The sequence below is a fragment of the Pseudomonas sp. P4_B3 genome (genome assembly GCF_056402295.1).
Genome location: NZ_JBFUHR010000002.1, coordinates 111,602 through 226,944, shown reverse-complemented (window position 1 = coordinate 226,944; position 115,343 = coordinate 111,602). Strand labels below are relative to the sequence as shown.

98 protein-coding genes and 11 pseudogenes (1 of these 109 cut by a window edge) are annotated in these 115,343 nt (G+C 53.8%); 82 read left to right on the top strand and 27 right to left on the bottom strand.

Features of this window, described 5'->3' with window-relative positions; translation table 11 throughout:
* The first annotated feature begins 14 nt into the window (after positions 1-14).
* The 9 genes and pseudogenes from AC1DWG_RS03095 to AC1DWG_RS03055 all read left to right on the top strand — a co-directional run.
* Complete coding sequence (locus AC1DWG_RS03095; protein ID WP_477762345.1) at positions 15-743, top strand: amino acid ABC transporter ATP-binding protein; 729 nt, start codon at positions 15-17, stop codon at positions 741-743.
* Positions 744-1,096: 353 nt separating this feature from the next.
* Positions 1,097-2,275: a M24 family metallopeptidase gene (locus AC1DWG_RS03090; RefSeq protein ID WP_477762161.1), complete on the top strand. Its 1,179-nt coding sequence runs from the start codon at positions 1,097-1,099 to the stop codon at positions 2,273-2,275.
* A gap of 14 nt (positions 2,276-2,289) precedes the next feature.
* Positions 2,290-2,997, top strand: coding sequence for an aspartate/glutamate racemase family protein (locus tag AC1DWG_RS03085; protein ID WP_477762160.1), 708 nt, complete (start codon positions 2,290-2,292; stop codon positions 2,995-2,997).
* Between the two features lie 95 nt (positions 2,998-3,092).
* Positions 3,093-4,274, top strand: coding sequence for a M24 family metallopeptidase (locus tag AC1DWG_RS03080; RefSeq protein ID WP_477762159.1), 1,182 nt, complete (start codon positions 3,093-3,095; stop codon positions 4,272-4,274).
* 832 nt (positions 4,275-5,106) lie between these two features.
* On the top strand, positions 5,107-6,210 hold the full coding sequence (locus tag AC1DWG_RS03075) for a DUF2817 domain-containing protein (RefSeq protein ID WP_477762158.1): 1,104 nt from the start codon (positions 5,107-5,109) through the stop codon (positions 6,208-6,210).
* A 467-nt stretch (positions 6,211-6,677) separates the two neighbouring features.
* Positions 6,678-6,980 carry an IS66 family insertion sequence element accessory protein TnpB gene (gene tnpB / locus AC1DWG_RS03070; RefSeq protein ID WP_477762157.1) on the top strand — a complete coding sequence of 101 codons (303 nt, stop codon included), beginning with the start codon at positions 6,678-6,680 and terminating at the stop codon, positions 6,978-6,980.
* Positions 6,958-7,110, top strand: a pseudogene (locus AC1DWG_RS03065) (IS66 family transposase); the annotation flags it as partial. The gene tnpB and the pseudogene AC1DWG_RS03065, both read left to right, overlap by 23 nt.
* A gap of 1,257 nt (positions 7,111-8,367) precedes the next feature.
* On the top strand, positions 8,368-9,651 hold the full coding sequence (locus AC1DWG_RS03060; RefSeq protein WP_477762156.1) for a serine hydrolase domain-containing protein: 1,284 nt from the start codon (positions 8,368-8,370) through the stop codon (positions 9,649-9,651).
* 188 nt (positions 9,652-9,839) lie between these two features.
* Positions 9,840-10,046, top strand: a pseudogene (locus AC1DWG_RS03055) (hypothetical protein); the annotation flags it as partial.
* A gap of 269 nt (positions 10,047-10,315) precedes the next feature.
* Here AC1DWG_RS03055 and AC1DWG_RS03050 read toward each other — a convergent pair.
* Entirely contained in the window at positions 10,316-11,221 is a 906-nt protein-coding gene (locus tag AC1DWG_RS03050; protein ID WP_477762155.1) for a MurR/RpiR family transcriptional regulator, read from the bottom strand.
* 266 nt (positions 11,222-11,487) lie between these two features.
* Between AC1DWG_RS03050 and AC1DWG_RS03045 the strand changes: the two genes are divergently transcribed.
* The 6 genes from AC1DWG_RS03045 (at position 11,488) to AC1DWG_RS03020 (ending at position 19,518) form a co-directional block, all read left to right on the top strand.
* Positions 11,488-12,816, top strand: coding sequence for an aspartate aminotransferase family protein (locus AC1DWG_RS03045; RefSeq protein ID WP_477762154.1), 1,329 nt, complete (start codon positions 11,488-11,490; stop codon positions 12,814-12,816).
* Between the two features lie 12 nt (positions 12,817-12,828).
* Positions 12,829-13,392 (top strand): carboxymuconolactone decarboxylase family protein, encoded by a 564-nt coding sequence (locus AC1DWG_RS03040; RefSeq protein WP_477762153.1) that lies wholly within the window; start codon positions 12,829-12,831, stop codon positions 13,390-13,392.
* 566 nt (positions 13,393-13,958) lie between these two features.
* Positions 13,959-14,237: a hypothetical protein gene (locus tag AC1DWG_RS03035; protein WP_477762152.1), complete on the top strand. Its 279-nt coding sequence runs from the start codon at positions 13,959-13,961 to the stop codon at positions 14,235-14,237.
* Positions 14,238-15,188: 951 nt separating this feature from the next.
* The gene (locus AC1DWG_RS03030) at positions 15,189-16,655 is read left to right on the top strand and encodes an NAD-dependent succinate-semialdehyde dehydrogenase (protein ID WP_477762151.1); all 1,467 of its coding nucleotides are present in this window, start codon (positions 15,189-15,191) and stop codon (positions 16,653-16,655) included.
* Positions 16,656-16,671: 16 nt separating this feature from the next.
* Positions 16,672-18,078 carry an aminotransferase gene (locus tag AC1DWG_RS03025; RefSeq protein WP_477762150.1) on the top strand — a complete coding sequence of 469 codons (1,407 nt, stop codon included), beginning with the start codon at positions 16,672-16,674 and terminating at the stop codon, positions 18,076-18,078.
* 969 nt (positions 18,079-19,047) lie between these two features.
* Positions 19,048-19,518, top strand: coding sequence for an Lrp/AsnC family transcriptional regulator (locus AC1DWG_RS03020; RefSeq protein ID WP_477762149.1), 471 nt, complete (start codon positions 19,048-19,050; stop codon positions 19,516-19,518).
* Positions 19,519-19,628: 110 nt separating this feature from the next.
* Here the strand turns inward: AC1DWG_RS03020 and AC1DWG_RS03015 are convergent.
* Positions 19,629-20,151: pseudogene (locus tag AC1DWG_RS03015) on the bottom strand (site-specific integrase); the annotation flags it as partial.
* Between the two features lie 464 nt (positions 20,152-20,615).
* Positions 20,616-22,082, bottom strand: coding sequence for a MocR-like pyridoxine biosynthesis transcription factor PdxR (pdxR, locus tag AC1DWG_RS03010; protein ID WP_477774110.1), 1,467 nt, complete (start codon positions 22,080-22,082; stop codon positions 20,616-20,618).
* Positions 22,083-22,379: 297 nt separating this feature from the next.
* Here pdxR and AC1DWG_RS03005 point away from each other — a divergent pair, with 297 nt between their 5' ends.
* The 6 genes and pseudogenes from AC1DWG_RS03005 to AC1DWG_RS02980 form a co-directional block, all read left to right on the top strand.
* Positions 22,380-23,447: a phosphotransferase gene (locus AC1DWG_RS03005; RefSeq protein ID WP_477762147.1), complete on the top strand. Its 1,068-nt coding sequence runs from the start codon at positions 22,380-22,382 to the stop codon at positions 23,445-23,447.
* The gene (locus tag AC1DWG_RS03000; protein WP_477762146.1) at positions 23,444-24,763 is read left to right on the top strand and encodes an aspartate aminotransferase family protein; all 1,320 of its coding nucleotides are present in this window, start codon (positions 23,444-23,446) and stop codon (positions 24,761-24,763) included. Before AC1DWG_RS03005 ends, AC1DWG_RS03000 begins: the two co-directional genes overlap by 4 nt.
* A 290-nt stretch (positions 24,764-25,053) precedes the next feature.
* A complete protein-coding gene (locus AC1DWG_RS02995; protein WP_108217373.1) occupies positions 25,054-26,088 on the top strand; it encodes an ABC transporter substrate-binding protein in 1,035 nt (344 codons plus the stop codon).
* A gap of 19 nt (positions 26,089-26,107) precedes the next feature.
* Entirely contained in the window at positions 26,108-26,488 is a 381-nt protein-coding gene (locus tag AC1DWG_RS02990; RefSeq protein WP_477762145.1) for an NAD(P)-dependent oxidoreductase, read from the top strand.
* A gap of 234 nt (positions 26,489-26,722) precedes the next feature.
* Positions 26,723-28,126 carry an amino acid permease gene (locus tag AC1DWG_RS02985; protein ID WP_477762144.1) on the top strand — a complete coding sequence of 468 codons (1,404 nt, stop codon included), beginning with the start codon at positions 26,723-26,725 and terminating at the stop codon, positions 28,124-28,126.
* Between the two features lie 208 nt (positions 28,127-28,334).
* Positions 28,335-28,622 (top strand): annotated as a pseudogene (locus AC1DWG_RS02980) (TIR domain-containing protein); the annotation flags it as partial.
* A gap of 612 nt (positions 28,623-29,234) precedes the next feature.
* Here AC1DWG_RS02980 and AC1DWG_RS02975 read toward each other — a convergent pair.
* Together AC1DWG_RS02975 and AC1DWG_RS02970 are read right to left on the bottom strand one after the other, a co-directional pair.
* The gene (locus AC1DWG_RS02975) at positions 29,235-29,870 is read right to left on the bottom strand and encodes a LysE family translocator (protein ID WP_477762143.1); all 636 of its coding nucleotides are present in this window, start codon (positions 29,868-29,870) and stop codon (positions 29,235-29,237) included.
* Between the two features lie 137 nt (positions 29,871-30,007).
* Positions 30,008-30,625, bottom strand: coding sequence for a helix-turn-helix domain-containing protein (locus tag AC1DWG_RS02970; RefSeq protein ID WP_108217379.1), 618 nt, complete (start codon positions 30,623-30,625; stop codon positions 30,008-30,010).
* A 45-nt stretch (positions 30,626-30,670) separates the two neighbouring features.
* On the opposite strand from AC1DWG_RS02970, the gene AC1DWG_RS02965 reads away from it, so the two are divergent.
* From AC1DWG_RS02965 to AC1DWG_RS02955, 3 genes are all read left to right on the top strand, one after another.
* Complete coding sequence (locus AC1DWG_RS02965; RefSeq protein WP_108217380.1) at positions 30,671-31,366, top strand: B3/B4 domain-containing protein; 696 nt, start codon at positions 30,671-30,673, stop codon at positions 31,364-31,366.
* Between the two features lie 243 nt (positions 31,367-31,609).
* Positions 31,610-32,503 carry a dihydrodipicolinate synthase family protein gene (locus AC1DWG_RS02960; protein WP_429541880.1) on the top strand — a complete coding sequence of 298 codons (894 nt, stop codon included), beginning with the start codon at positions 31,610-31,612 and terminating at the stop codon, positions 32,501-32,503.
* A 151-nt stretch (positions 32,504-32,654) separates the two neighbouring features.
* Complete coding sequence (locus tag AC1DWG_RS02955; protein ID WP_477762142.1) at positions 32,655-33,293, top strand: FMN-binding negative transcriptional regulator; 639 nt, start codon at positions 32,655-32,657, stop codon at positions 33,291-33,293.
* A gap of 356 nt (positions 33,294-33,649) precedes the next feature.
* Here the strand turns inward: AC1DWG_RS02955 and AC1DWG_RS02950 are convergent, their stop codons facing one another.
* A complete protein-coding gene (locus AC1DWG_RS02950) occupies positions 33,650-34,132 on the bottom strand; it encodes a DinB family protein (protein ID WP_477762141.1) in 483 nt (160 codons plus the stop codon).
* 380 nt (positions 34,133-34,512) lie between these two features.
* On the opposite strand from AC1DWG_RS02950, the gene thrC reads away from it, so the two are divergent.
* The 14 genes from thrC (at position 34,513) to AC1DWG_RS02880 (ending at position 47,041) form a co-directional block, all read left to right on the top strand.
* Positions 34,513-35,916, top strand: a complete 1,404-nt coding sequence (thrC, locus tag AC1DWG_RS02945) for a threonine synthase (protein ID WP_477762140.1) — start codon at positions 34,513-34,515, stop codon at positions 35,914-35,916.
* 14 nt (positions 35,917-35,930) lie between these two features.
* Positions 35,931-36,368: an Lrp/AsnC family transcriptional regulator gene (locus AC1DWG_RS02940; RefSeq protein WP_477762139.1), complete on the top strand. Its 438-nt coding sequence runs from the start codon at positions 35,931-35,933 to the stop codon at positions 36,366-36,368.
* A gap of 131 nt (positions 36,369-36,499) precedes the next feature.
* Positions 36,500-37,549, top strand: a complete 1,050-nt coding sequence (locus tag AC1DWG_RS02935; RefSeq protein ID WP_477762138.1) for a homoserine dehydrogenase — start codon at positions 36,500-36,502, stop codon at positions 37,547-37,549.
* Between the two features lie 2 nt (positions 37,550-37,551).
* Complete coding sequence (locus AC1DWG_RS02930) at positions 37,552-38,970, top strand: aldehyde dehydrogenase family protein (protein ID WP_477762344.1); 1,419 nt, start codon at positions 37,552-37,554, stop codon at positions 38,968-38,970.
* 99 nt (positions 38,971-39,069) lie between these two features.
* Positions 39,070-40,608, top strand: coding sequence for an amino acid permease (locus AC1DWG_RS02925; protein ID WP_477762137.1), 1,539 nt, complete (start codon positions 39,070-39,072; stop codon positions 40,606-40,608).
* Positions 40,609-40,643: 35 nt separating this feature from the next.
* Complete coding sequence (locus AC1DWG_RS02920; protein WP_477762136.1) at positions 40,644-41,846, top strand: trans-sulfuration enzyme family protein; 1,203 nt, start codon at positions 40,644-40,646, stop codon at positions 41,844-41,846.
* A 210-nt stretch (positions 41,847-42,056) separates the two neighbouring features.
* Entirely contained in the window at positions 42,057-42,374 is a 318-nt protein-coding gene (locus AC1DWG_RS02915; RefSeq protein WP_477762135.1) for a DMT family transporter, read from the top strand.
* 77 nt (positions 42,375-42,451) lie between these two features.
* Positions 42,452-43,435 (top strand): DUF2326 domain-containing protein, encoded by a 984-nt coding sequence (locus tag AC1DWG_RS02910; protein WP_477787202.1) that lies wholly within the window; start codon positions 42,452-42,454, stop codon positions 43,433-43,435.
* Between the two features lie 789 nt (positions 43,436-44,224).
* Positions 44,225-44,536 (top strand): antirestriction protein ArdA, encoded by a 312-nt coding sequence (locus tag AC1DWG_RS02905; protein ID WP_477762133.1) that lies wholly within the window; start codon positions 44,225-44,227, stop codon positions 44,534-44,536.
* A gap of 21 nt (positions 44,537-44,557) precedes the next feature.
* Entirely contained in the window at positions 44,558-44,908 is a 351-nt protein-coding gene (locus tag AC1DWG_RS02900; RefSeq protein WP_477762132.1) for a nucleotidyltransferase domain-containing protein, read from the top strand.
* 15 nt (positions 44,909-44,923) lie between these two features.
* The gene (locus AC1DWG_RS02895; RefSeq protein ID WP_477762131.1) at positions 44,924-45,325 is read left to right on the top strand and encodes a hypothetical protein; all 402 of its coding nucleotides are present in this window, start codon (positions 44,924-44,926) and stop codon (positions 45,323-45,325) included.
* Between the two features lie 460 nt (positions 45,326-45,785).
* A complete protein-coding gene (locus AC1DWG_RS02890; RefSeq protein ID WP_477762130.1) occupies positions 45,786-46,223 on the top strand; it encodes a hypothetical protein in 438 nt (145 codons plus the stop codon).
* Between the two features lie 161 nt (positions 46,224-46,384).
* Positions 46,385-46,639, top strand: a complete 255-nt coding sequence (locus AC1DWG_RS02885; RefSeq protein ID WP_477762129.1) for a hypothetical protein — start codon at positions 46,385-46,387, stop codon at positions 46,637-46,639.
* Between the two features lie 93 nt (positions 46,640-46,732).
* The gene (locus AC1DWG_RS02880) at positions 46,733-47,041 is read left to right on the top strand and encodes a hypothetical protein (RefSeq protein ID WP_477762128.1); all 309 of its coding nucleotides are present in this window, start codon (positions 46,733-46,735) and stop codon (positions 47,039-47,041) included.
* Positions 47,042-47,094: 53 nt separating this feature from the next.
* Here AC1DWG_RS02880 and AC1DWG_RS02875 read toward each other — a convergent pair whose 3' ends face one another.
* Positions 47,095-47,343: a hypothetical protein gene (locus tag AC1DWG_RS02875; RefSeq protein WP_477762127.1), complete on the bottom strand. Its 249-nt coding sequence runs from the start codon at positions 47,341-47,343 to the stop codon at positions 47,095-47,097.
* A 481-nt stretch (positions 47,344-47,824) separates the two neighbouring features.
* On the bottom strand, positions 47,825-48,727 hold the full coding sequence (locus tag AC1DWG_RS02870) for a LysR family transcriptional regulator (protein ID WP_477762126.1): 903 nt from the start codon (positions 48,725-48,727) through the stop codon (positions 47,825-47,827).
* 86 nt (positions 48,728-48,813) lie between these two features.
* On the opposite strand from AC1DWG_RS02870, the pseudogene AC1DWG_RS02865 reads away from it, so the two are divergent.
* Positions 48,814-49,347: pseudogene (locus tag AC1DWG_RS02865) on the top strand (FAD-dependent monooxygenase); the annotation flags it as partial.
* Positions 49,348-49,489: 142 nt separating this feature from the next.
* On the opposite strand, the gene AC1DWG_RS02860 reads toward AC1DWG_RS02865, so the two are convergent.
* From AC1DWG_RS02860 to AC1DWG_RS02805, 12 genes and pseudogenes are all read right to left on the bottom strand, one after another.
* A complete protein-coding gene (locus AC1DWG_RS02860; protein WP_477762125.1) occupies positions 49,490-49,891 on the bottom strand; it encodes a DoxX family protein in 402 nt (133 codons plus the stop codon).
* Positions 49,888-50,608, bottom strand: a pseudogene (locus AC1DWG_RS02855) (AMP-binding protein). The gene AC1DWG_RS02860 and the pseudogene AC1DWG_RS02855 overlap by 4 nt, the downstream one beginning before the upstream one ends.
* A 158-nt stretch (positions 50,609-50,766) precedes the next feature.
* The gene (locus AC1DWG_RS02850; RefSeq protein WP_477762124.1) at positions 50,767-51,621 is read right to left on the bottom strand and encodes a MurR/RpiR family transcriptional regulator; all 855 of its coding nucleotides are present in this window, start codon (positions 51,619-51,621) and stop codon (positions 50,767-50,769) included.
* A gap of 223 nt (positions 51,622-51,844) precedes the next feature.
* Complete coding sequence (locus AC1DWG_RS02845) at positions 51,845-52,951, bottom strand: DmpA family aminopeptidase (RefSeq protein WP_477762123.1); 1,107 nt, start codon at positions 52,949-52,951, stop codon at positions 51,845-51,847.
* 13 nt (positions 52,952-52,964) lie between these two features.
* Entirely contained in the window at positions 52,965-53,960 is a 996-nt protein-coding gene (locus AC1DWG_RS02840; RefSeq protein WP_477762122.1) for an oligopeptide/dipeptide ABC transporter ATP-binding protein, read from the bottom strand.
* On the bottom strand, positions 53,957-54,946 hold the full coding sequence (locus tag AC1DWG_RS02835) for an ABC transporter ATP-binding protein (RefSeq protein ID WP_477762121.1): 990 nt from the start codon (positions 54,944-54,946) through the stop codon (positions 53,957-53,959). Before AC1DWG_RS02835 ends, AC1DWG_RS02840 begins: the two co-directional genes overlap by 4 nt.
* 2 nt (positions 54,947-54,948) lie before the next feature.
* Positions 54,949-55,845 (bottom strand): D,D-dipeptide ABC transporter permease, encoded by an 897-nt coding sequence (gene ddpC, locus AC1DWG_RS02830; protein WP_477762120.1) that lies wholly within the window; start codon positions 55,843-55,845, stop codon positions 54,949-54,951.
* Position 55,846: 1 nt separating this feature from the next.
* The gene (locus tag AC1DWG_RS02825; protein WP_477762119.1) at positions 55,847-56,863 is read right to left on the bottom strand and encodes an ABC transporter permease; all 1,017 of its coding nucleotides are present in this window, start codon (positions 56,861-56,863) and stop codon (positions 55,847-55,849) included.
* A 59-nt stretch (positions 56,864-56,922) separates the two neighbouring features.
* On the bottom strand, positions 56,923-58,491 hold the full coding sequence (locus AC1DWG_RS02820) for an ABC transporter substrate-binding protein (RefSeq protein ID WP_477762118.1): 1,569 nt from the start codon (positions 58,489-58,491) through the stop codon (positions 56,923-56,925).
* 507 nt (positions 58,492-58,998) lie between these two features.
* Positions 58,999-59,286 carry a transposase gene (locus tag AC1DWG_RS02815; protein ID WP_477762117.1) on the bottom strand — a complete coding sequence of 96 codons (288 nt, stop codon included), beginning with the start codon at positions 59,284-59,286 and terminating at the stop codon, positions 58,999-59,001.
* Positions 59,287-59,598: 312 nt separating this feature from the next.
* Positions 59,599-60,772: pseudogene (gene ltrA, locus AC1DWG_RS02810) on the bottom strand (group II intron reverse transcriptase/maturase); the annotation flags it as partial.
* A gap of 309 nt (positions 60,773-61,081) precedes the next feature.
* Complete coding sequence (locus tag AC1DWG_RS02805; RefSeq protein WP_477762116.1) at positions 61,082-62,095, bottom strand: LysR family transcriptional regulator; 1,014 nt, start codon at positions 62,093-62,095, stop codon at positions 61,082-61,084.
* A 33-nt stretch (positions 62,096-62,128) separates the two neighbouring features.
* Between AC1DWG_RS02805 and AC1DWG_RS02800 the strand changes: the two genes are divergently transcribed.
* From AC1DWG_RS02800 to AC1DWG_RS02745, 12 genes and pseudogenes are all read left to right on the top strand, one after another.
* Positions 62,129-63,430, top strand: coding sequence for a D-serine ammonia-lyase (locus tag AC1DWG_RS02800; RefSeq protein WP_477762115.1), 1,302 nt, complete (start codon positions 62,129-62,131; stop codon positions 63,428-63,430).
* A gap of 90 nt (positions 63,431-63,520) precedes the next feature.
* On the top strand, positions 63,521-64,009 hold the full coding sequence (locus AC1DWG_RS02795) for a hypothetical protein (protein ID WP_477762114.1): 489 nt from the start codon (positions 63,521-63,523) through the stop codon (positions 64,007-64,009).
* Between the two features lie 275 nt (positions 64,010-64,284).
* Complete coding sequence (locus AC1DWG_RS02790; protein WP_477762113.1) at positions 64,285-64,656, top strand: M81 family metallopeptidase; 372 nt, start codon at positions 64,285-64,287, stop codon at positions 64,654-64,656.
* Positions 64,657-64,938: 282 nt separating this feature from the next.
* Positions 64,939-65,721: a transporter substrate-binding domain-containing protein gene (locus AC1DWG_RS02785; RefSeq protein ID WP_477762112.1), complete on the top strand. Its 783-nt coding sequence runs from the start codon at positions 64,939-64,941 to the stop codon at positions 65,719-65,721.
* 57 nt (positions 65,722-65,778) lie between these two features.
* A complete protein-coding gene (locus AC1DWG_RS02780; protein WP_477762111.1) occupies positions 65,779-66,507 on the top strand; it encodes an ABC transporter permease in 729 nt (242 codons plus the stop codon).
* On the top strand, positions 66,504-67,214 hold the full coding sequence (locus AC1DWG_RS02775; RefSeq protein ID WP_477762110.1) for an ABC transporter permease: 711 nt from the start codon (positions 66,504-66,506) through the stop codon (positions 67,212-67,214). Before AC1DWG_RS02780 ends, AC1DWG_RS02775 begins: the two co-directional genes overlap by 4 nt.
* Positions 67,215-67,317: 103 nt before the next feature.
* On the top strand, positions 67,318-68,079 hold the full coding sequence (locus AC1DWG_RS02770; RefSeq protein ID WP_477762109.1) for an ABC transporter ATP-binding protein: 762 nt from the start codon (positions 67,318-67,320) through the stop codon (positions 68,077-68,079).
* A 12-nt stretch (positions 68,080-68,091) separates the two neighbouring features.
* The gene (locus tag AC1DWG_RS02765) at positions 68,092-68,589 is read left to right on the top strand and encodes an Lrp/AsnC family transcriptional regulator (protein ID WP_477762108.1); all 498 of its coding nucleotides are present in this window, start codon (positions 68,092-68,094) and stop codon (positions 68,587-68,589) included.
* Between the two features lie 114 nt (positions 68,590-68,703).
* Positions 68,704-69,735 (top strand): annotated as a pseudogene (locus tag AC1DWG_RS02760) (cache domain-containing protein); the annotation flags it as partial.
* Positions 69,736-69,807: 72 nt separating this feature from the next.
* Positions 69,808-70,593 (top strand): methyl-accepting chemotaxis protein, encoded by a 786-nt coding sequence (locus tag AC1DWG_RS02755; RefSeq protein ID WP_477762343.1) that lies wholly within the window; start codon positions 69,808-69,810, stop codon positions 70,591-70,593.
* Positions 70,594-70,829: 236 nt separating this feature from the next.
* Complete coding sequence (locus AC1DWG_RS02750) at positions 70,830-71,153, top strand: sigma factor (protein ID WP_477762107.1); 324 nt, start codon at positions 70,830-70,832, stop codon at positions 71,151-71,153.
* A 113-nt stretch (positions 71,154-71,266) separates the two neighbouring features.
* Positions 71,267-72,445 carry a M20 aminoacylase family protein gene (locus AC1DWG_RS02745; RefSeq protein ID WP_477762106.1) on the top strand — a complete coding sequence of 393 codons (1,179 nt, stop codon included), beginning with the start codon at positions 71,267-71,269 and terminating at the stop codon, positions 72,443-72,445.
* Positions 72,446-72,668: 223 nt separating this feature from the next.
* On the opposite strand, the gene AC1DWG_RS02740 is transcribed toward AC1DWG_RS02745, so the two are convergent.
* Positions 72,669-73,562: a LysR family transcriptional regulator gene (locus tag AC1DWG_RS02740; RefSeq protein ID WP_477762105.1), complete on the bottom strand. Its 894-nt coding sequence runs from the start codon at positions 73,560-73,562 to the stop codon at positions 72,669-72,671.
* 110 nt (positions 73,563-73,672) lie between these two features.
* Here AC1DWG_RS02740 and AC1DWG_RS02735 point away from each other — a divergent pair, with 110 nt between their 5' ends.
* Positions 73,673-74,095, top strand: coding sequence for a DoxX family protein (locus tag AC1DWG_RS02735; RefSeq protein ID WP_477762104.1), 423 nt, complete (start codon positions 73,673-73,675; stop codon positions 74,093-74,095).
* 168 nt (positions 74,096-74,263) lie between these two features.
* On the opposite strand, the gene alr is transcribed toward AC1DWG_RS02735, so the two are convergent.
* Complete coding sequence (alr, locus tag AC1DWG_RS02730) at positions 74,264-75,493, bottom strand: alanine racemase (protein WP_477762103.1); 1,230 nt, start codon at positions 75,491-75,493, stop codon at positions 74,264-74,266.
* A gap of 785 nt (positions 75,494-76,278) precedes the next feature.
* Here alr and AC1DWG_RS02725 point away from each other — a divergent pair.
* A pseudogene (locus tag AC1DWG_RS02725) lies at positions 76,279-76,387 on the top strand (hypothetical protein); the annotation flags it as partial.
* Between the two features lie 11 nt (positions 76,388-76,398).
* On the opposite strand, the gene AC1DWG_RS02720 reads toward AC1DWG_RS02725, so the two are convergent.
* A complete protein-coding gene (locus AC1DWG_RS02720) occupies positions 76,399-76,668 on the bottom strand; it encodes a hypothetical protein (RefSeq protein WP_477762348.1) in 270 nt (89 codons plus the stop codon).
* Between AC1DWG_RS02720 and AC1DWG_RS02715 the strand changes: the two are divergent.
* Positions 76,633-76,975 (top strand): annotated as a pseudogene (locus AC1DWG_RS02715) (helix-turn-helix transcriptional regulator); the annotation flags it as partial. The gene AC1DWG_RS02720 and the pseudogene AC1DWG_RS02715 sit on opposite strands and share 36 nt — an antisense overlap.
* 31 nt (positions 76,976-77,006) lie before the next feature.
* Here the strand turns inward: AC1DWG_RS02715 and AC1DWG_RS02710 are convergent.
* The gene (locus tag AC1DWG_RS02710) at positions 77,007-77,918 is read right to left on the bottom strand and encodes a LysR family transcriptional regulator (protein ID WP_477762102.1); all 912 of its coding nucleotides are present in this window, start codon (positions 77,916-77,918) and stop codon (positions 77,007-77,009) included.
* 106 nt (positions 77,919-78,024) lie between these two features.
* On the opposite strand from AC1DWG_RS02710, the gene AC1DWG_RS02705 reads away from it, so the two are divergent.
* From AC1DWG_RS02705 to fdhA, 19 genes are all read left to right on the top strand, one after another.
* Positions 78,025-79,752: an amidohydrolase gene (locus tag AC1DWG_RS02705; RefSeq protein ID WP_477762101.1), complete on the top strand. Its 1,728-nt coding sequence runs from the start codon at positions 78,025-78,027 to the stop codon at positions 79,750-79,752.
* Positions 79,753-79,895: 143 nt separating this feature from the next.
* Entirely contained in the window at positions 79,896-80,972 is a 1,077-nt protein-coding gene (locus AC1DWG_RS02700) for a C45 family autoproteolytic acyltransferase/hydolase (protein ID WP_477762100.1), read from the top strand.
* 37 nt (positions 80,973-81,009) lie between these two features.
* Complete coding sequence (locus AC1DWG_RS02695; RefSeq protein ID WP_477762099.1) at positions 81,010-82,359, top strand: MFS transporter; 1,350 nt, start codon at positions 81,010-81,012, stop codon at positions 82,357-82,359.
* A 622-nt stretch (positions 82,360-82,981) separates the two neighbouring features.
* Positions 82,982-83,365 (top strand): hypothetical protein, encoded by a 384-nt coding sequence (locus AC1DWG_RS02690; RefSeq protein ID WP_477762098.1) that lies wholly within the window; start codon positions 82,982-82,984, stop codon positions 83,363-83,365.
* A 397-nt stretch (positions 83,366-83,762) separates the two neighbouring features.
* Positions 83,763-84,365 carry a helix-turn-helix domain-containing protein gene (locus tag AC1DWG_RS02685; protein WP_477762097.1) on the top strand — a complete coding sequence of 201 codons (603 nt, stop codon included), beginning with the start codon at positions 83,763-83,765 and terminating at the stop codon, positions 84,363-84,365.
* A gap of 461 nt (positions 84,366-84,826) precedes the next feature.
* Entirely contained in the window at positions 84,827-85,432 is a 606-nt protein-coding gene (locus tag AC1DWG_RS02680) for a helix-turn-helix domain-containing protein (RefSeq protein WP_477762096.1), read from the top strand.
* A 285-nt stretch (positions 85,433-85,717) separates the two neighbouring features.
* Positions 85,718-87,055 carry an NAD(P)/FAD-dependent oxidoreductase gene (locus tag AC1DWG_RS02675; RefSeq protein ID WP_221179058.1) on the top strand — a complete coding sequence of 446 codons (1,338 nt, stop codon included), beginning with the start codon at positions 85,718-85,720 and terminating at the stop codon, positions 87,053-87,055.
* Positions 87,056-87,072: 17 nt separating this feature from the next.
* Positions 87,073-87,948, top strand: a complete 876-nt coding sequence (locus tag AC1DWG_RS02670) for a dihydrodipicolinate synthase family protein (protein ID WP_123366532.1) — start codon at positions 87,073-87,075, stop codon at positions 87,946-87,948.
* Positions 87,949-88,279: 331 nt separating this feature from the next.
* Positions 88,280-89,368 (top strand): quaternary amine ABC transporter ATP-binding protein, encoded by a 1,089-nt coding sequence (locus AC1DWG_RS02665; protein WP_477762342.1) that lies wholly within the window; start codon positions 88,280-88,282, stop codon positions 89,366-89,368.
* A gap of 35 nt (positions 89,369-89,403) precedes the next feature.
* Positions 89,404-90,243 (top strand): ABC transporter permease, encoded by an 840-nt coding sequence (locus tag AC1DWG_RS02660; RefSeq protein WP_477762095.1) that lies wholly within the window; start codon positions 89,404-89,406, stop codon positions 90,241-90,243.
* Positions 90,243-91,079 carry an ABC transporter permease gene (locus AC1DWG_RS02655; protein WP_477762094.1) on the top strand — a complete coding sequence of 279 codons (837 nt, stop codon included), beginning with the start codon at positions 90,243-90,245 and terminating at the stop codon, positions 91,077-91,079. Before AC1DWG_RS02660 ends, AC1DWG_RS02655 begins: the two co-directional genes overlap by 1 nt.
* 60 nt (positions 91,080-91,139) lie before the next feature.
* Entirely contained in the window at positions 91,140-92,615 is a 1,476-nt protein-coding gene (locus AC1DWG_RS02650) for an aldehyde dehydrogenase family protein (protein ID WP_477762093.1), read from the top strand.
* A gap of 86 nt (positions 92,616-92,701) precedes the next feature.
* Positions 92,702-93,250, top strand: coding sequence for an NAD(P)H-dependent oxidoreductase (locus AC1DWG_RS02645; protein WP_477762092.1), 549 nt, complete (start codon positions 92,702-92,704; stop codon positions 93,248-93,250).
* Between the two features lie 537 nt (positions 93,251-93,787).
* Positions 93,788-94,639, top strand: coding sequence for a glycine betaine ABC transporter substrate-binding protein (locus AC1DWG_RS02640; RefSeq protein WP_457327355.1), 852 nt, complete (start codon positions 93,788-93,790; stop codon positions 94,637-94,639).
* A 113-nt stretch (positions 94,640-94,752) separates the two neighbouring features.
* Positions 94,753-95,673, top strand: coding sequence for a LysR substrate-binding domain-containing protein (locus AC1DWG_RS02635; RefSeq protein WP_477762091.1), 921 nt, complete (start codon positions 94,753-94,755; stop codon positions 95,671-95,673).
* Between the two features lie 123 nt (positions 95,674-95,796).
* On the top strand, positions 95,797-97,053 hold the full coding sequence (locus AC1DWG_RS02630; RefSeq protein WP_477762090.1) for an aromatic ring-hydroxylating oxygenase subunit alpha: 1,257 nt from the start codon (positions 95,797-95,799) through the stop codon (positions 97,051-97,053).
* A gap of 15 nt (positions 97,054-97,068) precedes the next feature.
* The gene (locus AC1DWG_RS02625) at positions 97,069-98,199 is read left to right on the top strand and encodes an FAD-binding oxidoreductase (protein ID WP_477762089.1); all 1,131 of its coding nucleotides are present in this window, start codon (positions 97,069-97,071) and stop codon (positions 98,197-98,199) included.
* Positions 98,200-98,249: 50 nt separating this feature from the next.
* Entirely contained in the window at positions 98,250-98,882 is a 633-nt protein-coding gene (locus tag AC1DWG_RS02620; RefSeq protein ID WP_477762088.1) for a dimethylsulfonioproprionate lyase family protein, read from the top strand.
* Positions 98,883-99,229: 347 nt separating this feature from the next.
* The gene (fdhA, locus tag AC1DWG_RS02615; protein WP_477762087.1) at positions 99,230-100,426 is read left to right on the top strand and encodes a formaldehyde dehydrogenase, glutathione-independent; all 1,197 of its coding nucleotides are present in this window, start codon (positions 99,230-99,232) and stop codon (positions 100,424-100,426) included.
* Positions 100,427-100,822: 396 nt separating this feature from the next.
* On the opposite strand, the gene AC1DWG_RS02610 is transcribed toward fdhA, so the two are convergent.
* On the bottom strand, positions 100,823-102,319 hold the full coding sequence (locus tag AC1DWG_RS02610) for a CoA-acylating methylmalonate-semialdehyde dehydrogenase (RefSeq protein WP_477787201.1): 1,497 nt from the start codon (positions 102,317-102,319) through the stop codon (positions 100,823-100,825).
* Between the two features lie 143 nt (positions 102,320-102,462).
* A complete protein-coding gene (gene folD / locus AC1DWG_RS02605) occupies positions 102,463-103,380 on the bottom strand; it encodes a bifunctional methylenetetrahydrofolate dehydrogenase/methenyltetrahydrofolate cyclohydrolase FolD (RefSeq protein ID WP_477787200.1) in 918 nt (305 codons plus the stop codon).
* 310 nt (positions 103,381-103,690) lie between these two features.
* Between folD and AC1DWG_RS02600 the strand changes: the two genes are divergently transcribed.
* The 9 genes from AC1DWG_RS02600 (at position 103,691) to AC1DWG_RS02560 (ending at position 114,470) form a co-directional block, all read left to right on the top strand.
* Positions 103,691-104,566 carry a LysR family transcriptional regulator gene (locus AC1DWG_RS02600; protein WP_477787199.1) on the top strand — a complete coding sequence of 292 codons (876 nt, stop codon included), beginning with the start codon at positions 103,691-103,693 and terminating at the stop codon, positions 104,564-104,566.
* Between the two features lie 107 nt (positions 104,567-104,673).
* Positions 104,674-106,326 (top strand): electron transfer flavoprotein-ubiquinone oxidoreductase, encoded by a 1,653-nt coding sequence (locus AC1DWG_RS02595; protein ID WP_477787198.1) that lies wholly within the window; start codon positions 104,674-104,676, stop codon positions 106,324-106,326.
* 214 nt (positions 106,327-106,540) lie between these two features.
* Positions 106,541-107,290 (top strand): electron transfer flavoprotein subunit beta/FixA family protein, encoded by a 750-nt coding sequence (locus tag AC1DWG_RS02590; RefSeq protein ID WP_477787197.1) that lies wholly within the window; start codon positions 106,541-106,543, stop codon positions 107,288-107,290.
* The gene (locus AC1DWG_RS02585; RefSeq protein ID WP_477787196.1) at positions 107,290-108,228 is read left to right on the top strand and encodes an electron transfer flavoprotein subunit alpha/FixB family protein; all 939 of its coding nucleotides are present in this window, start codon (positions 107,290-107,292) and stop codon (positions 108,226-108,228) included. The genes AC1DWG_RS02590 and AC1DWG_RS02585 overlap by 1 nt, the downstream gene beginning before the upstream one ends.
* Positions 108,229-108,238: 10 nt before the next feature.
* Positions 108,239-109,096: a formyltetrahydrofolate deformylase gene (purU, locus tag AC1DWG_RS02580; protein ID WP_477787195.1), complete on the top strand. Its 858-nt coding sequence runs from the start codon at positions 108,239-108,241 to the stop codon at positions 109,094-109,096.
* Positions 109,097-109,146: 50 nt separating this feature from the next.
* On the top strand, positions 109,147-111,597 hold the full coding sequence (locus tag AC1DWG_RS02575; protein ID WP_477787194.1) for a GcvT family protein: 2,451 nt from the start codon (positions 109,147-109,149) through the stop codon (positions 111,595-111,597).
* A 183-nt stretch (positions 111,598-111,780) separates the two neighbouring features.
* On the top strand, positions 111,781-112,350 hold the full coding sequence (folK, locus tag AC1DWG_RS02570) for a 2-amino-4-hydroxy-6-hydroxymethyldihydropteridine diphosphokinase (protein WP_477787193.1): 570 nt from the start codon (positions 111,781-111,783) through the stop codon (positions 112,348-112,350).
* Between the two features lie 160 nt (positions 112,351-112,510).
* Positions 112,511-113,416: an aromatic amino acid DMT transporter YddG gene (yddG, locus tag AC1DWG_RS02565; RefSeq protein WP_477787192.1), complete on the top strand. Its 906-nt coding sequence runs from the start codon at positions 112,511-112,513 to the stop codon at positions 113,414-113,416.
* Positions 113,417-113,516: 100 nt separating this feature from the next.
* Positions 113,517-114,470 (top strand): LysR family transcriptional regulator, encoded by a 954-nt coding sequence (locus tag AC1DWG_RS02560; protein WP_477787191.1) that lies wholly within the window; start codon positions 113,517-113,519, stop codon positions 114,468-114,470.
* A gap of 837 nt (positions 114,471-115,307) precedes the next feature.
* On the opposite strand, the pseudogene AC1DWG_RS02555 reads toward AC1DWG_RS02560, so the two are convergent.
* A pseudogene (locus AC1DWG_RS02555) lies at positions 115,308-115,343 on the bottom strand (site-specific integrase) (its annotated part continues 156 nt past the right edge of the window); the annotation flags it as partial.

Sequence of the window (115,343 nt, the reverse complement as noted above, 5' to 3'; positions counted from 1 at the left end):
TGAACGCGGACAAAATTATCGAAGTAAAGAACGTCTCAAAGTGGTACGGCAACTTTAGAGCGTTGACCGACGTTAACCTCACCGTCCGCAAAGGCGAACGTGTCGTCATCTGTGGACCGTCCGGATCGGGGAAATCGACACTGATCCGGTGTTTCAATCGGCTTGAAGCGCATCAGGAGGGCGAGATTATTGTCAATGGAATCAACTTACATAGCAAAATGCGCAACATCTCCGAAGTGCGTAAAAATGTCGGCATGGTGTTCCAGCACTTCAATTTATTCCCGCACATGACGGTCCTAATGAATTGCATGGCGGCGCCGATGTGGATCAAGGGTGTTCCCGAGGCCGAAGCGAGAAAAGTTGCTCTTGAGTTCCTTGAGCGCGTTCGAATTCCGGAGCAGGCGAATAAATATCCGGCTCAGCTTTCAGGAGGACAGCAGCAGCGCGTCGCCATAGCCCGTTCTCTTTGTATGGAGCCTGCGGTCATGCTGTTCGATGAGCCGACCTCTGCACTCGATCCGGAGATGGTCGCCGAAGTTCTCGAGACAATGACCAGCTTGGCTCGCGATGGCATGACCATGGTCTGCGTCACACACGAAATGGGGTTCGCGCGTTCTGTTTCTGACCGTGTCATTTTCATGGATGCTGGGAGAATTATAGAAGAGGGCGCTCCTCAAGACTTCTTCACCAATCCTAGGCATGAACGAACTAAACTGTTCCTTAGTCAGATTCTCCGCCACTAATAGCCACGTCATGAGGAGGCTCGCGTCGCCTTGTGACGGTTTTGAGTGGTGGGGTCATATAATGACATTGTGATTAGTGTGACCTTAGTTAGCATCGTAAGCCGCAATTCGGAATGACTAGTGGCTAGGGTCTCGTGACGCATAAGCGGGGATATTTTCACGGCACTTCAAAGCAAGCCATTCAGAAATCGCTCTCGCGTTGCGCATCAAATACCGCAAGCCAACAGCTTTATAACAGGAAACATACTTGCCCTTTATCGGCACGAGAATTATAAGCCGCTGAGAGGCTGGGAAATTTTTAGTTAGGTGATTCCATCTCACGTATCACAAGCAACTCGGACGATGGTGACAAAGTGATCAAAGAACTGCATTTTGAACTAGAAGAATTTGGAATGCGCCTGTCTGCTGTCAGGCGCGAAATGGCTGCCAGAAATATTGACGTTCTATTGCTGTCCGAGCCCAGCAACCAGAACTATTTAACTGGATATAATGCATATTCCTTCTATACCCCCCAGATGGTTATTGTATCCCTAGATCATGATCAACCGATATGGGTGGGACGGTTCATGGATCGTATCTCGGCCGTCATGACTACGTATTTGGATGACGAAAACATTAGGGCATATCCAGATACTTATGTGCAGTCAAACACTCTTTCGCCCTACGCGTACATTGCCGATATTCTCAAGGAGATACGCAACGACCGAGCCCGTATCGGTGTCGAGATGGGCGGATACTACTACTCCGCACGCGCTCATTCCGACCTGACAAGAGCATTGCCACAGGCCCAGTTCATCGACGCGGATTTGCTGGTGGGTTGGATTCGTCTGGTAAAGAGCCCGGCGGAGGTAGCTGTCATGCGAGAAGCAGGCCGATTGGCTGATGTAGCAATGAAGCGTGTGGTCGAGATGGTCGAGGCCGGTGTTCGTGAATGCGACATCGCAGCTGTCATCTACTACCATCAAATTGCAGGACAGGTCTGTTTTGGTGGCGATTACCCAGCCTGTCCGCCGGATTTGTGCGTAGGCGAGCGGGCTATTGCCCCTCATGCGGCTTGGACGGACAGTCCCATTCAAGAAGGGGCGGTAGTCAATCTTGAGTTGTCAGGCGTCCGCCATCGTTACCAAGTAAACATGGCTCGCTCGATTTGCGTGGGTAAACCGACAGCCGCGTTCCAGAAGTTAGCAGATATTGCCGTCGAATCCTTGAACTCATGTCTTGAGAGTATCCGGCCTGGTCTAACCTGCTCTGATGTCGAGGCCGCATTCAGGAAAGCCCTGGCTCGTCACGGCATGGAAAAAGAGTCACGTGTGGGCTATCCCACTGGAATCAGCTTCCCCCCCGCTTCGGGTGAGCGGACTGCCAGCATTCGCAAGGGGGATGAAACCATCTTGCAAGCGGGAATGGTATTCCACCTTATGCCTGGTCTGTGGTTGGACACAATGGGCGTAACGATCACTCAGAGTTTCGCTGTGACAGAGACCGGCTTTGAGCCACTGACCAATACACCACGTCAACTATTTGTGAAATAGCAGGAGTGTCACTAATGTACTCGGCTGGTCACGCATTGGGCATCCTTGAACTAGATGAAGGCATCCTACCCGACAGCCCCAACGCGACACCTCGGGCTGGTTCGCTTTTAGATCCCGCCAGCTTTGGCAGACCGATTATCACCGAGATGGTTGAGGGAGCGACTGCAGAAGTCATCATCCGAGGCGAACCGGCCCTTGAGGCCAATTGTATTTCAGCGGCTCGACGATTGAGGGAGCGCGGTGCACAGGTCATAGTTGCTGATTGTGGCTTCTTCATTCGTCACCAAGCTGCGATCAGTGCCGTTGTAGATATCCCAGTCGCAACATCGAGCCTTCTCTTGATCCCTCTTTTGTTAAGGCTACTGCCGTCTTCCGCAAAGTTGGCAGTTATCACTGCCGATGCTAGATACTGCACGCAAGAAATTTTAGGCGTGGAGCACCCTGCAGACTTAGCTCGCGTGATAATTGGCGGCATCGAGGGTGGCATTTATGTGCGTAACACACTGGCCAGACCATTTATTCGAACCGATGTTGAGCAAATTGAGCTAGAAGTGCAAGCTTGCATTGACAAACTTCGTGCTGAACATCCTGAGATAGGTACCGTGCTTTTTGAGTGCACAGGGTTTCCATGCGTTGCTCCCGCGGTGCGGCGCACAACTGGCTTGCCAGTTTTCGACATTACCGATCTTTGCCGATTAACGCTAGCGTCACTCAGGACCTAAAGTCTTGAGATGATCGGCTTTGTGAAATATACGAAAAAAAGCTGTCGAGCAAACTGCTTTTCATAAGCAGCTTTAAAAATTAGGCAGGAGCGAAAATGAATACCGAGTTTATGAGATTTGAGTTGTCCGAATATAAAACGCGTCTGGATAAGGCACGGTTAGCGATGGAGCAGGCCGGGATAGATCTGCTTGTAGTGACCGATCCAGCCAATATGGGGTGGCTTACGGGCTACGAAGGCAACTCATTCTATGTGCCGCAGTGCGTCGTGGTCAGTAAAGACAAAGATCCATTGTGGTTTGGTCGAGGCCAGGATGCAAATGGCTGTAGACGCACAGCTTACATCGGCGAGGACCGGATCAAATCATACGCCGACCACTACGTGCAATCCGATCACCTGCATCCGATGACAGTTCTGGGCCAAATTATCATCGAAGAAGGTTATGGTGCCGCGACAATCGGTGTTGAAAAAGATAGTTATTATTTTTCTGCGGCAGGTTTTGAAGCACTGACGGCAACGCTTCCTAATGCTCGCTTCAAAAATGCCATGCGATTAATCAACTGGCTGCGAATTGTCAAATCACCGCGCGAAATCGAGTATATGCGAGGGGCAGGCAAGATCGTCGAAGCGATGTACGAACGAGTTACTGAAGTGTTACGCCCAGGTGTTAAACAGTCAGATGTCATCGCTGAACTGTCGTATGTAGGCACTCGCGGAGTCGACGGCTTTTGGGGAGATTACCCTGCTGCCGTTCCGAACCTTGGAGCAGGAGCAGATGCGTCGGCGCCTCATCTCACTTGGACAGATAAGCCCATTCGGGCCAATGAAAGTATCTTTTTCGAGCTCGCCGGCGTTCATAAGCGCTATCACTGCCCCTTGTCGCGTACCTACTATTTGGGCAAGCCAACGACTCACATGCTAGATGCCGAAAAGGCTGTCCTTGAAGGCATGGAGGCCAGCCTCGAGAAGGCTATTGCGGGCAATCTCTGTGAGGATATTTCTCAGGCGTATGGGCGGGTCTTGGCCAAACACGGTCTAGAAAAGTCCAACAGGGCCGGTTATTCGATTGGGATGGGTTACCCCCCTGCATGGGGTGAAAACTCTGCGAGCTTCCGTGATGGCGATAAAACGGTGCTGCAGCCAGGGATGACGTTCCACCTGATGTCAGGCTTGTGGTACGACGATTGGGGCATTGAAATCACCGAGAGCTTTTTGGTGACCGAGGATGGTGTGGAGTTCCTCTCGAAAGTACCCCGACAGCTTATTGTGATCGACTAAGATTGTCAGTCGCCTCAGCCATTGAACTATTGATGCTGATGATCCCGCTCGCGATTCCCCTGGCGTTCTGGGCCTCGATCTTGAAAGCTCGGAGCTCAGGGGATCGCGTGTAAATAAGCTTGCGCCCGCCCCCCGGATTTCCGGGTGGGCGGAAGGACAACTTAGTGCTCAATAAGGACACGCAGCGACTGTGGAGGGAGACGTAGCGAGTGATGATATGGGGCACGCTTGTGCTAGACGTTGGTATGAGTTCAAAGCATCGCTTGGATCAGATTATTGTCGCACATTGCAGCTACTCATGTGGCCATGAAAGATTGACGAATCGTTTGAGTCTGCAGACTTAGTTTGTCGCACCACTGCTGAATAGCTAGCACCTGCGCGCTTAAAACATGCCGCTACCGTAAAAACTATCCTTTTATCGGCTTTCTGTGAATAATCTTTTTCGCGTTAATGAATCTTTTGTTGCACCAGTGTTCAGGCAGGCGAAATAAAGAGCAATTCGCCAACAGCCAGTCTACTACTATTGCAATCCCTCTTGGGCTGCGATCGCAGCCGTTTAGTGTCTACTTAGCTTCGCTGGAAGAATCGCGTACCGTTACTATTATTTGCGAATATAGTGCTTGTTCGTGCCAATTTTCTAAGGTGGCAGCCCCTTGAGGCGCGTGTAATCTGCATTGATTCAAAATTTCGCGCCGAAAAAATGCGCAGCATGCATGAAAAACATGAAAATTTTACTATTATATGAGCAATAATTAGCCAGTATGGATTTCTCTCGAATAGCCTAATAGCTCATTCTATTGAGCAATTTGCACAAGCGAAAAAGGTATAACAAATGACTTTAGAAAGCGCTGTAGAGCTTGCCCCGCTAGTATTTTCCGACTCATACGCTGAATCCCGGCGAAAGTTTTTGAGTGCGACGCCTAACGCTATTCCTTACCCCTGCGGTGCAAAAGGACCAGCAGGCGAGGATCTCTATACTGACGTCGCCTATTTCGGTTCTAATACGGCAAAAAATCTTTTGGTTTTAGTCTCTGGAACTCATGGTGCAGAAGGTTATTGTGGGTCCGCCGGTCAAAACGTCTTCATTGCTTCCAGATTGCATGAACAGCTTCCTGATAATACGGCCGTCCTAATTATCCATGCACTCAATTGCTACGGATTTGCCTGGGATCGTATCGTCACAGCGGAAGGCATAGATCTCAATCGAAACTTCATCGATTTTACGCTCCCATTACCAGATAGTTCTGCATACGAAGAGTTGGCTAATTATATTGTCCCTGTCGATATTAGTGCAGAGGGGGTAGCTTTAGCAGAAGATGCTGTGGCAGAATTTTGTTCAAAACATGGCAGACGGAAGTTTCAGCAGGCTCGCAGTTCTGGGCAATTTACGAGGCCCGGCGGCATGTCCTATGGAGGCCAAGCCCCGTCCGAAGCACGACAAACCCTAGAAAGAATTGCAACCGACTTCGATGTTGCATCTAGGGAGCGTGTAATTATCATCGATTACCACACAGGCTTGGGTCCGTATGGTTACGGCGAGCTACAATGCGAGCAAGTTTCAGGGATCGCAGGATATGAGCGCGCCACCGACATTTTTGGCGTTTCCGCCACCTCCCCTGATGTCGGTACATCTACCTCCGTTCCGCTGCACGGGTCGCAGGATGAATTTTGGGAGCGGCTCCTAGGTTCTCGACATACTTATGTCTGCTTAGAATTTGGTACCTGTGACATCGATACAGTACGCAAGGCACAGCGCGATGACCTATGGCTATACAAGTATCGTCCTGAGGAGATTGACGCGCCATTAGGGCGCAAAATTCGCCAGGCGACCAAGCATTGTTTCTATCCTCAGAAAATAGATTGGAAGGAAATGGTTGTTTGGCGAGCACACCAAGTACATAGGCAGGCTTTAGAGGCACTGAGTTCTCCGATTTAGTGCTATGTTGAAGCCACGAAGTACGAGAATCTTCAGGCTGTCTGATAGATAGAGGGCCTAAGATAAAGGCGAACGCCCCGATTGCTCAAGAGTTGACATTTCTGAAAAATAGAATAGAAAACCTATTTGCCGTCGGGGCTACATATTTGCGGTGCAATTAATGTGTAACAGATCGACTTCGTCGCAAGCAACAACTAGGTGAAGCACTACACCCCGGCCTTGAATCACATATCTGTTGTTCGCTCCAGGTTCCTAAAGGGAACGGCTGCTTTCTGCAGACGCTGTTTTACGCATTTTTAAAAACTTTCGTGGCTATGTAATCAGCGCCCCCAGTTTATTATCCCTCCAAATCTACAGGATCTTTCAGTCCAACCGGGTCTTTCGTGAGCGCTCCATAGACCCCACATTCAAAGCGCTTAGCTGATTCCGGATGCTGTGCTCCCGATTCCCTCAGGAGCCAGCTCGCCATGATGCGACCCAATGCCAAAGTCGAAAAAGTGTATCTGTACCCCAAGCCGGTCAGCTTCCAAAAAACCATCGACGGCTTGGCTGCGCTAGTCGAGCTGGATATTAAAGTCGCAGTATTTGACCCCGTGCTTTTCGTTTTCCTCAACAAGCCTCGCAATCGGAAGATTTTATGTTGGGAGCGCAACGGCTTCTGCCTTTGGCTCAAGCGCCTTGAGTCCGAACGATTCAAAACATCGCCTGGCGCCACCGACGAGGCGATCGTTCTGACCGTCCAGGAACTTACAGGTGTTGAAAGAGCCTGACCGAGACCCAAGCAGCCAGTCCTGGATGTGGGTGCAAACCGGCGGCCCGCCAGATAAACCAGTGATCCTTTTTGACTACTCCACCAGCCGCGCGCAGGAGGTGCCGACACGCCTGCTCAATGGCTATCGTGAACGCAAGTGAACTGACTGATGAAGCGACGAATCTCCACTGGTGTCAAAACGGGCTTGTGTAGCCGGGCCCCGAGAAGTGCAGAGGACACCTGTCTACCGACTGCACGGCACCCGTTTTAAGGCAGCAAGAACCTGAGCCAGGTCATTTTGGGAGGCGTGAGAATCTATCCTCGGCACGTATCGTGGGGATAGGGACGGACTCACCCGTAGTTGTGATGAAAGACCTGTAATGGGGCTGGAGCGAAGGGGTGGGGATCACATTCGTTGTGCGGGACACAACTCAAACGAGGATGACGTTTTAGTGCAGCGAAAAGCATTCGAGATACCGAAGCCGCTGGTGTGGATGGCGTATCAGGATGTCCGCCGCAACCAGGGCTCGACTGAGAGGGCTAGGAGTGGGAACACAACATCGAGCTGCAGTACATCGTCCAAGATGGACCGCTGACGAACCTCGGCATCTGTGGCGCAACGCAAGCGATCGTTCCGACTTCGACCGTGGCACTGGCGAAAATCGTCTCCTCATTAGTTACGGCATTTCCTTGAAGTAAACAGGCAAGGGCTCCATGGGACTGGCCAGACTTCCAAAACGCTCGACGGGGATAGGTTGGTGGGGGCATCGGCGATGAAAATTGTCTCCCGCCGCGAAGCTTGATTTTACTCGCATTGACCTCCGGATCAACCGTGACATGCAGCCAAGCAATTGAGTCGAAACTCGCTGAAGCCGAAGACCGCTAGGACGCTTTATCGCAACTCTTAGCATTAACCTACTAAGTAATTATGCGTTATAGCTAAGAAAAACGCATTTTTACTTCACTCATATAGTTTTTTTTACGGATTATGACTTTGCTTTGCAGCTAAAGTTTTGCAGCGGCGAGGCGCAACATATCAAGCTATCCCGCCAAACAAAAATAAAAAACAAAAAGGAGACGCAAATGAAAGTTAAGAATTTTCAGTCAGACAATGTCGGCACTGCGATTATTCTGAAGGCAGCTTTTGCAGTGGGCATTGTTCTGTGACGACGATAGCGGAAATGCCCGTATAGATTTATCCGGGCATTTTCTTCATGACCTGGATTCGGATGCATGTATTAGACACGCTCTAAGCGAATCTTCCGATCCTTCCTTTGGCCTGCTTTAGCTCAACATTCAATTTTGCAACTTATATGCAAAGCCTTCAGCTAATAAATACTAGGCTTGCAACCGAATACGATGTGACCTCGAGCTGGCCAACTTCAAAAAACCGGAGAACAACAAAAATGAAAAAAAATCGAGATGTTCATGGAACACCCGGGAAAATCAGCTCCGATCGACTAACAAGAAAGGGAATGATGCGGCGACTCGTAGCGCCGTTATTGGTGTCTTTCACGGCGGCGCTATTGGTACCTTACGCGGTGGCGGGATGTGTTGGGGGCGACGTTGAGCAGCACAACGGGGAGTTGCTTCGAGCGAAGGCGCACTCACTCATTTCCGCAATCACTAGCGGACCCGATGCGGCTCTCGGAGCTGCCGTGTATGTCGAAGCACCTAAATTTTGTATGGAGTACGGCGAGGTGGCCGGCATGACAGAACAGGGTGGACATGAGCTATTGACAACTAATCATCCAGTTGTCGTTTCAAGTGTTACGAAACCCTTCGTGGCCGCTGCAATATTGCGGTTGTGGGAGAGCGGAAAAATCGAACTGGATCAGTCGATTGGTTCTTATATTACTCCGACGCAGGTAAAAATTCTTACGGATGGCGGCTACGATGTTAATGCTATCACCGTCCGGCAACTCCTATCGCATACTGCCGGACTTTTGGATGTGTTCGATACACGCGCCTACGCTGAGATTGAGCAAAGACTGATGTCTGGCGAGCTCAAGCATCGGTTCACTGTGGATGAGCAACTTAAGATGGCGATGGAGGGCGGACCGCGTTTTGCGCCAGGAGAGAGGTTTGAGTACTCCGACACCGGCTATATTCTGCTCGGCGCGATCCTTGAGAAGGCAACAGGCCAATCCATGGCGGAGGCAACGCGCAAGCTTGTCGATTTCAAACGTCTTGGGCTTGTCGACACTTGGTGGGAAGTGCTTGAAACGAAGCCCGAAGGCGTGCTACCGCGGGCGCATCAATACCGTTATAGCCTGTACACTGACCCTAAAGCGTCGAAAGCCAACGGCTGGGACATCTATGACACTACTCCGTTTGATCTGTTCGGCGGTGGGGGGATGGTGTCGACCACAAAGGACCTCTCAAAGTTTTTCTACGCTTTGTTTAACGGGCAAGTTTTCAAGAAGGCAGAAACGATCAATCTCATGACATCCGTCTTCAATACGGCTACTCCCCGAGATCCGGGGGCGGAGCTCTATGGTCATGGCGTGCGGATCATGAAAGTCGGAGATATTACCGTGTATGTGCATGGTGGCGCGTGGGGGGCATATGTAGCATACGCGCCGACATTGAATATGTCTGTTAGCGTCATTGGTTTGAAAAAAGACTCTTTAGACAAATACCGCGCCGCTACCCTCGAGCTGATTTCGGAAGCGGCGAAACTCAGGTGAGCGAGCTGTCGGGATTGATGCATTATTTGGTACTTGCTCAGAAAGATACGCCGGGCGGAGGTTTTATGATCGCACCCGCCCGGGGTGCGATTACTGACCGGTGTACTGCAGTTGGTTCCTGATCAGTTCTACCGACTCGGCTGGCTCAGGCCCGCGGCCTTGAAGATGGCGTGGGCCTGAGCTTCGTACCGAAACGCCCTGAAGCGCTTCGCAAACGGGGCCTGCGGGGCGGTAGTCTGCTGAGACTTGATTTCGTGGTCGATCTCTACGACGCAATCAGTATTGAGTACGCAGTTCCTGTCGGGGGGGATGTCGAAGCATAGTGGGCTCACCGCGACTTGTCATTGCTGATGGCTCTGAACCTTGTTGACACCATGAAAGAAGGTGCCCCAGCCTAGAATATCCTGACTTATGGTGCGTGGTGGGTAATGCTACTGCCATACTCTGCATCTAATCATGGGGGAGATAAGCAAAGACCCCCTGGGGCTTGGCAAACTGTTTCTGCTGATCGGAAGAGCTGGGCGCTTACGTCGGTCTCTGTACATGACCATGCCGGTGAAGTGGTCGTCGGGGCAATCGATAAAGGGGCAAATAGACCAATCAGCGGGGTAAAAAAAACGGCCCCCATGGCACCTTGACGGACCCAATCCGCCGGGGGGGGGGGTCAGAGGGAGGTGTTCAGCTCGCTGATAAGGGTTTCGCGGTATTTGAGGGCGGACACCGAGGATTCGCCCAGATTGCTGGCGACGGCACTCAGCAGGCCTTGGGCCAATAACATAAACGCACACATGCTGTTACTGAAAAACAGACTGTGGTTGGGCACATAGAAACTGTACAGAGCAACCTTCGCCAGGGGGGAACTGGCGGAATCCGTTAGGGCAATCACCTTTATTGCATGCTTCGCTGCAACTTCCGCGGTCGCCAGCACACTGGGCGTGTAGGGGAAGCAACTGGACACTACCAGCAGGTCTCCTTCGTCCATCTGCGCCAAGGCATCTGCAACGCCTTGGCGGCTGTTGTCCAGGGTCGAGACATCCGGGCGCAGCATACCCAGACCGTAGGACATGAACATTGCTAGGGAATTGAACTGGCGCATGCCATGGATTCGAACCCGGCGGGCACTGGACAGCAGCTCCACCGTTTGCACGAACACTGCCGGGTCAACCTGCTCGATCATGCTGGCGATGTTCGCGCTTTCCTGACGACCCAGGCGGGTCAGCTGATTCATGTTATCCATGTCACCAGTGCTCACCACTAGTCGCGAAGCCTGATCGCTGTAGAAGTGTTTGCCCTCAGTCATTTCTCGACGAAACACATCCTGCAGCTTGCTGAATCCGCCATAGCCCAGACGCTGGGCCAACCGGGACAACGTCGATGCGTTGACTGCCAATTGTTGCGCCAATTCGCTGATGGACGACACGGCTGTCCGTTGTGGTGATTCTATCAGCGCCATCAGCACCCGCCTTGAGCTGCTACCCAATGCAATGTCCACCTCGCGTCGCTCGATGGAATCCAGCAGCTGTTTCAACCCGGTGATGGTATCGGGCAGGGGGGGCGGGGTGTTCGTCATTTGGACAGTCCATTCACGATAAGAGAAAGGCATCAGGAGGCGTTATGCACTAACCCGATGCTTTTCGGCAAGGTACACAGGCATTTGCAGATGCCGCAATAGAAAAGTGCTTTTGTGTCGTCCAACATGACCGGCGCCGCATGAAGCTCTTGCCCCTTGGAGCCAGATCTGGACTTTCCTGCCAGTAGGGCGAGGAATAATGAGCAAATAATAATTGCATATTATTTAAATGCATTTATTATTTGCATAAAGCACCGGAGGGAAACATGAGCCACGTATTTCACCGCAGCCTCACGCAACATTACCCTGTCGCCGTCAAGGGCGATGGCCCTTACATTATCGACAGTGCTGGGCGTCGCTATCTGGATGCCAGTGGCGGGGCGGCCGTCTCGTGCCTTGGCCACAGCGATCCTCAGGTGATCGATGCGATCCGCCAGCAGGTCGGACAGTTGGCTTACGCTCACACCTCATTCTTTACCACCGAGGTCATGGAGGAGTTGGCCGATTTTCTGGTGTCTCGTGCGCCGCAGGGTATTGACTCGGTGTATTTCGTCTCGGGCGGTTCGGAGGCAGTGGAGGCAGCACTTAAACTGGCCCGGCAATACTTCGTCGAAATCGGTCAGCCGCAACGCAAGCATCTGATTGCGCGCCGTCAGAGTTACCACGGCAACACCCTTGGCGCTCTGGCCACAGGCGGCAATGAGTGGCGTCGAAAACAGTTCGAACCGCTGTTGATCAATGTCAGCCATGTTAGTCCTTGCTATGCCTACCGCGAGCAGTGCGAAGGCGAAACACAGCAAGCAATGGGCCTGCGTCTGGCGGCGGAATTGGAGGCGGAAATTCTCCGTTTGGGCGCCGAAAATGTCATGGCGTTTGTCGCGGAACCGGTCGTTGGGGCGACGCTGGGTGCAGTGACGGCGGTACCCGGTTACTTCAAGGCGATTCGCGAAGTGTGTGACCGCTATGGGGTTCTATTGATTCTCGACGAAGTGATGTGCGGCATGGGCCGGACCGGGACATTGTTCGCTGCCGAACAGGAAGGGATCAGCGCCGACCTGATTACCGTTGCCAAAGGACTGGGCGCCGGTTACCAACCGATAGGTGCGACCCTGGTGAGCAAGAAAATCCGCGACGCCATCGCCAATGGCTCTGGATTTTTCCAGCACGGACACACGTATATCGGCCATGCCACGGCGTGCGCGGCGGCACTCGCAGTGCAGAAAACTATAGAGGAACGCGGTTTGCTGGCGCGGGTCAATGTACTAGGTCGGGGATTGCAGGATCGCCTGATCGAGTTACTGGGCACTCATCCGAACGTAGGCGATATTCGCGGTCGCGGTTTGTTTCAGGGGGTGGAGTTGGTGGCCGATCGGACAAGCAAAAAACCGTTTGATCCGTCGCTCAAGCTACACGCGAAAATCAAAAAAACCGCCATGGCAGAAGGACTGATGTGCTATCCAATGGGCGGAACTGTCAATGGTCAGTATGGCGACCACATCCTGCTGGCACCGCCATTTATTCTCGAGGACAGTCATTTGGATGAGATCGCCAGCAAACTGGTGAATGCCATTCGCCTCACACTCAAGGACCTTTAAGGAGTTTGGCCGATGTTCGTTCAATCGCGTCTCACTGCACTTGCCGACGATCAGATCAATGATGCTCAGCGGGCGGTACTCACGGAGATTCTCAGTGGCCCTCGAGGCAACCTCGATGGTCCATTCCTTGCCTGGATTCATAGTCCGGAACTGGCCAGCCATGCTCAGCGACTGGGTGCGTTTTGTCGCTACAGCACGCGCCTGGAATTACGTCTGACCGAGTTGGCCATTTTGTTCACCGCTAGTTGGTGGCAGTCCCAGGCCGAATGGCAGATCCACGAACCTATCGCTCGCCAGGCGGGTGTCACCGATGCGGTCATTGAAGCACTACGACATCAAGCCGAGCCTGATTTTGAGCGGGAAGACGAACGTGTGGTCTACCGCGTCGCCAAAGCGTTGTATCAGGATCGTCGTGTGAATGATGCGCTGTATGCGCAGGCCATCGAAACCTTTAACGAGCCAGCGGTCGTCGAGTTGGTCGGGGTGTTGGGTTACTACGCATTGGTGGCAATGACCCTGAACGTGTTTGCGGTGCGCCGCGGCACCGATGTGCCATTGCCGTTCCCGGAGCCTTGATTCACGGTAATCTAGGAGCGCAATCTCCCAGTCTGTTTGTGGCTAAGCTGCGTTCGTCGACTTTGGCGAATGCACAGGCGATGGCTACATTTTAAGGGGGGTAAGCGTTCGGCGGTGTTCGCGTAGCTGCGTATGTTTAAAGAGATTACATCTGAGGCGCGTTGGGTCTCTGATTTGCGGGCACGTTCAAGGCATCGTATTTCGTCTTTAGTCTATTAGTCGACCCTGGTGTTTAGCTCGTTCATTGTTCTTGGGTTATAAGTGTCCGGCCAGGCTTAGCCTGGAGGCAGTAGCGTCAGCCGTGCTGATCTTGCCCGCGTCAATTTGATACATTTGTATTCCTAGCCGAGTTTGAATGACGGCAGCCCAAGACCAGGTGTTGAACATTAAGAACTGCGCCCCGCGCTACCAGCGATCACTTTAACTTGGCCGGCTGAAATGCGTGTTCATCTCTGCACTCAGCTTGAATTATCACTAGGGGCCACTGGATGATATTTATCGCCAAAATCTATTCGGCCCTGCGTATTGCGGCACACCTTTACACTGCCAATTTATAGGAGGTCTAAATGCTTGTGCTTACGGACATGCAGCGCGCATACCTTAAAAAAATACGAGCCCTTAGCGCAGACCTTCAGGGCAACGAAGTATTTGCTGGCCTGACGCTCGAGGAGTCAATGCGGTTCAATTGCTTGAGTGAGTCGCTTTTGGGGCAGGATCATCGCACGCAGGAAGATGTGGACGAGTATCTCGCCCTCCACCAAAAGCACGAGCGTGATCGACTATCAAGTGATAGGCGCAGTGATAGAGGCGCAGCAAAACAGATCGTTACTACACAAAAGAACTGAATATCAGCCTTGCCACAGTCAAGCATCACTGAAACAAAGCTTTATCTGACCGGGAATACCCCACTATCCCGCTGTAGGGCGGGCTTTGACGTCCGCACCTGCTCCGCGCAAAATATCGTGCTCACCCAGCAAGCTGGCTACATCACAGGCCTTGTCCCACAAACCTAGCGAATGACCATGAAGTAGCAGATAAGCAATGCGCGGATGAGCTGGGACTGTTGCCGCTGACCGAAAACTGACCCAGCCAATCCCGTATATCTATTGTGAACGGCATCAGCATAGAGTTGACGCAGCCCGTCGTAACGATTTAGGCCGAGTTGCTCGGATAAACGCGTCGTTGTAGCGTGCTGGACGCCGACTAAAGGCGTCTGCTCACACATTGATGCCAGCGCCACGTAATTCTGATGTTCGATAATATAGCGCGCCAACCCCCTCAATGTTCGACGATATCAATGTCGCCAATTCGTTATGACGCAGCGTACTATCTTGCAGACCACGAATAAGGTTTACGTGGCGCAAGTATGACGGCTTGCGTTTGAGGCTTTTCTCCAAATGCGACAGGTCGGGGCCGAGGCCAGCATATAGGCTTTGCCCAACGGCGCACTCCTCACCCAAGTTAAACTATAGGTCGCAACACATAGTGCTGGCGCTATTGCCGTCCGCATAGCCGCAGGCGCTTTTGTGATCAGTTGGCGCGGTAGATCGACGACGTTATTGCTGTATTAGTACGGATGTTGCTGCCGTTCCCCCTTGTACCCCCGATCGTACCTCCAGTTCTGGTAATGCACGGTGTCTCAAGCATGTTTGCCTTGGGAAAAACCGATGCGCATAAAATAATCGATGTCACATATAAAAACGCAGTAATTATCCACTTGGCAGATGTTTATTGATGTTTGGCACTGTTTCAGATCAATAAACTGGTACCAACAACATTATGCTCAAGTGGTATCCATGAAAAATCTTGCCAAAAGTGCTCTGAGTCACCTTGCCCGCCCAGATCTCCTGGAAACACGTGCCTACATCAATGGAGAGTGGATTGATGTTGATTCTCGCCTAGCTGTTATCGACCCGGCCACCAATGAAAAAATCGCGGAAGTCGCCCATTGTGAAGTCATCTGGGTTGATCGCGCCGTTGAAGCAGCCGGTGCAGCATTCCCTGCCTGGCGCGATTTGCTACCAGTTCAGCGGGGACTAATTCTCCGTAAATGGGCGGCACTGACTCGCGAGCATGCCCAGGATTTGGCGGTGATCATGACCGCCGAACAAGGCAAGCCTCTTGCGGAGTCCTTGGGGGAAATCTCCTATGGTGCGGCGTTCTTGGATTGGTTCGCTGCTGAAGGCGAGCGTTGCTACGGAGAGACCATTCCAAGCCACTTGGCTGGTAGTCAGCTTCTGACGAAATTGCAGCCTATCGGAGTGACCGCCGCGATCACCCCTTGGAATTTCCCCAGCGCAATGATTACTCGTAAGGCGGGTGCTGCATTGGCGGCAGGTTGCACGATGATCGTGAAACCGGCGCCTGAGACGCCGCTATCGGCTCTGGCTCTGGCCAAGCTCGCGGAGGAGGCTGGTATTCCTGCCGGTGTATTCCAGGTCCTGACCGGTGACGCGATCGAGCACTCTGCTCGCCTGTTGCAGCGCGCTGAGGTACGTGGATTCAGTTTCACCGGGTCTACCGAGGTAGGGAAGCTGCTGCTGAAGCAGTCCGGTGACACAGTGAAAAAAGTGTCGCTCGAATTGGGCGGGCATGCGCCTTTCATCGTATTTGATGACGCGTCGATTGATGAGGCGGTTGCGGGCTGCATGGGTGCCAAATTCGCAACATCAGGGCAGGACTGTCTCGGTGCCAACCGCATTTATGTTCAGCGTGGCCATTACGAAAAATTCATCGAAGCCTTCGCTGCTGCTACCAACAAGTTGACGGTGGGGCATGGGCTTGAGAAAGGTGTCGATATCGGCCCAATGACTCGTCGTTCGGTCGCTATTAAGTGCCGCGACCATATTGAGAACGCTACCTCCTTAGGTGCGCGCATTGTGGTTGGTAGCGCGGCTATTCAGGGAAACTTTGTAACTCCAACCGTACTATCAGATGTCACCGACGAAATGGACATCGCATTCGAAGAAACCTTTGGGCCAGTGGCTGCGATTCTTCCTTTTGATACAGAGGAGGAGGTCCTCCGTCGCGCTAACAAAACCGAATTTGGCCTTGCAGCCTACGTTTATACCAATGATTTGCGTCGGGCACTTCGGTTATCTGATCGATTGGAGTACGGCATGGTCGCGCTCAACACTCCGAAGTTTACTGGTGCCCCCATTCCATTCGGCGGCTGGAAGCAATCCGGCCTGGGCCGAGAAGGTTCCAGACACGGCCTCGCTGAATACATGGAACTCAAATACGTCTGCTTCGGCAACTTGTGAGAACTGAGGAAACAATATGAATAAGCAAACACATGATTTGATTGCAGCTCAGGACCGTAATACCGTCCTGCACCCGTTTACCAATCTGAAAGATTTCGCCACTGGCAAACTGGGTGATCCCACCATCGTTGAGTCTGGTAAGGGCATCCGTATCACTGACTCCACCGGTCGTGAATACATTGATGGTTTTGCCGGCTTGTATTGCATGAACGTTGGTTACGGTCGTACTGAAGTGGCTGAGGCCATTTCTCGCCAGGCTCACAAGCTCGCCTACTACCATAGTTATGCTGCTCACACGACGGACGAGCTGGCTCGTCTGTCCGATCGCCTTGTACGCATGGCACCCGGCAAGATGAGCAAGGTGTTTTACGGCCTTTCGGGTTCGGACGCTAACGAAACTCAAGCCAAGCTGGTCTGGTACTACAACAACCTGCGTGGTCTGCCAAGGAAGAAAAAAATCATTACCCGTGATCGTGGCTATCACGGTTGCTCAGTAATTTCGGGCTCGATGACCGGGATGAGCTTCTACCACGATTACATGGACTTGCCTGTCACCGGCATCCTGCGTACCGGGGCTCCACACTATTACTGGGGGGCTGAAGCAGGCGAAACTGAAGAGCAGTTCTCCGCTCGTCGCGCACAGGAGCTGGAAGAGCTGATCTTGCGTGAAGATCCGGACACCATCGGTGCTTTCATTGCTGAACCCGTGCTGGGCACGGGTGGTATCACTCCACCACCTGCTGGCTATTGGGCTGCGATCCAGCCAGTCCTTAAGAAGTACGACATCCTTCTGATTGCTGACGAGGTGATCACAGGATTTGGTCGCACTGGCGCCATGTTTGGCTGCGATAAGTACGGCATCGAGCCAGACCTTATCACTGTCGCAAAAGGTTTGACTTCGGCATACGCCCCGCTGTCTGCAGCTATCGTCGGCGAGAAAGTGTACAAGGTAATGGAGGAGGGGGCTGATCGAGTCGGTGCGTTCTCTCACGGGTATACCTATTCTGGCCATCCAATTGGTGTCGCTGCGGCAAATGCTGTCCTGGACATCGTTGAGCAAGAAGATATCCCCGGCAACGCCGCTCGAGTAGGGGCTTATCTGCAGAACAACCTCAAGGAAGTGTTTGGTAGCCTGCCGATTGTTGGAGAGGTTCGTGGCGTAGGTTTGATGGCGGCACTAGAGTTTGTCGCGGATCCGGCTACTAAGAAGCGCTTCGATCCTGCCCTGAAAGTAGGTGCTCGTGTCTCTAAGGCTGCTCGTGATCTGAACCTGATTGCCCGGGCAATGCCTCATGGCGAGATCTTGGGTTTCGCTCCACCTCTGGTGACCACCGAAAAAGAAGTTGATCAGATTATTGATCTTGCCCATCAAGCGGTACAAAAAGTTATCAAAGAACTGACTGCTGAAGGCGCTCTGCGCTGATTCTTAAGGAGGCGCTGAACCATTTATCGGTTCGCGCCTTCCGCCATTTTTAAGCCGATGCCATCAGTCCACCGGGTTTGTTTAGTTGGCGGCGGCGGCATTGTTTTAAGTTCAAAAATATCCGTTAAATGAGGACTGCGTCCTCCCCCCCCCTAGAGGTTTTGGGTCAGCTTTCAAATGTTGTTCTGGTACGAGCGCTGGGTAAAAGTTTTTAGACTTTTCAGTAGTTGGTAGTTGGAGTTACTGCGCCAGTAGTTCCTAACCTGGCAAGGCCAATAGTTCCATTTCTATGCCGTTTCCCCGAGTTGGCGCGCTAATAAAAACGCTAGTCTTTCGGCGAAGACGACGCGTCAATTGACCCGTCAGGGGATGTCGATTACCTGTGCTTTCGTTCAATTAAATTTGGTGAGTTGCCGCAATGATGCCGATAGGGCGCGCTGCCAAGGTACGTATTGCATCCCGAGCGTGGATAAAGAACCACCTGTGGTACAGAAACTGATTTGCGCTATGATTCGTGAAATAAATGATATTTCAACCGTTTGTAGCAATTGTGAATCAATCTCTCCTTGTTGTTTTGAGTTTCATTGCATTTACACGGAAATCATACTCCGGTAAATAACGCAGTGTCTTAGTTAATAGTCAGATAGACCTCCGTGAGCTGACAGAGGGCCGTGCCAGTGGCAGGCGTTTTACTACGATTTTCGAAAAGTGAAGCGAGACGAAGGGACCAATTTCCCAGCCTCAGCTATGGTTAGTGGTGTCGCAATTCCAATTGATTCAATATGGATGTTTTGACGCAGAAAAACAGCTGTTTATAACCGTTTTGCGCATTTTATGAGCAATATTATGGTCTAAACGCGGCGTTGCCCTAAAGATTGGTTTATGAGATCCTGAGCATGTATCGCGGCGTTTTCTGTTGATATTTTAGCTTTTGCCGCGTTATATGACGAATGCTGGAGGAAAAACTGCATGATTTCTTTGGATAGAATTGATGCGAGCATACTGGGCGTAGTCCAAAAAAATAATCGAATAACTTCCGAGGAGTTGGGCAACACTGTGGGCTTGTCTGCGACGGCATGCCAACGGCGACTGAAAGCGTTGCGAAAGGACGGTGTTATCGAAGGTGATGTGTCAATCGTGTCGCCTAAGGCAGTGGGGCGTCACGTCTTTATGTTGGTGCTTGTTTCTCTAGAGCGAGAGCGAGCCGATATCATTGATAAATTCAAAAAATCTATCCGTAACACTCCGGAGGTTATGACAGGTTACTACGTAACAGGAGACTCTGATTTCGTACTGGTTATAACCTCCAAGGATATGGAGGATTACGAACGATTCACCAGGCGATTCTTCTACGAGAATTCGGACATTAAAAGTTTCAAGACATTAGTAGTAATGGACAGGGTGAAGGCTGGATTTGAGCTTCCGATAGATGTCGAGTAGTTCAGCGCTCTAAGGGGGGTTGGTAAGCACCTTGTTTTATGGTTAGAAATTAGGTTTCTCGGTGCGTTGTCGGGATCAACAATTGATGCAAGTTTCCAACTGCTCCTGCGTTAATTTTGAGCATGAGCACAATGAGTGATCGGCGTGGGTGTCCGCGTCTCTGTCGCCGCGTACGCTGGAAAAGACAACATCGACTTGATTGGCGCGTGCTCGTAAGTTGAGGACAACACGGCACTCAGTCGATCGCCCAACAGGTTCCAGGCGCTTTTCTTCTCTTCGGCATAGTCGTGATGCAGGTAGTGGCGTCTCACTCGTGAATCCGCCAGTACATGATTTTGGCAGCGATCGATGACGTCCAGGCTGATACCCAAGGCCTGCATCATGGTTGCTCCCGTACGGCGTAGGTCATGCGGTGTCCATTCCCCATTCAAACCACCAGACAGCACCAGGGTGTCATCATGTCGGCGACGTGCTAACGGCTTGCGATTTTTGAAGCGTGATTGGCGGTCCCCAACCTGCTTGCTGACGACCTGGAGATCGACATGCCAATTATGATGCTTCGCGGAAGCACCATTGAGAGTGTCCTGTGAGCTGACGAAGCTTGCTGAAATAGTGGGTTGCAAACGCAGATAGGATCCGTTCCCTGCTGATCAAATCCGATGAGATCGGTGGTCTGCGACCCGTTTCTGGTCCAACCGGAGTTAGGTTCGCTGTCGTTCATGCGGTGCTCTACTGCGTTCCAGTCGTACCATTGGAAAAATCCACTCACCGAACGACCCTTCCGTGTCGATGACCGCACCCGAATTTTCCATGGCGATTACGCGGTGGAAACCGGTAGCAATGTTCAATACCGAGTCTGCTCGCAGACTGAGGGTACACATAGAGGTAGAAAATTTTTCGAACTCAAAATTTCCCTTTATTTTCAATAACAAAGAGAAAAGTTCGATTCCGGCTTCGCTGAAGTCAGGTCGCTGGCATCGGACTCGTAACTGCATTGGGTTCGTCTCGATACGTCCAGAAGCACCGCTAGCGTTTGCTGGCTGGCGCCTATGCGTTTGCGCTCCGTTCGAAGCCGACTACCGATTGAATCCATGACCTTATCCTGCTGTTATCGAGTCGTAGAGCTGCCTCAGGCGCTGAACCGCCGGGGCGATATCCGGCTCCTTGATGCCTCCGTACCCCAGCACCAGAAGATCATCATCGACGGTTACATCGAGCTGGTAGGAGCCCCTCAGGGTCAGGCCAAACTCCGGTGCACGACGAATCATTTCCCGGGCAATGCCTTTGGGGGTAACGGTGACTGCGAGGTGGATTCCCGCAGCGCCTGCGGAGAACTGAATCTTAGAGCCAAACTGCTGGAGCAGACTTCTCTGCAAGAGATTTCTTCTTCCAGCGTACACGGTCCGCATCTTCCGAATGTGACTCGCGAAGTGCCCCTCCTGGATGAAGTCCGCCATAGCTGCCTGGACGGGGAGGAGGCCTGGGCGATACAGCTGGGTCATCCCTTTGCTGAAGGCGTCAGCCAGGGGCTCAGGTACCACCAGGTAGCTCAAGCGCAGACCAGGGAAAGCCACCTTGCTGAAGGTCCCGAGATAGATAACTCGGTGCTTGGTATCGAGCCCCTGCAGTGATGGCAGAGGCTCGGTGTCGTAGCGAAACTCGCTGTCGTAGTCGTCCTCGAGGATCCAGATGTTCCGCGCATCGCTGAACGCAAGCCACTCCCGGCGGCGCTGCAGCGACATGATGTTGCCAGTGGGGTATTGATGCGATGGCGTGATGAACGCGAAGCGGGGATTAGCATCGTTGGCCAACTCAGGAAGGCAGGCCCCATCCGAGTCGATTGCAATGGGTTGAGTAGCGAGGCCGGCGGCTGAAAAGACGACTGGAGCTCCCCAGTGGCAAGGCGTCTCGATCAGCACGCTGTCACCCGGATCACTCAACAATTTTGCCACTAGGTCCAATGACTGGTGGGTGCCCATCGTGACGATGATCTGCTCGGATCTGCACTTCACCGCTCTGGATGCGTACAGGTAGGAGGCGAGCGCTTCACGAAGCCGGCGGTATCCTCCGTGCTCAACGTACCCGGTGAGCTCCATACGGTTTTTCCCGAAGTACCTGTTCTGCAGCCGTTTCCAGATGTGAAAGGGGAAGAGGTCTGCATCGGCTACACCAGGCACGAAGGCGCCACCTGCCTTGGCGAGGCCAGTGACCCTGGACGTTATCGCCAAGCCGCGGCGCGAAAGCAGAGCTGCTGTGTACTCGGCTTCCTCAACCTTCTTAGCCGGTAGATAGGTTTGCGGAAGAGTGTCCGCTACGTACGTACCGCTGCCGGGGCGTGAATACAGATAGCCCTCCTCGGTGAGCCGCTCGTACGCCAATGACACGGTGATACGGGAGATTTGCAGCTGATCGGCCAGAGATCGCGTGGACGGCATTTTGAAATCCACGGGCAAGCTCCCCTGAAGGATGGAGTCTTGGATGATTCGATAGATCTGCCTCTGCAGCGTTTCACTGCCTTCCCTATCAAGCTTCCCAACCAAGAAGTCGTGGATTCGCGCGCTCATAAACTGGACCCAAGCTCAGCAAGTATTTGCGCCTTAAAGGTAAGTCCAATAGCGAGCGATGTCAGCCCTGTATTTCAAAATCGGCCCGGAACTCGCGCTCATGCGCATCCTGGCCCCGGTAACCGGACCTCAGCCTGAACTGTCTTTAGGTTGTGCCGGCGCTTTTCGAAGGGGATCTAAAAGTGGACTTATAAGCTAGATAACTCTGGCTCTAATACTTCAGTCCAATCTGCATTATCGTCACTTCCGCTGCGCAGAGCAGCCGCTGATTCCGATGTTTATTCAGAGTGACGATCCGTGAAAACTCAAACCAATGCGCCGAATGATCATGTCCTCACCGCTGCTGTTCCGCAGGCCTCTGACGAGCAGGCACAGGCCGTGGCGTTGGAGCAGTTCGGTCTGCACTGCCAGGCACAACTGCTCGCCGGCGAACGTGACCTGAACTTCCATCTTCGCTGCCAGGATGGCCGTCAGTTCCTGCTGAAGGTTTCCAACTCAGCAGAGGACGTCAACGTAGCCGACTTCCAGAACAAGGCGCTTCTTCACGTCGAGCGCACGGACCCCACCCTGCCCGTATCGCGTGTTTATCCGAATCAGTCCGGCACCTATCAGATTCCGGTCGAACTGGGTGGACAACAGGTCCTGGTGCGCCTGCTCTCCTTCGTCGAGGGTGTACCGCTCAACAGGATCGAAGCTCCCAGCCAAATGCTGAGGGAGAACCTGGGCGTACACCTGGCTCGCTTGGGCATTGCCCTGCGCGGCTTCTTCCATCCGGCTGCCGGCCATGAGCTTCTGTGGGACATCAAGCACTGTTCGCGCATGGGCAGTTTGCTGGATCTGATTCCCGATCTCGAAGGCCGGAGCCTGGTAGCCCGGTTCCTCGAGAACTTCGAAACCTACGCGCTCCCACGTCTTCAAGGTCTCCGTGGTCAGGTCATTCACAACGACCTCAACTTCCACAACGTGATCGTTGAACGTGATCGTCCGGAGAACATCCGCAATATCCTTGACTTCGGCGACATGGTGCATGCGCCGCTGATAAACGATCTGGCCGTGGGCGCCTCCTACCAGTTGGGCGCTGGCGAGCACGTTCTATCCCAGGCGCTGCCCTTCATCGGTGCGTACAACAGCGTATGCCCGCTGGAAGAGGTTGAGCAGGAGATCCTCTTCGATCTCATTGCTGCACGCATGGTGATGACCGTCGCCATCACGAACTGGCGCGCGACGATGTATCCGGAAAACCGAGCGTACATCCTGCGCAATGCCCCATCCGCGTGGGTCGGCCTCCGTGGCTTCTCAAACATTCCCCGTGGACTCGCTCAAGAACAAATCGCTCGCATCTGCTCGAAGGAGGCAGTGGCATGACAATGGTTAATGGCTTCACGGCGACCGACGCCGAACATCTCTCCCAGGAAGAGCGCGGGCTCATCGCGCGCCGCGACCAGACCCTCGGCCCGGCATATCGCCTCTTCTACGAGCGTCCCCTGCACATCGTGAAGGGGGAGGGCGTGTGGCTCTACGACGCCGACGGCAAGCGCTACCTGGACGCCTACAACAACGTCGCATCGATCGGTCACTGCAACCCGCACGTGGTCAACGCGATCTGCGAGCAGGTGAAGGTGCTGAACACGCATACGCGCTATCTGCACGAGGGCATCCTGAACTATGCAGACAAACTGCTGGCGACGTTCCCTTCGTACTTGAATCACGTGATGTTCACCTGTACCGGCAGCGAAGCGAACGACCTGGCCTTGCGAATCGCCAAGCAGTACACCGGCGGTACTGGCGTGATCGTCACCGAACTCGCCTACCACGGCATCACTGACCTGGTGTCTGCTGTCTCTCCCTCGTTGGGAGCAGGCGTCGAGCTGGGCACGTTCGTCCGCAAAGTCCGCGCACCTGATGCCTACCGCCTAGGCGTCGAAAATGTTGCGCGGGTCTTCGCGGAGGATGTCCGCGCGGCCATCGATGACATGCGCGCCAATGGCATCAAGCCTGCGGCCATTCTCTTCGACGGCATTTTTGCCAGCGATGGCGTACTGTCCGACCCTGCCGGCTTTGCGAAGGATGCAATCGCCCTGGCGAAGCAGGAAGGCCTGCTGTACATCGCCGACGAAGTCCAATCCGGCTTCGGGCGCACTGGCTCCCATCTCTGGGGCTTCCAGCGCCACGGCGTCGAGCCCGATATCGTGACCATGGGTAAACCCATGGGCAATGGTCAGCCGATCGCCGCCGCGGTCATGCGCTCTGATGTCGTCGAAGAGTTCGGCCGTACCGCTCGCTACTTCAACACCTTCGGTGGCAACCCGGTGTCCTGTGCTGCGGCTAATGCCGTGTTGGACGTCATCCAGAACGAAGGACTGCTGCGCAACTGCGCGTCGGTCGGTGCTTACCTGAAGGCTGGAATCGAGGAGCTTGCCAAGCGTTACGAAGTCATCGGCGACGTTCGCGGCGCAGGCCTGTTCCTAGGGGTTGAGCTGGTTAGCGATCGCTCCACCAAACCCCCCGATGCCGACGCCACGCGCCAGGTGGTCAACGGGCTGCGTGAGCGCGGCGTGCTGATCAGTTCTGCCGGTCCGATGGAAAACATTCTGAAGGTTCGTCCTCAGCTGATCTTCCAGCGAGCGCAGGCGGACATCTTCATCGAAACCCTCGACAGCGTACTTGGCGATCTCAAGTAAGCGCTGCCAAGGCCGGAGTGGGGGCGCGAAATGTTCCCACTTCGCCTAGGAAATTTTGGTCACTGTCTAGTAACGGAGGTACGTGGTTGCTCCCCAGATAATTTGAATACGATCAACCGGGACAGTTAGGTTTCTGCAAGCAATTTTATTCGCTTCAGTGCCACCCAGATCTCTGTCGTAGCTGCCGTGAGAAAAATAGGTTTTCAACTCACAACAAGAGATCTTCCTGTCTTCAAAATCTACTTTTTGCTAATTAAAACAAATACTTGCAGCTTTATAGGAGCGCAGCAATGAACGCAAAAGTACTGGGTCTTGTGGCACTGAGTGGGTTGGCAATCGCGGGGAATGCGATGGCAGAGAGCGTCACCGTTATCTCGTACGGCGGGGCGAGTAAGGATGCTCAGATCACGGCTTTCTACAAGCCGTTCGAGAAGGAAGCCAGTACGGAAGTGATCGCCGGTGAGTGGAACGGTGAGATGGCCAAGGTGAAAGCCATGGTAGACACCAAGAGCGTGAACTGGGACATCCTAGACGTGGAGGACAACGATCTCGCGCGGGGTTGTGGCGATGGGCTGTTCGAGCAGCTCGACTACAAGCGTCTAGGGATCAAGGAGCCTCTGGTCAACGGCGCGCAGACCGAATGCGGCGTAGGTATTTTCGTTTGGTCGAATGTGCTTGCGTACAACGCTGACAAGCTCAAGGTCGCGCCCACTGGGTGGAAAGATTTCTGGGACCTGAAGAAGTTTCCTGGCAAGCGCAGTTTGCGCAAGTCTGCGCGCGGCGCCCTTGAATTCGCCCTCATGGCGGATGGCGTAGCTCCGGCTGATATTTACAAGGTGCTCTCCACGCCGGTGGGCGTCGATCGTGCCTTCAAGAAGCTGGATGAGATCAAGCCGAACATTCAGTGGTGGGAAGCTGGCGCTCAGCCGCCGCAGTACCTCATGTCCGGTGACGTAGTGATGAGCTCGTCCTATAACGGCCGCATCCACGTCGCTCAGCAGAACGGGGCCAATCTGAAGATCGTCTGGGACGGCAACCTCTACCAGTTCGATGAATGGGCCATTCCGAAAGGGACTCCCAATCTGGACGCGGCTTACAAATTCATTTCGTTTGCCATGCGGCCGGAACAACAGAAGCTGTACACCGAAAAAATGGCGTACGGCCCGACCAACACTGCAGTTGCGGCACTGCTCGATAAGAAGCTCGCCAGTGAGCTGCCGACGCATCCGGAAAACATGAAGAACGCGTTGCAAATGGACGTCGAATTCTGGACCGATAACGGCGAATCCCTGGAGCAACGCTTCATGTCCTGGGCCAGCAAGTAACCAGTGGCACCGAGTCACCGTGAGCTCCATCTCTTGGAAAAAAACAGTCGGTTCCATCGGAGGTGGATTCCAAGTACTGGGATGGAGCATTACGTCAAAATCTCTTCCAAAAATCACGTCCTATTCTGGAGTTAACGACCTCGAAGAGTTGGCTGCAAATGTTGACATGCTGATCAATGTGCTAACGCTGACTCCAGCCACACACGGAATTCTTAATCTCAGATTGTTCGAGTGCTTCAAACGTCCAGTACAGCTCATAAATATTGGGCGTGGTGCGCACCTGGTGGAAGCTGACCTGCTGTATGACCTGCACGCAGGACTGATTGCCGGGGCGATGTTGAACGTAGTTTCTGTCGAACCCTTATCCGCAGAAAGCCCCCCTTGGGATCCGACATTTTGATCACTCCGCACGTTGCCGGACTTTCAACTCCGAATAGTGCCTCCCAGCAAATGGCAAAGAACATAAACTTGCTCTTGAAGGTCGAGCGCTTACAAATCAAGTCGGTCTCTCCAAGGGGTATTAGTTATTCCTTGTAGAGGTCTTTTTAAAAGTTGCCTGACTCAATTTGGTAACGGTGCCAAACATGTATGGGCTTGACCTCCTACCAATACAACAATCAGAGGTAGTAGTACGATGGATACAAGTTTTGCTGTAAGTAAAGATCAGGGCCAGGAGACCAGCCTGAAGGCGGGATTAAAACCCCGACATTTGACGATGATGTCTATCGCGGGTGTTATTGGCGGTTCTCTGTTCGTGGGTTCTGGTAGCGTCATTCATAGTGCCGGCCCCGCGGCAGTTCTAGCGTATCTTGCTGGCGGGATTCTCATGATGCTCATCATGAGGATGCTCGGTGAGATGGCAACCTCTTCCCCCGATACTGGATCGTTCTCTACCTACGCCGACCGCGCTATCGGGCGCTGGGCGGGATTCACCATCGGTTGGCTGTATTGGGGTTACTGGGTAATCCTCATGGCCTGGGAATCCTACGTGGCCGGAAAGATCCTGCACAACTGGGCACCCGGCATAAGCGTTAACGTCTTCGTGCTGGCAACGACTCTGGTGCTTATCAGCATCAACTTCTTCAATGTCAAAAACTACGGAGAATTCGAGTTCTGGTTTGCCCTGATCAAGGTAGTGGCCATTTTCTGCTTCCTGGTAGTTGGCAGCCTTGCAGTACTCAATATCTGGAGTTTCGGCACTGTTAGCGGAATCAGCAATTTAACCGAACACGGGTTTATGCCGAATGGCTTTGATCCCGTAGTAGGTGCCATGCTCGGGGTTATGTTCGGCTTCCTTGGTGCGGAAATCGCGACTATCGCAGCATCGGAGTCTGACAACCCGTCGCATCAAATTGTTAAGACCACTAAATCGGTGATTTGGCGTGTCGCACTGTTCTATGTCGGCTCCATCTTCCTGATTGTATGCCTGGTGCCGTGGAATGACCCAATGCTGGGCGAATCCGGCTACGGCTCGTACCGCCGTACTCTCGAACTGCTTGGCATCCCTGGGGCTGAGCTGATTATGAATGTTGTGGTGCTGACATCTGTGAGCAGTTGCATGATCTCAGCCCACTACACGGCGTCCCGTATGCTGTTTTCGCTCGCGAGTCGTGGTGACGCACCGGCTATTTTCAAAATTACCTGGCAAAAAACCGGTGTGCCTATCTATGCCGTCATCGGTTCTTGCGCGATTTCCGTGGTTCTAGCGCTCATTAACTTCAGCGAAACTCTGCGCCCCAAAGATGTGCTCGATACGCTGATGAACATTACCGGCATGATTGCTTTGCTGGTTTATCTGGTGATTGCGTATTCGCAGCTTAAAATGCGTCGCAAGCTGAAGGACCAAAGCCAAGATAACCCGCTCAAAATGTGGCTCTATCCTTGGCTTACCTGGGCAGTGATTGTGTTCATTCTGGCGTGCATCGTGATCATGGCTTGCATGCCTGAATACCAAGTCCTGGTTGTGTCTACAGGTGGTGCGGGGATCCTCGTCGCACTGATCGGCATCGTCCATCAACTGCGCTGCAATTCCCGCTAAGCCACGATCCCTATTGGTTCGGATATCTGGCAGCCAATGCTGAGCAGCTTCGTGATTAGGTGGAGCTGATCACTATTATGGGCCAGGCGGCGGACAGGATGTCTACCGCCGGTAGGGGTACTTTGCGAATGCTGCTTCTAGAATGGGCATGGGGGAATAACGTGCGAAATTGCATTTCACCATCGACGGTAAATGCCAAGGAGCACTGATGAGTTATGGAATTTTCGGTGGCGCTTACCGCCCCCGGGCGCCGGTGAAACACAAAGTATTCGTGAGCTACCATCACCACAGTGACCAGGCTTGCTACAACGCTTTTTCAAACGCATTTCATGTTACCTGCGATGTGATCTACGACAACTCCCTTGAGCGCAGCATCGATAGCGATGACGTCAATTACGTGATGCGCCGTATTCGGGAAAATCACATCACCGGCACGTCTTGTACGATCGCATTTGTTGGCGCGGAAAGCTCAAAGCGGAATTACATCGATTGGGAAATCTCGGCGACACTTGAAAAAGGTCACGCCCTGATTGGCGTACGCCTACCCACTGCGGAGTCACCACCGATGGTGTACATCACTCGGCCATCGAGCACTTCGCCCTGAGTGCCCAGGCGGTAATCGCCTTCGGCGGCGTGGGCATGCGTGGCCATGGTCGAACAGTTGGCCGCCGTTAGCGTTATTACACGCCAGGCGAGAGATCTCGAGCCTAAGAACAATGCCGATGCGACCGGGCGCGACTTCTGCGGTCATGCGTGTAAAGCCGGTCCCGCAAGTGATGCTGAGTCCAGAATGTCCAAAATTTTCGTTGACAGCATGACTTTCAGTCGTCCGGTGGCAGGTCTGCATGGGGGAGGGAACAGTTGCATCCTTGCTCTTCTGTTCCGCCGCAGCAAAGGACCAATAATCGGGTGAGTTAAGAGTAAATCACCAAGTGAGCCGTTGGCGTCGATCTGTGAGGTCTTGGGAGCGTTGTATGGAGGGGCGAAGACGCTCCAGTCAACCAGAAGTAATTCGCGTGATTCATTGGGGAAAGTCAGCAGAAGGTGCGATCGTCCAATGTGCTTCCGTTATTTATTGACGAGCGTCAGCAGCTAGCCGAGACCAAGGCTAGGAGTGGGAGAACATCAGCTTTACTCCAGCCGCTCCGAAAACTAGCGCAAGGGTGCCTTCGATCCACCGGCGTGCTCGGCGATATCCCCGAATCATAGGCGCGGTGGAGAAGACGATCGCATAGCTACAGAAGATAGTGACGCTAAGCACGGCGCAACCGGCCAGAATAATCGCGACTGTTTTTGGCGAAGCTTGCGGCCCCAAGCCAAGGGTCATGGTAGCGATCCAACCGAGTAGTGCCTTGGGGTTTGTGAGATGCATGAGCAAGCCGCGCTGATACAGGCTGAACCCCGAGACTTTTGGCGCGGCCGCTAGCTCTTTCTCGAGCCGCTCATTGGACGTTAGAGCAGAGCGGCCTGCTTTGATGGCAAGGAAGAGCAGGTAAGCACCGCCAACCGTTTTTAAGACGCCCAGCGCTTGCGCATATTGTGCCAGGACCGCTGAGACGCCCGTGGCTGCCATCGATCCCCAGAAAATCGAACCACTGATGACACCCGCTGCTAGCAGGAGCGCAGGCTGCCTGCCTTGGTTCATCGCGACGCCCATTATCCGCATGTTGCTCGGTCCAGGGCTCGCCGCTCCAACAATATAGGCCGTGAATACGAGGAGGAGATGGTGGTAATCAAATGACATTAAAAGCCCCTTAACGAAGTTCTATGCCAGTCAGCGGCTCTGTTGCTAGCAGTCCTATGACGGGGCGATGATGGACGACCACAAGAGCCGACCCGCGCGGACTCCTCTGTAAGCCTCAGTGCGATGCTGTCTGAACGCTATATTTCACGCCCGGATTGGTGGATCTCCGTTACAGACATGGTGAATATCAGTTTTGATTTGCCATTATTTGAGTAGGCATGAGGTACGTCTGTTTTTGCTACGGCTGAGCAACCCGCAGAAATGCTCAGTTCGGTATCACCTACTGTGAAGTGAAGTGTCCCTTTCTCCACGTGAAATAGCTCAGTTGTGCCGTGAGGATGCCCTGAGGAGGCAAAAGTTTCGCCGGGAAACATTTCCCAGCGCCAAAGCTCAATCATGTTCGGACCACTGGTTCCAGCCAGGAGCCGAGCCGTCCCCCCCAAGTTTCCTGTCCAGAGTGTGGGGATATCCTTACTTTCGATGAGGTGGGCAGATGGGGCGTCGGACACGTTCACGACATCAGCAACTGAAAGACCCAAAGCAGCAGCGATTTTGCAAAGGATCGCGATGCTTGGGTTAGCCGTGCATTTCTCTATCTCGACCACCATGCCCTTGCTGACACCGGAGCGACGGGAAAGCTCGTCGAGAGTGATTTTCCGCTTCTTTCGTTCCTCTTTGAGCCTACGGGAAACTGCCTCGCTAACGGTTTGAACGTCGGCCCCGGTGTTGGTCGGTATATTGACTATTTTGGTCATTGGTCGCTAGTATGAAATGAATTTTAGGATTAAAGGGATTCTCTGATGCTGTCCGTACTGCCGTCAATCGACCAAGACGTAATCAATTTGGCACCTGAGTTCAGAGCGCTCAGCATTGTGGTCGAAGCTGCACCAATCGCCAATCCAGATATTGGCAAGGACGCTTTGTCTCGAGCCTGTCAATCAGTCACGGCGGGTGGTGCTCTATGGGCGGAAGCTCACCTGACCGCTTGGGCGGATCTCTTCCGAAAATTCGGTGCCAAGCCGCAGCGCACTCCTTGCTCAGCTGAAGCTCTTCGCAAACGAGTCCTGCGTGACGGTAGTCTGCCGAGTATCGATCCAGTGGTTGATCTCTATAACGCCATCAGCATTGAGTATGCAGTTCCTGTTGGCGGTGAGAACGTCGAAGCCTATGTGGGCTCGCCGCGACTCGCTGTAGCTGATGGGTCGGAACCTTTCGACACCATGAAAGAAGGTGCTCCAGCCCACGAATATCCTGATTCTGGCGAGGTTGTTTGGCGGGACGATAAGGGGGTGACTTGCCGTCGTTGGAATTGGCGCCAGGGCGTCAGAACACGGCTCAGTGCAGATGCGAAGCACATGTGGTTCATTCTGGAAAGTCTGCCGACAATGCCGCTCGAGGCATTGACTGAAGCGGGTGACAAGCTGATAGAAGGCCTGCAACTGATGATGCCAGGCGCTCAGATTGAGAGTGTACTTATCGGTCCAGGTGCCAATTAGTAAATAAGCGAGACGGCACGGGCTGCTTGTGGGGATGCATACGGGGTTATGTCCAATCTTGCCTCGCACGCAGCCTTTTTGATCGGCGGCAATCATGCCCAACCACATCACGTTGGAAAAGCCTGCAGCTGAATCGAAGAAATCTCCATAGCGCATGGTGTCGATTATTGAGCGATGTATGCTTCGGAGTCAGTCCGTCCTGTGGTGATCTAATTGCAGAATCACACAATGGAGTCATGAACTATGTTTACCGGTCTTAGCGCATTTCCTTTGACGCCAATGAATGAGCAGGGTGTGGATGAAGGAGCATTTACTCGCCTTGTGGAGCAACTGGTGGCTGCGAAAGTAGATTCTATCGGTGCGCTCGGGTCTACAGGAAGCTATGCGTACCTTTCTCGGACTGAACGCTCACGAGTTACGCAGTTGGCAGTAGAGGCAGCCGGGAATGTTCCCGTCATGGTAAGCATAGGATCGCTGCGTACACGTGATGTGCTGTTGTTGGCAGAAGATGCGCAAAAGGCGGGAGTCAAAGCATTGTTGCTGCCGCCCGTTTCCTATCAGAAGCTATCAGCTGAAGATGTTTTTTCGCTGTACGAAACGGTCACCGCCAATATCTCCGTCCCGCTATGCGTCTATGACAACCCCGGCACCACCCATTTCGAATTTACTGATGAGCTTCACGGGCGAATTGCCCGCCTGCCGAATGTGCACTCGATCAAGATCCCTGGCGTTCCCGAAGCACCAGATCAGGCCAGGGCACGAGTCGATCGCCTTCGGGCACTGATTCCGGAGCACGTAACGATTGGGGTAAGCGGGGATGTATTTGCTGCTACTGGATTGAACGCAGGCTGTGAGGTCTGGTACTCCGTCATTGGGGGCTTGTTCCCGAAAACAGCCCTGGCAATCACGCGTGCTGCGTTGTCGGGTAACGCCGAAGAAGCGACTCGCCTTTCCGAATCTTTGAAGCCCCTATGGGCCCTCTTCACACAATTTGGGGGAAGCTTCCGCGTTGTTGCAACGGCGGCCGAGCTTCGTGGATTCACCCACTCTCCGAGCTTGCCATTGCCACTCAGAACCATAAGTGGAGCAGGGCGTCAGCAAATTGCTGCGGTGATCGACGAGCTCGAACTGAGCTGAGCAGTAAGTGCTGCGAACGCATCCGATACGCCGAGCTGCGTCTTTACAATGATACAGCTCAGCAGGTGCGGTAGGGCCGATGTTGAGTCGGCTTTGACCGGCGCAGTGACCCTAATATTGGGCGAGCAGATCAGTTATAGGAGCAAAGTGAATGTACATCCCCCCTCAGTTCGAAGAGTCTCGTGTTGGCGTTTTGCAAGAAGTCATTATGCGAAATCCGCTTGGGTCACTTGTCACTTGTTCGGGTGATGGGATTGACGCCAATCACCTACCTTTTGAACTTGTACTCCGCAGCGGAGCGCTTGGGGTGCTGCAGGCGCATGTGGCGCGGAATAATCCCCTATGGCATGAAGTCGCCCAGGGCAGCGAGGTGTTGGTGATATTTCGAGCTCAAGATGCGTATATATCGCCGCAATGGTATCCGAGCAAACAGGATTTCCATCAGCAAGTCCCCACTTGGAACTACCGGGTCGTGCACGCATTTGGTCGTGTGACGTTTCACGATGATGCTCAGTACGTGCGTCGTGTCGTAGCAAAGCTGACCAAGTCTCATGAAGCAACTCAGCCCACGCCTTGGAAAATGACCGATAGTCCCAAGGAGTACATAGATGCCATGCTGAAAAAAATTGTAGGGGTCGAGATCGAAATCACGAGGCTAGCGGGGAAATTCAAGCTCGGTCAGGATGAGGAAGCCCGTGATATCCGAGGTGCTGGCTATGCTTTGGTCTCGCGTAATGAGCGAGGAATTGGATTAGCCATGCTTGAGTGCGCTGATAATAAAGACATTTAGCATCTTCCTTCCCACTTACAAAAAGRCGCCTCCTGAAATAAAGGAGCACTTCTATTCGTGACGCTCCTCATAAAAATCGTCGGCACTTATGAATTGTCTTTGCAGTGAGGACGCGTCAGAAGAAGGTGGCTTGCTGAGGCATTTTTTTGAGATCGCTGCTTCGGGCCGGCGGGCCGGCTTACTCAGTTTGAATCACACCGAAGCCTCGTTCGACATTTGAGCGGAATTGTCTCAGGTTCCTTTTATGCATCCAGCGCTCGTCATATTGGGGGCAACTGATGCTTGATCGGGTATGCAGATCATCGAAAGATTTCCTATTACGTATCATCGCCATACATGGGCCGGCCCATCAGTGCCTAGAGCTTCAAAAACGTTGTGAAATGGTCCTTGTGATCCAGCAGGAGCTCACGAGGCAAGATAGTCGCCACACTTCCTCGATGCTGCAATCCGTGTGATAGCACGTGTGCAAGAACCTGCTCTTTCGTCATGTTGCCTGGGTTTCCATCCTTGAAAATAAACGCAACCGGATCAGACAGTTCGATTGCAGTGATCGACTGGGTGTAGTTCACAAACCATTGATTCGCTGAAGAAAAGCACTCTTCCAGTCGACCCAGGTCTTGTTTCTGTTCGGTCAGGATGGAGTCAAATTCATCCGGTTTTCCCTGCAGTCTGGCAATGAACAGCTGGTCAACAATATTGATATGGGCTAGCCAGTAGAGTGCTTCCTCCATTTCCGTTGGAAATTTTTTTGCCGCGGGGGCTTTCAAGCACTTGAACAGCTCCTCCTCAGACCATGCCTTGTATTTGTAAAGCGAATGAAGAAGGTTCGTGGCACTCATGGTGTTCTCCTGGTTTTCTAATTTTCTGGCTGCCCTGGACCTTCTGATGGGAGTGCGGATAGGGTTCCTTCCCGCAGGGGGATAGCCATGCATGGTCGGATGGGTGGAATGGTCAGTATATTGACTTTTTTAGTCAATAGCTGATAGTTTGAATGGCAAGCGACGAAAGTGGCCATGTGGTAGCCGAGTGAAGGGTGATTGGCCTGGTGCGGGCGATGTGCGATCCCTCACCATCTGCGTTTGCAGATGACGATGATCTCGCTCAACGCTTCAGAAGAAGGCCTGCACTGCACAGGAAAGGCTCACTGCAGCACTGAATTTCAGAAGGGCGCCGCCTTACGGGTGGCAGGCTCAGAGATGGCGAGAGGGTGTCTCAAATCATGAAGTACGTCAGCACACGGACGCCTGGTAAAGAATTCGAGTTCAGCGAGGTCCTCATGGGGGCGTACGCACCGGATGGTGGGCTTTTCGTTCCTCGCAACGTTCCTCGCTTCAAAAGCGAAGATCTCCTGAAGCTTGAATGGCTACCATTTCACGAACTGGCACGTCATGTAATCGAGCCGTTCCTAGGTGGCTATATCCCTCAAGATGAACTGTCTCGAATTCTTGAGGAGACATTTGACCGTTTTAAAAGTAACGCTGTTGCGCCGCTCTACCAGACGGCTACCAATGAGTGGGTATTAGAACTATTCCATGGTCCGGCAGGGGTCTATCAAGACTTCGGTCTCCAATTGATGTCTCGTCTGGTTGAATACTCTTTACTAAAGTCCGGAAAGAAAGCGCTTGTCGTTGGTTGCACTGGTGGAGACACGGGTGTCGCAGCCATCAAAGCCTTCAATGGCATGGAAGGTGTGACTGTGATTGTTCTGCATCCTTCCAGAGGAATAACAGATGAGCATCGGCGGCGCTTATTAGGCGCTGCCGAAGAAAATGTTGTAAATATTTTGGTTGAGGGTGATTACGCCGATTGTCATCAGCTGTGCGAAAAATTTCACAGAGGCATTAACGAAACAGGTCAACAATTAATATCTTTCAATTCGGTGAATTGGGTTAGGGTGCTGGCGCATCTGTCCTTCTACTTCTACTCGTCGCTTCAATTAGGTGCGCCTAAAAGAGAGGTGGCGTTCAGTGTGCCTACCGGAAATTTTGGTGCTCTCTATGCAGGCTATATTGCAAGGGAAATGGGGTTGCCCATCAGGCAGCTAATTGTAGCAACGAATACCAACGCGGGTTTGCATAACTTTCTTCAGTCTAACCTCTATAGGCGTAATGAGATTCGTACTACCAACACGCCTTGCATGAATGTGTCGTTAGCCTCTAATTTCGAGCGGCTGCAATGGAGTATTCTCAATAGGTGCAGTGATAAAGTGGCTAGAAATATGGAGCTACTAGAGATGGATGGCCAAATTCAACTGGAACAGGATGAGTGGTTAGAGGCGCGAAAGCTATTTGATTCTTTGGCGGTAGAGGATGCAGAGGCATTTTCCTGTATTCATGAAGTCTTTGTTAAAAGTGGTTACTTGATCAGTCCTAATACCGCGATTGGATTACGAGCTGCGCGAATTAACAGGCGTAGCTTACTGACACCAATGATCTGCTTGGCCACGACGCATCCTTCAAGCTCTGCGTCTGTTCTGGCTGAAGCCGATGTTCAATCTCCAATGAGTGTGGTGAGTGCTCACCCCTTCTCTAATGACGAATGCATTTCAATTTCCAATGATGTTGGCATCCTTACGGAACTCATCAAGGCGATATCCCAAGACACGAAGTCTCGCTCGCTATAATCCTGGAGTTAGAGATGAAACGCGTTTTAGATAAGACGGATGAAAGAATACTGGAAGAGCTTACTCGTAATGCTCGACTTGCGCATAACGATATTGCCATGAAAGTTAATTTGTCTAGGAATGCTGTCAGGCTCAGGATTGAACGGTTGGAGCGGGACGGATATATCAGGGGTTATACCATAATCAAAGGTGGGCCACCTTCCGAGGTTGCGCCAATTAATGCCCTTATTTTTGTGTATCGAAAAGACCGAATGCGCGGTGCTGAAGTAGTGCGTTCAATTGTCTCAATGCCTGAGGTCGTGTCCTGCAATGTAATGAGTGGTGACCTGGATATTGTAGTGACAGTTGAAGCGGCAAGTTCGGATTGTATTCATCGGGTCTGGAGCGACGTATCCACGTTGCCAGGAGTTCTGAATACGGTTACGTCATTTGTATTGTCTTGCACGAAGTAGGTTGCTAGGAAATCAAAATGCTCTCTCCTTCGAGCATTTTGCTCGCAACAATGATCGGTTTGCCATATTCGTATGAGCACTGCTGCAGTTTAGTATTTCAGTACCGAAAACATAACAATGAGGCCCATGTCGTGACTGAATATAAAATTGCTTTGCTTGGTTTTGGTGGTGTAAACCGTGCGTTGACGCAGCTCATTGCAGATAAGAACGAGCACTGGGCTAATGAATTTGGTTTTAAGCTAAAAATTGTTGGTGTTAGTGATCTTTACTTTGGCTCCATTATCAACAAGAACGGGTTGGATGCCCACGAATTGGCCGCAGTTCCTGCTGTAAAAGGGGGGTTTAGAGCATTGCCAGCGGGCAGTGCTGAGCCTGCCAATGAGACGGTTATCCGTTTCTCGGGGGCCGATCTTATCGCCGAGGCGACGTTCACCAACCCTGTAGACGGAGAGCCAGCTACGACTTTCTGTCGCTGGGCTCTGGAGAAAGGTATCAGTGTGGTCACCACCAACAAAGGGCCGGTGGCGTTGCACGCTGAAAGCCTGAAAGCATTGGCCAGAAGCACCGGTGCCCAATTCGAGTTTGAAGGCTCGGTAATGAGCGGCACCCCTGTCATTCGTCTGGCTAAAGAGTCGCTGGCCGGCTCGGAAATCAGCGGGTTTAAGGGCATCTTGAATGGTACGTCCAATTTCGTACTTTCTAGCATGGAAGAAGGTCTCGACTTCTCTGATGCAGTCGCCAAGGCTCAGGAACTCGGTTACGCAGAAGCTGACCCCACCGCAGACGTGGAAGGGCATGATGTTCGTCTTAAAGTAGTCATTTTGGCGAATGAGCTTTTGGGGGCGAAGTTGACTCCGAGCGATGTCCTTTGCAAAGGCATCTCGGGGATCACGTCAAAAGATATCGCCGAAGCAACGAAAGCCAATGCCCGGTGGAAACTAATTGGCAGCGCGGAAAAAATGAGCAATGGCTCCATCACTGCATCTGTTAGTCCTCAATTGTTACCTCAGGGGGACGCACTGGCCGGTGTGAGTGGTGCAACGAATGCAATTACCTTCACTACTAACCTTCTGGGGCCGGTAACGGTTGTCGGAGCGGGTGCAGGTCGGTTTGAAACAGCATTCGCCTTGCTCTCGGATATCGTCAGCATTCACAAGAACAAAACTAAGATAGGTAAATGATCATGAATAGCTTGAGTCTTTCGCTCGCTGTTGATTATAAAACCATAACAGTTTTGAGCCCGTATGATGGCGCTGCAGTTGGAGAGGTGACGGACATACCCGCTTCATTTGCCACTGCGATCATTGATACGGCGAAGCTTGGTGCGCTGATCGCCAAAGAACTTCCAAGGCATGAACGTGCTCGCATACTGGAAAAAACCGCTGCTTTGGTCGAGAGCGACAAGGAGGCGTTTGCCAGTCTGATTGTTGCCGAGTCGGGAAAAACGATCAAGCAGGCGAGAAAGGAGGTTTTACGCTGCGTCAATACGCTGAAACTGTCCGCTGAGGAGGCCAAACGTAATGCTGGCGAAGTGATTCCGTTTGACTCCTATGTAGGATCCGAGTCCCGTCAAGGATGGTTTACTCGGGAGCCTTTGGGTGTAATTGTTGCAATTACCCCATACAACGACCCACTCAACTTGGTCGCTCACAAGTTGGGGCCTGCGATCGCTGGCGGTAATGCTGTTGTACTCAAACCCTCTGAGCTCTCTCCATTATCTGCCATTAAGCTGGTGGCCTGCCTGAACGCTGCGGGTCTCCCTCCTGCGGTCGTGTCCATTGCAACTGGAGGGGCCGCGCTGGGCAAGGCACTGGTCGCTCATCGAGCGGTACGTATGGTTTCCTTCACGGGCGGTTTTGTTACCGGTGAGCAGATCTCTCGCAATGCAGGCCTTAAAAAACTGGCGATGGATTTGGGGGGCAATGCCCCGGTTATCGTCATGGGCGATTGTGATCTGAATGAAGCCGTTGAGTCCTGTGTATCAGGCGCTTTTTGGGCTGCCGGGCAAAATTGTATCGGTACCCAACGAATTCTTGTTGAAGAGACAATATATGAAGAGTTCAAAAAGAAATTCGTTGTGAAGACAAGTGCTTTAGTCGTGGGAAATCCTGCTGACGAAAGCACGGATGTTGGGCCAATGATTACTGAAGCTGCTGCAAAACGCACTGAAGAAGTAGTCGTCGAGGCAATCGATAAAGGGGCTAGCCTGTTATTTGGTAATGTACGCCAAGGCTCGCTTTACTCACCGACGGTCCTGGAGAATGTTAGCCAAAGCTGTAAAGTTTGGTGTGAGGAAGTATTCAGTCCGGTTGTCATTCTTCAAAGCGTGGCCTCGCTCGATGAGGCGCTGACGCTGGCCAATGAGCCAGAGTACAGTTTGCATGCGGGTATTTTTACCAGCAATTTGAATGTCGCCATGAAAGCAGCTAAACGGCTCGAAGCCGGCGGCGTCATGATTAATGACTCATCTGACTATCGTTTTGATGCAATGCCATTTGGTGGTTCCAAATACGGCAGCATGGGGCGTGAAGGTGTGCGTTTTGCATATGAAGATATGACACAACCAAAAGTGATTTGCTTAAACGGTGTTGGCGGAAGTTGATTAAAGGATCGATGTGAATCCCTAGGATTAAATCGGGTCCTCGGCAAGGCTCTTCTGGTCGGTAGAGCCTTGCCCAATACAACAATAAAAGGTAACAAAATGAGTGTGAATGATCTTAATCCCACACGCGTGCCATCGTCTGGTGCAACTCGAAAGAGAGACTTCAGCGCAGAAGATGCTGGCTATCAAAAAGTGCTCAAGCCTCGCCAGGTTCAGATGATTGCCATAGGGGGGGCAATCGGAAGCGGTCTATTCATGGGCGCAGGCGCACGACTCGCTGAAGCCGGACCCTCACTTGTGTTTGTCTATGCAATCTGTGGCTTTTTTGCGTGGTTCATCATTCGGGCTATGGGCGAACTGGTGATGTATCGCCCATCCTCGGGCTCGTTCGTCTCCTATGCTCGAGAGTTCTACGGTGAGAAATGGGCTTTTGCCGTGGGATGGATGTACTGGACTGACTGGGTAATGGTTGCCATTGCAGATCTCACAGCGACAGCGCTCTACCTGAATTTCTTCAAAGCCTATGTCCCTTTCATGGGCGACATCCCTCAATGGTCCTTGGCACTAGGAGCACTGGGTTTTGTTACTGCGATTAACCTTGTCTCGGTAAAAATTTTTGGTGAACTTGAATTCTGGTTTGCCCTGATCAAGGTAGCTGCATTAACGACTTTCCTTGGGATCGGCATTTACATGGTTTTGTTCGGCACTCCGCTGCCAGGCCATGAGGTCGGGTTCAAACTGATTTCTGACAATGGCGGTTGGTTCCCATCAGGCCTTTTGCCCGCCGTAATCATGATCCAGGGGGTGATATTTGCGTATGGCAGTGTGGAGTTGGTTGGTACTGCAGCTGGCGAAGCCCAAGACGTCGCTACAGTCATGCCGAAAGCAATTCGGGCAGTTGTTTTCCGCATTATTGTTTTTTACGTTGGTTCTGTATTGCTGTTGGCAATGCTGCTCCCCCACACCGCGTACTCGGCGGGAGTAAGCCCGTTTGTGACGTTCTTCGGCTCGCTGGGGATCAAGGGTGCAGACGCGATTATGAACATGGTCTTGATTACCGCGGCCGTGTCTTCTCTGAACGCTGGCATTTACTCCACTGGCCGGGTGCTTCGCTCGCTGGCAATCAACGGATCAGCCCCTAGCTTCCTGGCCAAGATGAACCGTCAAGGTGTTCCGTTCGCTGGCATCATGCTGACGACCGTTGCTTCACTAATTGGTGTCGTACTTAACGCCATTGTTCCGGGGGAAGCCTTTGAAATCGCGCTGACACTCACTGCCGTTATGTTGATCGGTTCGTGGTCAACAATCGTCCTGTGTCAGATCAAGCTCTTCAAATACTCCCAGCAAGGTGATCTGGAGCGTCCGGGATTTCGAATGCCGTTTGCGCCTTACAGTGGTTACGCCACTTTGGGGTTCTTCGGTTTGGTTCTGGTTCTGATCGCATTCGATTATCCCGTAGGTACGTACTCGATTGCTTCGCTGCCGTTTTATGCCGCCGCCCTTGTTGTTGGTTGGTACATGGTTCGTGGCCGTGTTCGTGCAATTGAGAGTGGTGAATTAGTCTTTGACGAAAATCAAGAATTGGTCCGATCAGTTCAGACCAACCGTCCTTCTTTCACTCACCTTCAGAATCAATGACACCGAACAAAAAAATAACTTTGGAGGAAATAGACATGCGTCCTGACAAAAAGAATCTGTCCACACTTTCGGCGGCTACACTCGCAGTTCATGGTGGTAACGTAACCGACACCACTACTGGTGCTGTTCGCACTCCGCTGGTGATGGCTAACTCTTATCTCTTGCCTGAAGATCCGGCCACGATGGACTGGTCTAGCCCAGACGGCCTTGTGTACACGCGGAACCAGGGGCATAACCAGGTATGCCTTGAAAAGAAACTTGCTGCACTCGAAGGCTGCGAGGCTGCGGTTGTATTTGCTACCGGCGTTGCCGCTTTGCATTCAGTGTTTTTCTCTTTCTTGAAAAGCGGTGACCACGTCATTGTCAGTGATATTACATATCAGGCCGTATGGCGTCTCTTCGCGGAGCTTTTACCTGAGCGTTATGGCATTGAAGCTACATTCGTGGATGTAGGTGACCTAGAGGCAGTGCGCCAAGCGATCCGTCCAAATACTAAACTCATCCATACCGAGACGATTGCTAATCCAACTACTAAGGTTGCAGATATCGCAGCACTGGCTGAAATTGCTCATGCACACGGCGCACTGATTTCCGTCGATGCTACTTTCACTCCACCTCCGTTTTTCCGTGCCAGTCAGCACGGGGTCGATCTGGTCGTCCACTCTCTGACGAAGTATATCAATGGCCATGGTGATGCCATGGGCGGGGTGGTTATCGGTTCCACTCAGATGATTACCAAGATCAAGAATGATGCTCTTGTTGACCTCGGCGCGACTATTTCTCCATTTAACGCCTGGATGATAATGCGCGGTTCAGTCACTCTGCCTCTGCGTCTGAAGCAACTTCTAAATACTGCTGAAAAATTGGCTGAGTTTCTCAACTCGGATGATCGTATAGCCTATATCTACTATCCTGGGCTTCCGTCCCACCCCCAGCATGAATTAGCTCGTCGGCAATTCGCAGGCAAGGGATATGGGGCGATGATGGCTTTTGCAGTAAAGGGCGATCCAGATACTCAGAATCGGTTCGTTTCTAATCTACGCATCATCACTTCTGCAGTATCCCTTGGGCACGATGAGTCCCTCATCGTTCATGTGGGGGCCGAGGGCCGAGGCGGCTTTGACAAGTACCCTGAAGAGTTTCGCACATACGGTCACCTTCGGTTTTCGGTAGGGCTCGAAGATCCGGACGATTTGATCAAAGATATTTCCGTAGCCTTGGACGAGACATTCAAATGATCTGAACGCCTAAAAATTGGTACCACCTTTAGGTTTGAATTTACGGCATTGCTCAAAATTTGGTCTGGTCGGTAACCCTCCTTTGCCCCCGTACCAGCGGGGGCTTTTTTAAGAGCACGATCAATTATTTCTGTTTTTTAGGGGCGCGGCCCCAATACATGTAGGTTTTGTTCGTCTGAATGGCGACGGATCTTTCAATGGAGGCTTGTCATGGCTTGGATATGTTTAATATTTGCAGGGATACTTGAAGTTGTTTGGGCTTTTTCGATGAAACAATCTGAAGGTATGACCAAGCTTGGACCAACTATTGTTACCTTGGTAATGGTAATGGCAAGTTTTGCGCTCCTGTCATTTTCTATGAAAAGCCTACCTCTCGGTACTGCCTATACGATATGGACTGGCATTGGGGCTGTTGGAGCGTTTGCAGTAGGTATCATTCTCCTGGGCGAGCCGGCTAGTCTTATGCGTGTGGTTGCAGCTATTTTGATCATCAGTGGGCTTGTGATGATGAAGCTCGCGTCAGCTTAAATTTTTCTTGGCCAGGCTCCATTTAATTTTCAGAGTCGGATCAGTCGTCGAAAGGAGGCGCTCTAACGGGGGGGGAATTGTGCGGGCTTAACCCTCATGGGCTAGAGCGATGTTCCCGCATCTCTTGGCGCCCTGTCATCAAAACTGAGCTTTCAAAAATCAAGCTTTTCCGTGGCGATAACTATATTGATGAACAGGAGGTTGCTGAGCTCTACAACCAGTTCAAGGCAGGCCTCGGCGACCTAATTAAAAAGCAAATAGAAGAAGTAACTGCATTCAAGAAGAAGATTGATAACTTCCAGAAGACCCTTATTGATGGGCGGCGCAAAGAGCTTGGGGATAGCCTGAAGGAAATTGACGCGAATATCACCCGTCTCGATCGGCTATACAAAGAAAAACTTTCGCTCATCGATCAAAAAGGCGCTTTGAAAAATCTTCGTCAGACTATTGCGACATACCAAAAGAAGGTAGAGGATCACGCCTCTCTTTCCGCTTTTATTAAGAAGCACACAGATTACGAGCGCGAGAAAAAAGAAAAAACTAACGAGAGGGATGGGCTTATCTTTCTGCTCGACAGCTTTGTGTCCAACTCATCCGACATAATAGATTCTCTTGAGCAAACTATACTCGATATACATGAGGTGGTTGCTGGAAACCGTCTCAGTTCCTTCGAAGTAGAAGTCTCGAAGAAAAAAGAAGTCGTTAAATTTGAGCTCCGTATTTATGATGATGGTAGCCACAGCAATGAGCGCGAAAAGGTATTCCTATACGATATCGGTCTATTGACGAACACTGAAACGGCAAAACGTCACCCTGGACTATTGGTTCACGACAATATTTTTGATGTTGACTATGACACTCTCATAAAGAGCCTTAACTATATCGGCGATAACGAAAAAACTTTGGCAGGAAAGCAATACATTCTGACGCTAAATAGCGACAAAATATATGATGCAGACATACATTCGCGTCTTCGGTTGAATATGGAGAAGTTGAAGCGCGCTGCCTTTACAAAGACTGCGAAGTTTTTGAAAGCCAGCTATCAAGAGCTCTCCCATTAGGGGATATGCTGTTCGCTAGGGCGTAGTACTTCAGGAGCATCAAGGGCGCAACGCCCTTGAGATCATCGCGCGGTGGATATTTTCCAGCGAGGCCAGGGCATTCTGATGCTCCAGGCTTTCCCGGTCACCGCGTACTGCGACATTGAAGACCTCCCGGTTGCACACGCAGTTCGCTTTCAGATTTTGTGGCCAGTTCAAAGATCGTCATCAGTTTCATTTCAAGTCTCCTACGTCTTCGGCCACCCTTCGCGGCCTTGTGACGCTGTGCCAGCACAGGCGTCGGCCACGCAGCACCCCAACTGGGCCGTAACGTGAGAGAAGGAGTCATTCATGACTTGCTGCTGGAGGAGACGAGCAGTGCTACAGCTCAAACCAAAGGGCGGGAGGTGTGCCGATAGGAAGAAAGAAAAATGAACGCTCTGGTAACGAGATCAGAACCAGGAAAAATATGGGCGAATCTGACGGCTGCTCCGGCAGACCGGGCTCTATGCGCTTAATGCGCACCGGGCCAATGGAAAGCCTTGTCCCGGCCATCCGGTGACGATCCCTTTCGCAAGAACGAAAAGAGGCTCAAGGGGCGCTGCCCCTGGCGCAACGCAAGGGTAAAGCTTCGCCCCGATGAAGGGTGTCCCCGGCCTTCCGCACCCATAAAAAGCATGGGTTTGTGCAGGCCGGGTGATCCCCCTCCCTTCATCGAGCCCTTGCGTTACCTCCCCGGTCTCGCGGACGGGCAGGGGTGCATGTGCGACCTCACGCACAGCACCCGAAGCCCTGAAAGGAGCCAAGACCATGACCACCGAACCCAGAATTTACGTTGCTGATCTGGCCGCCTATAACAGCGGATACCTTCACGGCGTATGGATCGACGCTACATTGGACGCGTCAGATATTCAGGATCAGGTAAACGCGATGCTGGAGCAATCGCCGGTCGGGGACGCGGAGGAGTACGCGATTCACGGCATGACGGTAGGCAGCTACGCGACCATTACCGACCTGATCAAATTCCAGAAGCTGTACGTTCTGCCGCGTGACGATGAGGTTGACGGATACAACGGCGATACCCCACCGGAGCCACGCAAGTACACCGAATTTGAAGAATGACCAGTTGAGGGAAAATTAATCATGGATATCGAGGCTATGACAGCTGCCGTCGCGAAATGGGCCAGCACCCAGCCGCTTATTCGGAAGGCGTATCTCTTCGGCAGCCGGGTTCGCGGCACGCATCAGCCAAACAGCGATCTTGATGTTGCTGTTGAACTGTTCACCTTGCCGGGTGATGAGAGTTTATTGGCTACCTGGATCAGTGAAGCTCAGCAACTCAAAAAATCTATTGCCGGAGTTGTCCCTGTAATCATCGATCTTAATTGGTACGGAGGCGCAGATGAAACGCCATGCGTTCACGCGGGGCTTCAAGATGGAAATATCGTGGCTTTTGATGCTGATAATACCGCTTCGAGCCCCCGGACAAACTGATCACGGAAACTCGCCATGAAAGACAACGAGCAAGACGTATTCGCCCAGGCCGCCGCGCAGATGCACAAGACGTTTCCGCCGCGTGTACAAACCGTCACTCAGGATAAAGCAGAGCTGGAGCGGCTTTACCCCAAGGGCGGTGACGGGAATTCAGTTGAGGGTAATCGACCCATGATTGAACCCCGCTATAGCTTGGATTTCACCCTTGACCAATTGGATGAACTGCAAACCGCGCTCGAAACGGTTTCTGCCAGTGAGGCTGATCCGGAAGCCGAAATATTCGTGCTGTTGGACCAAGTGCGTAAGGCGCGAGTCGACGCGATCAAATTCAAACAACGCAACCAGGAGCGCGCTGCTGACGTGCTTTCCAGGCTTGCCGATGTGCAAATCAAAAACCTGACCTCCGAGCCGAAGTGATCGAGGAAAAGCCGCTGTAATTTCAGCCCGCCCAAGTGCGGGCTTTGGCAGTACCAGGACGTGGTTTGCGTCCACAACACTGAGAGGGTTGCCATGGATATTCGGTGCATTAATGAGGCGGCGGAAGATATTGCCGTAACCATCCGCAAGCTACGTCAGCACGGTTTCAGAATCGTGCGTGACGAACCAGGTTCTGTGAGTGAGCAGCAGCTAAACGACGACGCGGCATCTGTCGGGTGCTCGATGCTTGGGTTGGAGAACACCAGCGACAACAGAGGCAAGCTACCGGTGAACGTGATCGCTAGAGCTATAACGCGCAACCTCACACAACCACAGAACTGATCACGGAAAACGCACAATGAACAACAGTGAAAAGTGGGTGATTCAAATCAAAATGACCATTATCTGCTATACCTGAAAGTGAAACAGCTACTATCCATTTCAATACAGGAAGTATTTTATGAGAGCGATTCTTGGTTTTGCATTCTTAATTAGCGTCGGAGCACATGCTTCACAAACTATTGGACCAACCATTGCTCTTTCATTGCAAAATCCGCAGCTTGCCATCTCCGTCTCTAAGGCGAGCATGCAGCTGTCTACAATGATTACAGAAGCTCATTGTATGAATAAGGCAAGTGATAAATCAGAGCCTGGACTATGTGAGGTTATGTCTATACTAAAAAATACCATCGACTCAAGTGAGATAGAGAAGGTATTGCCGAAAATATATGATGGGGCCGCTGCCTATGAGGTAGAAGGCACTAGTGATCTGGATTTTAAGAGTTATATCAAATCTGTACAGGATGAAAATTCTGAATTATCTGAAAGTGAGATAGTTGAGCAAACAGGTTATGTATTTTCAGTAATAGCTGATTCAGCCACATTCCAACCCGATTGAAATTGAGGCCAGTGAATCGCGCCACTGCGGGCATGGTGGATCGGCGGCTACCGCGACAGCGGCGGCGCATAGGAAAAAGCCTACCGCGCCAATGGGCTTGGTAGCTGCTGCCAGCCAGGGCGACAAGACTCACTAAGACACTACCGCTGGATAGAAAAAAAATGGCAATCATACTTGTAGAGCGGGTAGTCAACACAGCTGGGATTGCTTGGGTGAGAACGCATGCGACGGATACTGAGTTGTTCGCGCTGTGCTCCCGTGAGCTTCACCCAGAAATCAAAGGCATTGAAGAAGGATTGGGGCAGGTTACTTGTCCTGATTGTGTTGAGATTGTTAGGCGCTGCCATGAAGTAGACCAATCCGACCTAGCTCCTGAATATGAAAATGAACTGCTCGCAAAAAAATGGGACAGGTAACAGGAAAAGCCACACCACTGCCCCGTCCTTCGGGCTTCGGCAGAAATGCAGTACCAGGGCGTGGTTTTGCGTCCAGTCTGATCGGGAATCAAGATGCCAAAAGTATTTGATGCAACTGAGGTCATGCTTTGTTGGACGCCGGGAACCGCCAGCGTTGCACTTGTGCCATGGCCGGATAAACAGCGATTGGGTACTCCGTACCAGCGTTCCTCGTTCGCGTGTTATGGCGAGTTTCGGAAAATGACTTTCGAACAGCGCAAGGCTCAAGTCTTTATTGAAGCTATGACGTTGATAATTCGTGATGAGTGCGATCCTGCGGCAGTCCACCGCGCTCTTTGCGGGTTGAAGGAGTATCGGGCCGGTTGCCCGGTCGATATGCCCGATATGGGCGTCAACAGGTAAACCACGACTGTAGTGCCAGCACATGCGGGCCACAACTTTGCGCTGCGCACCACTCAGGGCAGTCGTTGACGTTCGATGGTCATTATCTGCAACAGCATGTGGAGGGCAACTAGATTGCCGCCGACCTGATCGCGCCACGCTTGATGGGTGCTTTTGTAAAGCTCATCGATTTCCTTTATCACCTCGCGATAGCGGACGACCTCAAGGATCAGGCGGTGTATGTCGGGGTCGGCGTGCTGCTTCCAGAGGGTACGCAGTTCCGTTTTCGTGACCGTCTCGAAGGACGGTAATTCGCGGGTCATGATTGCAACCTGTTAGCTGTACATATGAACAGTATGTTGGGAGGCACTCGCTGTGGCTACTGCCGGTAATCGATAAGCGATGCTCATGACCAGGCAGGCACCTTCATCGCAGGATGGCCGATGGAAATGCAGCCGCCAAAAACGGCGACAGGGCTGCGCCGAAGGTGTTATCTATCGACCGAGTAATCAGCTCAGGGGATACCACCGACCATGACTGCGCTCGACCAAAAGCTACGTCTTCCATTCGTCTTCGACGACGGCGGTAGAGCCAAGGCGGGCTTTTAACTTATGGGCGATGTTGAACGTCCATGAGTCGTCCAAAGCCTCTAGCACCGTGGGCTCAACGGTCAAATAGAGGTGCATTTGTTCACAGATTTATGTTCATGAGGAGCCCTCAACTATCTATAGAAGGCTTTTTCCTGGAATTAGTACCGCGCCTGCCTGGCGCAGACTGAGAAGTTACTGGGACTGAGGGCACGCCTCAATCAGAAAATAGCTCGAACATCAGCTGGCGAAGCCAACGATTGGCTGGGTCCTTGTTATAGCGTGCATGCCAGAACAAATTTATTTCGATGTTAGGCAGTACCACCGGCGTCGGTAGAACCGCGAGCCCAAAGGGTTGTTTGCAACTGCTGGCGAATCGTTCAGGCACTGTTGCCATCAAGTCGGTGCGTTGAAGGATGTGGCCGACTGCGACGAAATGGGGAACCTCGAGGCGTATGTTGCGCTCGATGCCGGCCCGCGCCAGAAACGTATCTACTTCGCCGTGACCCGTGTTCGCCGCTACAACGCGAACGTGGTCATAGCTGCAAAAACGCTCAAGCGTTAACGGCTCCCTGGTAGCCGGGTGGTCCTTACGGCATATGCAGACGTAGCGATGGTGAAACAGGCGCTGCTGAAAAAATCCAGCTTGCAGGTGCGGCAGTAATCCAACGGCGAGATCAATCGCACCGTTCTGCAACCCTTCAGCCAAGGTATTGGAGGTGTTGCGTAGTGTACTGATCGAGCAACCCGGAGCGCGTTCAGCCAGAGCGTCCATCAGCCGCGGCATGAAGTAGATTTCACCAATGTCGGTCATCGCCATCGTAAACCTGCGATTGCAGTTGAGCGGGTCAAACGTGTCCTGTCGGCTCAGTGCATCACGTAAGGTCTGAATGGCCAGTGCAACCGGCTCAGCCAACTGCCGGGCATAGGGCGTGGGCTCCATTCCTTGATAAGTGCGAACGAAAAGCTCGTCGTTCAAAGCGACACGCAATCGCTTTAACGCGTTGCTGACAGCGGGCTGGGTCAACTCAAGGCTATCCGCCGCCGTTGATACCCTGCGGTCAATGAGCAGTTGGTTAAACACCAGAAGTAGATTGAGATCCAGCTCACGTAATTCCATAACGCCTCGTGCAGATTGCGCGCTCATAAGGGCTATGAATCTTTGCCCATCGTTGGGTCTGCACCGCTCTGAAATCGCCGCTGCAAGATCCAACCTGGCCAAGCAATTCTCCATGGGTGCGCAATGCCAGCCAGGAAGAAATGCTCTCCGCCTTCAATCATTGGGGAGACGCTGCACGGGTGCTGCTCGAATGCATTCCGGCACCCACCCTTTGGGCTCTGCATGAACTCGATGAGTTGCCAGGCTACGTGCACGGTCGCGTAGGGCTGATCGGCGATGCTGCGCATGCCATGTTGCCGCACCAGGGCGCTGGCGCAGGTCAGGGGTTGGAAGACGCTTGGCTTCTGGCGCGATTGCTGGCCGATCTGCAGGTTCTGGATAGCCAGCCACAAGCGGTGCTCGCGGCTTACGACGCAATCCGTCGTCCCCGTGCCTGCCGTGTGCAGCGCACATCCTGGGAAGCCGGGGAGCTTTATGAACTGCGTGATCCAGCTGTGGCCGATGACGAACAGTTGCTGAGCAAAACCCTCGCCGAGCGTTTCGACTGGCTGTGGAATCACGATATGCAGTCCGACCTTCAAGAGGCTCGCGCCCAGTTGGGTTGGCGAGCGCTCGCCTGACGAATTGAACCGACATGTACGGAGGGAGCCTTCCGCAGCTCTCTTCGTTTGTGAGTACCATAAAGATCTGGTGAATCAAGAACGCGAACTGCCGGCGCGCTGGAGCCCCCAGAACGTCGGCAGACTTTGAGCCAGCAGTGACTTACGCTTTGCTGGATGCTTTTGTCGCCAAGGCGCCGTCACCCAGCAACGCGACGACCAGTGTTGTCGCCGCCAGGTAGACAGGATATTCCCAGCCACCATTAGCGTTGGTGAAGCTCCAGCCATTGCCGAAGTGGACAGTCGCGGCAATGAACAGTTGAACCACCGCCAGAGCGGCCACCCAGCGCGAGTAGACACCCAGTACCAGCATCAAACCGCCGACGACTTCAAAGGCCATGACTGGGTAAGCCAGAAAGCCCGGAAAGCCGATGGATTCAAAAAAGCCTGCAGTGCCTGCCGGGGTGAACACAAGCACTTTGGTCAATCCGTGAGCGATAAACATGATGCCGAGGGCGAGGCGCATAACCAGTGCGGCATACGGAGCGGTGCGTGAGTCGATCATGGTGCGGTTCCTTTGTTTACATGGAGAGTGACAGCGTGTGGGTCATCGTCCTTGAGCAGCACGATGTCGGTCGAAGGCAAAGGCAAACCCACTGCTGCCGAGAAATTACTGCGGCCCATGACGTTCAGGCACAGGATGGCCGAGGTCTCGGAGAGGCCGTAGCCTTCGAGGATTTCCTGGCCGGTGATGGTCTTCCACTGCGTCGAGGTAGCCGGCAGCACCGCGGCGCCACCGCCAATGGCCAGGCGCAGGCGCGAGAAATCCACCTCGCCGATGCGCGGATGGCGCACCAGCGCGCCGTACAGGGTATTGACCCCCGTCAGCAGCGTCGGCCGGGCCTTGATCAGCGTGTCGACCAGATCATCACTGTTGCGCGCATCGGCGATCAGCCAATTCTCGGCCCCGGCCGAAAAGCAGATTGATCGTCAGCGCGAACACGTGGAACAGCGGCAGCGCCGTGACCACGACGTTGTCACCGACCGTGTCGAACATGTCAGGGAGAAACGCGCGCGCCTGCAGGATGTTGGCGATCAGGTTGCGGTGCGACAGGGCGGCACCTTTTGAGGGGCCGGTGGTGCCGCCGGTGTATTGCAGGAAGAGCAAGTCATCGCCCGTCAGCTCGACCGGTGTAAACGCCAGCGTGCCGCCCTCGCGCAAGGCATCGACGAAGCGAGTCAACGGCAGGTCAGGCAATGCCTGGATGTCGATCTCGTGCACGGCCGCCGGCTCGCCCAGGGTGTCGCCGGGCTGAACCGCGATGACTGTTCTGATCGATGTGCGTCCAGTATCGCTGCCAGTGTCGGCAGGGCACTGGCGACGATGAGGAGGGTCTCGACCCCGGCGTCGTTGCCCCGAATCAGGGGACCTTACCTGCCCTACAACTCGAATTGCCCGAAGACTTGCTGCAGATGTTTGTTGTTTTTCAAGCGGGACTCGAGATGCTCGCTGTTTCGCTCGACCACTCCAGAGACCATGAGATTGAATAGACAGGCTAACGGAGAAAGTGAATCCCAGAACTGACCTACATCCATTTTGACCTGCAGTAGATCGACAGTGTAGTCACGTGCCCAAGTGCAGTGGTAGTCAGTGATTAAAGCCATTGGAATACCTAGTTCCTTGGCCTGTTCGCAATATTTTCGGGTAGTCGACGAGTAAGCTCGCGTATCAGCGAACAAAACGTAAGGACGGTCGAAACCTGAATTCAGAGATTCAGCAAAAGTCCCAGAGAGTCCATCGACAAAAAAAACCTTGGGTCGGATAAACTCCAGGTGACTTGAGAGTACGGTGGCAATGCCACGCGTTAATTGCAAACCGACAATGAAAACGACTTCGGCTTCGGCCAGATGTTCAACGATGGTGGCGAACACAGGGGTACGGGCCAATGCATAGACGTGCTTGATGGCTTCAAGCTCACTGGCTAAAGAGCGATCCAGTCCGTCGCCATGATCGTTGTGATGGCGGAATGCACCGAGTCGGTCGGTCATCAGCCAGGTCGACCCTCCGCGTAGGCTGGCTTTAACATCTTCGAAGTTGCGATATCCAAGTGAGCGCAGAAAGCGTCCAACTGTCACACCCGTGGTCCCGGCCTGCTGAGCTATGCTGTCCGCCGTGGCGAAGGGTAGATGCTCCGGATTGGCCAGCAGATAATTAGCTATGCGTTTTCCAGTTGGTGTCAGTGTGGTGAAGCGTTCTTCCAATTGGGCCAATAGCCCGGTTGTATGTTTGCTCAAAATAAGTCGTCCTGCACTGTTTGAATGCCAATCCAATCGATGATGTTATCAAGCTAACATCATCGATTTAGAGCTACAACACGATGAAAGCGTGTGTTCAAGATTTTGAGTACACGCCTCCAGTCGCCGAGCTCAAGGTTCAGAATTGGCCAAGCCAGATGATGACCTTGTTCTGCAGTACGATGCGCTGGTCACTAAAGGAGTGATCAGCGCGTTGAGTGGCTCAGGAAAACGATGGCTGCCAACCCGATTCGCGCAGGGCGGACAGCAGTCGATCATGGGGTAATGCGATGGCGCAGCTGCCATTGCCTTCGACGTCGGTTGCGGCCAGCATCGCGTTGATGATTGCCTCTTCCACCGCATCAGCTGCCGCCGTGAACAGGTTGGAGATATGGTCATTGTTAACCATATCTACTGTCGTGGTGGGTTTACCGATATGGCCATAACGCACCACTGGCAAAGTACTGTTACCTACGGAGAACGCAATGAAAATATCTCCGCTCGAATCCTCGGTTCCACCGCCTACTCGAGCCAGGCCAATGCTTGCGCGTTGAGCGAGGCGGGTACATTGATGCGGCAATAATGGTGCGTCAGTAGCGATGGTGACGACAATTGATCCCATACCGGCGTCGCCTGCATTGGCGCCTTGGTCGAACGGCGAATGCAGGTCTTCAAGATGCTTGTTCACCGGATAACCGGCGATACGCAGTGACGGTCTTTTGCCATAGTTAGCCTGTACCAACGCGCCGACAGTCCAGCCACCCTGTTCAACGTCAAGCACTCTGGATGCACTGCCTATACCACCCTTGAATTCGTGACAAATCATCCCTGTGCCACCACCTATCGATCCTTCCTGTACTGGCCCGGAACTTGCCGCTGACTGGGCAAGTTTCAAATGTTCTGCGGTCACATGCTGACCCCAGATGTCATTGAGCAAGCCGTCGAAAGTTTCCAACACGACGGGCATGCACCAGTATCTGTCCTGTGCGGCGTATCCTCGCTCGGCTGCTACTAGTGCATCGCGTACCACGCCAACACTGTGGGTATTTGTATAAGCAATAGGCGTGGTCAATAATCCAGCTTCGCGCACCCATTCCAGTCCAGTTGCGTCACCGTTACCATTAAGTACATGACACCCGGCGAAGCATGGCTCAAACCGTGCGTTCCCGGACCTCGGTTCAATGACGGTGACACCGGTACGAACGTCTTTCCCTGCGACTTCCGCAGTGAGCGTGTGGTGACCGACACGGACACCGATGACGTCGGTTATCGCGTTCAGTTGACCGGGTTTCAGATTTCCAATACGGATGCCTAGATCTCTTGCGCGCATGATATTCCTCGGGTTAGATAATGGACTTAATAATTGGGTCAGCGGCGTTCTCATGCCCGCATGTCTGTAAATGGCAACGTACCTGGCGATCATCACTGGCCGCTAAAATTTGCGGGTGCTCACATCCCTCGGTGCGGTCCGGGCAGCGGTCGTAAAAGAAACAACCCTGGGGCAATCGACGATTGCCGGGCAGGTCGGTTGCTTCCGCACTGGTGCCTGCATCCATGGCTCCTCCCAATCGGGGGATGGCATCCAGTAACAATCTTGTGTAGGGGTGTCGTGGATGTGCGAGAACTTGGGATGTGTCGCCCAATTCGACGATTTGGCCCAGATACATCACCGCTACCCGATCGCTCATATGACGAACGACTGAAACGTTGTGCGAGATCAGCACGTAGGTCAGTTGCCGGTTACGTTGCAGCTCGCCGAGAAGATTGAGGATTTGCGCCTGTACGGAGATATCGAGTGCGGATGTCGGCTCATCCAGTACGATAACGTCGGGATCACTGACCAAAGCTCGCGCAATCGCGATTCGTTGGCGCTGGCCACCGGAAAACTGGTGTGGGTAACGGTCGAGGTATTCGGGGCGAATACCGACTTGCAACGCAACAGCTCGGGCCTTACGAAGCATTTCTTCGCGCGGCGCGGGGCGCTGTACATACAGAGGCTCGGTGATAATTCGCCATACCGGCAAACGCGGATCGAGCGACGCTTGAGGGTCCTGGAAAACAATCTGGACGTTACTACGCTGGTCTTCCCGGGTTCGCCATTGCAACTTGCCTTGAGTTGGGTGTTGCAGGCCCATCAGTAATTGCGCCAAGGTACTTTTCCCGCACCCGGATTCACCAACGATGCCGAGCGTTTCGCCTGCGCGTAATTCGAGGTCGAGACCGTTGAGCGCATGTACGGTGGCTGTGGGTCGTCCCAGCCAATTATGGTCAACAGGGAAATGAACTCGCACATCGTTGAGTTTCAGTACGATCTCGTCAGCGGTTGCGGGCTGGTTCATGCCATGATCTCCAGAGTGTCTACCCAGCAAGCAGTACTGCGCTTTTCACCCGCGACCTGTACCTGTAGAGATGGACGTTCTGCGCATACAGTGCTGGCATACCCGCAGCGTTCCCGGAAGCTACAGCCCACTATCGGGTTCGAAAGGTTGGGAACCTGGCCAGGAATTGTGTGCAGAGGTGTTTTCGGCTGGGCCTGGTCAGGCAAGGCACGCAATAGCGCGGCGGTGTAAGGATGTCGTGGAGCCGCCATGAGCTCGGCGGTAGGCCCTTGTTCGACTACGGCGCCGGCGTACATCACATATACCCTGTCGCAGAATTGCGATACCACCGCCATATCATGGGTGATCAGCAAGATTGCCGTACCGCGCTGACGAGCTTTTTCTCGCAATAGCAGTAGTACTTGGCGCTGTACGGTCACGTCGAGTGCGGTGGTGGGTTCGTCCGCAATCAATAGTTTGGGGTCGCAGGAGAATGCCAGCGCAATCATGATGCGCTGGCGCATGCCACCCGATAGCTCGAAGGGATAACGCTGCATTACTTGCTCGGCATCGGCAATGTGCATATCGCGCAATAGGGCCAGTGCCTTGGCTTTGGCTGTCGTGGTGTCAGTCGATTGATGGTGACGGATCACGTCGAGCATCTGCTTGCCAATGCGCCGCGTTGGATTCAGAGCGGTCATTGGCTCTTGAAAAATCATGGCCACATCGCGACCGCGAATTTTCAGCAGCTCCTGTTCGTTGGCGACTAGCATGTCCCTGCCAAGCATCGTCAAACTGCCGGATCGGACTCGATAGCTGCCAGGAACCAATAAGCGCATGCTGAGCATGGCAGTAACCGACTTACCTGAGCCGGATTCACCAACCACACCGACGATCTCGCCGGGATTTACATGAAGGCTGACGCCGTTAAGGGCCTTAACATTGCCTTTATAGGCCGGGAATTCGATACTCAGATCGTCGATGCTTAATACAGTTTGGTCGCTCATGATCATTTACCCTGTTGCCGAGGATCGAGCAGATCGCGAATGCCGTCACCGAGCAGGTTAAAACCGGCGGCAGTAATCAGAATCGCCACACCGGGAAAGGTCGAATACCACCACTGATCGAGAATGTACTTGCGACCATTGGCAACCATCGCGCCCCATTCGGCATCTGGTTGTTGAGCCCCCAGTCCGATAAAACCGAGGGCCGAGGCCATCAAAATGGCGCTGCCGATATCCAGAGTGATTTGCACGGTCAACGGCCCCATGGCGTTGCGCAGCACATGCCAGCTGATGATATGCATGTGCCCAGCGCCGAAAGTGCGAGCGGCTTTGACATAAGCCATTTCTCGAATGGACAGCGCCTGGCCACGTGCCAGTCGCACGTAAAACGGGATACGTACGAGGGTTATTGCAAGCATTGCATTGAACAGGCTCGCGCCGAGTGCAGCGGTCATTGCCATGATCAATACCAGCGAAGGTACCGAAAGCAAAATATCCATCAGGCGCATGATCATGCTGTCGAACTTGCCGCCGACAAGTCCGGACATGCAGCCAAGCAGGGCACCAGAGATTCCGGCAACAAAGGCCACGAAAAGACCGACTCCAACGGATTGTCGGCTGCCATAAAGCACGCGGCTGAGCAGGTCACGTCCGATCTCATCGGTGCCAAACCAATGCTTCAGGGAAGGCGCTTGCAGGCGTTCAGCCAAACTCATGGCATTCGGATTGAATGGCGCCAGCCATGGCGCAAACAGCACGCAGAACAGTACCAATAATGCGATGCTCAGGCCGATCATAGCCAACGGGTTTTGCCGCAGCCGATGCAAGGTGTACTTCAGACGTTCGTTGTGGCGTTGCCGGCCGGATTGTAGGTAGATAAGAAACGTGGGGATTACGGACATCTCAGCTTACCTCGCGGATACGTGGGTCGATCAAGCCGTACAGCACGTCGACGAGTAGATTGACTAGCACATAGACCAGTGACACTAAAATCGCGAAGCCCATGACTGCGGGAAAGTCCAAGGCCTGAATCGCATCGACCACGTAGGCACCCATTCCCGGCCATGCAAATACTGTTTCAGTCAGTACGGCACCATATAAAAGGTCGCCTAAAGTTAGGCCGATGACCGTTACTGTTGGGATCATGGCATTAGGCAAGGCGTGGCGAAGAATGACTGTTCGCCGTGATAACCCATAAGCACGCGCGGTGCGGATATAGTCTTCGTCGAGTTGTTCGAGCATTGCCGAACGGATCTGCCGCGCAATAACGCCAAGGTTTACCAATGCCAGCGTTATTGCGGGCAATAGAAGATGCAGCCAGGTATTGGCAAACAGCGCCCAGTCACCTGCGAGCAAGGAATCAATAAGGTAGAAGCCGCTTATGGTCGGCGGTGGCGTGAATTCGGGGTCAATTCGGCTACCACTGGGCAACCAGCCGAGATGCCCGTAGAAGAGCATGATTAGACCGAGAGCAAGCCAAAAGGTCGGCGTCGAAATCCCAATGATGGAGATTGCCCGCGCCACTTGATCGATCCAGCGATTACGATAAACAGCGGACAATACTCCTAAAGGAATGCCGATCAGGATCGACAACAGCAGTGCGGTCAGGGCCAGTTCCAGAGTCGCTGGGAAATAAACTTGCAAATCCTCTAACACCGGTCGACCGGTACGGATTGAGGTGCCGAGATCCCCGCTGAATAGCTCAAGCATATAGCGGCCGTACTGTTCGTAGATGGGTAAATCCAGACCGAGTTGATGTCGGATGCTTTCTATGACGGCTTCGCTGGCCCGATCGCCGGCAATCAGTCTTGCCGGATCTCCCGGTATCAAATGTGAGATGCAAAAAGTTATCAACGAGACGCCGATTAACACCAACAGCAAACCTGTCAGGCGTTTGCGCAGCAACGTAAGAAAGCCCATGTGGACCTCATAAAAATATAGTCGTAGGTGGGGAGCGCAGCGCTCCCGGAAACGCAGAGTTACTTACTGATGCTGCCGATGTTGAACACCTGCTCAAGCATTGGGTTGAACACGAACCCCTTGACTGAGTCGCGCATCGCCATTGAATAATTCTTCTGGTACAAATAGGCGTAGGCTGCCTCGTCGATAACGATTTTTTGTGCTTGCTGATACAGGCGCGTGCGTTCCTCCACATCGCTGAGCGATGCAGACTTGCGGATCAGTTCATCGACTTTTGCGTTGTGATAGAAGGAGCGGTTGCCGGCCAAGCCATTTTTACTGGAGTCGAACCAGTAATTCATATACATGAAAGGATCGGAGAAATCCGGGGTCCAATAGCCGATGGAAATGTCGAAGTCGCCTTTGTCGAGCCGCTCACGCATGGGTGCATTGGCCAGTTTTTCCAAGCGTAAGTTGATGCCCAATTCGGCCAGATTGGCTTGTATTGTCAGGCCAATCGTCTCCCAGGTTGGATCCTTGTCGGAGTACATGAAGGTCAGCGTTTTGACGGATTGCCCGCTCTTGGCCAATGCGGCTTTAGCCGAGATTAAATCCTGGGTTACCGCGATGATGCTTGGATCGTTGCCCCACATACCCGTCGGTATAGGTTGGGTCAGACGCTGGGACTTGTTTTTAAGAATGCCACTGACGATGCCCTCATAATCGATCGCACTGACGATTGCACGGCGCACATCCGGGTTGCTTAACGGTGCTATTCCGTTGTTCAGGTACAGATAGGACACTTGTTGAGACAGTGCGCGAAAAACCGTTACTCCGGGCTTGCCTTGCATTCCATCGAGCTGGTCTTCCGGCATGTTCTCAACAATGTCGAGGTCGTCATGTTCAAGTTGTAGGCGACGTACCGAGCTTTCGCCGATGATTCTGATCACCACCTTGTTCAATACGGGCTTTGGCCCTGCGAAATGGCTGTTCGGCAGCATGGTCAAACTTTGTCCTTTTTTCCATTCAGCCAGGCGAAACGGACCGGATCCAGCGGTGTGGTTTGAGAGATAAGCATCAGCATCTCCCTTGCTTGATATGTTGGGATTGACGATGCCCGCACCGTTGGTAGCCAACGTAAAGACGAATGGTGCGTAGGGTTTGCTCAAAGTGAAACGTACGGTCATCGGGTCAACCACATTGACCTGCATATCGTCGGGAAAAGCTCCCGAAGGACCGCGTTTGAGTCTCATCAGGCGGTCGAACGAGAACTTCACCGCGTCAGCGTCGACTGCAGCACCGTCGTCGAACTTATTGCCGGGTTTTAGCTTGAACTCCCAAATCAATCCATCTGCGCTTGTGGTCCAGCTTTGTGCGAGGTCACCCTCAATGCTGGTCAGGCCCTTGCCGTCTTTCTCTTGATAACGCATCAGCTTTTGATAGGCTGGATAGGTAATCGTCCAATCATTAGTATCAAATGTGACAGCTGGGTCAATAGTCAATGGATCCACGGTTTTGCCGATGACCAAAGTATCAGTCGCATTGCTGGCGAAGACAGTCGGTTGAAGTAGCAAGCCAAAACACAGAAAGGCCAGGTGAATGCGAAATTTGGGAGTAGAGCAGGAGCTGCCAAGATGCATACGAGTCATCGCAAGTTTCCTCGTTATTCCGAATGAAAATCAGATAACGGCAGTGGTGCAAACGCACACTGAGGGACACAAGTCATCGTCAGAAAAAACGCTTCTGATGCTTGTCTTTTTTTATTTTTGAAGCCCTGAAGGCTGGGTGGGCCTCAGGTCGAACGCAAAACTGGTTATCCGTAGGTGTTCATTGGCAGTGCTCCTGAAGATTATCGAATTACCATTATTGTTACATTTCGATCTTCGATGTAATCAATCTAACATCAATAAAAAACATCTACAAGCGCCGCTCGTGAGGATTTTTGATGCTTCGTAAGCCGCGAATTGCTGCGGTAAGAGCTTCAAACCAACGGCTCAAACCAACGGCTCAATCCGACAGCGGCGGCACGAAACGGTGTTCCGTGCGACTAGGGCAGGGGAGGTGGGGAGAGTCAGTCACTTAGGGGCAACGAACACTTTTCTCTGTTTGGGATCGCCGACTAATAGGTGTTCGCGTACGACGGAAGATTTGATATTTCAACTGGACGAAATGGGTCTTATCGTGCCCACTTTGCGAGCAATGAGCGACAAGTAGATGCGGAAACTCGATGCTGACGGACTTTCGTTCTGAATGTTTTGTTCCAGCTTCACCGGCAAGAAAGCGGGCAAGTCCGTGAGCTGTTGATCGCGGTAAAGCGGCAACCATTTTCGCACGACGTTGGCGTTGATGCCGTGACTCATCGAGACACTGGCAACAAAGGCGCCCGGTTGCAGRCATTCCTGGACGACTTGGGCTTTGAAGGGCTTTGGATAAAGGATAGTCACGCAGGGCATCTCGCCAAGATCGTCACTGAATGAACAGACAGCTCCAAAACTCTTACAAAATCTGCTCGCTCACTGAGCGCGTGGATTCCTTGCCCCTTTGGGCTCATTACGCCAAGAATCACACCGGTTTCGCGATGGGGTACGACTTCCGGTGCTTGCCGTTAGAAAGCTTGGTCGGTCTATCGTTGTGGCCTGTCAGATACAGTGGTGGTTTTCAATGCCTCGGATTTACTACGAGGGGTAAAGCCAGGACAGCCATTCAACAATTTGTTTGGTTTGATCGCTGCACTTCGCAAATCACCCGATTGGACAGCCGTCCAGTTCTTCAAGGGGTCGCTTGCTCTGACTGAGTTTGAAGTAGCCAGCCCAGCCGCGCAGTACGGGGTTAATCCGCTCGATGACGTTCGCCATCTTGTGGCCCCGCGCTCCGCGCAGCAGGTCTCTGAGTCGGTCGCGTAAGCGACCCAGACTCATCGTCGCTACTCTTAACCTCGGTTGTTGATGCCAGCTCATCCCGTAACCTAGATAGTCACAGACCCAAGGCCGTGCCACGCGGCTCTTTTCCCGATTCAGCGTCAGTTTCAGACGCTGCCTCAAGAACCGCTCGACGCTTGCCATCACTCGTTCGCCAGCCCGCTGACTACGCACACAAATGTTCGCRTCATCGGCATAACGCACGAAACGATGGCCGCGCCGTGTCAGCTCTTGGTCGAGTTCGTTGAGCAGGATGTTCGACAGCAACGGCGAGAGCGGGCCGCCTTGCGGCGTCCCTTCCTGCCGTCGGCTGGCGATCCCGCCCGACATCACGCCTGCCTCGAGATAACGGCGAATGAGCCTGAGCACCCGTTTGTCTTCAACTTGACGCTGCACATAGGCCATCAATACATCGTGGTTGACCCGATCGAAGAACTTCTCCAGATCGAGTTCCACGCACCAGCGGTGACCCGCCGCCACATGGGCACGGGCTGTTTCGATGGCTTGGTGGGCGCTTCTGCCCGGACGAAAACCGTAGCTGTAATCCGAGAACAGCGGATCAAAGATCGGCGTGAGCTGTTGCAGCAGCGCCTGTTGGATCAGGCGATCCACGACGCTGGGAATGCCCAGCTGTCTTGTCCCGCCTTTGGGCTTGGGGATTTCGACGGCACGTACACCTTGCGGGTGATACTCGCCGGCCAGCAACCGAGCCTTGAGGGTCGGCCAATACTGTTTCACGTAGCCCGCCAATTCGTCGACCGTCCGGCCATCGGCACCCGGCGCACCCTTGTGCTGACCACGCGCTGATACGCACGCTTGAGGTTGGCCGGTGCAAGCACCCGCGCCATCAGCGTGTCCGGCTCCGCGTTCGTCCACGTCACAGACACCGCCGATACCTGTGCGCTGTCAGCCGTCGTCCTCGGATTCTGTCCGGGACTCGGGTAACAGTCTTCTCTGGGAGAAATTTCTGCATTTCGGTATTCAACGAGACTCTGGCGCCTACTGGCGGCATAACCTGTTCGGCCCTTGGTGGCGTGGTTACTCGCCACTTACTACGGCCTCGGCTGACTTCTGCAGGCTCATCCCGTCGCCTCTCGACGCTCGGTAGCACAATGGCAAACCTGCAGATCTCCCAGGGTAATTCGCGCGACCTTCCTGCTTATGCCTGTCGGATCTGCGTTGCCAAATCGGGTCCGGAAAGGCAGATGTTTTACCTGTCGATGCCATGGCATCCACTGTGACGATAGCCGGTTTCAGGCTGAGTTCAATCCGTTAGTCTCGGTTCACTCGACAGGCGGGATTCGAACGATAAGGATCCCTGTCATGCTGATTGCAGTAGCTTCCTTAGCCCATCGAAACGCTTGCACTCGGCTTTGAGCCACGATGTAAAAGCCATAACGCGTGGGTCTTTCGGCTGACGGGACAACAGCACATAACGGGCGGGCGCCTTCACATAGGTCCCGAATACATTGACGAGACGCTTGCTTTTGAGCTCATCGTAAATCAGGGCGGTACGGCCCATTGCTACCCCCTGATGATTTAATGCCGCTGTGATGGCAAGACTGGAAAGATTGAATTGCAGCCCGTCCATTTGCTCAATCCACTCGGGGCGGGCCGCTTCTAACCACGTGCGCCATTCGACAAATTCGGGGGCTCCCATCCACGGTGCCGCGTCGTGTAGCAGTGTGACGCTATTCAGGTTTTCGCCGTTTGCGAAGGATGGATGCTGTGCAAGGTACTCGGGGCTCGCCACGGCAATAAGATACTCATCAAGGATGATGTCAGCTTGTATTTGGCTGTAATGGGTCGGGTCGTAACGGATGGCCACATCGATATCGTCGATGTTCATCGCATGTTGGTTCAGTATCTGAAATTCGGCTTTCAGGCGCACCGAGACGTCTGGTTGCTGGAAATGAAACTCAGTCAAACGCGGCAACAACCACTGCAACGCTAGTGACGGTAAGCAGCTTACCTGCAATGGTGTATTCGACAGACTGAGTTGCTGAAGCGTCTGGTCGATATCGAGAAATGCTTTCGAGGTGGTATCGAAGAGCACCAGACCTTTGCTAGTCAACTGTATACCCCGTGCCTGACGCACGAACAACGGATAGCCGAGGCGGTCTTCCAGTTGACGAATTTGCTGGCTAACCGCGCTTTGGGTCAGGTTGAGCGCTTGAGCGGCCTTGGTAAAGCTCAGCTGCCGCCCAGCCATTTCGAAGCATTTCAGCGCACCAAGGATGGAAGAATAGAGGTGCATAGATATTAGCCCGGCTAATGAAGTCATTAAAAAATAACGTTGTTTTTGCGACGTCAACGGTTCTAGTATTTTGCTCAACAGCCAGAATCTACAACAAAAAGGCCAACCGCAATGACCTTCGCGCTCAAACCTACTGACTTATTAGAAAAACTACAATTGAGAGAACCACTTCTGTGGCTCAATCCCAATGTAGGGCAGCCCCTGCCCGAAGACGCCCCATCAGCAGATCAGATCACCTCCGCACAAGTACGACTCAAACAATGCGAACCTTTGATGGCGATGCTGTTTCCCGAGCTTGAGAGCACTGGCGGGCAGATCGAGTCCCGACTGATGCCTGCGGACGAGTTGCAAAAGAACCTGGGATGTAGTCAAGGTAAATGGTTCATCAAACGTGACGATGAGTTGCCTGTTGCAGGGTCCATCAAAGCGCGCGGTGGTATCCATGAAATACTGACACACGCCGAATCCATCGCTATCGAGCACGGTTTGCTAGGGGAGCTCGGCGACCGGCGCATTCTTGCCTCGCTGCCCGCTCGAGAATTGTTTTCCAAGCACGTGGTTGCAGTCGGCAGCACTGGCAATCTGGGGCTGAGCATCGGCGTCATCGCCGCAGCCCTCGGGTTTGAAGCAGTGGTTCACATGTCTACCGACGCCAAGCTTTGGAAGAAAGACCGCCTTAGGAATCGCGGCGTACGCGTGGTTGAGCACGAAGGCGATTATGCCCAAGCGGTCGCCTCTGGGCGCTTGGAAGCCTTGAGTACACCGCGCTGCCATTTCGTTGATGATGAACGCTCCAGCCTGCTGTTCCTCGGCTATGCAGCCTGTGCTGGGCATTTGGCCGAGCAATTGGCCGAAGCCGGTCGCACAGTTGATGCCGCCCACCCTTTGTTCGTCTACATCCCTTGCGGTGTGGGGGGGGCTCCTGGGGGCATCACCTATGGCCTGAAAGCGTTGTATGGGCCGAACGTGCATTGTTTCTTTGCAGAACCGGTCGCTTCGCCTTGTATGCTCGTTCAATTGGCAGCCGGAAATGAGCAACCGGTTTCGGTTTACGACATCGGCCTGGACAATCGCACAGAAGCCGATGGGTTAGCAGTCGGGCAAGCCTCTTGCTTCGTAAGCCCTTTGATGGCTGCGCAGCTGGCCGGGGTGTTCACCATCAGCGACGAACAACTTTACGCTCAACTGCTCGAGACGAAGCACGCCCTTGACGTTTCGCTCGAGCCCTCCGCTGCAGCGGGTATCGGTGGTCCAAGTTGGCTGGAACATACATCCGAAGGGCAAAAATATCTGCGTGACAACAACCTCGACATCAGTGACGCGACGCATTTGATCTGGGCGACGGGCGGGTCGTTGGTGCCACCGGAGGAACACGTGAGCTTCCAGGCTCGTGCGAAGGACCTGTCCTGCTGAATATTCACTGATCGCAAGAAGCGCCCGCCCGAAATGGCTTTGGGTCGACTAATCAACCTTATAAAACTATAAAAACAATGACCCTTATCCATGAGCCAGAGAACAGCCGCAGCCTCCAGCGTTGCACACCACCCCCTACCGAAGCAGTCAATGCCAATGCCCTATGCCGCAGGGTTGCATTTCATTCCATTATTAATGGTCTGTTATGTTGTTGCGTACCTGGACCGCATCAATATTGGTATTGCAAAACTGAATATGCTGACTGACTTGCAGTTCAGCGAAGCCGCCTACGGGTTGGGCGCTGGGCTTTTTCTCATCGGTTATATGCTGTTTGAGGTGCCGAGCAACCTCATCATGCGTGGGATCGAGGTACGGGTGTGGATGCGCTCGCATCATGGTGTCATGCGGATTGCTTTCCGCGCTCATGGTCATCGCTCCTTGTCAGTTATACACATTGTGTTTTTTTTGGGTCGAGGCAGGGTTTTATCCTGGCGTCATCCTCTATCTGACGTACCGGTTTCCCAGTCATCATCGGGCAAAGATTACCGCCTTCTTCCTGACGGTCATCCCGCTTGCTGACCTTATAGGTAGTCCGTTATCTATCTGGATCATGGGACATCTCCATCAAGTGGGCGGTTACGCAGGATGGAAGTGGATGTTTGTGCGTGCGGAATTATTTACTGTTCCGTTCGTGAGTCCTTATTTGATCGGCTGGATTCTCGACACACTCCATAGCTCGTCTCCCGCTATCTTGTTCATCCCGGGTAGTCTCTTGGTTAGCACGCTCATCTCATTGAGCTTTGATCCCAAACAGGTCAATCGCTAAGCGCACATCTTTTACAGAGGTAACACCATTGACTTCCAATGACTCGAAAATCCGTTTGGCAGTAGCAGGATTTATCCATGAGACAAATACCTATGCTACAGAATTCGCCGGACTGACGACGCTTGCGGCATTCGAACACTATCGAGGACATGAAATCGCACATGCGTTCTCGGGGGCAAACCATCAAGTGGGAGGCTTCATTGAAGGGGCCAACCGTGCAGGAGTAGAGCTTGCCTACACGTTCCTTGCGGAGGCTACGCCCTCGGGAACAATAGAGACCGCCTATCCCCTGTTTCTATTTCTTCGTTTGGCTTTACGAAATGGTTTTTCAGTCAAGCAAATTGCTCTCTGTTGCAAGCGTTTTGCTCATGATATTGATCTGTTTGCCATATTTGGCTGAGCTGATCATCGGCGTACTATTTCCGTAGCCAGTACGAGGCCGTGAAATACCTGTCGTGACTGGATGTAAAATTCTTGAATGTTTAAAAAAATGGAGGTGCAGCGGGATTTTTATTGCTAAGTGTTTGGGAAGTGTTTGTCAGTAGTCCGTCAGTCGGCGGGTAGCAGTAAAGTACGACTATTGAGGATTTATGTCCGAACAGTAGTTGCCAAAAAAACATGGTCAAAGCCGTCAAATTGTTAACTGCCCTTAAATCAAACTACAACATCTAGGGATTCTCATATGATTTCGCTTCGAAAGCTCTTCGTATTTACACTTTTTCCTCTTTGCGCGAATGTAGCGTTGGCCAAGGAGTACAAAGAACTGCGTTTTGGCGTTGATGCTTCTTACGCACCATTCGAGTCTAAAGCCGCAGATGGCAGTCTTACGGGATTTGATATCGATCTGGGGAATGCGATCTGTGCCAAATTGAAGGTCAAGTGCACATGGGTCGAGAGCGATTTCGACGGCACGATTCCTGGCCTGAAGGCCAACAAGTTTGACGGCATTCTCTCCTCCATGACGGTGACCCCTGCCCGCGAGAAAGTCATCGACTTCTCAAATGAGCTGTTCTCCGGCGCAACCTCTTACGTGTTCAAGAAAAATTCTGGTCTGAGCGAAGAGGTTACTTCCCTTAAGGGTAAGACCGTAGGCTATTTGCAAGGAAGTATCCAGGAAGCCTATGCCAAAGCGGTTCTAGATAAGGCTGGTGTCAAAACTCAGGCCTATCAGAACCAGGATCAGGCTTATTACGACCTGGTTTCCGGTCGCCTCGATGCGGCGATCCAGGACATGCTGCAAGCGCAGCTGGGTTTTTTGAATTCCCCCCAAGGCACTGGTTATGAAGTCAGTAAGCCCGTTGACAGCGAGTTACTGCCAGCCAAAACAGCTATTGGTATCTCTAAAGGTAACAAAGACCTCAAGGCCTTTTTGGATAAGGGCATCCAAGCGTTACACGATGACGGTACCTATGACTTAATCCAGAAAAAACATTTCGGTGATCTGAATCTCTATAGCGGCAAGTAAGGCCCCGGTGCCCGTCCTCGGGGCGGGCGCTTTATTATCGCGATAGGTTCCTGAATTATGTTCGAAATACTGTTGCAGGCCCTTGGGCTCCCCACATACAGCATGAAAGGGTTCGGTCCTCTGTTGCTGGAGGGCGCCTGGATGACCGTCAAGTTGTCAATACTCTCGCTGCTGTTGAGCGTGCTGCTTGGTCTTATCGGGGCCAGTGCCAAACTTTCCAGTGTCAAACTCCTGCGAATCCCAGCACAGCTCTACACTACCCTGATTCGCGGGGTGCCGGACCTAGTGCTGATGCTACTGATCTTTTACAGCCTGCAAACCTGGTTGACCGGGATCACGCAGGCACTGGATTGGGAATACATAGAGATCAATCCGTTTGTTGCCGGGATCATCACGCTGGGGTTTATCTACGGGGCCTATTTCACTGAGACCTTTCGCGGGGCGATGCTAGCTGTGCCCCGTGGACAGGTGGCAGCGGCCACCGCCTATGGTTTAAGTCGCACTCAGCGCTTTCGCTTTGTGGTCTTCCCGCAAATGATGCGTTTTGCTTTACCGGGTATTGGCAATAACTGGATGGTCATCCTCAAAGCCACTGCACTGGTGTCGATCATAGGCCTTGCTGACTTGGTAAAGGCAGCCCAGGACGCTGGTAAAAGCACCTATCAATTGTTCTATTTTCTGGTCTTGGCAGCGCTTATTTATTTGGTGATTACCAGTACTTCAAACTATGTCCTGCGTTGGTTGGAACGGCGTTATGCGGCAGGTTCCCGGGAGGCTGTACGATGATCGAACTCTTGCAAGATTACTGGAAGCCTTTTCTCTATAGCGACGGCCACCAGATCACGGGGCTGGCCATGACCTTGTGGTTGCTCAGTGCCTCAATCTTCATCGGCTTTTTGGTGTCGATCCCGTTGTCCATTGCCCGGGTTTCATCCAAGTGTTACCTACGCTGGCCCGTACAGTTCTACACCTACCTGTTTCGGGGAACGCCGCTCTATATCCAGTTGCTGATCTGCTACACCGGGATCTACAGCCTGGCTGCAGTTCGTGCACAACCGGTGCTCGATGCATTCTTTCGCGACGCGATGAACTGCACCGTCCTTGCGTTTGCGCTGAACACCTGCGCTTACACCACGGAGATTTTCGCCGGAGCAATTCGCAACATGGCCCATGGCGAAGTTGAAGCTGCGAAGGCCTATGGCCTGACGGGTTGGAGGCTCTATGCCTACGTGATAATGCCATCGGCGTTACGCCGCTCGTTGCCGTACTACAGCAACGAAGTAATTTTGATGCTGCATTCGACCACTGTGGCCTTCACTGCAACCGTCCCGGACATTCTGAAAGTTGCTCGCGACGCCAACTCGGCGACCTTTCTGACCTTTCAATCGTTCGGTATTACTGCGCTGATTTACCTGATGGTTACCTTCGCGCTTGTCGGACTATTTCGCATCGCCGAGCGCCGTTGGTTGGCTTTCCTTGGTCCGGCTCATTAGGGCTTGGTACTCCATATGGCCGCTCATTAGGCCTCGGGCTTTGTCGCCGGCTGTCACAGCTGCACAGCGACGCCACATTTTCCCTTAGAGGATGATTGCGCACATGTACAAATTGACTGTTGAAGAACTGCACAAGAGTTACGGTAACCACGAAGTACTCAAGGGCGTATCTCTGAAAGCCAAAACCGGTGATGTGGTCAGCTTGATCGGCGCCAGTGGGTCAGGCAAAAGCACCTTCCTGCGCTGCATCAACTTTCTCGAAACACCCAATGACGGAGCCATGAGCTTGGACGGCAAGCAGATTCGCATGGTCAAAAAACATCATGGCATGCAGGTGGCCGATGCCGTTGAGTTGCAAAGGCTGCGCACCCGTCTGGCCATGGTCTTCCAGCACTTCAATCTGTGGGGCCACATGACCGTTCTGGAAAACATCACGATGGCCCCGCGCCGGGTGCTGGGTGTCAGCAAAAAAGATGCTGAAGATCGTGCCCGACGTTATCTGGACAAGGTGGGGCTGCCAGCGCGTGTTGCGGAGCAGTTTCCAGCATTTCTCTCTGGCGGTCAGCAACAGCGAGTGGCGATTGCACGAGCATTAGCGATGGAGCCGGAGGTACTGCTGTTCGACGAACCGACGTCGGCGCTGGATCCGGAACTGGTGGGCGAAGTACTAAAGGTGATTCAGGGCCTGGCCGAAGAAGGCCGGACCATGATCATGGTGACCCACGAAATGAGCTTTGCCCGCAAGGTGTCGAGCCAGTTACTGTTTCTGCATCAAGGCCGAGTCGAGGAGCAGGGAGGGGCAGAGATTCTGGATAATCCGCGCAGCGAGCGCCTTCAACAGTTTCTGTCTAATGGACTGAAGTGAATAGAGTTAACAATGAAAAGGAAGGAAAAAAATCCCGATTTTTCACGAGCATTGGGGCGTATTGATGAGGCTATCATTGACGTATTACGCCATGACGGGCGCATCACGTACCAGAAACTAGCAACACTTGTGCACCTGACCGCAAGCCCCTGCCAAGAACGCGTACGCAAGTTGGAGAGGCTAGGGGTGATTCGCGGTTATGGTGCGTTTATCGATGTGCAAAAGGTCTCACCGGGATTGTCACTACAGGTATTGGTCGCTATATCGAGCCAGAATCGGCGCACTGCACAAAAAGCCTTCGAAGCATGTGTAGATAGCTGTCCTCAGGTCTTGGAATGCCATCTTATCAGTGGTCCGTTCGACTACAGCCTGCGTATGCACTGTACAGATATGAAGCACTATCGTGCGCTTACGGAAGTTTGGTTGGAGAATGAGGACCTGTGTATCGACAAACTGGTTGCCTACCCTGAATTGGCTGTTGTTAAGCATTCGTCCACACACCACGACTAGCGGTGCAGTGTAAAAGATACGGGCTACGCATGAGATGAGCTGGCGCAGGTCTTAAAGACTGCCGTTGGAGTTAAATAATAAAAACAGAAATTTTTAATCTCGGGTAAATTGCCAATGACTGTCCACTTAAGGTTCAGCCACAAAGTTCTGCTCGCCGCATCGCTCGTAGTCATTGCAGCATTCTCATTATTCACACTGTACAACGATTATTTTCAGCGCGACGCTATACGTACAAACCTCGAAAGCCACCTTGAGGGGATGAGCAAAATTGCTGCAAGCAATGTCCAGGCTTGGCTGTCTGGACGTGTTTTGCTGATAGACAGCATCGCTCAGACTGTTGCCAACGACAATACGCCGGACAGTGTGGTGCGCCTACTGGAACAGAAGACGCTGCTTTCAACATTTAACTTCACCTATCTTGGCGGTATCGACGGCAGCTTTGCGATGCGACCAAAAGACGAATTGCCCGCCGATTATGACCCGCGTACCCGGCCTTGGTACAAGGATGCGATGGCAGATGGTGGTACGACTTTGACTGAGCCGTACCTGGATGCATCCACTGGCCAGTTGATGATGACCATCGCTACTCCGGTTCACCATGGAAACCAACCTTTCGGTGTGGTCGGTGGTGACCTGACCTTGGATACCCTGGCGAAAATTGTCAGTTCGCTCGATCTGGGCGGCATCGGTTATGCCTTCTTGGTCAGTGCCGACGGCAAGATACTTGCCCACCCGGATAAAGACCTGGTGATGAAAAAACTTGTCGATATCTATCCGCAAGACACGCCCACTATCAGCACCCATTTCAGTGAGACTGAGCTGGCGGGTGTTCCTTATATTTTGATGTTCTCTCCGGTCAAGGGACTGCCCTCGGTCAACTGGTATATCGGCTTGTCCATCGACAAGAAAAAAGCCTACGAGGCGTTAGGTGATTTTCGCGCTTCAGCTATTTGCGCCACTCTGATAGCCGTGCTAATCACGCTACTTCTATTGGGCATGCTAATCCGCGTACTGATGCAACCTCTGAGGTTAATGGGCAAAGCCATGCGCGATATAGCCCAGGGGAAGGGGGACCTGACCCGACGTTTGGCCGTGCATTCTCAAGATGAGTTTGGAGAATTGGCCTGCGACTTCAACCTTTTCGTGGAGCGAATCCAACATTCAATACGCGAAGTCTCATCAGCGACCGAACAAGTCAACGAAGTGGCAAAGCGAGTGATGCTTGCCTCCAGCTCATCCATAGCAAACTCTGACGAACAGGCCAATCGCACCAACAGCATTGCAGCAGCGATCAACGAGCTGGGTGCAGCCGCTCAGGAAATCGCGTGTAATGCCGGTGATGCCTCACTTCAGGCGTCAGATGCACGCCTTCAGGCTGAGGGTGGCCGGCAAGTGGTAGCACAGACGATCAACGCCATGAACGAGTTGTCAGGAAAAATTCGTGCATCCTGCAGCAACATAGAGACGCTGAATGGTAAGACGGTGAGCATTGGTCGGATCCTTGAAGTGATCAAGGGCATTTCCGAACAGACCAACCTGCTAGCGCTCAATGCCGCTATCGAGGCTGCGCGGGCGGGCGAGGCAGGTCGCGGTTTCGCTGTGGTGGCGGATGAAGTACGCAGTCTTGCCTACCGCACTCAGACATCGGCACAAGAAATCCATACGATGATTGAGGAGCTTCAGGTCGGCGCCCGTGAGGCGGTTTGCACCATGAGCGAAAGCGAGCGCTATAGCCATGAAGGTGTGGTTATCGCCAACCAGGCTGGCGAGCGACTAGGGAGCGTTACTCAGCGTATTGGCGAAATTGATGGCATAAATCAGTCTGTAGCCACTGCTACTGAAGAGCAGACCGCTGTAATCGACTCGCTGAATATGGACATCACCGAGATCAAATCCCTCAACCAGGAAGGCGTGGAGAATCTCCAGGCCACCTTGCTCGCCTGTGATGACCTTGAGCAACAAGCCAGTCGACTCAAGTATCTGGTGGATAGCTTCCGTACTTAAGTTGAATACATCAAGCGCTGCTGATTATTAATAGTTTTTCCTGCTCAGTGGGAACCCTGAGTTATTGATACTGAGGGCACATTGAGCAAACTGAATCGCATCGCGTTTCGGATGTATCTCCTCGCCTAAAAACGAGGTCAATTCGGAAGAGCCATGAGCAATTGGAGTTATCTCAAAGCATTCAAATCTAACCAGTTGATCAACAATATTCGACCTCCGCGTAACCAGAGTTGACGATGGAACGAACTACACATGATGAAGCCTTGCGCAGCCGAGAGATTCACCTACAAGCATTGTTCCTCGCAGGCCTGGGCGGAAACGACAAAGCCTATCTCACGTTTTTGTCGGAGCTAAGTGTTCATGCGCGTAGATTTCTGCGTAATAGACTTCAGCGTCAACCAAGTGAAATCGAGGACTTGCTGCAAGAAGTATTGTTGGCCGTGCATAGCAGGCGCGAAACGTACCTCCCAGATCAACCAGCGACGGCGTGGGTATTTGCCAATGCGCGCTACAAACTCGCTCGAGGTGGGCGCGTCATGATGCGCTTCACGACTCCCTAGACAATGCAGCTGCCTGCCTGTGATTGAGCAGAGTTTGCAGCACTTAACGTTGATGAGCTTTATATCCTCGCCCTTTGCAGGCGAGCCTCCCTTACATGAAACAGGTGAATTCCATGACTGTTCGACCCATGCTGCCGGGTATCCGTGCCATTGAAGCTGAAATGATTGAGTTGCGCCGCCAGCTTCATGCTTACCCGGAGCTCAGCCTTAAGGAGTTCAAAACCTCAGATCTGGTTGCTGCCAAGCTCGAGTCGTGGGGATTTGAGGTGCATCGTGGCTTTGGGGGGACTGGTGTCGTAGGGCGTTTGCAGCAAGGTTGTGGAAGTAAGGTCATTGGTATTCGGGCAGATATGGATGCGTTGCCCATTCTGGAGCAGACCGGATTGCCGTATGCGAGCCAGCATCCAGGCGCCATGCATGCCTGCGGTCATGACGGCCATACTGCAATGCTGCTGGCTGCCGCGCAGCACCTAGCCAACTGCCGGCAGTTCAACGGTACGCTGGTGGTCATCTTTCAGCCCGCCGAAGAAAGCGATGGGGGCGCGCAGAAAATGCTGGATGATGGTCTCCTGGAGCGATTTCCCTGTAATGCGTTGTTCGGCATGCACAACATGCCTGGGTTGCCAGTAGGGAAGTTGGGTTTTCGGGCCGGGCCGTTCATGGCCTCCACCGATACTGTGGAAATTCGAATTGATGGTAGGGGGGGGCATGGTGGAATGCCACACAAAGCCATTGACCCCATACTTACTGGAGGGGCAATTGTCATGGCGCTGCAGAGTATTGTGTCGCGCAATACGGATCCTCTGGAGACGGCGGTGATCACTGTGGGCTCCTTTCATTCTGGTGAGGCGCCCAATGTCATTCCGGGGCATGCAGTACTCCAACTATGTGTTCGCGCCTTGAAGCCYATCGTTCGAGCCGACCTTCTCAAGCGGATTGTCCAGGTTGCCCAAGCTCAGGCGCTTAGCTTCGGCGCTAGTGTCAGCGTGGAGGTTGATAGGGAAGAATCGTTGCCACCCTTGATCAATGATCCTCAGCTTACTGCGTTTGCCCGTCAGGTCGCTGTTGATTGGTTGGGTGAAGAGGGGGTGATTCAAGACATGGCACCTATTGCTGCCAGTGAAGATTTTGCAGTGATGCTTGAGCATTGTCCTGGCAGCTATCTCTTTATCGGTAATGGTGATGGGGAGGGGGGGTGCATGGTGCATAACCCTGGGTACGACTTCAACGATGACTGCCTGGGGACGGGGGCTAGTTACTGGGTTCGGTTAGTTGAACAGTTTCTGGTTTGAGTCGGTTGAGATCAGGTGGTACTTACCCGATCCAGCACCATTTGTGAGTGAGAAACAGGAGCAGCTCAGTCACCAGCGCAATGATTACGGCACTGGTGACAACCAGGGATTGCCTCCCCGGCAAGACTCCCATGAATAAAGAAAGTAAAACTGTCCGGAAAAATCGCAATTGAAAGGTACGCAAGGTTACGTCCCATCTGAAGTACGTCACTCTGCTCAATGGTCATGTGGTTATCGGTCCAGGCCAGGAACGTTGAAGTGCTTCATTCACAAAGCGGGTGAAGGCCTGCACCCGAGCGGTATGTCTCAGGTCCTGATGGGTGAGGACCCAAAGTCCCGTTTTGAGGGCGTTGAGTCCTACGAACGGGACCCGCTCTAGCCCGGGGGTTGAATCTCCCAAATAGCAGGGAAGTGCGGCTATTCCCAAGCCCCCCAGTGCTGCTTGCCTAAGGGTGACCAAAGAGTCGGCCTTGAAAACAATGGACGTTGCAGGAACGCTGGCACGCAGCCATTTTGCAATATCCATTTGACCAAGCGCGAGATCCGGGGCAAGCCATCGATTGAAGTGTGCTGGATCAACGCCCCCATGACGCTCAGAAAATCCCCTGGCAGCGTAAACGGCAAACCCGACATCGGCGATACGCCTACCGATCAATGCGTCGGGAGGACTGTCACTGGTTCGTATTGCTACATCTGCATGCCGTTGGGCCAAATCGCTGATGAAATTGCCGGTGGTGACTTCAAGTGATATCTCGGGATGGAGTTCACTGAATCCTCCAAGTGCCTCCGGTAAAATGGATGCCATTAAAGTATCGCAGGTGGTAATGCGGAGTATGCCCTCCAATCGCAGATCCTTGCCTTCGAGTTTGCGGGACAGTTCGCTGACGGCGATATTCATGATTTGTGCTGTCTGCAGTAATTCTTCTCCGGCGTCAGTCATTGTGTAGCCGGTCGAGAGGCGATCAAATAGTCGAAATGCATGAAGTTTTTCGAACGCATTGATACGCCGCAGCACGGTGGTGTGATTAAGATGAAGTGCGCGTCCGGCAGCGGCAAAAGACTTGTGTTCGGCAACGGCAAGTATCAGGCGCAGATCGTCCCAGTCCCAAGTGTGCATATATGCAGTCCGTAATAGCTAAATTGCAGATTGTAGGGTTGCTGATTACTCGCAACAATATATTCGGAAGGCAGCGCAACGTGCACTGTCAGTGTTATTTTGGAAGTTGTATGGACGATTATAAAGGTATCTCCTATGGTGTTTTATTGCTTCGCCTGACAGCTGGTATTGCGTTGCTGGCGCACTCTCTGTATTTAAAGGTTTTCGTTTTTACAATGTCAGGTACTTCAGGTTTTTTTGAGTCGATTGGCTTGCCGGGTGTGTTGGCGTGGCTGGTTCTCGGAGTTGAGGTCACCACGGGTGCAATGCTGGTGCTGGGCTTTAAAACTCGCTATGCGGCCTTGGCGGCCATTCCTGTTTTGTTGGGTGCCACCTGGGCGCACTCGGGTAATGGCTGGCTGTTCAGCAGTACCGGCGGGGGCTGGGAGTACCCAGCATTCTGGACGGCGGTGCTGATTGCTATCGCGCTGTGTGGCGATGGTGCTTATGCCCTAACGAGGCAGCGTGCATCGGATAAAAATGCCGCCAGCTGAAAGACGGAACAGACGTCCTGAAAAAACCATGACCGCTGCCCAGGCCGAAGCTCCGTTGCCAACTGAACTCTGGTGCGGTTTTTGGCCAACTGGCGGATCAGTGCAACTCCGCAATGAAAAGCCACCCTGATGAGGTGGCTTTTCATCACATGCTACGGGCCTCTTGCTTTAGTCGACCAGTATTCGAATGTTTGAGGTGCCCCACATGGTGTAAACATCGGCGAGCAGTGCACCGTTATTGATGTCTTCCAATTCAGCTTGTGTAATCTCGGCATCGCCTTGTTTGCCATAGAGCGTTACGGTATCGCCGGGCTTGACGTTTTTTATGTCGGTCACATCTACCATAACTGTGTTCATCGAGATTTTTCCGACCGTGGGCACTTTCACGCCATTGATGACGACAAAAGACTTGTTGGTAAACACTCGGCGGTAGCCATCTGAGTAACCTACTGGGATGTTGGCGAGCCTGGAGTCTCGAGTCAGTGTGAGGGTGCGGTCATAACCCACTGTGTTTCCGGCAGGATAGGTGTTGACCGCAGCAACCTTGCTTTTGAGTGACATGACGCGTTTCAGCTCGGCACGGCCGATCAAATCGCCGTAAAGGGCTCCTCCTACACGCACCATGTCCAAGTGTGTTGCCGGGACGTCAAGCGTTGCGAACGAGTTGGCACAATGAACGGTGATTTCGTCACGGTTCAAGTGGGCTGTCTTGATGATCCAGTCCTGCTCCGACATGAACTTGTCATAGGCTTCCATGACGAAGGCCTTATCCTCGACGGCGAAGTGCGTCATGATCCCGGTGACCTTCAGTCCCTTCATTGAGGTGATTTCCAGTACGTCTTTTTTGCCCTGCTCGGTGGCAAGCTCCAAGCCATTCCTGCTCATGGCGCCTGCATTGGTAACGAGATGAATTTTGATGGGCTTGCCATTGTGTTCTGCCAGCGTGCTGATGGCTCGGGCTACCTGTGCATTGCCGATAAGCTCTTCAATGTCATAAGGCAATGCGCTGACGATTTCTCCCTCCGTGGCTTGCCGAACACGAATTATTTTTCCTGTGTAGCCCTCTTTTCTGGCAATTCGCGCTTCTTCATTACTCGCAATACCGATGCAATTAATACCCGCTTCCATGATCGTCGGAATCAATAATGCAATACCGTGACCATAAGCATCTGCTTTCATCACAGCGCACAAACTACTGCCTTTCGATAATCCGCCTTTTACGAATTCGATATTTTGCTTGAAAGCAGATTTACTGATCTCTAACCAGGCGTTTGTTTGGCCTATTGTTGCATTCACGTCCTGCTTGAAATTGTACTCCTGTAGCAGCGGTGCAGCGAAAGCCTGAGTGCCGAGTGTAAGTAAGCCAACAGCAACAAAGTGAGAAGATATTATTTTCATTATTTCATTCTTTGAGTTATTTTTTTGTAGTGGTAGTTGGTGTCATGTTGTTCACTCAATGCTACACCGCCAATACACAGGTGCCAGTTGGCAAATAGCTTGTTGCATAGAGCGTTTTGCTCGTTATAGCAAGCTAACTGCTCGTGTGGGTTATTCTGATGTTAGTGTCTTTACTGTTTCTGCTGGGTGGCAGGGCGGAGTGAGAGCGGTTTGTGAGAAGGGAGTTAATTTTCAATCAGCGCCGATATACAGATCAATTCGTGTACTATTTGTTGGCTTCTCCATTGATACTTTAACTGCGCCGTCTTAAGAGGGCCTGCGGTTTTTGAATCGGGTCTGGCGATCACCCATCTGTTTGCTCACCACATTTACGTCCACATGAAGTCCCCAAAAATCAGTGCGCATGGTCGACGTTTTGGTTGAGGAACTCAATCTGGCGCACTAAGTTTTGACGGCGTTGATCGGAGTTCTTCGCAAGCTGCTTCCTAGTCCTTTGCCTTGCTCGCATATACCTGGTGAGCGACAGCGGTTGCCCGATGACCGATGACTGACGGAGCTTCCCTGTGCATCCTTCAGTGTTGCTCTGAATTGTGCTTTTTATGTGCGCAAATTCCCCTTAAAGCTATCCACAAAAAGGGTGGGTAACTCTGTGGATAATGACCTCGGCACTGTGGAGTACAGCGCTTGCGATGTACAGTTCAGGAATTGAGCAAGTTTTATGTTTGGCTGAGCGCTCTGTTTGAAATGACCGAGCGTAGATCAGCATTATGGTCGATTGGGCGTGTGAGGAGATCGGTGTTGAATCGTTTAACGGTGGTCGCCGACCGAGGCTATTACAAGGAGCTGGAAATACTTGCCTGCGAGCAAGCCGGAATCACTACCTTCGTACCGAAACTAGCGGTATGTCAGGCAACATTGATGTTGAATGTGATGACCCCATCGTCGGAACGCCGCCCGGAACAAGCCCGCTCCAACAGGGATTTGTGGTGTGTGATCATTGACCGTTCCTGACCTTGCTCCAGATCCGCGTCCACACTCGCTCGGTAGTCGGCCTGGGGCTGGAGGGTGAGCAGGGTGGCCATGGCTTCGACGGCAAAGGCCGACAGCGACACCGCCAGGTTGGCGCGAAATCCCATATTGTCGACGGCGCCGTGCTCGGCCTGTCCCTTGGTCACTCGACGCGCTTTAGCCTTGAGGAGCAGGGTCGCCTGCTGTGCGTGCGTGATTGGGTGCTGGCGACGATGCGCCGGCACCTGGATTTACTGCCGCTGGAAGGACCGGAAGCCGAATCACCGGCTGGCGACCTTGCTCGATCGCTTCGATGCACGCCTGACCCTGCGGGAAATCGAAACCGCGCGCCTGATCCTTCAGGGCTCTTCCAGCAAGGCCATCGCCCAGCAAATGGGCATCTCCCCGGAAACGGTGAAAGTGCATCGGCGCAACCTCTATCGCAAGCTCAACGTCAACGGGCATGGCGAGTAGTTTGCGCTGGTGTTGCGGCCGCGCTGAACGGTCATGGGTTGGGCTGTTGCCAATGCGCCTTGAGGTATTGGATGAACACTTTCACCTTGCGCGTATTGCGCCGGTGAGCCAGGTACAGCACATAGATCCATGGACCGAAAGCGCTCGGTTCGCGCCAGTACTGAGGCATCAGCTCGACCAGCTCGCCGCGCGCCAGATAGGGCGCGGCGCTCCATTGCGGAATGAACTGCAAGCCCTGGCCATCGAGCAGGCAGGCCAGGAGAAAGTCGTAGTTATCACTGGCCACCCGCGGCGTCGGTTGGGTCAGACGTATCCGTTGCTCGCCTTGCTTGGCCCACCAGAAGTGACGATTCAGTAGCGGATGGCGGAAGATCAGCCAGTCATGCTGCTGATAATTTTCCAGTGAAACGTCCTCGCCCTTGCGCGCCAGGTAAGCCGGGCTGGCACACAGCAACATCTGGTTTTCCACCAGCGGCTGTGCGATCACGCCGGGCAAGTCGATGGGGCCGTCCCGCAGCGCGAGGTCGTAGCCGCCATCCACCGGGTCTTCGAAGTTATCGCTCAGGTCCACTTCCAGTTTGACCTGCGGATGCGCGGTCAAAAAACGGCAGCACACCTGGTTGAGAAATGCCGGCGCGAAGGAGGGCGGGGCGGTGATCCGCAAGTCGCCGCGCAGTTCATGCTGCAACTGCTCCACGTCCTCGGTGGCCAGTTGCAGTTGCATCAGCGCCTGGCGTGCGCCTTCCAGATAGATGCGGCCCGCTTCGGTCAACGCCATGCGCCGGGTGGTGCGGTCGAACAGGCGCGTGCCGAGTTCTTCCTCCAGTTGGGCCACGGCCTTGGTCAGGGCGGAGGGGGTTTTGCCGAGCAGGTCGGCGGCGCGGCTGAAATTACCCTGTTCGGCGGTGGCGACGAACATGGTCAGGGCACTCATTTTGTCCATTTATCTATTCCTGATAGGCACAGAAGTTGTGCGGGAGCAGGCATTCAGTTCTCGATTTAGCGTGGATAGTCTTGGCTACAGACCAATAAAAATAAAGAGCTATCCCATGAAACAGCTTCTGACCCTGGCCGCGTCGCTTGCTCTGGCCTGTTCCTCGATGGAAAGTATGGCCGCTGTCGATCTCATCCTGCACAACGCCCGGGTATACACCGCCGAACCCGGCCAGACTTTGCAGCAGGCCATCGCGGTCGAGAACGGCAGGGTCGCGGCGGTGGGTTCCGATGCCCAGGTGCTGCGCCTCAAACAGCCGGGCACGCGCATCGTCGACCTTGGCGGCAAGGTGTTGATGCCGGGGTTTATCGACTCGCACTCGCACACGGTGAAGGGGGGCCTGCAATTGCGTCAGGCCAACCTGGACGGCGAGTTGCTGCCCCTCGACGAGCTGGAAAAGCGCCTGCGTCAGTGGCGCGAAGACGGCAAGGCCAAACGCGGTGACGTCCTCAGTGTCGGCGGCTTGCCATCGATTTACTGGAGCCAGATCGAGGCCCTTGAGCAGCGTTTCAATCAGGGCGAATGGGCGGAAATGCCGATTCTCTTTCTGGGCTGGGACCTGCACACGGGCTGGGCCAACCGGGCCATGCTCCAGCGAGCCGGGGTCGATGCCGCGCGGGTCAAGGCGCTGAAGGACGAAGAGCAGGCCACGATCGGTCATCACGAGGATGGACAGCCCAATGGCTTCCTGGTCGATGCCGGCCTGTATCCAGTGCAGGCGCTGCTTCCACCCCCGACCACCGAAGAGTTAATGGCGGGCGCGCGCGCAGCACTGGACTACTACAAGAGCCTGGGCATCACCGGCTGGATGGACCCGATTGCCAACGAAATCCCTGGCGGCGATGTGAACAATCAGTCGGTGGGTGTACTGCCGATCTACAAGGCGCTGGCCGAGCGCGGCGAGCTGACTGCTCATGTGGCCGCGCTGCTGATGGCCGATTCGAAAGCCACGCCGGCCGATCTCGATGAACTGGACAAGGTTCGTCAGCAGTTTCTCGGCGTGCCCAACCTGACCCTGCCGGGGATCAAGGTGTTTGCCGATGGCGTGGCGGAAGTCCCGGCACAAAGCGCCGCCATGCTGGAACCCTACAAGAACTCGAAAAAGTCCGGCGAGCTGCTGATCGACCCCGCGCACTTCGGCGAGCTGGTCAGCGCCGCCGACGCCCGCGGCTGGCTGGTGCACATCCACGCGATTGGCGACCGCGCGGTGCGCGAGTCACTCAACGGCATCGAGCAGGCGCGCAAGGATCGGCACAGTGGCATCCCGCACTCCATCACGCACCTGCAAATGGTCAATCCGAAGGAGTTCGCCCGCTTCAAGACACTCAACGTGATTGCCTCGATTCAGTTGTATTGGGCCATGGCCGATGAGTCGAGCATGGACCTGGTCAAACCCTATGTCAGCGCCATGGCCTTCATGTATTCGTACCCGGCCCGCTCGCTGCTCAAGAATGGCGCGACCATTGCCGGCGCCAGCGACTGGCCGATCACCACGCCGGATCCGTGGAAGGCGATCTACCAGGCGGTCAGCCGCAAAGGCCCGAAAGGTGTGCTCAACGGCGCCGAAGACATCGACCGCCAGACCATGTTCCAGGCCTACACCCTCAACGCGGCCCGCACCCTGCGCCTCGAGGACCGGATCGGTTCGCTCAAGCCGGGCAAGCAGGCCGATATGATCGTCCTTGACCGCGATGTCTTTGCCGTCAAGCCCGAAGCCCTGCGCGATACCTGGGTGCTGCAGACCTGGTTCGCCGGCCGCGAGATCTACGCCCGCAATCCCTGATCCCCACAGAGCAAAAAACTGTAGGAGCGAGCTTGCTCGCGAAAGCGGTGTGTCAGCTGGCTTCGATGTTGAAGCTGATTGCCTCTTCGCGGGCAAGCCCGCTCCTACACGTTCAATACCAACGTAAAAAAGGAACACCGCTCGTGAAACTGCATTGCTTCGTCACCGACACCCACAACCCACAGATTCGAGGCCAGCAAATCGGCGAAACCTGGGCGGCTCAAATCGGCAAGACGGTGGCGCTCTATCTCGATTTTTTCAATCAGGTCGGTGTTGCGCCCGAACAGGTTCGCTCGATCGGCGAAGCCAGCCTGCAAGCACTCACAGACTGGAGCCCTTGCCTGGCCCAGGAACTGGTGGCCACGGCCGAAGGCACCGGGATTCCCCTGTGGCAACTGGCGAGCCTGAACGCCCGCACGGAAATCCTCGCGGTGATGCCGGCATCGCTCGAAGGCGAATGCTCGACGGCGGTCTTCGCACCGTCGGGGCCTGATGCACCTAAAACCATCCAGACCTGGGACTGGCACGATTCACTGGTGCCCCACGGCATGCTGCTGCAACTGACGAACGGCTCCGGCATGACCGTCAAGCTGTTCACCGAGTTCGGCATGCTCGGCAAGATCGGCGTTAACAGCGCAGGCATCGGGCTGCATTTCAACATCCTCCACCACGCCAGCGATAACGCCGTTGTCGGGGTGCCGGTGCACGCGATTGCCCGGCGGATCCTGGAAGAGGCCAGCAGTGTTGAAGAGGCCATTGCCCTGGCGCGATCGGCGCGGGTCAGTGCCTCGACGGTGCTAACCGTGTTCTCCCGCAGCGATGCATCGCCCCGTGCGGCGAGCATTGAAATGTCCGCCGCCGGCACCGCCGTGGTGCTGCCTGGCGAAGACGGATGGATCACCCACACCAACCACTTCCTCGACGCGACACTGAGCCTTGGCGAGCGAACGCCGGACGCGTCGACCACCTACGCACGCCTGGCCCATGTCAATGCGGCGCGGCTCGACATGATCCATGGAGACCTGAATCGCCGGGCAGCGGCCATGTGCGGTGCCGCCGGCGACGATGCGCCGATCTGTTTCCATCCGGACCTGAGCATGCCGGCCACCGAGCGTTGGGAAACCCTGCTGACCATCGGTATCGACAGCGAACACGGCGTCCTCGAATACGCCGCCGGCAACCCGATGCTGCTGGCCCGCAACGGCTTCCAGCGTTTCTGAACCGACGTCCTCCATAACAACAAAAAGAGCACTCGATATGGCTAGTAACGGAAACTCCACGGCGGGTTCGCAATCCGCCCTCAGAGCGTTCTTCGTCTCCGGCATGGGCACCGCGCTGGAGTTCTATGACTTCGTTATCTACGGCACGGCGGCGGCGCTGGTGTTTCCCAAGGTGTTCTTCCCGCAGATGGACCCGCTCACCGCCACGCTGTTTGCCTTCGGCGCCTTTGGCGCGGGCTTTTTTGCCCGTCCGTTGGGCGGTATGGTGTTCGGGCACTACGGTGACAGGATCGGTCGGCAGAAAATGCTGGTGATCACCTTGTTGCTGATGGGGCTGAGCACCTTGTTGATCGGTTGCCTTCCGGGCTACTCGTCGATAGGCCTGGCAGCGCCGGCACTGCTGGTGCTGTTGCGACTGATTCAAGGTTTCGCGGCCGGCGGCGAATGGGGCGGGGCGGCGCTGTTCGGCATCGAATCGGCGCCCCCCGGTCGACGAGGGCTGTGGGGCAGTTTCACCAGCATGGGCATCGGCATCGGCGGCATCCTCGGCGCGGCCGTGTTCGGCGTCGTCAGTGTCGTCTCCAACGATAACCTCGCCGATTTCGCCTGGCGCATTCCGTTCTGGCTGGGCGGTGTGCTGGTGTTGATCGGGCTCTATGCGCGGCTACAAAAGCCCGTGGCGCAACCCGTCGAACACAAGACACAGGCACGCATTCCGCTGGTCGCGGCACTGCGGGCGCGCCCCAGGGAAATGCTGCTGTGCACCGGGATCGCGTTTGGCTACGTGACCATCGCCTACATCGGCAGTACGTTCTTTTTGTCGTATGCCACCCAACTCGGCTACGGCAGCACGGACGCACTGCTCTTCGACTTTTCGTTGTCCGTGGCAATTGTGGTGACCGCGCCGCTGTTTGCCCTGCTGTCCGACCGGATCGGCCGACGCAAGGTTATGATCCTCGGCGCAATCATCATGGCCATCGGGTTCTTTACCTTCTTCCCGTTGGTTGGCATGAAGAGCCTGCTTGTTTCAACCTTGGCCTATATCGCAGTGGGTGCGTTCATGGGCGCGACCCAGGGACCGATCCCCGCGTTTCTCGCGGAACAGTTCCCCAGGGAAATGCGCTATTCGGGGATGTCCGCGGCCTACCAGATCGGCGCTGCACTGGGCGGCGGTACGGCGTCGAGCGTGGCCACGGCGATCCTGATTGCCACCGATCACAATGCACTCGGCGTTGCCGTATACGGTTCGGTGGCGCTGGCGATTGTGGCGGTTTGCTCGTTCTTCTTGAGGGAAACGGCGCACTTGAGCATGGCGCAGATTGATCAGGGAACCGCAGCACCGGCACCACGGGCGAAACATGGAGAGCGCAGAAGTGTTGTTCACTGAAGATCAAAAGCTATGGGGGCGGCGGTGCGACGGTTCGATTGGCTCGCGAAGGCGGTGGGGCGGGTGGCATCTTCATTGAATGTGCCGGCCTCTACGCGAGCAAGCCCATAGTAGATCGGTGGCGAGCACCTATCTTTTGTTCGGCGCGGTCAAGTGCGGGAGCGGGCCTGCATGCGAAGACGATTTCAAAGGCGCCGACCTGTTACTTCTTACAGTTACGGTCCGGCTCCAAAAGGGCCAGTCTTTCGCCAGTGAAAGCTATGGACCGTCAACGCCGTGAAGGCTCACCCCCAAACTGCGACACTCATGCTGTCGGTCATCGATCCGCGCATCACTCGGCAACGCTTCGATGTGGCGGGACGTTTGACTCAATCCTGGGATCCACGCTTGAGGGCGCGGCGCCGATGCCGAACCTGACAACTCTCTATGGCTTGAAAGGTCATGCGTGGCTGACAGACAGTGTTGATACCGGGTGGCAGTTGGGGTTGCTGGTTAGGCAGGGTTGCCCTGTTCCTTCTGGAATACGTGGGGCAGTCAGCCTCATACCGAGTTCGACGAGCAACAACGGCCCATCAGCGTTACGGAACAAACCGCAGGACAGCAACCGGGTGTGGTGGACTGCTTGACCTATGGTGGCGCCGATCCAGTGTTCGCCGCGCACAGCCAATGCGGGCGGATGATCCGCCATGACCATCCGGCAGTTACACAATGGGTTGCTGACTACGGGCGCGCCGCTTCAATACCGGTTGAGGAGCAACGAGTGCTGCTTGAGCTTGAAACACCTGACTGGCCAATCGAGGTTGATGCCAGAGACCCGGGCCTGGAAGGCGATCATTCATCACCTGTCATAGTTTCAATCACCGGCGGTGAGCCTCAGGCACAAATCGATGTCATAAACAACGTTCGCACCCATTTGCAGCCAAGCCTGACTCAACTTGCCCACCACGTCGTCTGGGTGGCTTTCGTTCGGCGGTCTGCCGTCTATGGCGGCAAGCCCTCACGTTAGAACACTGGGCGAGGTGCTGCTTTCGTTGGCGGTCGAGCCAGAACATTCAGGATGCGGCCAGCGCTCACAACGCTTGTTTCAAGTGCTCACTCAACAACCGTCAGCACGGCATCGAACACAGTGATGGGAACAGCAGCCGGTATTCTCTGGCTTGATCAGACTAAATAACGCCTCAGTCTGGGCCTGAAACGCTGCGACGGTCTCGGGCAATCCGCAAGCGGACCATCACGACGTAGTGCTCTGGGTTCGCTATCAACAGGACGGAGAAATGACTCCATCATGTGTTTGCCAAATACTTCACATGCTCAACCAAAAAAATAGTGTTTTTTTTTTATTCAAGGACAATGATGGGCAAAATTTTTTGCCTAAATATGCTCTACGGCCAGAGGGAAAGTAAATGCCGATCGACAACGCTGATTCAGGTGATGGCGATTTTGATTCCACTAGGGATCGCGTTGCGTTGGGCGAAGAAATTCGCAAATTGCGCAAAGCTCGCTCAAAGACCTTGGCCGAAATTTCCTTGGCCACTGGCCGGTCGATCAGTTTCATAAGCCAGCTAGAACGTGGTCGTGCTGAAATTCCAATTTCCGATCTGAAGCGCATCGCACTTACTCTTGGGGTGCCATTGGATTGGTTCTTCATGGCAAATGAGCAGCCAGCGGCAGAGACCGGGAGAGTGGTTCGTGCAGGTGGTCGTCGACGGTTGGGTTCGGTGGCCGGCGGGCTGACGGAGGAATCGTTATCACCCTCTATCGGAGGCGCGTTCGAAATGTTCCTCAGTACGATTGGTCCCGGTGCCACCTTCGAAGCCAAGAGCACCCGCGGGACTGAAGAAGAGGGTTTTCTGGTTTCTGGACAGCTCAATCTCTGGATAGGTGAGCATCCTTTCAGTCTGAGTGCAGGAGACAGTTTTCGCATCGCCAATGAACCGTATCGCTGGGAAAACCCCGGTGAGATCGATGCCGTTGTCATTTGGGTTATTGCACCGCCAGCCTTCTAACAGATTGCTTGGGGCAACCGCTATTTCATTTTGGTGTAAAGGGTCAGTAACGCTGGCAGTCTGGGGCTGTTCGGAGAGTTGACTCATCTCACGCGCTCTATCCTCGTCTCTTCAAATCTCCAAAGTGGATGTACTGCCTCGACGCACAATAGGGTCGAGGGCAGGTGTGGAAGTCGCTTCCCACAGGTCCGCGTATCGTTCGCTAAAGAGACCTGGCAATCCCTCGATTCGCGCTGTCCTCGAAGCGGGCATCTCACGTAATTCCTTCGTGGCCCGTTCGACCTGCGTCGACAGCAATGGCCCTATCTGAAGCATGCCCATTGAACGGGACTATCGATCAATGCTTCGCTCTAATAAAAAATTTAGTGCATTAATTTTTTCAGGATGCATAATCAGGTCATAAAGTTTTTTGAGAGAAAAATTACAGACGGTAATTGCAGGGTTGAGATGAGGGTCTGAAGGTGAATGATGTCGCTGGCATAGCGAAAATGGATCTTGGGATGGAAACGCCTGGGGACCGCATCGCTTGGGGCAATGAAATTCGCAAGCTCCGTAAAGCACGTGGTAAGACACTTGTCGAGCTTGCATTGGCAACAGGTAGATCGCCCAGCTTCCTCAGTCAGCTAGAGCGCGGAAACACCGAGATTTCCATTACAGATTTAAAAAAACTTGCAACGGTACTGGGTGTGACCCTGGGTTGGTTTTTTACCGCCGATAGCAAGCCAGCCGCAGAGATGGGGCGTGTTGTACGTGCCGATAGTCGTCGACGCTTAGGCGGATTTCTCGATGGTATTACCGAAGAACTGCTGTCGCCGGATATAGGTGGGATGTTCGAAATGTTTCTCACCAGCTTTGCGATAGGTGCAGTTCGCCCGCCAGCGACGCCGCGTAATACAGAGGAAGAGCTCTACGTTATCAGTGGGCAATTCGATATCTGGTTGGGCAGGAATAAGTACAGCCTGAAAGCGGGTGATAGTTTTCGAATAGTTCGTGAATCGTACTGCTGGGTCAATACCGGCGACACAGAAGTTAAGATTCTCTGGGTGATAGCTCCACCGACCTACTGATCATTTGTCGTATCAACAAGTTGCAGAGGTAATAAGTAACGTTTGAAACGTCCCTTTATCAGGGTTGTGGGTTCGTGCATCCATAATTTGTCAGGCGCAGCCTAAGGCTTAAACAAAATCAAGAATGGCGCTGAAGTTCTAGACCTGAAATAAAGCGCTTGGTGTAAGTGTATAAAAAGAAAAGGCTCTGTACAGAGTGGGGCTCAATAAAATTGCCTACTCGAATCGAAAGTTCGATTAAACAGATGTCGATACGACGGTTTTCTTATTTCAGGAGATACACAAGTGGCTTCTTCATCTGATAAACGCATCGACGTGACGCCGCCTCAGGTTGAACCGACCGATTCAGGTTGGTACCTGGCTAGCGGAGTGGAACTGCCGCTCAATCCGCTCACCACAAATGTGACATGTGAATGCCTGGTGATTGGTGCGGGCTGGATGGGGTTGCATGCTGCACGTCGCTACGCCGAACTCAATCCCAATGCCCAAGTGCTGTTGGTGGATGCCGGTCGAATTGGCAACAACGCGTCCGGTCGATGCATGGGCTTTGCCATTGACCTGGCACACAACCCCCGTAAGCGTGACTTTGTCGAAGATTTACAAGGCAACCGGGAAGAACTTCACGTCAACCTGGAAGGCACCTCATACATGAAGAGTGCGGTTGAAGCAGGTGTGGATTGCGACTGGGATCCTCAGGGCAAATATCACAGTGCGGCAACCCAGCACGGCGTGGCTGACCTCGTACATTTCTCCAAAGCCCTTGACGTTATGGGGCAGAAGTACAGCTGGGTCGAGTCCGAGGGGATGCGCGAGCTGACCGGTAGCAAGCATTACATCAAAGGCTTGCATCACCCCGGTACTGTGCTTCTTCAGCCGGCCAAATACTTGATGAATGCGGCGCGCGCACTTCCAAAAAACGTCAGGATTCACGAGAACACCATTATTACGTCTGCCAAATTCGGCAAGCCGCACCATGTGTTCGAAACCCGGAACGCCGTGATCAAAGCGAATAAAGTGATCATTTGCGCATCGGGCTACCTGACCAACTTCGGTTTTTACAAGAACTCGGCAATCCCGGTCTACACATTTGCCAGTATGACGCGTCAGCTGACCGAGAAGGAGCTCGCGGGCTGCGGAGCTGGTCCGTTCGGGCTTATTCCGGCAAACAGCTTTGGTACTACAGTCCGCCGAACCAACGACAATCGACTGATCTTTCGCAACGTTTATTCATACGCCAAGAAGTACAAAACCACGACCGATGATGTGCATCAGGCAAGCCTGCAGCAGCAGGTGTCTTTCGACAGGCGCTATCCAGAACTCGCCTCCATGGGGTTCGAGTCCAGCTGGGGGGGGCTGCTGACCCTGTCCCAGAATGGCGGAATGATCTGGGGTGAACTGGCCGAAAATGTTTACGGTACGGGTATCTGCAACGGTACGGGCGTGTCCCGCGGCACTGCATTCGGGAAGGCTCTGGCCGAACTCGCCTCAGGCATGAACTCCACCACCATCGAAATCCTCAAGCGCCGTAAGGCTCCCTCACGAGCTTATCCGGAAATCATTACGTCGTTGGGTGTGAAGTTCGTCACCGGACGTCGCTTCAAAGAAGCTGGACAAGAAATTTAAAAACAGGAGAACTTGCAATGGCAAATCTGGCCGGCATCAACCTTGCGATGCAAACCACTTTTAACGACCGCGGCGAGATCGATTACGCCGCGTTCGAGAATCTCATCGACCAATACATCGAGGCGGGTGTACATGGTCTGGTACTCGGTGCGGGTACCGGTCAACACCCCTATTTGACCGAAGCCGAATGCAACAAACTTTATGAAGTGGGCATCAAGCGCATCAACGGTCGTGTCAACGTCATCTGCCAAACCTCGGCATTGAATATCGATGAAGTCGTGCGCCGATCCAAACATGCCGAGAGCATAGGCGCCGATGCGCTCATGATTCTGCCGCCGTACCTGGAAGGTCCGACCGATGAGGATGGTCTGTTCGAGTTTTATAGCGAGATCGACGCAGCCGTAAATATCGACATTATCGGCTACAACATTCCATACGCTACTCAGATATCGATTTCTCCGCAGCTCCTCAGTCGTCTGCAGCAGTTAAAAAACTTTAACTATATTAAGGACAGCAGCGGCGATTTCACCGTTCAGCAGCAGTACCTTCAAAGTGGAGGCGGGGTGTTGAACGGTGGCGACACCCTCACTTTGTACGCCTTTCTGGCGGGCACAAAGGGCGCCATCTGGGGCGCTGCCAACTACATGCCCCGCGAATCGGTGGATCTGTACAACCTGGTTCAGGAAAAGCGCTACGACGACGCATTCGCCCTGTGGAACCGTATGTTGCCGTCGTTGCTGCTGGTTCAGACCACCAACTACATCCCGTCTGTGCTGTATGCGGCACACCTGCGGGGCTTCGGCACCGGTAATTTGCGCAAACCGCAACGGCGCATCACCGAGCAGGAAGCGACTGTACTCAAAGCCGTTCTTCAGCCGCTTCTCAATGGCTAATTCGGAGGGCTGGAGCACTGAAAATCGGTTCCTTGCAGTCATCCAGAGACCACTCTTTGCGTTGTCTGAAGATTGCTTGCAGTACTGATTTTCTATGGTTTTTCAGCCTCGTGAGCGCCGATGAGAAAATTTAAGTCGGCGCGATGGTCTGGGACGACACGCTAGGCCCCCTCGTTTGTCGGTAAAAAGAAACGGGCGATTGATACCTGGTGGAAGGATAAACGGGGAGCTCGCCGGAAAGTGGGCGCAGATGTCAGGCAATAGACGATGCCCGGTTGACGCAACTGATGGCGCTCGGCCGAAAAACAATAATCAGCTTCCGGATAGGCCTATGAACATGATTACTCAACCTACTCAAGCAGTCGCAGCCCCAATCGTGGAGTGTCGCGGCGTTTGGAAAATATTCGGCAATCAGAGCCCTGTGGCAATAGACGCCGCGAAGCGCTTTACCGAAGGCAAGGATGCGTTACTGAAGCAACACGGCTCAGTCGTAGCGGTCGCAGATGCGACCTTTACCGTGCAGCAGGGTGAGACTTTCTGCATCATCGGCTTGTCGGGTAGCGGCAAATCGACATTGATTCGGCATTTCAACCGACTGATCGCACCTACCTGTGGTGAGGTACTGATCCATGGCCAAGACATCTGCAAGATGGGGGCTGGCGACCTGAGAGACCTGCGTTCCCGGAAAATGGGAATGGTATTTCAGAACGTTGCTCTGTTGCCTTATCGCACGGTGCTTGAAAACGTGATGCTGCCGCTTGAAGTGCAAGGCATCAATAAATCCGATGGCGTGCGCAAGAGTCAGGAAGCACTGGACAAGGTTGGCCTGGGCAATTGGGCTAATCGATACCCACAGGAACTCTCCGGAGGCATGCAACAACGCGTAGGCATCGCGCGAGCATTGGTCGCCGATCCTGATGTGTTGTTGATGGACGAGCCGTTCAGTGCGCTCGATCCGTTAATCCGCAAGCAACTGCAGATCGAATTCAAAAAGCTCTCCACTGAGCTACGCAAGACCACCATTTTCATTACTCATGATATCGACGAAGCCATTCGTATCGGTGATCGCATCGCAATCATGAAAGAGGGCCAGATGATCCAGATCGGTACCCCGGAAGAAGTGGTGCTCAACCCGGCTGACGAGTACGTCGCCAGTTTCATGGAAGGTATTTCTCGGCTGAAGCTGCTCAAGGCGCGCTCAATGCTCAAGCGTATCGACGGTCATGACCTCACTCAGTTTGGTGGGCGTTCGCTGGACGCTCTGGCCAGTGTCGACATCGATGACGATCTCGAGACCCTGATCGATGTAGCCGTGGATAAACGCGAAGACGTGGTTGCCATCAAGCAGGATGGCCAGATCGTCGGCACCGTGTGCCGTGAAACATTGCTCAGGGCCGTTCGCGGCCTCGATCTGGCTTGAGTCATGAAGCCTAGAACGGGTTTTGGGAGGAGAGTATGAATACAATCATCGAGGCATTCGACGCCATCGTCGATACGTCTCTGGCTTGGCTGATCGATGAGGCGTCTGGGTTCTTCGGAGCGATGAGCACGGGTATGGAAGCTGCCTATGGTGCGCTTAATACCCTGTTGATGTTCGCCCCATGGTGGGTGGTGGTCCTGGTCGTGGCTCTGATCGGCTGGCGAGTGAATGGTGTGTTGTTCGCAATTACCGCCGCGGCGGGCCTTTGGTTGTGCCAAGCCATGGGCTTGTGGACCGAGACCATAGCCACGCTCACGCTGGTGTTCAGCTCAACCTTGCTTGCACTGTTGATCGCTATTCCGCTGGGTGTGCTGGTGGGGCTGTCGGCGAGGTGGAAGCACAGTGCCGAGCTTGTGCTGGACTTCATCCAGACTATGCCGCCGTACATCTTCTTGTTGCCGGGTATCGCCTTACTTGGATATGGATCCGCGACAGCAATCTGGGCGACTTGCCTGGTGGCGATTCCACCCGCTTTACGTCTTACCGCACATGGCATTTTCATGACGCCGGCGCAGTATTGTGAACTGGGCTCGGCCGTGGGCATGAAACCCGTGTCGCAGGTTTTGAAGATTCGTCTGCCATTCGCTATTCCTTCGATCCTGGCGGGGATCAACCAGAGTCTGATGTTGAGCTTTGGCATGGTCGTGATTGCCGGCATCGCGGGGTCTGGCGGGTTGGGGCAGACCATTTATGAGGCTGTGCGAACCCTGAAGATCGATCTGGCCGTCAATGCAGGTATCGCCATCGTGGTGCTGACGATCATTCTCGACCGCATCTCCCAGGCCGTATGCACCACTGAAAAAGGAGCAGTGTGATGGACTTCAGCATCTCTCCCGGCTCTATAGTTGCACCATTTCTAAGCTACCTGAACAGCAATTTCCATGACGGTTTCATGGCCATTGCGCAGTTCTTTGATGTACTGATTGGTGGCATTGTCACTCTGCTCTCCCTTGGCTCGCCGGAAGTAGTCATTGGCTGCCTTTCCTTAATCTGTGTGCTGGTCGCGGGTTGGCGGGTAGGGCTAATGACCCTCATTGGTCTTGCCTGCTGCTTTGCGCTGGGGATGTGGGCTCCGGCAGTGCATACGATTGCGCTGATCATTATCGCCGTGGCGTTTTCGCTGTCGATCGGCATGGTTTTAGGTGTGCTGTTGTCACGTAGCGAGCGACTGAAGATCTTCTCGCGACCGATTCTGGATGTCATGCAGACCATGCCGCCGTGGGTCTACCTGGTGCCAGCGGTGGTGCTGTTCGGACTGGGCGCGGTACCAGCCTTGCTGGCCACCATCATCTTCGGCATCCCGCCAATGATTCGCCTGACCATTTTAGCGATGAGCCAGATCCCAGCGAATCGACTTGAGCTCGGCGCCGCGATCGGCGCAAGCCCACGGGAAATCCTTTGGAAGATCGAACTGCCTTCGGCATTGCCGACCCTGCTGGTCGGCGTCAACCAATGCGTTCTGTTGTCCTTGGGGATGGTAGTGCTGGCGGGGCTGGTCGGGGCTGGCGGGCTTGGTTCTGAGGTGACTCGTGGATTGAGCCGCATGGAGTTTGGTTTGGGCGTGCGCGCAAGCCTCGCCATTGTGATCCTTGCGTTGATCATTGACCGGGTGTGCCGCGGGACAATTCCGGCACGCTTTCTTAAACACTGATCAATGCTGGCTCGAAAAACAGTAGCGGTTGTTCATAGACAAGAAAGATTTGGAGAGAGCATGCGTACTCAATTGTACATCGACGGTGAATGGACCGATCCGGTCAATAAAGGCAGCCTGGACGTTATCAACCCAGCCACCGAGCAAGTCATTCATGCCATCCCCAAAGGCACTGCTGAAGACGTCGACCTGGCCGTCAGAGCAGCTCGCCGGGCATTTGACAAGGACGGCTGGCCGAACACTACAGGCGCCCAGCGTGGCGCCTATTTGCGACGCATTGCTGAGCTGATCCGCGAGCGATCCGAGGCGCTGGCGCGTCTTGAGGTTTTGGACAATGGCAAGCCGCTGCCTGAGGCGCGCTGGGACATCGGTGACGCCGCTGGTTGCTTTGAGTATTACGCAGGCCTTGCCGAGCAACTCGACGACACCAGTGTTGCAGATCTTGCTATCTCCGATGACCGCTTCCGCACGAAGGTCCGCAGGGAGGCGGTCGGCGTAGTCGGCGGGATCATCCCGTGGAACTACCCGCTGTTGATGGCGTCCTGGAAGGTCGCTCCGGCTTTGGCAGCTGGTTGTACCATCGTGCTCAAACCCGCCGAAAACACTTCACTGACCGCATTGGAACTGGCTGCAATCGCACAGGAAGCGGAGCTGCCGGCAGGCGTGCTGAACATCGTAACTGGCCTCGGCGGTGAAGCCGGTCAGGCGTTAGTTAGCCATCCGCAGGTGGATAAGTTGGCGTTCACAGGGTCAGGTCGCATCGGCTCGCACATCATGGCCGAGGCGGCGAAGGACATCAAACGCATAAGCCTTGAACTGGGGGGCAAGTCGCCACTGATTGTATTTGACGATGCCGACATCGAGGGCGCCGTCGAATGGATCATGTTCGGCATTTTCTGGAACCAGGGGCAGGTCTGCTCAGCTACATCGAGAGTGCTGGTGCAGGATGGCGTTTACGACAAGCTACTGGCGCGCCTGATCGAGGAAGCAAACAAGATCACCATAGGTGATGGTCTGGAGGACGGCATTCTTCTCGGGCCGTTGGTGTCCAAACAGCAGCATGAACAGGTCATTGCTGCTGTGGCGCGTGCTCAGGAGGATGGGGTGCAACTGGTTGCTGGCGGCCGTAGGCCTGAGGAGCTACGCCAAGGGTATTTCTTCCAACCGACCATCCTCACCGAGGTGCCGCTGGACAGCCATGCCTGGAAGGAAGAGATCTTCGGCCCGGTGGTCTGCGTTCGTCGTTTCTCCACTGAAAGCGAAGCGTTGAGTCTGGCCAATGATAGCCGTTACGGCCTGGCTGCTGCGGTGATGACAAAAGATGACGCCCGCGCTGATCGGGTTTCAGCGGCGCTGCGTGCGGGCATTGTCTGGATCAACTGCTCTCAGCCGACCTTCACCGAAGCGCCATGGGGAGGCTACAAGCAATCCGGCATCGGCCGTGAGCTCGGCAAGTGGGGCCTGGATAATTACCTCGAAACCAAGCAGGTCACCGCCTATGTGAGTCGGGATCCTTGGGGTTGGTATATCAAGTAAGTTTTACCACTCGATGGTCCTCACGCGGCCGTCACCATTATCCAGGTTGAAAAGCTCGGCGACCGTTGGGCACGAGGAGGTCAGTTTTGGCGAACACATTGGTAGTCGTGGCGCACCCGGACTTGTCCAGCTCACGTATCAACGCCACCTGGTGCAAGGCCATCGAAAGCCTCGCGGGTGTGACCGTGATTGATCTGTATGGGCGATACCCAAGTGGCAAGATCGACATCGTTGCCGAGCAGCGATTGATTGAGGCGCATGATCGCATCGTCTTGCAGTTTCCGATGCAATGGTACAACTGCACGCCATTGCTCAAGCAGTGGATCGACGATGTCTTCGCCGCTGGCTGGGCCTATGGCGGTGGCAGGGCGGTTGCGGGCAAGACCTTGTGCATTGCCGTCTCCACTTATTCCAAGGCCTCTGATTATCAAAAAGGCGGCCGCTATGGTCGCACGCTTGACGAGTTAACCAGTCCGTTTGAGGTGCTGGCCTTCCGAGTTGAGATGCTCTATCAACCTGGCTTCTTTCTGTGTGGACTGGAGAGTCTGAGCGATGAAGCGCTAGCGATAAGTACCGAGCAATATCGGAATTTCGTCGCTTCCTGTGAATATAAGTACGCCGTGGAAAAGGCTTAATGTCCCACTTTAAGAAGTGATGCAATCGACACCAATCGGATCTCCATCACAAGTTGTGTCCGTCTAATTGGTGTTCAACGTGTGGCCTAACTCCAATAACAAAAAGAGGGTGCCCAGTGACGATAACGAAAAGCTTCATCCTTCCTTTACGCGCGCTTTGCGCAACCTTGCACGAAAAATTTCTCAGGCGCCTGGATTTCGAGTTCAGCCAACCTTGGCTTGAACCAAGTGGCTCAGAGAACGGGGGCTGTGGCCTTTCACATTCCTTGCCGCTGACCGCGCATGCCCAGCTCGCCGTTAGTGGAGTGAATCATTCTCAGAGAGCCGCATTAGGCAGCAGCTGAGTCTGTCGCATGCGCAAACCATGATTCTGGCGAGATCGGTTCGACTTGCCAGGTGTGCCCCAAGTTGTAGGAGGGGCAACCACACAGGGACGTGGCCCCACCTGGAGCAGGTAGGGACAGCAACGCCATATCGAAACCAATAGCTGCAGAAGAATCTGCGCTTATATTTCATGCACAAAAAAAGGGTCAAACTATGCATAAGCTGTTGAAGGTCCTGGCCGTTTCACTGATGTGTCTGTTCGCTTCCTTTAGCCACGCAGCGGAAAAAACAACTATCAAGATTGGTTCGCTTCCTTGGGAAGATGTTATGCCAATCTCCGAAATTACCCAGAAATTTCTGGAAAAACAAGGATTTACTGTCGAGCTGACGACCTTTCCGGATTGGGGGATTGGCTTCGCTGCACTCGCGAGGGGGGATGTCGACTTGATGGTTTCGCACATCAATAACATTACCGCCGACTATTGGAAGAAAAACTACCAGCGTCTCGAAAAGGTCTCGGTTGCTTCCCACGGCTTGCACCAGGGGATTGTGGTACCCGACTACATGCCGATCAAGTCGATTGAGGAGTTGAACTCAATCAAGGATCAGGTCGGTGGAAAGATCATTGGTATCGAATCGGGTGCCGGCCTCATGCAGCAGACCGCTGACGCCATCAAACAGTACAACTTGCAGTACACCCTGGTTGACGGCAGCACCGCCGCAATGGTTGCCCAATTGCAATCGGCCATTGAACGCAAGGCCCCCATTGTTACCATGTTGTGGCAGCCGTCCTGGATGGACATGAAATTCAAGGTCCGCTACCTGGAAGATCCAAAAGGTGTATTCCCTGCGCCGCAAAGCTATTACTGGATCGCCAAGAAAGGCTTTTCCAACGACAACGCTCGGGCCCGGGAAGCTATCGCAAGCGTCTTTGTACCGCTCGATGACATCACGGCCATCAACCTGTCTATCAATGATGGGATGAGCATGGAACAAGCCGTACAAAAATGGTGGGACGCCAACACCAAGCTGATCAATCAATGGGCCGTCATGTCCGGGAAGTGATAGCGTCTGGCCGTGATCCTGCTTGATGTAGAGGAGGCACCTTTACAATGCCCACGTTACCGGCGCCGGCTGATTGCAGGCGCCGGTTTGGCATAGTATCAGTGGGAGTCAAAATGAATCAGCCGTTGAAAACTCGACAACATAAGGGATATCGCCGGATCATCCCGTCGATGAACGCGCTTGTGGCATTTGAGGCGGTTGCTCGAAACGGCAGTTTCACTATTGCGGCACAGGAGCTGGGCGTCACCCAGGCGGCGGTTAGCAAACACGTAAAGTTTCTTGAAGATACTTTCGGCGCTCAGCTTTTCTATCGCCTGCACCGTTCCAATCAATTGACAACAGAGGGCATTGCTCTTTACGGCGCGATGTCTGAGTCAATGCAGAGTATTGCCGGCGTGTTCGACAAATATGCGGAAGGGCAAGGCGAGGAGGCTATCGCACTGGCCAGTACTGCTGATTTCTCAAACCTGCGAATCATGCCGCGTTTACATCTTCTGAGAGAGCAGTTACCGAAACTCCGTTTGCGACTCACCACACCCTCGGATCGTGATGCCGACCTTTCGGTCCGCTTCGGTCACGGCAAGTGGGATGATGGCACAGCAGTTTTTCTGTTCGATGAGGAGATTTTCCCGGTGTGTTCTCCGTCGTGGCTCGCTCGGCATTGTCCACCGACCTCACTGGAGGAGATTGCCCATAACCAGCTCATTGACACGGACGCAACGCTGGAGGGTTGGATGACGTGGAATACCTGGTTTCGGGCTCTGGGGTATACACCGCCCAAGCTGGAGTTCAGCCTCCGTTGCGCGATGTACGGCGACGCAGTTCTCGCTGCGGTTCAGGGGCACGGCATTGCATTGGGTTGGGGGCGGCTGTTGGAAAACCACCTGGCGTCCGGTCGGCTCGTTCGTGTATCCAGTCACGTCATTGTACCTAGTGATGCTTACTACATTTTTCTCGCTGCTGGACGGCCTAAAACAGCGGTCATAGACCAGTTGATGGATTGCCTGCGCGCCGACGATATCGAGCCTCGCTAGGGTAGCCGACGACTTATAACTTTGACTCATGGTAACTTGAAAATAAACCGCATTGACCAATGTTTATAGGTGTTTAGATACTGTCACGCATCGTTGGCAATAAGGCCTGCTCGTGAGGTGTCTATGAATAACTTAAAACAAAAAAGCCATCTTGAAGTTGTAAAGGAACGTGCTCCGTGGACCGCTCTGGATGGCGCTGTATTTGGACGCGAAGACATATTCGAAAATGACCTGGATATATTTTTTCACAAGCACTGGATAGTTGTTGGTGTCACCACCGAAATCCCTGAGCCAGGTGATGTATCCACCGTCGACATTGGAAAGTCATCGATTATTCTTGTTAGAGATGATGACGAGCAGGTCAGGGCATTTCGTAATGTTTGCCGTCATCGCGGCGCTCGCCTCAAGGAGGCTGGGCTTTCTACCGTTGGGATGTTGGTATGCCCTTATCACCAATGGACTTACGACCTCGATGGCTCTCTCAAGCACACGCGTGACATGGGTAAAGACTTTGACCCCGAATGTCGCAGTCTTATCCCTGTAGCCTGTCGTGTCGTGGGTGCACATATTCTGGCATGTCTCAGCGATGAACCGCCTGCCGACATCGATTTTCTGGTCGAGAATATGGCGCCGCGTTTTGCCCCCTACGATTTGACCAACACGAAAATTGCCTATGAAAGCGAGATCATCGAGGAGGGCAATTGGAAGTTGGTGATCGAAAACAACCGTGAGTGCTATCACTGCGCGGCAGGTCATCCAGAGCTCAATGTTTCATTCCTGCCTGAAGACTTTGCCGGCAGCACCGAGGGCATGACCGAGGAATCACTACGTGCATTGGAAGCTCACAAGGCGAAAAGCGTAATCGCCAAAGAGAGCTGGGAAAGCGAAGGGTTGATCTGTGACGCCATCGAGTATCTGGATGAGGACGCTGTCACTCAATTCCGTGCGCAACGTTTGGTGATCTCTGGTCATGGCGAATCACAGACCCTGGACACCCGCGTCGCCTGCACGAAGCTATTCGGCGAGCTGAACCGTCCCGACCTGGGCGACACGCACTTCTGGACGCATAACTCGTGGACCCATGTAATGAGCGACCATGCCGTCATTTCGTGGCTGATCCCGCTGTCTCCAGGCAAGACACTGGTGCGATCCAAGTGGCTGGTACACAAAGACGCGGTCGAGGGCAAGGATTACGACCTGCAACGCTTGACCGAAGTGTGGATCGCGACCAATCAGCAGGATGCCAGTCTGGTCAAAATTACCTACAGTGGCACTCAGGATCCAGCGTACGTGCCGGGCCCGTTTTCACACCTCGTCGAAGCCTACGTTCACCAGTTCACCCGCTGGTACACCGCACGACTCATTGCGCATAGTGCTTGAATGGGAGATGGTTCGATGAGTACTTATCAGACAGTTTCTGTGCCGATGAAAAAGCTGCGCTTCAATGATGTTGACGTGTGGTCTGCGTTCGATACCGGTTGGAGCAGTGGTGAGCCGAAAACCCTGACGGTTTGTGATGTTAGGGATGAAACCCACGATGTGAAGACCTTCACATTCCAGTGCGGCGACTTCCAGGCACTGGCTTTCGAACCTGGGCAGTTCATCACGATCGTGCCCAGTATCAACGGGCAAGCAATTTCACGCTGCTACACGCTTTCATCCTCTCCAGCTCGGCCATTCACCTTTTCGATTACGGTGAAACGTGTGCCTGGCGGATTGGTATCGAACTGGTTGCACGATAACTTGCATACGGGTGGCCAACTGACGGCGTACGGTCCTGCCGGGGCCTTTACTTCGACCTGCAGCGACGCCCGCAAGCTGCTGTATCTCTCGGCAGGGTCGGGGGTCACACCCCTGATGTCGATGACGCGTGCAAGTCATGATCTTGCGGCGGATGTCGACATTGCGTTCGTCCACAGTGCGCGGTCTCCGGTCGACATCGTCTTCAGGAAAGAGCTGCAGTTACTCGAGTCGCTTAAACCCAACCTTCAGGTACTTGCTGTCTGCGAAACTACCGAAACCGAACGCGAGTGGAGCGGCCCTATTGGGCGCCTCACTCTAGAGATCTTGCGACAATCTGTTCCTGACTTTCTGGAGCGCGAGGTCTTCACTTGTGGACCTAAAGGCTACATGGACGCCGTGCAAGCGCTGCTCGCCGGTGCAGGGTTCGACATGGATCATTACCACCAGGAAAGCTTCGATCTGGGTGAGCCATCGAGTCCGGTAGTGGTGCCCGTAGATCCTCCGCTGGTAGCGTCAGTAGACGCGTTTACCATCACGCTGGCGAAATCGGGGAAAACCTTTCAGATGACCGGCGACGACACAATCCTTTCGGCGGCCAAGCGCGCCGGAGCGGTCGTCCCCAGCTCATGCAGCCAAGGTATTTGTGGCACCTGCAAAACCGCAGTCCTGGAAGGTTCTGTCGACATGAAAGCGAACGGAGGCATTCGACAACGAGAAATTGACAAAGGATTTCGGTTGCTTTGCTGCAGCAGACCCACGTCTGACCTTGTCATCGATCTCTGATCACCGGAGCGGTTATCTGCTTACTCAAGGCATTGAGGATGGAGGTCCCCATGGTTTTTGCTGAATCCCGACGCCAAGACGCTGGGCATTTGGATCATGCTCATCAGCTCATGGCTCGCGTGGCCGAAAATCTCGGGGCTTATCGCGGGCAAGATTGGGCGCACGAAATTTCCACGAGCCGACAATCTGTTCAGTCCGCGCAATTATCACTCAATTCGGATCTTCAGACGCACATCGAAGACGACAGTTGTATTCGTGGCTGGTTGATGGAAAGCCTGGCGAACGCAAAAGAGTCTTCGCTGGTTGATGGCGCACTGTTGGAATGCATTGAACGGCTGTTACCTGATGCGGTATGGATCAAGCGACATGCGGCCTCGAATGAAGACGATCACTTCGTGGATATGCACCGGCACGCATTGCTCATTGGCAAAGGAAGCGTCGTTCATTGTGACTCAATTACGCTGGGGCTGATGGTCATGGCACCCGATGTCCGTTATCCCTTTCACAATCATCCTCCCAGAGAGTTTTACCTCGTGCTCTCGGAGGGGGAGTGGTATCAGGAGGGCGCCGGTTGGTTTAGGCCGGGGCCTGGCGGAGTGGTTTACAACCCGCCGTCGATCAGACATGCGGTGAAAGCGGGCACGGGACCGCTCCTGGCTCTGTGGGGATTGATGCACACCTGAAAGCAGACAAGGTCATTCAGGCTTGGCATGTTGCCTAGTGGGTACGCGGGGCGGCCATGGTATTGGCCAGTTGATCGCGCGCAGGATGACGTAGAAGGGGCATCGTGCTCACCCACCCAGCGTGAACTGAATGACGCGTGCGAACACATTCTGACAACTTTCCCAACTCGCTTTCCGCTCTCGAAGCGACCGAACAGGTCTGGACGGTCGATGGTGGTCGTAAGGCCAAGCGCACCGCACCACACCGCACGAACAATCAAATGCAAATGACAAAAGGCCTTAATTGGCGAGTGAGTTAAAAAACAGCTCGCAGATACCTGTGAGCATAATTTGACGCGGAGAAACACATGACTGCAAATAATAGAGGGGTGGTGTACCTGGGCGCTGGCAAGGTCGAGGTGCGAAATATCGACTACCCCAAAATGCAGGACCCACGCGGCAAGAAGATCGAACACGGCGTCATACTCAAGGTGGTCTCGACCAACATCTGCGGCTCTGATCAGCACATGGTACGTGGGCGCACCACCGCGCAGGTCGGTCTGGTTCTCGGTCATGAAATCACCGGTGAAGTGATCGAGAAGGGCAGTGACGTCGAGAACCTGAAAATCGGTGATCTGGTGTCCGTGCCGTTCAACGTCGCTTGCGGGCGCTGCCGTTCCTGCAAGGAAATGCACACCGGCGTGTGCTTGAGCGTAAATCCGGCCCGTCCAGGCGGTGCTTATGGTTATGTCGACATGGGCGACTGGACAGGTGGCCAAGCGGAATATGCGATGGTGCCGTACGCCGATTTCAACTTGCTGAAATTGCCAGATCGCGATCGCGCAATGGAAAAAATCCGCGATCTGACCTGCCTCTCCGACATTCTACCAACCGGTTACCACGGCGCGGTGACGGCCGGCGTTGGTCCAGGCAGCACCGTGTACATCGCTGGTGCCGGCCCTGTCGGTCTGGCTGCCGCCGCTTCCGCGCGCCTGTTGGGGGCGGCGGTGGTGATCATCGGTGACGTCAACACCGTGCGCCTGGCCCACGCCAAGGCCCAGGGTTTCGAAATCGCCGACCTGTCCCTGGACACACCGCTGCACGAGCAAATCGCTGCACTGCTCGGCGAACCGGAAGTGGATTGCGCCGTCGACGCTGTAGGCTTTGAAGCACGCGGTCACGGCCATGACGGCGTGAAGCATGAGGCTCCGGCCACTGTGCTCAACTCGTTAATGGGCGTGGTTCGAGTGGCTGGCAAAATTGGTATTCCTGGCCTTTACGTCACTGAAGACCCGGGTGCGGTGGATGCTGCCGCGAAGATCGGTGCCCTGAGCGTTCGCTTTGGCCTAGGCTGGGCGAAATCCCACAGCTTCCACACCGGCCAGACTCCGGTAATGAAGTACAACCGCGCGCTAATGCAGGCCATCATGTGGGACCGTATCAATATCGCTGAGGTGGTGGGCGTGCAGGTGATCAGTCTGGATCAGGCGCCGGCAGGGTATGGTGAATTTGATGCCGGAGTGCCGAAAAAATTTGTCATCGACCCACATCGTACTTTCAGCTAAGGGATGACTGTCCGGTGCGATGGCGGCTCTGAGAAAGGGGTCTCCATCGTATCGGAACACTTGCTTACCACTTGGGTCTGGTTCTTGGGGCTAGGATTGGCGTGCACCATGGTTAGGTACAAGGCGCCAACTGGTTTTGACTATGTCTTTTGCAATAGATATGGATGCACAAGCATGCGCAGTACGTTAACGCGCTGAAAAAAGAAGGCCGCCAGTGTGCAAGCGGCCAGGTCTCAAGCCCGACCAAGGCTATCGACGAAAGCTCAGTAATGACGAACACGAGCCCCGTTCCCAGGGGGGCTGAGTCAACCGTAAACCCTCTACGGTGGAAGCCGCGCTTCCATCTTCTTTCCCCGACAGAAGAGTTGATGGCAACGCTGCTCAAACGCATTACCCCTAGCTGTTGCTAGGGAAGGCAAACTGTGCGGCTTCATGACTTGTGCGCTTTGGCCAGCGTTGAGTGATGGCTTTCTTGCGGGTGTAGAATCGAACACCATCCGGACCGTAGGCATGCAAGTCGCCGAATAGAGAGCGTTTCCAGCCACCGAAGCTGTGATAGCTGACGGGCACCGGCAGCGGTACGTTGACCCCCACCATGCCCACTTCAATTTCATCGCAGAACAGACGAGCAGCTTCACCATCGCGGGTGAAAATGCAGGTGCCGTTGCCATACTCGTGGCTGTTAATCAGTTGCATGGCAGCTTCCAGGCTGCTAACTCGCACGACGCACAGTACCGGGCCGAAGATTTCTTCTTTGTAGATACGCATTTCCGGGGTCACATTGTCGAACAACGTACCACCGAGAAAATACCCATCTTCGTGGCCGGCGACACGATAGCCGCGACCATCGACCACAAGTGTCGCCCCCGAATTCAAACCATCGTCAATGTAGCTGACCACCTTGTCCCGAGCAGCCGCCGTTACCAGAGGTCCCATGTCAAGTCCACAGGAGGATCCCGCACCGATCTTCAATGCTTTTATTTGGGGCTCCAGCTTGGCGATAAGCGCATCGGCTACCTGGTCCCCGACGCACACGGCTACAGAGATTGCCATGCAGCGTTCACCACACGAGCCGTAGGCAGCACCCATCAGCGCGTTTACGGCATTATTCAGGTCTGCGTCGGGCATCAATACGGCGTGGTTCTTTGCTCCACCCAAGGCCTGCACGCGTTTGCCACGTTTGGTGCCTTCGGAGTAAATATATTCCGCGATCGGAGTTGAGCCGACGAAGCTCAATGCCTTGACCTCTGGAGCTTCGATCAGTGCATCGACCGCCTCCTTGTCACCATGCACCACATTGAGTACGCCTTTTGGCAAACCAGCTTCATGCAACAATTGAGCGATCAATAGCGTAGAACTCGGATCGCGTTCGGAAGGTTTGAGAATGAAGGTGTTGCCACAGGCGATGGCCAGTGGATACATCCACAGTGGCACCATCGCCGGGAAATTGAACGGAGTAATACCGGCGACCACTCCTATGGGTTGCAGATCGCTCCAGGCGTCAATGTTTGGGCCGACATTGCGGCTGTATTCACCCTTTAAAATAATCGGCGCGGCCGAGGCAAACTCAACGTTTTCGATGCCACGCTTGAGTTCACCCACGGCATCTTCGATTGTTTTGCCATGCTCTTCGCTGATCAGCAGAGCAATGCGTTGCTCGTTGGCCTCGAGCAATTGCTTGAACCGAAACATAACTTGGGCACGCTTGGCTGGTGGGGTGTTGCGCCACGCCGGGAACGCGGCTTGCGCCGCCTCTATCGCTTGTCGGACCGTGGCGCGGGAGGCCAAGCCAAGTTTGTGGATCGCCTGACCTGTGGCGGGATTGAAAACGTCACTGGTGCGTGCGTTATCGGCGAAAGATTCGCCATTGATAAAATGTTCGATAGTCGTCATCTTCGTTCCTCGAAAGTAAGGTCAAAGCCGCTTAAAGAGAGAGGCCGAGGCCACTGCACTGAGGGGGCAAACAGTCATAAAGTTTTGTTAAACGCTTCGCTGCCTGTGCAGCTGGTACATGCCACGCTTTTCAACCTAAGCATTCAATAGCGGTCGGCCCTGTCGCTTTCGATGGCTTCAGCCGCAACCAGCGTGTTACGCATCAGACATGCCACCGTCATGGGGCCGACGCCCCCAGGCACAGGTGTAATGGCCGCTGCGACGGGGCTGATCGACTCGAAATCGACGTCTCCCACCAGTACCGAGCGCCCGTCCTTCTCGACACGGTTGATACCCACGTCGATCACGATGGCGCCCGGCTTAATGGCCTCGGCGTTGATGAACTCGGCCTTACCCATGGCAACGACCAAAATGTCAGCCTGCCGGCACTCGGTGTTCAGATCACGGGTTCTGGAGTGCACGATCGTCACGGTGCAGTTTTCCTGGAGAAGCAGATTGGCCATCGGCTTGCCGACAATGTTCGACCTGCCCACGATGACTGCTTTTTTCCCGCTCAGATTACCCAGTTGGTCCCTGAGCATCATCAGGCAACCCAGCGGTGTGCATGGAACGAGAGAGGCTTTGCCCTGGCCGAGCAGTCCGACATTGATCGGGTGAAAACCGTCGACGTCCTTGGCAGGATCAATCGCGGTAATGACTTTGGATTCATCGATGTGGGCGGGTAGTGGCAACTGCACCAGGATCCCGTGGACATAGCGATCATTGTTCAGTTTGTCGATCAGTTGCAGTAAATCGGCTTGCGAAGTAGTGCTGTCGAGCAAGTGTGGAAATGAGTCGATACCGGACTCCAGCGCTGTCTTCATTTTCGTTTTGACATAGACCTGGCTGGCAGGATCCTGACCGACCAGCACCACAGCAAGACCCGGAGCTCTGCCGCGTTTTTCGCGAAACGCCCGCGCACCTATGGCAACTGATTTGCGCAGCGTTTCGGCAAAACCCTTGCCGTCAATGATATGGGCCTGGGGGCTTAGGGTTTGATCCAATAGTTGAGTCATCTTCATCTTGTCCTATCCTGTCAGCGGTCAGAAAAAACGGCATTCAAGCCTTCAGGCGTTGCCCTTTGAGTCATACAGGCAGCCACGAATCATCTTTGCCGGATATGTTTCACTCAATATCTGCACGGCAAGTTCCCTTTCCCAGAGCCGCTAGCTCCTCCGAAGAGGCAACCCAATGCCATCTTTTGAGAGGGTGGTTGGAAAACACCGTCGCTGGCGATCAGGGCAGGTGCGGTGAATGCTAAGGTGGTTGAGTAGCCGCTACAAACGATGTATACGGCCTATATTTATAAGTAGGGCTAATGGGAGATTGTCCATGTCTTTGACCAACCTTCAGCTGAACTGGCTGCGAACGTTTGAGTCGGTAGGTCGTCATTTGAGCTTTTCCGCGGCGGCCATCGAGTTGAACATGAGTCAGTCGGCAGTCAGCCAACAGATCAAGTTGCTGGAGCACAAGCTCGGCAAGCCGCTTTTTCAGCGTCAGACCCGTTCGATTCAACTGACCGTATCGGGCCGAGCGTACCTGGCGGTGGTTCGAGAGGGCCTCTGGCACATGCATCAGGGCATGAACAATATCTTCAGCTCGGTGGCGCAGGGCGTTCTTGAGATCAGCGTGAACAACTCCTTCGCGCAGCTCTGGCTAGCACCGCGAATGGAGCGATTTGCCGAGTTGTATCCGCAAATCTCACTGCGCATGTATGGCGTGAACTGGGAAGCCGATGCGCCGCCGAGTAGCGCAGAGCTTGAGATACGCTACGGCTCCGGCAACTGGCAGCAATATGATGTCCAGCAACTGCTTTCCACCGAATTGCGGCCCTACTGTTCACTGGATGTTGCGGCCAAGCTGCGCAGCGCGGGCGGCTTGCTGAGCCTGGCGCTTATCGACGTACTGGGTACGCCCAACGGTTGGAGCGATTGGCTGGCCTCAAATCCCCAGGGCGAGGCGGAGAACTACCAGCGGTTCTATGTGGACAGCTATGCCATTGCCGCCAGCATGGCGATCGAGAACGCGGGTGTGTGCCTGCTCAATGAGGAACTGGTCGAGAAGTCCAGGCTTCGCGGGCAACTCGTTTCTCCGCTGGATCAGAGCATCGAGAGCCTGGCGGGGTTCTATTTGCTCAAACCACTTAGCAAACCCCTGTCGGGAGCAGCCCAGGCATTTTGTACCTGGCTGGAATCTGAACTTCGGTAACGAATTAGCTCCGCTTATTAATCAGTGATGGATACATCGTTTGTTGCGACGTCAGAAGCGCTCGTAGCATGGGCTCCAGAGGCACGATTCAATGCCTGGAGGCTGTGATGCAACGCGATACAATGGAATTTGATGTTGTTGTAGTGGGTGGCGGACCTGCTGGGTTGTCCACCGCGATTCGCCTGCGGCAACTGGCGCTGGAAGCAGGTCGAGAGCTCTCTGTGTGTCTGGTGGAAAAGGGCGCGGAGATCGGTGCGCACATTATGTCCGGCGCGGTGTTCGAGCCTTCAGCTCTCAACGAATTGCTTCCCGAATGGCGCGAGATGGGTGCACCGCTGCAAACGCCAGTGAGTTCGGACGAGATTTATTATCTGTCGTCGTCACGCTTGTCGATCAGGATGCCGGGTGTCTTGGCTCCCGAGACGATGCATAACGAAGGCAATTACATTGTCAGCCTGGGGAATGTCTGCCGTTGGCTCGGTCAGCAGGCTGAAGCACTGGGCGTGGATGTTTTTGCCGGTTTTCCCGCCGCTGATGTTCTGTATGACGAGCAGGGACGAGTCAAGGGCGTGGTCACTGCTGACATGGGCGTCGATCGATCCGGCAATCAAAAAGGTAGTTTCACCCCAGGTATCGAGTTGATTGGCAAGCAGACGGTGTTTGCTGAAGGTTGCCGAGGTCACTTGGGCAAACAATTGATCCATCAATATCGGCTCGACGCTAATTCTGATCCTCAGCATTACGGTCTGGGTATCAAAGAGGTCTGGGAGATTCCGGCCGAGCAACATGTCCCGGGCTTGGTGATTCACAGTACCGGGTGGCCCTTGACCGTGAGTGGCGCCCAAGGTGGCGCTTTCATGTATCACCTCGAGAATCGCCAGGTCGTGATCGGCCAAGTCGTTGACCTCAACTACCGCAATCCATTTCTCTCTCCTTTCGACGAGCTGCAGCAACTCAAACACCATCCGCTCTATGAGCAATTCCTGCGGGGTGGATCGCGCATCAGCTACGGTGCCCGAGCGATTGCCAAAGGCGGGCTGCAGTCGCTGCCTAAGATGCATTTTCCGGGTGGTTTGTTGATCGGTTGTGACGCTGGCACTTTGAATTTCGCCAAAATCAAAGGCTCGCACACGGCGATGAAGTCCGGAATCCTGGCCGCGGAGACAATCTTTGAAGCCCTGGTCGTCGATGAGGCGGTTGGTCAGGATCTGGCAGACTATGCGATCCGATTCAAAAACTCCTCCATTCATGAGGAATTGCACCAGCAGCGTAATTTTGGCCCCGCATTGCATCGCTTCGGCAGCTTGATCGGCGCGGCTTATGCGTGGTTCGATTTGAACCTGCTCAAGGGGAAAACACCCTGGACCCTGCGTGACACGCGTGCCGATTACTCGACCATGATGCGCGCCGATCAAGCGAAAGCCATTGACTACCCCAAACCGGACAATGTGCTGAGTTTCGACAAGACCTCTTCGGTTTATCTGTCTAACACCAACCATGAAGAAGATCAGCCCTGCCATTTAATACTCAGGGATGGGCAGGTGCCGATCGCTTTCAATCTGACGACCTATGCCGAACCCGCGCAGCGCTACTGCCCGGCCGGGGTGTACGAGGTGGTTGAGGATGCGGAGCAAAAGCGGTTCCAGATCAATGCGCAGAACTGTCTGCATTGTAAGACCTGTGACATCAAGGACCCGAGCCAAAATATTACTTGGCGCGTTCCCGAAGGAGGCGGTGGCCCTAATTACACCAGCATGTAAGGAAATCAGACGCTTCGCACATCGCGAGAGAGGGTTGTGAAAACGAGAGGATTGGATGGCTTTTAACCCGGCGTATGCCGGGTTTTTTTGCGCGCTGCACCAGTAATATGAATAAGTACACCTTATTCATGAGTGCTAGATAGATCGTTTGTAAGAGGTTATTGAGACTTATAGCATCCGTCTGAAGCAGTCATGGACTTATTCGGAGGTAGATATGAAGGTGCTGGTGGCGGTGAAGCGGGTCTTGGACGCTAACGTCAAGGTCCGGGTTAAGACGGACGAGTCTGACGTTGAGTTGAGCAACGTAAAGATGTCGATCAACCCCTTTTGTGAGATCGCGGTCGAGGCGGCGTTGCAGTTGAAGGAAAGCGGGCAAGCCAGTGAGGTGATCGCAGTATCCGTGGGGCCAGATGTTTGCCAGGAACAATTGCGTACAGCGCTGGCCATGGGGGCGGACCGCGCCGTGCTGATCAAATCGGCGCGCGATCTTGAACCGCTGGCCATCGCCAAGTTGCTCATCGAAGTGGTCAAGCGCGAAGCACCCGGCATCGTGCTGTTGGGTAAACAGTCCATCGATGGGGACAACAACCAGACTGGCCAGATGTTGTCGGCTTTGATGGGCAGTTCTCAAGGCGCTTTCGCCTCGGATATCAAGGTGGTCGGGGAATGGGTCAACGTGACCCGCGAAGTCGACGGAGGCCTGGAAACCCGGAGCCTTCGTCTGCCTGCCGTGATAACTGCTGACCTGCGCTTGAACGAGCCACGCTACGCATCGCTGCCCAACATCATGAAGGCCAAGAAAAAGCCTCTGGAAATTATCGAGGGCACTGAGCTGGGGATCGACATTGCTCCACGGCTGAAAGTCATCAAGGTGAGTGCACCTCAAGAGCGCAAGGCAGGTGTTCGCGTGAGTAGCGTTGAAGAACTGGTCCAAAAGCTGAAGAACGAAGCGGGGGTGATCTGATGGCTGTTTTGTTGATTGCTGAGCATCACGATGGAGTGCTCAAGCTGGCAACCTTGAATGCATTGACCGCCGCTGCACGCCTTGACGCGTCGGTTGAAGTTCTGGTCGCCGGGAAGCATGCCGGTCGCGTTGCGGAAGAAATCGCAACCTTCACCGAAGTCAATCAGGTGTTGATCGCTGATGCCCCTGCCTACGCTGACCAAGGTGTCGAAAACGTGGCGGCACTGATAACTGAGCTGGTGACAACGTCGGCCTACAGCCATGTGCTGGCCGCTTCAACCGCTTTTGGCAAAAACCTGTTGCCACGCGTAGCGGCGTTGCTCGACGTGGCCCAGATCAGCGACGTGGTGGAAATCATTTCAGCCAGTCGCTTTGTGCGTCCGTTTTATGCCGGCAATGCCTTGGCCACCGTTGAAAGTGCTGATCCGGTAAAAGTTCTGACGGTACGCACCACGGCATTTGCGGCAGCAGAAAAATCCGCAGCCAGCGCTGCTGTTACAGCTCTCACACTTGCCCACGAAACTGGCCTCTCCAGGTTCGTCAGTGCCGACTTCAGCGTGTCTGAGCGGGTCGAGCTGACCTCCGCCAAGATCATCGTTGCGGGTGGTCGTGGAATGGGCAGTGGGGCGAATTTCGCCCTGTTGGAAAAAGTTGCCGACAAGCTCGGCGCGGCGGTTGGAGCATCCCGGGCCGCAGTCGATGCCGGGTTTGTTTCCAATGACATGCAGGTCGGCCAGACCGGCAAGATCGTCGCGCCACAGCTGTATATCGCTGTGGGTATATCGGGTGCCATCCAACATTTGGCGGGCATGAAAGATTCAAAAATCATCGTTGCAATCAACAAGGATGAAGAAGCACCGATTTTCCGTATCGCCGACTACGGCCTGGTTGCTGATCTGTTTGACGCCGTCCCCGCGCTTGAAGCTGCACTGTCTTGAGGAGCCTGAAATGAATACAAAGCGTACCTACACCTTCGCATTCGATTGTCCTGACCGTGTAGGGATCATCACCCGCACCGCTGGGCTGTTTGCCAGCCACGGCGGTTGGGTTGAAGAGGCCTCTCAGTTCTCGGATGAAGAAAGCAACCGCTTCTTCAGCCGTATGGTGGTGCGGGCCGATTCGCTGCCCTTTGATATGGAGGCGCTACGCCGCAAGGTTGAACCACTCGCTCAGGAAATGACCATGAACTGGCGGCTGGTGGACAGTGATCAACGCAAACGTGTGGTGTTGATGTGCAGCAAAGGTTCGCACTGCATGACGGACTTGCTGGACCGCTGGAAGACCGGCGATTTGGTCTGTGACATTGCTTGCGTGATTTCAAACCATGAAGACCTACGCAGCCTGGTGGAGTGGTACGGCATTCCTTTCGAATACGTACCGGTAGACAAGGACAACAAGTCAGCAGGGTTTGCCCGGACCGAACGTTTGATCGATGAATACCGTGCCGACTGCATCGTATTAGCGCGGTACATGCAAATTCTTCCGCAAAACCTGTGCGAGAAATACCGGCACAAGGTCATCAACATCCACCACAGTTTTCTGCCGTCATTCATTGGTGCCAAGCCTTATCACCAAGCCTCTCGACGCGGTGTGAAGCTTATCGGTGCTACCTGTCACTACGTCACCGAAGAGCTTGATGAAGGGCCGATTATTGAGCAGGACGTTGCACGGGTCAGTCATGAGCAAACAGTCGATGACCTCGTCAGGCTCGGCAAGGACGTCGAGAAGACCGTACTGGCGCGGGGGCTTCGAAACCATCTTGAAGACCGCGTGCTGGTGTATGGCAATAAAACCGTCGTTTTATAACCCAATCATCGAGTCGGTTGCCGCTTTGGGAGCCGGCCTTGGAGTTTCATATGAGCAATAGCATTCCGAGCTCAGCTCGCGTAGTCATCGTCGGTGGTGGGGTTATCGGTTGCAGCGTCGCCTATCACCTGACCAAATTGGGCATCAAGGATGTGGTGTTGCTGGAGCGCAAGACGCTGACCTGCGGTACCACCTGGCATGCGGCCGGCCTGGTGCCGACTCTGCGTGCGACATACAACATGAGCATGCTGGCCAAATACAGTGCCGGCTTGTACGAAGGTCTTGAGGCGGAAACTGGACAGGCGACTGGCTTTGTCCGCAATGGTTCGCTGAGCATCGCCACTCATCAAGAGCGTTTCACCGAGCTTAAGCGTGGCGCCTCTATGGCAAAGTTGTGCGGCTTCCCTTGCGAGGTGGTGAACCCTGAGCAAGCGCTGGATCTGTGGCCGCTACTGAACATCGATGACATCGTCGGCGGTGTTTATCTGCCTTTGGACGGCGTAGTGAATCCGGTGGACGTGACCCAGGCGTTGGCCAAGGGAGCTCGCATGGGCGGTGCGCGGATCATCGAGAACACCCAGGTTCTGGACATCAAGATCAAGGACGGGAAAGCCGCAGGTGTGGTGACCGCTCAAGGTGATATCGACGCCGAGTTCGTCGTTAACTGTGCCGGTATGTGGGCACGCAATTTTGGCAAGAAGGCCGGAGTCAACATCCCACTGCACGCGGCGGAGCACTTCTATGTCGTGACCGAGCCGATGCCGGAAATCAACGGCATCATGCTGCCCACCCTGCGCGACCTGGACAACTACAACTACTTCAAGACCGACGCCGGCAAACTGTTGGTGGGTACATTCGAGCCGAACGCCAAACCTTGGGGCCACGAAGGGATTCCCGACAGTTTCTGCTTCGACGAGCTGCCCCCTGATCTTGACCATCTTGAACCCTATCTTGAAGCGGCCATCCGCCGTATTCCGGCAATGGAAAAAACCGGTCTGCAAGTATTCTTTAATGGGCCAGAAAGCTTTACTCCGGACGATCGCTATCACTTGGGCGAGGCACCGGAACTGCGTAACTATTTTGTCGCTGCCGGTTTCAACTCGGTCGGCATCCAGTCGGCAGGTGGCGCCGGTAAAGTGCTGGCCGAGTGGATCGCCAAGGGTCATGCGCCGATGGACCTGTGGGACGTAGATATCAAGCGCAACCTGCCGTTCCAGGGCAACTCACAATACCTGTACGACCGCACCACCGAAGGCCTCGGTTTGCTCTATGCAATGCATTGGCCATTCCGTCAGTTTGAAACCGCTCGAAACGCCCGTAAGAGTATCCTGCACGATCGCCTCGTAGCGGCAAATGCCTGCTATGGCGAAGTGGTCGGCTGGGAGCGCGCAAACTTCTTCGCCCCTGAAGGCGTGAAGCCTGAATACGGATACAGCTGGGGCAAGCAGAATTGGTTCGACTGGTCGGCTGCCGAACACCTGGCAGTGCGCAAGACCGTGGGATTGTTCGATCAGAGTTCCTTCGCCAAAATTCTGGTGCAAGGACGTGATGCAATGTCAGTGATGAACCGCATCTGCAGTAACAATATCGATGTCGAACCCGGCAAGATCGTTTACACCCAGTGGCTCAACGAGCGCGGTGGTATTGAAGCGGACCTAACCGTAACACGGTTGGAGAAAGATTCTTTCCTGATCGTCACCGGCCCATGGACACAGACCCGTGAATTGAATTGGCTGCGCCGCAATACGCCGGCTGAGGCCAATGTGGTGATCACCGACGTCACCTCATCCATGGCTGTAATTAGTATCATGGGTCCCAACGCCCGCAATCTGTTGCAACCACTTACCACGGATGACCTTTCCAATGAAGGGTTCCCGTTCGCGACCTCGCGAGAGATCGAGTTGGGCTACGCCCGAGTACGCGCCTCGCGGATCACTTACGTGGGTGAGCTGGGCTGGGAGCTTTATATCCCTACCGAATTTGCCCCTGATGTGTTCGACCGAATCGTTGCCGCCGGTGAACCGCATGGTCTGAAACTCTGTGGCTACCATGCGTTGAACTCGTTGCGCATCGAGAAGGGTTATCGCCACTTCGGTCATGACGTGATGGAGGAAGACACCCCGCTGGAGGCCGGTCTGTCCTTCGCTTCTGACTTCAACAAGGCGGGCGGTTTTATCGGCAAGGAAGCGTTGCTCAAGCAGAAAGCCGAAGGCGTTAAAAAACGTATGGTGTTGTTTAAGTTCCTGGACCCCGAGGCCACCAGTTACCACGAGGAGCCGATCTTCCGAAACGGAGAAATCGTAGGCCGCACCACGTCCGGAATGTACGGTCATTTCATCGGCGGCAACGTGGCGATGGGATATGTGTGTAATGACACAGGTGTGAGTGCTGATTGGGTCAAGGAGGGCAAGTATGAAATTGAAATTGCGGCGCAAAAATACGAGGTCGAAGCCAGCTTGCGCGCTTTCTATGATCCAGAGATGACAAACATCAAGTGCTGACAAGCTAGCGCTGGCCTGTCCCGGTGAATGGGACAGGTGAGCGTGACTAGCAGAAAAAAACTGGTCGATTAAATCGCAGCGGCTGTTGTATGGCCGCTGTGTACCGATGGGCTTGGCAAGCGCTGAATAAATGGCTGCACAAGTAAGAGTCGAACCCTAACACCTATGAGGAAATTCAGTGCCATGTCGACGCTGGTGTATCTGGGGTTGGGCAGTAATCAAGAACGGGAATTGAACCTGCAGTATGCACTGGATTTTCTTTTTGCATTACTGAGTGATGGGCGATGTTCTCCGGTGTACTCCTCCGCGCCTGTGGGTGCACGCGGTTGTACCTTTTTCAACCTGGTGATGTGCGGGAAAACCGATCTATCGCTGGAACAACTCTCTCGAGTGATAAAACGCTTCGAGTCGAAATACCACCGTCAATGTAAGCCATTCCTGGTCATGCCTATTGATATTGACGTGCTTCTGTACGGCCGTTATGTCGGTGAATTCAAGGGGGGCGTTTTGCCAAGACGTGATCTTGTCGAAAGTCCCTACGTCATGCTGCCGATCTCCATGCTTGCTCCGCACGATACTCACCCCGTTTCCGGGGTGACGTTCAGCGGCATCTGGCGGGAAATTGAGCATCAAATAGTCGGGCGAAACCGACCGGTGATGGTGAAGGCTTCGGAGCATATCAAGACGGTCCCGCCCGCCGTGCCGTCAATTCAGCATGCCGACTTCGGCGTTTCTAAATCCAGCTTTTCATAGGCGATATTGCGCCTGCTGGGGTTGAAGTTGCGCCCGAATGGGCACTGCATCCCCATAGACCGTCGACCTGTCTGGAAAAGTGGCCTCTAGTTTCCATTAACTAAGCGACCACAGGAAAGCAAAACACATAGACTCACCGCTATTAGAGCGAGAGGGAAAGATGCAGATCAGAGGTGAGCGTGCAGCCACTGCGTGTGGGTTAGTGGCGGTAGCGATGTGGAGCACTGCCCCCGGGATTTTAAGGAGCGTCAGCGAAGTTTTCGGCTCATTGGGCGGTGCGGCAATGATCTTTTCAGTGGGTGCACTCATGCTTCTTGGGTTTTTGGGACGACCGCAGTTGCGTTCGACATCCAAGTTTTATCTCATAGTGGGAAGCGCCATTTTTGTTGTGAACGAGGTATGCCTTTCTCTCGCTCTAGGCTTTGCCAGCAATCGAATACAAGCAATCGAGCTTGGTGTGGTGAATTACCTGTGGCCTTGTCTGACCGTTCTGCTTGCCATCATCATGAACGGACAAAAGACACGCTGGATCATCGTTCCAGGTACGCTGCTGGCTCTTTTCGGCATCGTGTGGGTTGTGAGTGGCGATGGGGCATCACTGCCTCGCCTCGTTTCCAATGTTGAGTCCAACCCTCTCAGTTACAGCCTCGCATTAGCGTGCGCGATTACGTTTGCTTTGTACTGCAATGTCACACGAAAGTATGGGGGAGGGGAGAATCTTGTCGTTTTGTTTTTCATTTTAACAGCGGGCGTACTTTGGCTGAAGTACGCTTTTAGCAGTGAGAAAATTTCCGCTTTCACTATCGGCAGCAGTTTGGAGCTGATTGCCGCTGGCAGCGCTATGGCAAGTGGTTATGCTCTATGGAACGTTGGTATTTCGCGGGGAAATCTCACGTTGCTAGCTACCTTGTCGTACTCCGCACCAGTCTTGTCATCGGCATTCGCGGCTGTATGGCTGGGGGTCGATTTAAAAGCGCAGTTTTGGCAGGGCGCGCTGCTGGTAACTGCCGGTTCACTCATATGCTGGCAGGCGACACGACAACTTACAAACTCAGCTGACTGCTGAAAACTCATACCCTCGATAGTCTAGGTGGAACCCATCCGCCGATCTCGCCACTAACGGCCCCTCCAAAGGGCCCCGAACCGGATATTCAATACTCTAGGTTATGGTTAAGCACACAGATCCAGACATGACGCTGCTGAAAATGCCGTCTTTGAAAGCCGTGAAGTCATTCGTAGCAGCTGCCAAATATCAGAGCTTTACGCGTGCGGCAGAAGCACTGTGCGTTACTCAAGCGGCAATCAGCCGTCAGATTCGGGAGCTTGAGGCGTACCTTGGGGTAGATCTCTTCAAACGGGTGGGTCGAGCGGTCGAGCTGACGGAAGCCGGATCCATCTTTTTTGATGCGGCACAGATATCTTTTGTCAACATTTCCCAAGCGGCGGAACGTATTCGCTCCCATAACTCAGGCAAGCGCACCTTGACGCTTTGCTGTTCTCCAGCGTTCTCAGCACTCTGGCTCGCAGCCAAGCTGCCGGTGTTTTTTACGACGAACGCTGACATCGATCTCAACTTGGTGGCTACTCAAAACTTTTTGTCGATGGAACCGGGTGTGACTCCGGACATCTTCATCACCAAGATGGCCATGATCCAGGATGGCTACCGTAGTTATCCGTTGTGCCATGATGTCATTTACCCGGTGTGCACACCTCGTTATAAAGAGGAGCATCCTGAGCTATCCAGCCTGGAAGAATTACGCGATGGGGTTTTGCTAAACCTCAGCCCGTATGGCAGATCCCAAGTAGCGGAGCACGTTGACTGGGGCGTTTGGTTGGCCTATCACGATGTTGATATCAAGAAACGACCCCACGATAGCCCTCACGTTTTCAACGCGAATGACTACAACCTCGTGATAAGTATGGTGTTGACCCATCAGGGCGTCGCCCTGGGATGGAATCACCTGGTTGCAAACCTGATCGAAAACGGCACGCTGATTCGTCCGATCGAAGAAGAAGTAGTTCTCCATGAAAGTCAGCACTATCTGACAATTCGAGAAGACCGGATCAACGACGACGCCTGTTGCCGGCTACGCGATTGGATTCTCGCCCAGTTTTCATGAGCTGTTTAGAAAATAGAAATACTGACTGAGCAGTGATTCGGGGTGCGAGGAGCGGGGAAGTTTGGGTATGCCGGCGGTGATCATTCGTGGTTCTCATCACCGGCAGGTTTGCACTTAGCCGACAGATCTTAACGGGATCCTGTCATTGAGCTGCTCAAGCATCGTTTTGCAGCACTTATTATCAAACTGACACACACCATTTCGCTGGCCACCGACAACGGCCTGGCTCGAAAGCTGGCGAGCTGACACCCACCTGTGCGCCCTCAACCAAGGTGCGATCCTGGTCATTGGTTGCAAACCAAACCTTGGTCAGGCGATTGATGTCGTATACGCCGAGACTTACCTATTCTTTGAAGAAAATTTTTACGGTGTGTACGCCCGTTTTCTTGGCAAAGTATCCCGGCGACTCTGTGCTTTCAGGGTTATCGGCCATGCCGCTGCTGAACCTCAGTACGCACCACTGGCGCGCTCGGCTACCGGACAGGGTGAGGCCACTGAAGAGGTGGCCTGTCAGAAGCTGACCGAGTTGATAGCTATGGTTCGCAGGCGTTGTTCCGAACTCGACTGCGCAGAAATAGCCGATGCTTGCCTTGGCAAACTTTTGGCCTGCGCCCCTGTGGGGAAGGATGGAGTGTGGCCAATGAGGTTGTTCGCGATGTTATTGAGGATCTGGAATTCGAAGAACTATCCCGTGGCGCTCATACTGAACTCTACAACTCCCGTGGTGCGCATTGGCAAGGCGAAGGAGGAGGTCAGGAGAGGGAGCTCGCAGCGAAGTATCGCAAATGGGCGGAGCCCTGAACTCTGCTCGTAGGTCGAGGAACAGCACGGAGCTCAATCATGTCGGCGACGTGCTAGCGGCTTGCGATTTTT

What these genes read in the sequence shown, in the direction of transcription:
- AC1DWG_RS03085 (WP_477762160.1), top strand. Translation starts at nt 2,290, where the DNA reads ATGTACTCGGCTGGTCACGCATTGGGCATCCTTGAACTAGATGAAGGC.
- AC1DWG_RS03080 (WP_477762159.1), top strand. Translation starts at nt 3,093, where the DNA reads ATGAATACCGAGTTTATGAGATTTGAGTTGTCCGAATATAAAACGCGT.
- AC1DWG_RS03075 (WP_477762158.1), top strand. Translation starts at nt 5,107, where the DNA reads ATGACTTTAGAAAGCGCTGTAGAGCTTGCCCCGCTAGTATTTTCCGAC.
- tnpB (WP_477762157.1), top strand. Translation starts at nt 6,678, where the DNA reads ATGATGCGACCCAATGCCAAAGTCGAAAAAGTGTATCTGTACCCCAAG.
- AC1DWG_RS03060 (WP_477762156.1), top strand. Translation starts at nt 8,368, where the DNA reads ATGAAAAAAAATCGAGATGTTCATGGAACACCCGGGAAAATCAGCTCC.
- AC1DWG_RS03050 (WP_477762155.1), bottom strand. Translation starts at nt 11,221, where the DNA reads ATGACGAACACCCCGCCCCCCCTGCCCGATACCATCACCGGGTTGAAA.
- AC1DWG_RS03045 (WP_477762154.1), top strand. Translation starts at nt 11,488, where the DNA reads ATGAGCCACGTATTTCACCGCAGCCTCACGCAACATTACCCTGTCGCC.
- AC1DWG_RS03040 (WP_477762153.1), top strand. Translation starts at nt 12,829, where the DNA reads ATGTTCGTTCAATCGCGTCTCACTGCACTTGCCGACGATCAGATCAAT.
- AC1DWG_RS03035 (WP_477762152.1), top strand. Translation starts at nt 13,959, where the DNA reads ATGCTTGTGCTTACGGACATGCAGCGCGCATACCTTAAAAAAATACGA.
- AC1DWG_RS03030 (WP_477762151.1), top strand. Translation starts at nt 15,189, where the DNA reads ATGAAAAATCTTGCCAAAAGTGCTCTGAGTCACCTTGCCCGCCCAGAT.
- AC1DWG_RS03025 (WP_477762150.1), top strand. Translation starts at nt 16,672, where the DNA reads ATGAATAAGCAAACACATGATTTGATTGCAGCTCAGGACCGTAATACC.
- AC1DWG_RS03020 (WP_477762149.1), top strand. Translation starts at nt 19,048, where the DNA reads ATGATTTCTTTGGATAGAATTGATGCGAGCATACTGGGCGTAGTCCAA.
- pdxR (WP_477774110.1), bottom strand. Translation starts at nt 22,082, where the DNA reads ATGAGCGCGCGAATCCACGACTTCTTGGTTGGGAAGCTTGATAGGGAA.
- AC1DWG_RS03000 (WP_477762146.1), top strand. Translation starts at nt 23,444, where the DNA reads ATGACAATGGTTAATGGCTTCACGGCGACCGACGCCGAACATCTCTCC.
- AC1DWG_RS02995 (WP_108217373.1), top strand. Translation starts at nt 25,054, where the DNA reads ATGAACGCAAAAGTACTGGGTCTTGTGGCACTGAGTGGGTTGGCAATC.
- AC1DWG_RS02985 (WP_477762144.1), top strand. Translation starts at nt 26,723, where the DNA reads ATGGATACAAGTTTTGCTGTAAGTAAAGATCAGGGCCAGGAGACCAGC.
- AC1DWG_RS02975 (WP_477762143.1), bottom strand. Translation starts at nt 29,870, where the DNA reads ATGTCATTTGATTACCACCATCTCCTCCTCGTATTCACGGCCTATATT.
- AC1DWG_RS02970 (WP_108217379.1), bottom strand. Translation starts at nt 30,625, where the DNA reads ATGACCAAAATAGTCAATATACCGACCAACACCGGGGCCGACGTTCAA.
- AC1DWG_RS02965 (WP_108217380.1), top strand. Translation starts at nt 30,671, where the DNA reads ATGCTGTCCGTACTGCCGTCAATCGACCAAGACGTAATCAATTTGGCA.
- AC1DWG_RS02960 (WP_429541880.1), top strand. Translation starts at nt 31,610, where the DNA reads ATGTTTACCGGTCTTAGCGCATTTCCTTTGACGCCAATGAATGAGCAG.
- AC1DWG_RS02955 (WP_477762142.1), top strand. Translation starts at nt 32,655, where the DNA reads ATGTACATCCCCCCTCAGTTCGAAGAGTCTCGTGTTGGCGTTTTGCAA.
- AC1DWG_RS02950 (WP_477762141.1), bottom strand. Translation starts at nt 34,132, where the DNA reads ATGAGTGCCACGAACCTTCTTCATTCGCTTTACAAATACAAGGCATGG.
- thrC (WP_477762140.1), top strand. Translation starts at nt 34,513, where the DNA reads ATGAAGTACGTCAGCACACGGACGCCTGGTAAAGAATTCGAGTTCAGC.
- AC1DWG_RS02940 (WP_477762139.1), top strand. Translation starts at nt 35,931, where the DNA reads ATGAAACGCGTTTTAGATAAGACGGATGAAAGAATACTGGAAGAGCTT.
- AC1DWG_RS02930 (WP_477762344.1), top strand. Translation starts at nt 37,552, where the DNA reads ATGAATAGCTTGAGTCTTTCGCTCGCTGTTGATTATAAAACCATAACA.
- AC1DWG_RS02925 (WP_477762137.1), top strand. Translation starts at nt 39,070, where the DNA reads ATGAGTGTGAATGATCTTAATCCCACACGCGTGCCATCGTCTGGTGCA.
- AC1DWG_RS02920 (WP_477762136.1), top strand. Translation starts at nt 40,644, where the DNA reads ATGCGTCCTGACAAAAAGAATCTGTCCACACTTTCGGCGGCTACACTC.
- AC1DWG_RS02915 (WP_477762135.1), top strand. Translation starts at nt 42,057, where the DNA reads ATGGCTTGGATATGTTTAATATTTGCAGGGATACTTGAAGTTGTTTGG.
- AC1DWG_RS02905 (WP_477762133.1), top strand. Translation starts at nt 44,225, where the DNA reads ATGACCACCGAACCCAGAATTTACGTTGCTGATCTGGCCGCCTATAAC.
- AC1DWG_RS02900 (WP_477762132.1), top strand. Translation starts at nt 44,558, where the DNA reads ATGGATATCGAGGCTATGACAGCTGCCGTCGCGAAATGGGCCAGCACC.
- AC1DWG_RS02895 (WP_477762131.1), top strand. Translation starts at nt 44,924, where the DNA reads ATGAAAGACAACGAGCAAGACGTATTCGCCCAGGCCGCCGCGCAGATG.
- AC1DWG_RS02890 (WP_477762130.1), top strand. Translation starts at nt 45,786, where the DNA reads ATGAGAGCGATTCTTGGTTTTGCATTCTTAATTAGCGTCGGAGCACAT.
- AC1DWG_RS02885 (WP_477762129.1), top strand. Translation starts at nt 46,385, where the DNA reads ATGGCAATCATACTTGTAGAGCGGGTAGTCAACACAGCTGGGATTGCT.
- AC1DWG_RS02880 (WP_477762128.1), top strand. Translation starts at nt 46,733, where the DNA reads ATGCCAAAAGTATTTGATGCAACTGAGGTCATGCTTTGTTGGACGCCG.
- AC1DWG_RS02875 (WP_477762127.1), bottom strand. Translation starts at nt 47,343, where the DNA reads ATGACCCGCGAATTACCGTCCTTCGAGACGGTCACGAAAACGGAACTG.
- AC1DWG_RS02870 (WP_477762126.1), bottom strand. Translation starts at nt 48,727, where the DNA reads ATGGAATTACGTGAGCTGGATCTCAATCTACTTCTGGTGTTTAACCAA.
- AC1DWG_RS02860 (WP_477762125.1), bottom strand. Translation starts at nt 49,891, where the DNA reads ATGATCGACTCACGCACCGCTCCGTATGCCGCACTGGTTATGCGCCTC.
- AC1DWG_RS02845 (WP_477762123.1), bottom strand. Translation starts at nt 52,951, where the DNA reads ATGCGCGCAAGAGATCTAGGCATCCGTATTGGAAATCTGAAACCCGGT.
- AC1DWG_RS02840 (WP_477762122.1), bottom strand. Translation starts at nt 53,960, where the DNA reads ATGAACCAGCCCGCAACCGCTGACGAGATCGTACTGAAACTCAACGAT.
- AC1DWG_RS02835 (WP_477762121.1), bottom strand. Translation starts at nt 54,946, where the DNA reads ATGAGCGACCAAACTGTATTAAGCATCGACGATCTGAGTATCGAATTC.
- ddpC (WP_477762120.1), bottom strand. Translation starts at nt 55,845, where the DNA reads ATGTCCGTAATCCCCACGTTTCTTATCTACCTACAATCCGGCCGGCAA.
- AC1DWG_RS02825 (WP_477762119.1), bottom strand. Translation starts at nt 56,863, where the DNA reads ATGGGCTTTCTTACGTTGCTGCGCAAACGCCTGACAGGTTTGCTGTTG.
- AC1DWG_RS02820 (WP_477762118.1), bottom strand. Translation starts at nt 58,491, where the DNA reads ATGACTCGTATGCATCTTGGCAGCTCCTGCTCTACTCCCAAATTTCGC.
- AC1DWG_RS02800 (WP_477762115.1), top strand. Translation starts at nt 62,129, where the DNA reads ATGACCTTCGCGCTCAAACCTACTGACTTATTAGAAAAACTACAATTG.
- AC1DWG_RS02795 (WP_477762114.1), top strand. Translation starts at nt 63,521, where the DNA reads ATGAGCCAGAGAACAGCCGCAGCCTCCAGCGTTGCACACCACCCCCTA.
- AC1DWG_RS02785 (WP_477762112.1), top strand. Translation starts at nt 64,939, where the DNA reads ATGATTTCGCTTCGAAAGCTCTTCGTATTTACACTTTTTCCTCTTTGC.
- AC1DWG_RS02780 (WP_477762111.1), top strand. Translation starts at nt 65,779, where the DNA reads ATGTTCGAAATACTGTTGCAGGCCCTTGGGCTCCCCACATACAGCATG.
- AC1DWG_RS02775 (WP_477762110.1), top strand. Translation starts at nt 66,504, where the DNA reads ATGATCGAACTCTTGCAAGATTACTGGAAGCCTTTTCTCTATAGCGAC.
- AC1DWG_RS02770 (WP_477762109.1), top strand. Translation starts at nt 67,318, where the DNA reads ATGTACAAATTGACTGTTGAAGAACTGCACAAGAGTTACGGTAACCAC.
- AC1DWG_RS02765 (WP_477762108.1), top strand. Translation starts at nt 68,092, where the DNA reads ATGAAAAGGAAGGAAAAAAATCCCGATTTTTCACGAGCATTGGGGCGT.
- AC1DWG_RS02755 (WP_477762343.1), top strand. Translation starts at nt 69,808, where the DNA reads ATGCTTGCCTCCAGCTCATCCATAGCAAACTCTGACGAACAGGCCAAT.
- AC1DWG_RS02750 (WP_477762107.1), top strand. Translation starts at nt 70,830, where the DNA reads ATGGAACGAACTACACATGATGAAGCCTTGCGCAGCCGAGAGATTCAC.
- AC1DWG_RS02740 (WP_477762105.1), bottom strand. Translation starts at nt 73,562, where the DNA reads ATGCACACTTGGGACTGGGACGATCTGCGCCTGATACTTGCCGTTGCC.
- AC1DWG_RS02735 (WP_477762104.1), top strand. Translation starts at nt 73,673, where the DNA reads ATGGACGATTATAAAGGTATCTCCTATGGTGTTTTATTGCTTCGCCTG.
- alr (WP_477762103.1), bottom strand. Translation starts at nt 75,493, where the DNA reads ATGAAAATAATATCTTCTCACTTTGTTGCTGTTGGCTTACTTACACTC.
- AC1DWG_RS02710 (WP_477762102.1), bottom strand. Translation starts at nt 77,918, where the DNA reads ATGGACAAAATGAGTGCCCTGACCATGTTCGTCGCCACCGCCGAACAG.
- AC1DWG_RS02705 (WP_477762101.1), top strand. Translation starts at nt 78,025, where the DNA reads ATGAAACAGCTTCTGACCCTGGCCGCGTCGCTTGCTCTGGCCTGTTCC.
- AC1DWG_RS02695 (WP_477762099.1), top strand. Translation starts at nt 81,010, where the DNA reads ATGGCTAGTAACGGAAACTCCACGGCGGGTTCGCAATCCGCCCTCAGA.
- AC1DWG_RS02685 (WP_477762097.1), top strand. Translation starts at nt 83,763, where the DNA reads ATGCCGATCGACAACGCTGATTCAGGTGATGGCGATTTTGATTCCACT.
- AC1DWG_RS02670 (WP_123366532.1), top strand. Translation starts at nt 87,073, where the DNA reads ATGGCAAATCTGGCCGGCATCAACCTTGCGATGCAAACCACTTTTAAC.
- AC1DWG_RS02665 (WP_477762342.1), top strand. Translation starts at nt 88,280, where the DNA reads ATGAACATGATTACTCAACCTACTCAAGCAGTCGCAGCCCCAATCGTG.
- AC1DWG_RS02660 (WP_477762095.1), top strand. Translation starts at nt 89,404, where the DNA reads ATGAATACAATCATCGAGGCATTCGACGCCATCGTCGATACGTCTCTG.
- AC1DWG_RS02655 (WP_477762094.1), top strand. Translation starts at nt 90,243, where the DNA reads ATGGACTTCAGCATCTCTCCCGGCTCTATAGTTGCACCATTTCTAAGC.
- AC1DWG_RS02650 (WP_477762093.1), top strand. Translation starts at nt 91,140, where the DNA reads ATGCGTACTCAATTGTACATCGACGGTGAATGGACCGATCCGGTCAAT.
- AC1DWG_RS02640 (WP_457327355.1), top strand. Translation starts at nt 93,788, where the DNA reads ATGCATAAGCTGTTGAAGGTCCTGGCCGTTTCACTGATGTGTCTGTTC.
- AC1DWG_RS02635 (WP_477762091.1), top strand. Translation starts at nt 94,753, where the DNA reads ATGAATCAGCCGTTGAAAACTCGACAACATAAGGGATATCGCCGGATC.
- AC1DWG_RS02630 (WP_477762090.1), top strand. Translation starts at nt 95,797, where the DNA reads ATGAATAACTTAAAACAAAAAAGCCATCTTGAAGTTGTAAAGGAACGT.
- AC1DWG_RS02625 (WP_477762089.1), top strand. Translation starts at nt 97,069, where the DNA reads ATGAGTACTTATCAGACAGTTTCTGTGCCGATGAAAAAGCTGCGCTTC.
- AC1DWG_RS02620 (WP_477762088.1), top strand. Translation starts at nt 98,250, where the DNA reads ATGGTTTTTGCTGAATCCCGACGCCAAGACGCTGGGCATTTGGATCAT.
- fdhA (WP_477762087.1), top strand. Translation starts at nt 99,230, where the DNA reads ATGACTGCAAATAATAGAGGGGTGGTGTACCTGGGCGCTGGCAAGGTC.
- AC1DWG_RS02610 (WP_477787201.1), bottom strand. Translation starts at nt 102,319, where the DNA reads ATGACGACTATCGAACATTTTATCAATGGCGAATCTTTCGCCGATAAC.
- folD (WP_477787200.1), bottom strand. Translation starts at nt 103,380, where the DNA reads ATGAAGATGACTCAACTATTGGATCAAACCCTAAGCCCCCAGGCCCAT.
- AC1DWG_RS02600 (WP_477787199.1), top strand. Translation starts at nt 103,691, where the DNA reads ATGTCTTTGACCAACCTTCAGCTGAACTGGCTGCGAACGTTTGAGTCG.
- AC1DWG_RS02595 (WP_477787198.1), top strand. Translation starts at nt 104,674, where the DNA reads ATGCAACGCGATACAATGGAATTTGATGTTGTTGTAGTGGGTGGCGGA.
- AC1DWG_RS02590 (WP_477787197.1), top strand. Translation starts at nt 106,541, where the DNA reads ATGAAGGTGCTGGTGGCGGTGAAGCGGGTCTTGGACGCTAACGTCAAG.
- AC1DWG_RS02585 (WP_477787196.1), top strand. Translation starts at nt 107,290, where the DNA reads ATGGCTGTTTTGTTGATTGCTGAGCATCACGATGGAGTGCTCAAGCTG.
- purU (WP_477787195.1), top strand. Translation starts at nt 108,239, where the DNA reads ATGAATACAAAGCGTACCTACACCTTCGCATTCGATTGTCCTGACCGT.
- AC1DWG_RS02575 (WP_477787194.1), top strand. Translation starts at nt 109,147, where the DNA reads ATGAGCAATAGCATTCCGAGCTCAGCTCGCGTAGTCATCGTCGGTGGT.
- folK (WP_477787193.1), top strand. Translation starts at nt 111,781, where the DNA reads ATGTCGACGCTGGTGTATCTGGGGTTGGGCAGTAATCAAGAACGGGAA.
- yddG (WP_477787192.1), top strand. Translation starts at nt 112,511, where the DNA reads ATGCAGATCAGAGGTGAGCGTGCAGCCACTGCGTGTGGGTTAGTGGCG.
- AC1DWG_RS02560 (WP_477787191.1), top strand. Translation starts at nt 113,517, where the DNA reads ATGGTTAAGCACACAGATCCAGACATGACGCTGCTGAAAATGCCGTCT.